Source organism: Streptosporangium sp. NPDC049046 (assembly GCF_040649155.1).
In the GTDB taxonomy this organism is placed as follows: Bacteria; Actinomycetota; Actinomycetes; order Streptosporangiales; family Streptosporangiaceae; genus Streptosporangium.
This window is the reverse complement of record NZ_JBEZEZ010000012.1, coordinates 1-113,188: the sequence shown is the minus strand read 5'-3', so window position 1 is coordinate 113,188 and position 113,188 is coordinate 1. Positions and strand designations below refer to the sequence as shown.

The following is a 113,188-nucleotide window of genomic DNA, read 5'->3' as shown; positions in this document are numbered from 1 at the left end:
CGCCCGTCCGTACCCCCCGTCTTTCTAAGAGAAGAAAGGACCCGTGCACCATGCGCAAGGGGATCCTCAGCCTTACCGCCGCCGCCGCGGCGATGACCCTCGGCCTCACCGCTTGCGGGAGCGACAGCCCCGACACCAGCGCCGCCCCTGCGGAGAGCACGGCACCCGCCGCCGAGGGGAAGGTCGGCGTCATCCTTCCTGACAGCAAGTCCTCGGCCCGCTGGGAGACCGCGGACCGCAAGTACCTGGAGGAGGCCTTCAAGGCCGCGGGTGTCGCCTACGACATCCAGAACGCCCAGGGCGACAAGACCCAGTTCCAGACCATCGCCGACCAGATGATCACCAACGGGGCCACGGTCCTGATGATCGTCAACCTTGACAGCGGCACCGGCAAGGCCGTGCTCGACAAGGCCAAGGCGCAGGGCGTGGCCACCATCGACTACGACCGCCTCACCCTCAACGGCGGCGCCCAGTACTACGTCAGCTTCGACAACACCAAGGTCGGCACCCTGCAGGGTGAGGGTCTGGTGAAGTGCCTGACCGACAAGAAGGCCGAGAAGCCGATCGTCGCCGAGCTCAACGGCTCGCCGACCGACAACAACGCCACGCTGTTCAAGAACGGCTACGACGGCGTGCTCAAGCCCAAGTACGACTCGGGCGACTACGTCAAGGGCCCCGACCAGTCGGTCCCCGACTGGGACAACGCCCAGGCGGGCACGATCTTCGAGCAGATGCTCACCGAGCAGCCGAAGATCGCCGGCGTCCTCGCCGCCAACGACGGTCTCGGCAACGCCGCCATCTCGGTACTCAAGAAGAACAACCTGAACGGCAAGGTCCCGGTCACCGGCCAGGACGCCACCGTGCAGGGCCTGCAGAACATCCTCGCCGGTGACCAGTGCATGACGGTCTACAAGGCGATCAAGAAGGAGGCCGACGCGGCGGCCGAGCTCGCCATCGGCCTGGCCAAGGGTGAGAAGCCCGCGGCGACCGGCTCGGTCAAGGACACCGAGAGCGGCGCCGACGTGCCCGCCGTCCTCCTCGACCCGCAGCCGATCTTCTTCGACAGTGTCAAGGACGTCGTCGCCGACGGCTTCGTGACCAAGGACGAGCTGTGCACCGGCGACTTCGCCGCCAAGTGCACCGAGGCCGGAATCCAGTAGGGCATGGAGGGTGCGGCCGGTCGTTCTCCGGCCGGCCGCACCTTCGCGCTCGACCGCGGCATCCCCCACCCTGTGACACCGAGAAGACACCGAAAAGACGCGGCAGGCGAAGCGTCTCCCGGCGACGGCGACGGCGACGGCGACAGGGCGGGGCGCCGCTCGCAGGCGCCCGACCCGCGCGAACTTCGCCGCGCGAAATGAACACAGGGAGCACAACCCCATGACCCCCGCACTGGAACTCCGCGGGATCGACAAGAGTTTCGGTCCCGTACAGGTCCTGCACGACGTCTCCCTCTCCGCGTACGCCGGAGAGGTGACCGCGCTGGTCGGCGACAACGGCGCAGGAAAGTCCACTCTCGTCAAGTGCGTCGGCGGCATCCACCCGATCGACTCCGGTGAGTACTTCTTCGACGGCAAGCCGATCCAGATCGGCAGCCCGCGCGACGCGGCCGAACTGGGCATCGAGATCGTCTACCAGGACCTCGCGCTCTGCGACAACCTCGACATCGTCCAGAACATGTTCCTCGGCCGCGAGCACAAGCGCGGCATCGTCCTCGACGAGGACACGATGGAGGAGATGGCGGCCAAGACCCTGGAGAGCCTGTCGGTCAGGACCGTCAAGTCCATCCGCCAGCTCGTCGCCAGCCTGTCCGGCGGCCAGCGTCAGACGGTGGCGATCGCCAAGGCCGTGCTGTGGAACAGCAAGGTCGTCATCCTCGACGAGCCGACCGCCGCCCTCGGCGTCGCCCAGACGGCGCAGGTGCTGGAACTGGTCCGGCGCCTGGCCGACCAGGGCCTGGCCGTCGTGCTCATCTCCCACAACATGAACGACGTCTTCGCCGTGTCCGACCGGATCGCCACCCTCTACCTCGGCCGGATGGCGGCCCAGGTCAAGACCTCGGACGTGACTCACGCGCAGGTCGTCGAACTGATCACCTCTGGCCGCAGCGGGGACCTCGGCCTCACCAACGGAGTCACCGTATGACCGCCACGATCTCGCAGAAGACCGTACCCGAGGCACCCTCGATCAGAAGCAACGTCCGCGGCTACGCCGAAAGGGTACGCGGAGGCGACATGGGCGCGCTGCCCGCGGTGTTCGGCCTCGTGGTGCTCTGCACGGTCTTCGCCATCCTGCGCCCCGCCTTCCTGACCGCGGGAAACTTCGCCAACCTGTTCACCCAGGGCGCCGCGGTCACCGTGATCGCCATGGGCCTGGTGTTCGTGCTGCTCCTCGGTGAGATCGACCTGTCGGCGGGCTTCGCCAGCGGGGTCTGCGCCGCGGTGCTCGCGATCATGCTCAGTAGCCAGGGGCTGCCCTGGTACGTGGCGGTGGGCGCGGCGATCCTCACCGGTGTGGTGATCGGCACCACGATCGGCTCCATCGTCGCGAAACTCGGCATCCCGTCGTTCGTGGTGACGCTCGCGGCCTTCCTCGCCTTCCAGGGACTGGTCCTGCTGCTCGTCAAGGGCGGCACCATCATCGCCATCCGCGACGAGACCATCCTCTCGATCGCGAACAAGAACCTGCCGCCCACGCTGGGCTGGATCCTGCTGGCCGTGGGCGTCGCCGCCTACGCCGGACTCCAGCTGGTGCGCTCCCAGAAGCGTGCCGCCCGAGGGCTGACCTCCGACCCGATCTCGCTGATCGCGGTGCGGGTCGGCGCCCTCGCTCTGCTCGGCGGCCTCGCGGTCTACTTCCTCAACATCGAGCGCAGCCGCAACGTCGCCGTCGTCTCCCTGGCGGGCATGCCGCTCGTGGTCCCCATCATCGTGGTCCTGCTGCTGGTCCTGACGTTCGTGCTCCGCCGCACGGCGTACGGCCGGCATCTGTACGCGGTCGGCGGTAACGCCGAGGCCGCGCGCCGGGCGGGTATCAACGTCGACCGGATGAAGATCAGCGCCTTCATGATCTGCTCTTCCATGGCCGCGGTCGGCGGCGTCATCGCCGCCTCGCGGGCCAGTTCCGTCGACCCCAACACCGGTGGCAGCAACGTGCTGCTCTACGCTGTCGGCGCAGCCGTCATCGGCGGCACCAGCCTGTTCGGCGGCAAGGGCCGGGTGCTGGACGCCATCCTCGGCGGCGCCGTGGTCGCGGTCATCGAGAACGGTATGGGCCTGATGGGTTACAGCTCCGGTGTGAAGTTCATGGTGACCGGCTCTGTCCTGTTGCTCGCCGCCGTGGTGGACGCCCTGTCTCGCAAGCGGGCGGCCGCCACCGGCCTAAGGTGACCAGCGACTCCGATTCACCGAAGGAACACCACGCCATGCGGGCAGGTCCCTCCCAAGAGGAGATCAGGCGTCACAACCTTGGGGCCCTGCTCCGGCACGTCCATCTGAGCGGGCCCACCTCGCGTGCGGAACTCACCAACCGGATGGGCCTCAACCGCAGCACCATCATGGCCCTCACCGCCGATCTGACCGCCGCCGGGCTGGTCAGGGAGGAGCTCCCCAGGGAGACGGGCAGGGCGGGACGTCCGTCCCTGGTGGTCCGCCCCGAGTCGGCGCGGGTCTACGTGTTCGCCTTCGACGTGGGCGTCGACCGGCTGGTCGCCGCCCGCGTCGGTCTGGGCGGCACCATCCTCGACCGCCGCGAGACGGTACGGCGGCGCGGGGACTTCTCCCTTGAGGAGATCGTCGGTCCGCTCGCCGCCTTCGCCCGGCAGATGCACCGCAAAACACGGCCGGACACGGTGTGCGTCGGGGTGGCGGCGGCGTTCTCCGGGGGAGTGGGCCGCGGCGACGGGGTCGTCAGGTTCGGTCCCAACATGGTCACCGTGGAGGACGTGCCGTTCGCCGACGAGATGGCCCGCCGGCTCGCTCTCGGCCTGCCGGTCACCGTCGGCAACGACGCCAACCTCGCCGCCCTCGCCGAGCAGACCCGAGGTGTCGGTGTCGGCTGCCGCGATCTCGTCTACCTCCACGGTGACGTCGGCATCGGCGGGGGAGTGATCGTCAACGGTCAGCTGCTCGGCGGCCACCTGGGCTTCGGCGGCGAGGTCGGACACATGATCGTCAACCCCGACAAGGGCCGCCTCTGCGGGTGCGGCTCGCACGGGTGCCTGGAGGCGGAGGTCGGAGAGCGCGCCTTCCTGGAGGCCGCCGGCCGTTTCGGCTCCCAGGTCGGCAGGGACGCCGTCCGCGCCGCGGTCGACGCCGCCGACCGCGGAGACGTCGTCGCGCAGGCGGCGCTGAGCCGCGTCGGCGACTGGCTCGGCCTGGGCGTCTCCAACCTCGTCAACCTGTTCAACCCCGACATGGTCGTCTTCGGGGGCACGCTCAGGGAGATCTACCTCGGCTCCGCCGCACAGGTGCGCAGCCGCCTCGCCCTCGACGCCCTGCCTCCGTGCCGTGAGCAGTTGCGCCTGCGCACCTCGGCCCTCGGCGATGACGCCACTCTCGTCGGCGCCGCCGAACTGGCCTTCTCCCAGGTCCTCGCCGACCCCCTCGAAGTCCTCGCCCGCGCCGGTTCCTGACCCCACGCGGGTTCCCCTCTCCGAGCGAGATCGGCCGACGGACCCGTTGTGCGGAAAACTGGCTGGTCAGGCGGTGGAGCAGGGGGTGCCGTTGAGGGTGAAGGCGGTGGGTCTGTCGTTGGCGGTTCCGGTCAGGCTCGCCAGGAAGCCGAACTCGGCGCTGCCGCCGCCCGCGGCGAGGGTGCCGTTCCAGGAGGCGTTGGTGACGGTGACGGCCGCGCTGTTCTGGGCGTGGGTGCCGTTCCAGGACTGGGTGACCCTCTGGCCTTCTGCGAAGGTCCAGCCGACCTTCCAGCCGCTGACCGGGGTGGTGCCCAGGTTGGTGATCTTCACACCGGCCTGGAAGCCGCCCTGCCACTGGTTGACGACGGTGTAGGTGACCTTGCAGGAGGCTGAGGGGGTCGGCGTGGGCGTGGGGGTCGGGGTGGGTGTGGGGTCGGTGCCGCCCGGCGGGATGACGACGGTGGTGATGGAGTTGGCCGGGAAGGTACCGGTGAAGCCGTCCGCGCCCACAGGCTGGTCGGCGGCCCGCTGGATGGCCGTCAGGTCGGCGGCGCCGTAACGGTAGACCTGGGCGGTCGACGAGCCGGTGCGGCCGGCGATCGCGACGTCGCTGGTCAGCTCCTCGCCGGTCTTGTTGACCACGACGAGGGTGAGCGCCTCGTCGGAAGCGCGCTCGGCGGCGTAGACGGCCAGCCTGCCCTGGTCGGCACTGGCCGCCCTGACCGAGGTCTCTCCGAACGCGCCGCCCTCGCCGTCGTAGTTGCGGTACATCCGGAAGGCGTGCGCCACCGGTTGGGTGGGCTCGGGCGCCGTCCACAGCGTGGCCAGGTCGAGACGCTCGCGGCCGAAGATGCCCAGGATGTCGGCCTGGGCCAGCGCGCCGTTGATGTGGCCGTAGGCGCCCCAGCTGTACTCGGTCATGGCGACCTTGGTGCCCGGGTAGTGCTGGGCGGCCAGCTCGCGCATCCGGGGGATCATCCGCACCGGCTGGTTGATCCAGCTCTCGTCGACGTAGGCCGGGTCCCACAGCTGCCGGGTGGAGCGCAGCCGACGCTCCTGGGTGGCGGCGTCACCGGCGTCCTGGTTGTGCACGCCGGCCTGCTGCGGGTAGATGTGGATGTCGAAGTAGTCGAGGATGCGTGTGCCGTGCTTCTGCTCGTAGGCCCTCATCTGCTGCAGGTACCACGGGCCCAGCTGGACGCCGTCGTGTGCCGCCCGGTCGGGCGGGTCGCTCCAGCAGCCCGTCCTGCTGCAGGTGTCCTGGTCGAGGCCGGAGTAGAAGATCGAGTTCAGGCCCCAGCCAACCGGGCCGAGGGTCTTGGCACCCGGGTCGGCTTCCTTGATCGCGGCGGCGTACTCGTAGGTGCGGTCGCGCAGCTCGTCGTAGCCCAGTCCCGTGGAGCGCACGTCCCGGTGGGTGGAGTGCCACAGGTCGGGCTCGTTGTCGAGGTTGTAGTACTTCACCCCGCCGGTGGCGGCGGAGCCGTACCTGCCCTTGAGGTGGGCGATCCAGTCCTTGACGTACTGCGGGCCGACCTCGACGGAGGTGTCCTCCGGGTCGTTGCCGGTGATCGGCGTGCCGTCGGGCTTCTTGCCGTCGCCGCAGTCGGTGGCCCACGGGTCGACGGACTGCTGCTCGCCGTACTTGGCGACGCTGAACCCGCACGCCTTGGCCCGTTCCTTGGCCACCCAACCCAGCAGCGGCACGGTGAGGATGCTCTGGGTGCCGGTCGCCCTGTTCCGTTCGACGAACCTGTCCGTCTCCGAGCCGTCCGGCAGGTCGTCGGGGCTGGGGTTGTCGTTGGGGATGTTCTCGAAGTACCAGTCCGAGGCCCGGTTGGTGGTGTCGTTGCGGAAGTTGTAGCGGGTTGTGTGGTTGCCGCCCCAGCGGTGGATCGGCAGCCGCAGGTCGCGGGCGAGCGACTCGTCGGCAAAGTTCATGCCGTAGATGTCGGGGCTGATCGCGTGCCGGTCGGTCAGGTCGACGCTCAAGGCCGGGCCCGTGACGGCGGCGCCGGCGAGGCCGGTGAGGTGGCCCAGGCCGAGGCCCGCGACCAGCACCCCGGCCGTGGCCGACAGCAGCGCTTTTCTGTGGCGCACGTTGGTTCCCTCCGATGCGTGTGGGAGCTCATGCGCGCCCCCACACGCCATGGGAGCGCTCCGCGCAGCTTTGGGTCCGGGGCCCGGGGTGTCAAGCAAGCGCTTTCCGGGGTGGGGAAACGCCAGGACGGCACTGAAACTTTCGGCCCCCATCCGAACTGCCGGGGAAACCGCCACCGGGCGCCGCGCCGTCGCGGGCTTGCCTGGGTGCCAGGAACTACTGTCGCGGGCATGGTTGAACACGATGTCCTCGATGCCACCCGTGCGGCCTACGATGCCGCCGCCCCCCTGTACGCGCAGTTGTTCCGCGAAGAGTTGCGTGACAGGCCCATGGACCGCGCGATCCTGGGTGCCTTCGCCGAGGTTGTGGGCGCGAGCGGCGACGGTCAGGTCGCGGACCTGGGGTGCGGACCCGGCCACATCACTGCTTATCTGGATGAGCTGGGACTGGCGGTGTTCGGTGTTGACACGTCCCCCGCGATGATCGAATTGGCTCGGCACGCCTATCCGGGCCTGCGGTTCGATGTGGGCTCGATGGCCGCGCTGGACATCGCCGACGGCGTGCTGGGCGGCGTACTCTCACGGTGGTCCGTCATCCACACGCCACCGCGAGAACTCCCCGTCATCTTGGCGGAGTTCCACCGCGTGCTGGCACCCGGCGGTCACCTTCTGATCGGCTTTTCGGCGAGCGATGATCCGTCTCACCCGACACAGGTCTTCGACCACGCGGTCGCACCGGCCTACCGGTGGTGGCCGGATCACCTCGCCGCGACGCTGCGCGAGTCCGGGCTCGCCGAGGTGGGCCGGATGGTGCGTCAGCCTCAGCCCACCGACCGACGGCAGTTCCAGGAGATCCACCTGCTCGCCCGCAAAGGGTAGAGCGCCGATCGTGTGACCCGGGGTGGGGTCGGATGACTCACGGAAGCCGGGCCGCCGGCACCCGGGGCCACGGGTGCCGGCGGCGGTGCGGGTGTTACTTGACGAGGTCCGCGACCAGGTGGCGCAGCTCGATGTGACCGGCCTTGAGCTCGGCGACGTCACCCTCGACGCGCTTCATGGAGAGCTCGAGGTTTCCGACGGAGCGCTTGACCACGGAGATCTCCTCGCGGAGCTCGGCGTGGCCGGTGCGCATCTCGGCGCGCAGTTCGTCCTGGCCGGTGCGGAGGTCGGTCATCTCTGTGCGGAGGTCGGTCATGTCCGTGCGGAGGTCGGTCATGTCCGTGCGGAGGCCGGTCATGTCCGTGCGGAGGCCGGCCACCTCTGCCCGGAGACTGTCCTGGCCGGTGCGGAGCTCGTCCAGTTCCGTGCGGAAGCCTGTGAGTTCCGTACGGAAACCGGTCATCTCCGTGCGGAAGCCGGTCATCTCCGTCCAGAGTTCCGTTGTCACGGTTCGCAGGTCTTTCAGGACATCCAGGATCCCTGCGTTGATCACCTTGCTCTCCTGGCTCTGCGCGCGGAGCGCGGCCACGTCTGTCTCCAGGACGCGCAAGCGGATGTCGGTCGTGTCCAATCGTCTTTCTCCTTGCCCTGTGTACCAGCGGGGGGACCGGACCTGGCTCCTTGGCGTGGAGGGCGCTCACGGGGAGGGGTGTTCAGGCGGCGTCGCCAGACTACTGAACGTCATGGGTTCGTCGCCACTCGTGTTCGCGTTCTGCGGTTGTCTCGCGTCGGCCGGTGGCAGGGGGTGGGTTTCGCACCCCCGGAGGATGTGGCTTACACCGGGAGGAAAAGAACGACCACCCGTCGCGTGTTCGCGGGAACGGCGGCGGGTGGTCGCGAGAAGAAGGGGGAGGGGGTCAGGCGACCTTGGACCTGGGGGCGGAGAAGGTGTTGCAGGAGCCGGGGGTCTCCTGGTCGAAACCGCGGGTCACCCAGTAGGCGACGTTCTTGGCGGTCCCGTGGGTGGCCGTGCTGTAGGCGGCGCTCAGGACGTACTTGAAGTCCGACTCCTCACGGTTCAGGGAGTGCCAGATGCTGCCGATGAAGGCGCCGCTCAGGCACTCGGCCTGGAGCTCGATCTTGCGCAGCTCGCGCAGCACCGCCTTCTCGTTCTTGTAGTCCCGTGAGGCGAAGGCCGTCATGATCCCGGAGAGCTGCTGGACGTGGTGGCCGTACTCGTGGGCCAGGGTCTGCAGCAGGAACAGCTCGGTCGCCTGGGAGAGGATGTCCTTGTTGAGGTAGAAGGTGATCTTCTTGTTCGCCGGGCAGTAGACCGCCTGGGCGTCCTTGGGGAACTTGCCGCAGCCGGTCGGGACGCCGATGCGCGAGGTGACCGCGAACCTGGGCTTGGAGAAGGGCAGCTTCACCTTGGCGAACTGGTACTCCCAGCCCTCGTTGAGGCAGTCCAGGGCGAAGTCGAGATAGATCTCCGCGCTCTCCCGGTCGTCGTTGTAGACCGGCTGCTCAGGGCAGGCGTCCGGTTCGAGCTTGCCCGTCTTGTAGATCGGGTTGGCGGTCAGGGCGGCCTGGCCCGTGGGCACGGGCGCGAGCCGCCCGCCGCTGATCTCCGCGCCCGCCGTACCGGCGAGCAGCGTGCTCACGAGCACGCCGGAGAGCAGTGCGATAAGGGGGATGCGCATGATGCCCAACCCTAGGGAAGGTTCAAGAGGGGGTAAAGCCGATATGCGGCCATGCTTGGAAAGCATGGCCGCATATCGCGGGGTTCGTGCCGAGGGTCAGGTGGTGCGGGGTGTGCCGGGGTCAGGCGACGCGACCGGTCGGGGCCGACCAGGTGTTGCAGGCGGAAGGGGAGCCCGCGTTGAAGCCGCGCTCCATCCAGTAGGCCTGGCTGCGGCCCTTGCCGTGGTCGTTCTTGGGCCAGTTCTTGTGCCCGTTGTCGCGGACCCAGCTGACCATCGCGTCCCAGTGCGCCGGATCGACCGGGAGGTCGTCGGCGGCCTGACGCAGGAAGGCGGAGCCGAGGCAGTCGGCCTGCAGTTCGAGGCGGCGGGAGAAGGCGAGCTTGGTGGACGAGGAGGCCCGCCAGATGCTGCTGCTGTAGTAGTTGATGATCCCCGCGAGGTGTTGCACGTGGTGGCCGTACTCGTGGGCGATGAACTGGGCGTGGTTGGGCACGAAGGGGTTCTTCAGGACCTCACGCGTGACACCGATGTAGATGGTGCGGTTGCTGGAGCAGTACATCCCCCCGGCGCTGCTGGGCCACCGACCACAGGGGGTGGTCACCTTGGTGGTGGAGGAGAAGCGGAGGTTGGGGTGGGAGAACGACAGGTTCGTCTTCTTGAACTGGGTCTTCCAGGCCCGGTTCAGACAGCGAACCGTCTTGGTGACGAAGGTCCGGTAGGAGGCCGCGCTCCCCGCGCGGATCTGTCCGGCCTGGCAACGCATCGTGGGCAGGGTGCCGGTGCGGTAAAGAGGGCTCGCCGTCGCGGCGGCCCGGCCGCGCGGGGGCGCCTGCCTCCCCGCGGAGGTGGCCGTACCCTGTGCCGTCTCGACGGTCGGCGCGACCTGCTGCGAGGCCAAGGTCGCGGTGGCCGACGAGGCGGAGGCGCCGGCTGTGTCCAGGGTCATCACCAGGGCAAACGTCAACGAGACGGCAACAAGCGATGATAGTTGCCTAAAGGGGAGAGTTTTCATGGTGAGGCAAAGGTTATTGCAACTGTGGATAAAACGTGCAGAATCGCCGCTCCTGGGGGTTGCGTCCCCCATCGCAACTAGACTCGTCGTGACGTTGACTGGACAGAGGGGATGATTCCGTGAGCGAGCGGACCGGGCAGCCTGGAAATCTTCTGGAGTCGGTCAAGGGGCCAGAGGACCTCAAGCGCCTGGCGGCGGACGAGCTACCGGTCCTCGCCGCAGAGATCAGGGACCTCCTGATCGCCTCCACCGCCCGCAGCGGCGGCCACCTCGGTCCCAACCTCGGCGTCGTCGAGCTGACGATCGCGATGCACCGGGTCTTCGACTCGCCGCACGACCGCATCCTGTGGGACACCGGTCACCAGGCGTACGTCCACAAGATGCTCACCGGCCGGGCCGGGCAGTTCGACACGCTTCGCCAGGAAGGCGGCCTGTCGGGTTACCCGAGCCAGGCCGAGTCCGAGCACGACATCATCGAGAACTCGCACGCCTCGACCGCGCTGTCGTACGCCGACGGCCTGGCCAAGGCGTACCGGCTGCGCGGCGAGGTCGACCGCACGGTCGTCGCGGTGATCGGGGACGGGGCGCTCACCGGCGGTATGGCCTGGGAGGCGCTCAACAACATCGCGGCGCGCAAGGACCTGCCACTGATCATCGTGGTCAACGACAACGGCCGCTCCTACTCGCCGACCATCGGCGGACTCGCCTCGCACCTGGCCTCCCTGCGCACCGATCAGCGCTACGAGGACGTGCTCGAGTTCGTCAAGGGCAACCTGACGAGGGTCCCCGTGGTCGGCGCCCCCGTCTACGACGCCCTGCACGGCGTCAAGAAGGGCCTCAAGGACGTCCTCGCCCCGCAGGTCATGTTCGAGGACCTCGGCCTGAAGTACATCGGCCTCGTCGACGGCCACGACGAGCAGGCCGTGGAGTCCGCACTGCGCAGGGCCCGCGACTTCCGCCGCCCGGTCATCGTGCACGTGCTCACCAAGAAGGGCTTCGGCTACTCACCGGCGGAGAACCACGACGAGGACTGCTTCCACTCGCCGGGCGTCTTCGACCCGCTCACCGGTGAGGAGAAGCCGAAGCCGCACGGCTGGACCAACGTCTTCGGCCAGGAGATGGTGCGCCTGGGCGCCGAGCGGCGCGACATTGTGGCGATCACCGCCGCGATGCTCGGCCCCACCGGCCTCATCCCGTTCTCCGAGGCCTACCCCGACCGTCTCTACGACGTCGGTATCGCCGAGCAGCACGCCCTGACCAGCGCCGCCGGTTTGGCGCTCGGCGGTCTGCACCCGGTGGTGGCCGTCTACGCCACCTTCCTCAACCGGGCCTTCGACCAGCTCCTGATGGACGTCGCCCTGCACCGGCTCCCGGTCACGGTCGTGCTCGACCGGGCAGGCGTCACCGGCGACGACGGCGCCAGCCACAACGGCATGTGGGACCTGTCGATCCTGCAGGTCGTCCCGGGCCTGTCGGTCGCCGTTCCCCGCGACGAGCCCCGCCTGCGCGAGCTGCTGGCCGAGGCCGTGGAGATCGACGACGGCCCGAGCGTCGTGCGCTACCCCAAGGGGGCGGTGGCCGTCGAGACCGAGGCGGTCGGACGCCTCGGCGGGATGGACGTGCTGCGCGCGGGCGACCCCGACGTGCTGCTCGTGTCCGTGGGGCCGATGGCCGAGCTGTGCCTGGAGGCCGCCGACCTGCTCGACGCCCAGGGCATCTCCGCCACGGTGGTCGACCCGCGCTGGGTCAAGCCGTTGGACGAGGCCCTGGTGCCGGCCGCCCGCGCTCACAAGCTGGTCGTGGTGGTCGAGGACAACGGCAGGGTCGGCGCGGTCGGCGACGCGGTCGCCCGCATGCTGCGTGACGCCGACGTGGACGTGCCGGTCCGCACGTACGGCATCCCGCAGCGCTTCCTCGACCACGCCAAGCGCCCGAAGATCCTCAGCGAGATCGGCCTGACCTCGCAGGACATCGCCCGTCAGATCACCGAGGCGATCGCGAAGCGCTCCGCGGACCTGGAGGAGCACCCGAGCCGCTGAACCGCGTCCCCTCCGTCCGCGCGGTACCTCCACCGTGCGGATCCCCGGTAGCCCGCGCCGATCCGGGTCAACCGGGGATCCGCTCGCTCGCGTCGCCGGAGCCGGTCGTGTGGCCCGAGCCGTCGGCGTCACCCGTGCCCGCCGCCTCGCGCGCCGGGCGGGCACGGTGGTTGATCACGACGAGGCTCGCGACCACGACCGCCACGCACCCGAGGATCGGCACCAGCAGATGCCGGTTCTGCTGCAGGGCCTCACTCGCGAGGGAGCCCAGCCACAGGTAGACGGTCACCCAGGCCGCGCCGCCAGCGAGGGTCCAGCGGATGAAGCGCGCGTACGGCACGCTCAGGGCCCCGGCGACGATCGGGGTGAGCGAGCCGGTCACGGGCAGGAAGGGGGCGGCCGCCAGGGCCGGGCCGTTGCCAGTGCCAGTGTCGGCACCGGCGCTCGTGGCCAGCCGCTCGGCCCGCGACCAGCGCCGTTCGCCGATCCTGCGTCCGAGGCCGCTCAGGCGCAGCCGCGATCCGTACCGGCGGCCGACGAGCCAGCCTCCGGTGGCGTACAGGGCGTACCCGGCGCACCCGGCGGCCGCCACCGCCGCGATCTCCCACGGACCTGTCAGCGCCGCCCCCGCCACGAGGATCGCCGCGACCCCGGGTATCAGCGAGCCCGCCACCGTCAGCACCGCGAGGAGTATCGAGCCGACCAGGTACGGAGACGACGACTGCAGCATGTCCAGGAGCATGTCCCCAGGATCGCGGCCGGGAGCGGCGGACGGCATCGGGGACCTTCCCCTAGACAACCCCGACTTTGAAACAACCTTGAGGTTCGCCGTTCGTCCGCCGATCCAATGGGCATGTGACCTGCGACACAGAACCGGCGGTCGAGGAGGGGCCATGGGGGTCTTGCGCGTCAAGTCGGTGGAGCAGTCGATCTCGGACACCGAGGCACCGGAACACCGGTTGCGCAAGGACCTCAGCGCGCTGGACCTCACCGTCTTCGGGATCGGCGTCGTCATCGGCACCGGCATCTTCGTACTCACCGGCCGGGTCGCGAGGGAGATGGCAGGGCCCGCGGTGGCACTGTCCTTCGTGGTCGCGGGCATCGTCTGCGCGCTGGCGGCGCTCTGCTACGCCGAGTTCGCCTCCACCGTCCCGGTGGCGGGATCCGCCTACACCTTCGCGTTCGCCACCCTCGGTGAGTTTCCCGCCTGGATCATCGGCTGGGACCTCACGCTGGAGATGATGCTCGGCGCCGCGGTCGTCGCGGTCGGCTGGTCGGGATACCTCACCTCGCTGCTGGCGTCCCTGGGGATGACACTGCCGGAGACGATCGCGGGGGAGGGGGCGGCGTTCAACCTGCCCGCCGCGCTGATCGTGCTGGTTCTCACCGCGATCCTGGTCGTCGGGATCAAGCTGTCGTCCCGGTTCAACCTGATCATCGTCACGATCAAGCTCGCGGTGATCCTGCTGGTCGTCGTGGCCGGGCTGTTCTTCGTCAGGGGCGCCAACTACTCGCCGTTCGTCCCGCCGTCGAAGGCGACCCCGGCCGTGGAGGGGCTGTCCGCGCCGCTGATCCAGGTGCTGTTCGGGATCAGCCCGGTGGCGTACGGGGTGCTGGGCATCTTCAGTGCCGCGGCCATCGTGTTCTTCGCCTACATCGGCTTCGACGTGGTCGCCACCGCGGCGGAGGAGACACGCAACCCGCAGCGGGACCTGCCCATCGGCATCCTGTCCTCGCTCGCCATCTGCACGGCGCTGTACGTCGCGGTCTCCCTGGTCGTCGTCGGAATGCAGCCCTACGGTCAGCTCAGCGAGGCGGCGCCGCTCGCCGACGCGTTCAAGGCGGTCGGCCAGACGTGGGCCGCGTCGCTGATCAGCGTCGGCGCGCTGGCCGGTCTCACGACGGTCGTGATGATCCTCATGATGGGCATGTCGCGGGTGATGTTCGCCATGTGCCGCGACCACCTGCTGCCGAGCGGGCTGGCCAAGGTGCACCCCAAATACCGGACCCCCTACGTCATCACCATCATGATGGGCGTCGTCGTCGCGGCCCTGGCCGGGCTGGTGCCGCTGTCCACCATCGCCGAGCTGGTCAACATCGGCACGCTCTTCGCGTTCGTGATGGTCTCGATCGCGGTGGTCATCCTCCGCCGCACCCGCCCCGACCTGCCGCGTTCCTTCCGCACCCCGCTGGTGCCGCTGGTTCCCGTCCTGTCGGTGCTCGCCTGCGTCTACCTGATGCTCAACCTCCCCGTGGAGACCTGGCTCAGGTTCGTGGTGTGGATGCTGCTCGGGATCCTGCTCTACTTCGGGTACGGCTACCGGCACAGCAGGCTCTCGGAGCACTCGCGGTGATCTCCTTCTCGCGGCCCGTTCCCGAGGGAAGGGGCCGCGAGAAGGAGACGTCAGGCGGGGACCGAGGCCACGCCCGGCGGCAGGAATCGCGGCTCGGCGATGCCCGTCCGGTCCAGGTACGGGGTGACGCCGCCCAGGTGGAACGGCCAGCCCGCACCGAGGATCATGCACAGGTCGATGTCCTGGGGAGCGGAGACCACGCCCTCCTGGAGCATGAGGCGGATCTCCTCGGCCAGCGCCCGCAGCGCCCGCAGCCGCACCTCCTCCGCCGTCGACGGGGAGGTGCCGCCGGCGAAGAGGGCGACCGCCTCGGGGTCCAGCGAGAAGTCCGGCGCGTAGACACCGGGCCTGCCCGCCGCGACGAGCCGGGCGAGGTTCTCCGACACCCCGTAGCGGGCGGGGAAGGCCTCGTGCATCGTCTCGGCGACGTGCAGCGCCACGGCGGGGCCGACGAGTTGCAGCAGCGCGAACGGGGTCATCGGCAGGCCCAGCCCGTCCAGCGCGTGGTCGGCGACCTCAAGCGGGGTGCCCTCGTCGACGGCGCCGATGACCTCGCCCATGAAGCGCGTCAGCAGGCGGTTGACCACGAACGCGGGCGCGTCCTTGACCAGCACGGACGACTTCTTCAGCGACCGTCCGACGGAGAAGGCCGTGGCGAGCGTCGCGTCGTCGGTCTTCGCTCCCCGCACGATCTCCAGCAGCGGCATCACCGCGACCGGGTTGAAGAAGTGGAAGCCCACGACGCGCTCCGGGTGGCGCAGCCCCGAGGCCATCTCGGTCAGCGACAGCGAGGAGGTGTTCGTGGCGAGCACGCACTCGGCGGAGACGACCTCCTCCACCTCGGCGAACACCTTCCGCTTGACCTTCATGTCCTCGAAGACCGCCTCGATGACGAAGTCGGCGTCGGCGAACGCGTCCTTGGTCAGCGAGCCGGTCACCAGGGCCTTGAGCCGGTTGGCCTGGTCGGCGGAGAGGCGCCCCTTGCCGAGCAGCTTGTCCACCTCGGCGTGGACGTATCCCACGCCCTTGTCGAGGCGGTCCTGGTCGAGGTCGGTCAGCACGACCGGGACCTCCAGGCGGCGCGCGAACAGCAGCGCCATCTGCGAGGCCATCAGGCCCGCGCCGACGACGCCGATCTTGGTCACCTTGCGGGCCAGCGCCTTGTCGGGGGCGCCCGCGGGCTTCTTGGCCCGCCGCTGGACCAGGTCGAAGGAGTACAGGCCGGCGCGAAGCTCGTCGCCCATGAGGAGGTCGGCGAGGGCCTCGTCCTCGGCGGCGACCCCCTCGTCGCGCGACGCGGTGCGGGCCAGCTCGACCAGCTCCAGCGCCCGGTAGGGGGCCGGGGAGGCGCCGTGCAGCCTCATGTCGAGCAGGAAGCGCGCGTCGGCGACCGTCTTGGCCCAGTCGTCCCCGGTGTGGTCGGTGCGGGAGACCGTCACCTCGCCGCGCAGCACCTGGGCGGCCCAGCGCAGCGACTCCTCCAGGAAGTCGGCGGGCTCGAACATCGCGTCGGCGACGCCGAGCGCGAACGCCTCCCCGCCCTTGATCATGCGGTTCTGCGCGAGCGGGTTCTCGACGATCAGCTTGACGGCCGCGGCCGGGCCGATCAGCCGGGGCAGCAGCTGGGTGCCGCCCCAGCCGGGGACCAGGCCGAGGAAGCACTCGGGAAGTGCCACCGCGGCCACGCCCGAGGAGATGGTCCGGTAGGTGCAGTGCAGCGCGACCTCCAGGCCGCCGCCCATGGCCGCGCCGTTGACGAACGCGAACGAGGGCACGTCCAGCTCGCCGAGACGGCGGAACACGTCGTGCCCCAGCCTGCCGATCAGCAGCGCCTGCTCGCGCTCGGAGACCAGCGCGGCGCCCTTGAGGTCGGCGCCGACGGCGAAGACGAACGGCTTGCCGACGACACCCACGGCCGCCAGGTCGCCGCGTGCGGCGACCGCGTCCAGGGCCTCGCCCAGCGAGGTCAGCCCGGCGGGGCCGAACGTCGAAGGCTTGGTGTGATCGAAGCCGTTGTCCAGCGTGATCAGGGCCATGGTGCCCGCCCCGTAGGGCAGTTCCACGTCGCGCACGGCCGCCCGGGTGACGACCTCGTCGGCGAAGAGCCGCGTGATGTCCGTCTCGCTGTTCGTCTTGTTGTCCGTCACTTCTCGCCCTCCCAGCCGAGGTTCTCCCAGATGACCGTTCCGCCCATGCCCAGGCCCACGCACATCGTGGTCACGCCGTAGCGGACGTCGGGGCGCTCCCCGAACTCGCGGGCGAGCTGCGTCATCAGACGCACCCCGGAGGAGGCGAGCGGGTGGCCGAAGGCGATGGCGCCGCCGTAGGGGTTCACCCGGGGGTCGTCGTCGGCGATGCCGAAGTGTTCGAGGAACGCCAGCACCTGCACGGCGAACGCCTCGTTGATCTCGAACAGTCCCATGTCGGAGACGGAGAGCCCGGCCAGCCGCAGGGCCCGCTCGGTGGACGGGATCGGCCCGACACCCATCACCTCCGGGTCCACGCCCGCGAAGGCGTACGAGACCAGGCGCATCTTCGGCGCGAGGCCGAGCTCTTCGGCGACGTCGGCGGCGGCCACGACGCAGCCGGTGGCGCCGTCGTTGATGCCGGAGGCGTTGCCCGCGGTGACCCGGCCGTGCGGGCGGAACGGGGTCTTCAGCCCGGCGAGGCCCTCCAGCGTGGTGCCGGGGCGGGGGGCCTCGTCGGCCGTGGCCAGCCCCCAGCCCTTCTCGGCGGACCTGGTCGCCATCGGGACCAGGTCCTGCTGGATCCTGCCGTCGGCGTACGCCTTGGCGACCTTCTCCTGGGAGGCGAGGGCGAAGGCGTCCGCGCGGTCCTTGGTGATGGAGGGGTAGCGGTCGTGGAGGTTCTCCGCGGTCATGCCCATGACGAGGGCGGATTCGTTCACGAGCCGTTCGGCCAGGAACCGGGGGTTGGGATCGACGCCCTCGCCCATGGGGTGGCGGCCCATGTGCTCGACGCCACCGGCGATCGCGACGTCGTAGGCGCCGAAGGCGATGCCGCCGGCGACCGAGGTCACCGCGGTCATCGCGCCCGCGCACATACGGTCGATCGAGTAGCCGGGCACGGTCTTGGGCAGCCCGGCCAGGATCGCGGCGGAGCGGCCGAGGGTGAGGCCCTGGTCGCCGATCTGCGTGGTGGCCGCGATGGCCACCTCGTCGACGCGCTCGGGAGGCAGATTCGGGTTTCGCCGGATCAGCTCGCGGATGACGCGGATCACCAGGTCGTCGGCGCGCGTCTCGGCGTACAGGCCCTTGGGGCCCGACCTGCCGAATGGTGTGCGCACACCGTCGACGAATACGACGTCACGAGACGAAGGCACGGGTTCGCTCCTCGTTGCTGGATGGCTTCCCCACCATGCTACTCGTCAGTAACAAGGTTTGGTGCGGCCGGGTGGACGGGAGGTGGGTAAGTTGTCCCCAGGAGTGTGCGGGCTCACGCCCCACCTCGCGGGCCCGTGTCCGGGGTGCGGGGCGAGGGTAACTCTGACAGACTTTGGAAAACGCTTTCCAGGAGGTTGTCGGTGGTCACGCTTGAGGATGTCGCCCGGCATGCGGGCGTCTCGCTCGCCACGGCGTCACGGGTGCTCAACGGCAGCACCCGGCAGGTGGGCGCACCCCTGCGGGCCAAGGTGGAGCTGGCCGCCGCCGAGCTGGGATACCGCACCAACGTGGCCGCGCAGACCCTCGCCAGGGGTGCGAGCAACGTGATCGGCCTGGTCGTCCACGACCTCACCGACCCCTACTTCGCCGCGATCGCCGACGGGGCGATGCGGGTCGCCGAGAGCCAGGGGCTCATGGTCATGATCGGCACCACCCACCGTGACCCCGAGCGGGAGATCGCCTATGTCTCGACGCTCAACGCGCAGCGGGTCCGTGCCGTGCTGCTCGTCGGCTCCCGGGTCACCGACCCGCGGACGACCCAGAGGCTCCGGGCGGAGCTCGACCGCTACCGGGAGTCCGGGGGCCGGGTCGCCTGCGTGGGCCAGGATCTGCTCGGCGTCGACACGGTGGTGCCGGACAACCGCCGGGGCGCCGCCGAACTGGCCCGCGCTCTCGCCGGGCTGGGGCACCGGAACTTCGCGATCCTCGCCGGGCCCGACTGGCTGATCGCGCCCAGGGACAGGGTGGAGGGCTTCGCCGGCGCGCTGGAGGAGCTCGGCCTGCCCGCGCCGCGAGTCCTGCACGGCACCTTCGACCGGGAGGGCGGCTACGCGGCGGCCACCCGGACCTCCGGGGTCACGTGCGTCTTCGCCGTCAACGACGTGATGGCGGTGGGCGCCCTCGCCTCCTTCAGAGACCGGGGCGTCCGGGTGCCCGAGGACGTGTCCGTGGCCGGGTTCGACGATATCTCCACCCTGCGCGACCTGGTTCCCTCGCTGTCCACGGTGCGGCTGCCGCTCGCCGACATGGGCGCCCGTGCGCTGGAGCTCGCCCTCGGCCCGTCCGAGGAGGTCCGGGCCGAGGCCGTGACCGGTGAGGTGATCCTCCGGGAGAGCAGCCGCGGCCTGGGATGACATGACAGGCGGTCGGGAGCCGGGACGACATGACAGGCGGCCACGGCCCGGAGAGGTACGGCAGAGGCCACGGCCCGGGGTGACACGACAGGTGGCCCGGACACCCCTGGGGCGGTCCGGGCCGATCGTGTGTCGCGGGAAAACGCGGCGAAACGTGGGGAGAAGGGAGACGCGGGGGAGCGGGGTCAGCGCATGCCGGGAACGGGGTTTCCCCGCTCGTTGACCGGCGGGACCATGATCTGCCCGCGCAGCCAGCGGATCGTCCTGATGACCCCGTCACCGTATCCGGGAGAGTGCTGGCGCCCCCGGCCGAGCTGCCGGGACACGTCCTCGGCCGCGCTCTCCTCCATGCCGAGGTTGAGGCCGGTCGGTCCGTGCATGGGGCGAGGCGTGTTGCGGACCGGGGACTTCCTGCGGGTGCCGAGCACCCATTCGCACACGGCGACGGTGCCCGCGCACCACTCCTTCTCCCACTCGCCCGCGGCGTTGGGCCGGCCCTGGCGGGCCAGCTCGGCGACGGCGGCGATCTCGTCCTCGGTGCGCAGGATCACGCCACGCCCGCCGACCAGGTGTCCCCAGCCTTCCGAGGAGCGGCGGCCGGGGATGGGCAGGCCGTCCTTGGCGCCGATCAACCAGTTCAGGGTGCTGATCACCCCGTCGGCCGGCAGGACCCGGCCCTCGCGCGGAACCCGCTCGGCGGCGTCGATCTCGGCGCGCGCCTCCGCGAGGGTGGGCGGGGATCCCGAGGAGGGACGACCGCTGATCGGCGCCTGCTCCCGCTTTCCCAGGGCCCAGAGAATCGCCTCTCCCTGGCCCGAGGGGGCGGAGTCGGGGTTGGCGGCCTCCCACTCCCTGATCGTCTCCAGCACGGCCATCACGTGTTCCGGCGGCCGCTGTATGGCGGGGCGGGCTTCGCTTTCTGCGGTCGTCATGTCCCTACCGTACGAGTACCTGACACGTCACTCCACCGTGAAGCGGTAATCCGGGCTCGGCGAATACGTTTTTCCTCCCGCTGGAACGGTCCTTCGCTCAGAAAAATCGTGGCGGGAGAGTGCCCGTCACCCCCCGACGAACTCGGCGAAGGCGGCCTTCACCCTGGACAGGATCTCGTCGGGGTCGGCCGCCCACACCTCGGCGTTGAAGATCTCGACCTCGACGTCCCCCGTGTAGCCCGCCTCGGCCACCGCCCGGGTCATCGGGGCGAAGTCGATGACGCCCTCACCCATGATCCCCCGGCCGAGCAGCACGTCGGCGGGGAGCGGCGACAGGAAGTCGCACACCTGGTAGCTCGCGATCCGGTCCGAGGCCCTCGCGATCTGCTCAAGCACCCGCGGGTCCCACCACACGTGGAAGGTGTCGACGACGACGCCCACCTGTTCGCAGGGGTGCGCCTCGGCGAGGTCGAGTGCCTGGGCGAGGGTGGACAGCACGGCCCGGTCGGCGCAGTACATCGGGTGCAGTGGTTCGAGGGCGAGCCTCACCCCGCGTTCGCCCGCGTACGGTGCCAGCACGGCCAGTGCCTCGGCGACCCGCTCCCGCGCCGCGGGCAGGTCGCGGGAGATCGTGCCGGGTGGCTCGCCGGGCACCACGCCGGGCAGGCCGCCGACCACCATGACCAGGCAGGCGGCGTTCAGCGCCGCGGCCTCGTCGATCGCCCTGCGGTTGTCGTCCAGGGCGTTCTGTCCGCCCGAGGTGAGGAAACCGCCCCGGCACAGCGACGACACCCGCAGCCCGGCGTCCGCGACGAGCTTCACGGTCTCCTCCAGGCCCGCCGCGGCGACGTCCTGCCGCCACAGGCCGATGGCCTCGACGCCGTGCCGCACGCACCCGTCGACGGCTTCGGCAACCGACCACCGTTTCGTGGTCCACTGGTTCAGCGAGAGACGGCTCGTTCGCGCGATCACAGGCCGTTCACCGCCAGCAGGGAGCGCATCCGGGAGACCGCCAGCTCGGGATCGGCCAGCAACCCGGCCCGGTCGGCCAGCCGGAACACCTCGGCCAGGTGGGGCAGGGATCTGGCCGCCTGAGCGCCGTTGACCATGCTGAAGGCGTCCTGGTGGCCGTTGAGCCACGCGAGGAGGACGATGCCCGTCTTGTAGTTGTACGTCGGCGCCTCGAAGATCTTCCGCGAGAGCGGGACCGTGGGCTCCATGATCTCGTCGTACCGTCGCAGGTCGCCCGCGTCGAGTGCCTCCAGGGCCGCGGCGGCGGCGGGGGCGATCGCGTCGAAGATCCCCAGCAGCGCGTGGCTGCCCGACGCGATCAGCGAGGGGTAGTTGAAGTCGTCGCCGGTGTAGAGCCGTACGCCCTCGGGCAGTGCCGCGCGCAACCCGATCTCGTGCTCGGCGTCCAGCAGCGAGACCTTGACCCCGTCCACCTTCGCCGCGTGGTCGCGGATCAGGGAGAGGAACGACGCGGTCGCCTCGGCCACGTCGCGCGAGCCCCAGTAGCCCGCCAGGTTCGGGTCGAACATCTCGCCCAGCCAGTGCAGGATCACCGGGCGGTCGACCCCGGAGAGCAGCTCGCCGTAGACCCGGTGGTAGTCCTCCGGACCTCGCGCGATCGCGGCCAGCCGGCGGCTCGCCATCACGATGACCCCGGCGCCCGCGTCCCGCACGGTCTCGATCTGCTCGGTGTAGGCCGCCACGATCTCGTCCAGGGTCCGGGCGTGCGGGGCCTGGTCGGTGCCCGCGCCGCAGGCCACCAGCTCCGCCGGGTCGCCGAAGGCCTTCGCCTCGGCGGCGCTGCGCCGGATCAGCTCGCGGGTGGCCGTCCAGTCGAGCCCCATGTTGCGCTGGGCGGTGTCCATGGCGTCGGCGACGCGCAGCCCGTACGACCACAGATGGTGGCGAAAACGCAGGGTGGCGTCCCAGTCGACGGCGGCGGGGGAGCCCGGGGTGTTGTCGCCGAGGGGATCGGCGACCACGTGGGCGGCGGCGTAGACGACGCGGCTCACGGCGGGGCCCGCGGGCCTGCTCCAGGTGACCGGCTCGCGCAGGGTGTGCTCCCCGCCGGGCAGCGTGATCCGCGCGATCCTCGGCGCGGCCATCACGGCTCCACCGGCAGGCGGCGGCCCTCCGCGGAGGAGCGCAGGCCCAGCTCGGCGAGGCGGACGCCGCGCGCTCCCGAGGCGAAGTCGTAGGGGAAGGGCGCGTCCTCGGCCACGTGGCGGACGAACCGCTCCCACTGGATCTTGAAGCCGTTGTCGAACTCCGTGTTGTCCGGCACCTCCTGCCAGCCGTCCCTGAAGCGGGCGGTGGCGGGCAGATCGGGGTTCCACACCGGCTTGGGAGTGGCGGCGCGGTGCTGGATCCGGCAGTCGCGCAGACCGGCGACCGCGCTGCCGTGCGTGCCGTCGACCTGGAACTCCACCAGCTCGTCGCGGTTCACCCTCACGCTCCAGGAGGAGTTGATCTGCGCGATGATCCCGCCCTCCAGCTCGAACACCCCGTAGGCGGCGTCGTCGGCGGTGGCCCGATAGGTCTCACCCCGCTCGTCCACCCTCTCGGGGATGTGGGTGACGGCCTGGGCGTAGACCGAGGTGACCCGGCCGAACAGGTTCTCCAGCACGTAGGCCCAGTGCGGGAACATGTCGAGGACGATGCCGCCGCCGTCCTCGGAGCGGTAGTTCCACGACGGGCGCTGCGCCTCCTGCCAGTCGCCCTCGAACACCCAGTAGCCGAACTCGCCGCGCACCGACAGGATCCTGCCGAAGAAGCCGCCGTCGATCAGGCGCCTGAGCTTGAGCAGGCCGGGAAGGAAGAGCTTGTCCTGCACGACGCCGTTCTTCACCCCCCTGGCGGTCGCGGCCTCGGCGAGCGCCAGCGCGTCCTCGTACGTCTCGGCGGTCGGCTTCTCCGCGTAGACGTGCTTGCCCGCCTCGATCGCCGCGAGCACGGCCTTCACGCGGGCCTGGGTGACCTGGGCGTCGAAGTAGATCAGGTTGGCGTCGTCGGCGAGGGCGGTGTCGAGGTCGGTGGTCCAGGACTCGATGTCGTGGTGGTCGGCCAGCCTCTGCAACTTCTCGGCGTTGCGGCCCACCAGCACCGGTCTGAGCAGGACCCTCTCGCCGCCCGACAGGGGCACGCCGCCCTGCTCGTTGATCGCCAGGACAGAGCGGACCAGGTGCTGGCGGTAGCCCATGCGGCCCGTGACGCCGTTCATCACCACGCCGATGCTTTGCGGGGACATCTTTCTCCGACCTCTGAGGAAAGCGCTTTCCTTTCCACCGTACGACAGTCGTCCCGCCTGCGGCAAGCGCCGGGCGATGTCCGGATGAGCGGGATGCCGGCCGGTGCCCCTCGGAGTCGCGGGGCGGGAACGCCGGCCGGGGCCGGGGCGAGGTCGCCGAGGTGGTCCTGAGGTCCGGACCGGAGGATTCCCGGCGTTTCCCGGAGATATTCCGGCGTTCACGAGATCTTTACAACACGTTCGCGAGAAAAGGGCGGGTGAAAGAGAGCCTCGCGTTTTCCGTGTCCCACGTCATCGCAGCTGAAACGCGTCCGAGCGCGCATCAGGGCAGTATCCGACCAAGCACGTCCTGACTCGTCGTCAAAGCATGACATTTCCGTATTTGTCATGAGTTGAGACGTTCCGTCTGTCCTCCTCTCGCCGTGCCCAGACCCCTCGACTGGCCGAGGTGGAGCGACAGAAGGGGCCACTCGTGAAACGAGTCGTCACCGGGATTTCCGCTGCCCTCACGCCGATTCTCCTCACCGTCTCCCTGGCCGTCTCCCTGACGACAGGGGCGGCGTCGGCGACCCCGCCCAACATTCCCTCCGCGGCCACCGCCGCGAGCAGGCTCGCGACGCTCACCGTCGCCGCGGAGACGAACCAGTCCTCCTACAGCCGGTCGTTGTTCAATCACTGGATCACCATCAGCGGCTCCTGCAACACCAGGGAGACGGTGCTCAAAAGGGACGGCACGGGAGTGGTCGTCGACTCCGGTTGCGCGGCCGTCTCCGGCCGGTGGTACTCCCCGTTCGACGGCGCCACCTGGACCGCCGCGAGTGACGTCGACATCGACCACATGGTGCCGCTGGCCGAGGCGTGGCGTTCGGGTGCCTACGCGTGGACCAGCGCGCAGCGCCAGGAGTACGCGAACGATCTGGGCGGGCCCGAGCTGTGGGCGGTGACCGACAACGTCAACCAGGCCAAGGGCGACCAGGACCCCTCGACGTGGCGGCCACCGCTGGCGAGCTTCCACTGCACCTACGCCAGGGCGTGGATCCAGGTGAAGTACTACTGGAAGCTGACCCTGCAGAGCTCGGAGAAGAGCGCCCTGCAGAGCATGCTCGCGAGCTGCTGAGCCTCCCGCCCCGCCGGCCCCCGCCGTCCCCGCCCTGTTCGGGGCCGCCGTCCCCGCAGTCCGGGGCCGGTGTCCCCGAGCCCCCGGGGGCGGTGGCGGTGGGGGCCCGGCCTCCGGAGCCGTGACGTCGCGAAGAGGATGATCATCTTGGTTGCGTGATATTCCGTGGCACTGAATGTCCGCCGAACTCCATATCGGATCGCATTCCTCATGAAAGGCCGACATTGAGACCGGTGCGGGTGAATGCCCCGGGTTATTCGACGGCCGCGCGGAAAATGCCGGGAAGCGCTGGGCTGTCATGTGTCGAGCCGGACACGAAGGGTAGTCGTTCTTCGAAGGGATTCCCCGCGAAGGTGGATGTGAAGACGGCGATTCGTGAAACCAGGTGGAGGGCTTCGGGCATGAAGACGGGAAAACTCACGGAGGTATTTCTGGACAGCGCCTACGAATCGGTCGGACGGGCCCGCCATGAGACGCGTGAGGCCCTCGGTCCCGACCACGTCCTGCTGTCCGATGTCGTCCAGGTGGTCTCCGAGTTGCTGGCGAACGCCGTGGAGCACGCCGACCCCGGCCTGGTGGACGACCTGATCGGTCTCACCCTGACCGCCACCCACGACTCCGTCCACGTCGAGGTCTCCGACCCCGGCTCCGCCTCTCGTGCGCCGCACATCTCGTGGCGCCGGCCTTTCGAGGCCAGGCGCGGTCGGGGCCTGCTCATCGTCGACCGGCTCTCCGGTGGACGCTGGGGGACCCGCGAGCACGGCCGCGGGCTGGGCCGGACGGTGTGGTGCGCCATCCCCTACGTGCGGCCGGAGCCGGCCGGTGACGAGAGCGACGAGGCGGAACGCCCTCTTTCCGCGGCCTGCCGGAACTGAGCCGGCCTGGAGCGTTCCCGAGGCCGGGGATCCGGGCCGGTGTGGACGTGCTCGGCCCGGTCCCGGGAGTGGAACGGGAAGTGATCTACTTTGTAAAGGGCGGGGGCCTCACGCCTGACCCTTGATCTCCAAACGGAGCAGGGCCTTGGCGATCGGATGGGCCGTCAGCCCGATCTGCCACTCCCTGGCACCCAGCTCACGCAGCCGGGCGACCACGCTCTCGTCACTGATGACCGGGGGTGGCTCCCAGGTCAGGCGGCGTATCGCGTCGGGCTGGATCAGGTTCTCCGCGGGCATGTGATGCTCGTCGGCGAGCGCGGCCACCACGGCCCTGGCGGCGGCGAGCCGGCGGGCGGCCACCGGGTCGCGGTCCATCCACCGGTTGGCCGGTGGCGGCCCGTCGCCGGGGGCGCTGGGCTGCGGCAGCTCCGAGTCGGGCAGTGAGCGGGCGGTGCCGATCGCAGCCAGCCAGTCGCGCAGGTGCCGCCGGGCGCTGCGGCCGGTGAACGGGGGAATGTCGGTGAGCGCCTTGGTGGTGCGGGGCAGCTCAAGCGCGGCTGTCACGATCGCCGAGTCGGGCAGGACCCGGCCGGGGGCGACGTCGGACTGGCGGGCGAGCTCGTCGCGGAGTGTCCACAGCTCCCGCACCACCGCCAGCCCGCGCAGCGAGCGGACCTTGTGGATCCCCGAGGTTCGCCGCCACGGGTCGGAGCGCGGGGCCGGCGCCTTGTGTGCGAGCACGGCGGCGAACTCCTCCCGCGCCCACTCCAGCTTGCCGCTGGAGATCAGCTCCTCGTGCAGGACGTCGCGGAGCTCGATCAGGACCTCGACGTCGAGGGCGGCATAGCGCAGCCAGTCTTCCGGCAGAGGTCGGGTGGACCAGTCGGCGGCCGAGTGGCCCTTCTCCAGCCTGAATCCGAGGACGTTCTCGACCATCAGGCCGAGCCCGACCCGCTCGTAGCCGAGCAGTCGACCGGCCAGCTCGGTGTCGAACAGCTCTCGCGGGTGGAAGCCCACCTCCGCCAGGCACGGCAGGTCCTGGGAGGCCGCGTGCAGCACCACCTCCGCGTCGGCGAGCGCCGCGTCGAGCTCCGACAGGTCGGGACAGCGGATGGGGTCGATCAGGGCGCTTCCCGCGCCCGCGCGGCGCAGCTGGACGAGATAGGCGCGGCCGCTGTAGCGGTAGCCGGAGGCGCGCTCGGCGTCGACGGCGACGGGGCCTGTGCCCTCGGCGAAGGCGCGTACCACGCGCGCGAGAGCCGCCGGATCCTCGACGACGGGTGGGATTCCCTCACGAGGTTCCAGCAGCGGGACTACGGTCGTCTCATCGGTCACGTTCTGAAGGGCTCCGGATCTTCGCGACGGCGCGGCGGCAGGGCCGCCACGTCGGGTGGCAGGGGTGGCATGCCCGCGGCAAGGCACATCAGGTCGCACCAGGCGGCGACATGGCCGGAGAGGTCCTCCTGCAGCGGCGACCAGGATGCGCGCAGCTCCAGCTCCGTGGTCACCGGGTCTTCGGCCTTGTTGCCGAAGCCCTCGGAGACCGCCCGGGTGACGGTGCCTCCGGCGGCGGCGTAGCCGGCGCCGTGGGCGTCGAGCGACTCGGTGAGCCAGCTCCACGCGACGGGTCCGAGCAGCGGGTCTTCGGTGATCTCCGGCTCCATGTCGGCTCGCACGTAGGCGACGAGCCTGAACTGGCCGTCCCAGCCGCGTTGGCCGTCGGGGTCGAAGAGCACGATGAGGCGGCCGACCGCGAGCTCGTCGTCGTCGCGGTACACCGACGCGCCGATCGCGGCCGAATAGGGGGCCAGGCGCTGCGGGGCCGGGATGTCCTCCAGCTCGATCTCGGGCCTGACCTCCGCGGGGCGCATGCTCGCCACCGCGCGCCTGAAGGCGGCGGGAGCGGGCGGCGCGTCACCGACGGTCATATCGGAAGCGTAGGTCGAAACTGATCGCATGGGGACCACTGGGGTGCGTATAGGAGCCATTGGAACCGATCAAGCCGCTGCCGACGGCCTGCGAGGGGCGAGGGTGAGCCCGCCGACGGGAACTTCCGGGAGGAGCTCGTGACCGCGCCCGGCGCGGACCCGTTCCGTGTCGGCCCATTCGTGACGCTCGCCCCGGTCGTGGCCGCGGGGATGGGACCGTTGGTGGGGACCCCGCCCGCGGGCGCAGGAGGCACGGTGCTCACCGCGACGTTCGGGTGAACTCCACATGGTGGACATCGCACGGGCCTTTCGTCGGGTCGTGGTCCGACGTTGGCACGTCGCGCCGACATTTCCGCGCAGCGTGCTCGGCGTGTCCCCAAAGTGGTGCGGGAATCGATGCCGCGCGGTGACTTGGCGAACATTTGGACCAGCCGAGGGCCGGGCCAGGATCGCCGATGAGAGGAACTGTACCCGGAAACATGATCGCCTCGCTCCGCCCGTTGTCATCTGCCGCGTGCCAACATCGGATTTCAGTGGACGAAGCTCTCAAAACCGGTAAAGCGCGATCGTTGTCATCGCTTGACAGTGTCTGTGGGGTGTGACGTGCGATCTCATTGAATAGTCGGTGATTTCGTATTGAACTCATCGGTCGAGGGCCTTGGTGAGCCGAGCGGTCTGTCGGCATGGCACCCTGGTGGGGTGACTTCCGAGCTCGTCGACTCCGCTTTCCTGCGTGCCTGCCGCCGCCGGCCCGTTCCTCACACGCCAGTGTGGTTCATGCGCCAGGCCGGTCGCTCGCTGCCCGAATACCGGGCGCTTCGCGAGGGAGTGCCGATGCTCACGGCCTGCGCCACCCCCGAGCTGGTCGTGGAGATCACGATGCAGCCGGTCCGCCGCTACGGCGTGGACGCGGCCATCCTCTTCAGCGACATCGTGGTCCCGCTCAAGGCGATCGGCGTCGACCTCGACATCAAGCCGGGCGTCGGACCGGTGGTGGCCGCGCCGATCAGGGACGCCGAGGCGGCCAAGGCGCTGCGGCCGATCGAGCCGGACGACGTCTCCTACGTCACCGAGGCCGTCCAGGCGCTGACGAAGGAGCTGGGCGCGACCCCCCTCATCGGGTTCGCGGGAGCGCCGTTCACGCTGGCCTCCTACCTCATCGAAGGCGGCCCCTCCAAGAACCACGACCACACCAAGGCCATGATGTACGGCGAGCCGGAGCTGTGGCACGCCCTCATGGACCGGCTGACCCAGATCACCCTGGGCTTCCTGCGCGTGCAGCTCGCCGCCGGGGCCTCCGCCGTCCAGCTCTTCGACTCCTGGGTCGGCGCGGTGTCACCCGACGACTACCGCGAGTTCGTCCTCCCCTACACCAGCCGGATCTTCGCGGGCCTGGCGGACCTGGACGTCCCGCGCATCCACTTCGGTGTCGGCACCGGCGAGCTGCTCGGCCTGCTCGGTCAGGCGGGGGCCGACGTCGTGGGCGTCGACTGGCGGGTCCCGCTCGACGAGGCCGCCTCGCGGGTCGGCCCCGGCAAGGCGCTGCAGGGCAATCTGGATCCGGCGATCCTGCTCGCCCCCTGGAAGGTCGTCGAGCGCCGCGCGGGCGAGATCCTCGCCCGCGCGGCCGAGACCGAGGGCCACGTGTTCAACCTGGGCCACGGAGTGCTGCCCGGCACCGACCCCGACCAGCTGGCCCGCCTCACCGACTTCGTCCACGAGACCTCGGCCCGCTGACCGGACCCGGCTCCCCAGCCGGAGCCGCTCCATCGCGGGCGGTCGGACGCCCGGCCCGCGCGCCCCGGGAGTTTACCCGAGGGCGCCTCGGAGGTGCTCCGCGCCGCACCCGGAGTGATCACGCCTCGGGCGTTCACCCGGGGGCGCCTCCCCGCCCCGGGCTCATGGGAACCGGTCCTCCGCCCTCGCTCTCCTTCGCGTCCTCGCCGTCCTCCGCCTCGTCGTAGCGATCCGGCTCGGGGTCCTCGGGCGCGGGGCCGAGTGGCCTGTCGCCACGTCCTGAGCGCCGTCCGCGGCGCAGGAGGGCCACCGCGAGCCAGACCAGGCCGATGAGGACGAGCCAGGGGAGCAGTACGCCCAGGAGCGTCAGGCCGACCTTGACGGCGGTGACGAAGGCGCTCCACCCCGTCCGCAGGCCGCCGAGGAAACCGGACGGCTCGTCCTCCTCCTGCGGAACCACCGTCGCGGGGCCGACCAGGTTCAGCGTCAGCGTCGCCACGCTCGTCTGTGAGGCGAGGGTCTTCTGCCTCGCCTGCAGGGACTCCAGCTCGCTCTCGCGGTTGGAGACCTCCCGCTCCACCTCGAGCACCTCGCCGATGGTGTTGGCCCGCTTCAGCAGTGTGCGCAGCGAGTCGAGCGCGGCCTTCGCCGACTTCAGCCGGCTCTCCACGTCGGCCACCTGCTCGGTGACGTCCTCGGTGTTCTGCTGCAGCGACTCGCGGGTGCCCAGATCCTTGCCCAGCCGGTCGAGCGCGCCGGGATAGTTCCCCGGCGGGATCTTGAAGACCAGCGTCGCGGAGCCCTCGCCGCCGGAGTGGGCGTCCGACCTCTCCATGGCCAGGTAGCCGCCCGCGGCGGTGACGATCTGCCGTGCCCGCTCGGCGGCGGCGGTGACGTCCTTGGCCCTGACCGTCATCTCCGCCGTGTAGATGATCGCCCTGTCCTGTGGGACCACCTTCACCTGGGCGGTCTTCTGTGCCTCGTTCTTCGGGGCTGTGTCCCTGCCCGAGGCGTCCTGCGGGGCCGCCTCGCCGACCTGGACGTCCCCCCGAGCACCGGAGCCGGCGGCGGGTGCCGCGGCGTCGGACGCGCTCTGCGACCCGCCCCCTCCTCCGCAGGCGGACACCAACAGCGCCAGGGCCACCAGGGGAGCGGCCAGGCGCGGACCACACCGGATTCTGCTCACTGATCTCATGAACCTCCTGACGCCCGGCGCGGTGAGGCGGTTCGACGCGGGCAGTCACGATGGCGTCACGTTCTTCACGCCGCCGGGTCACGGAGGTACCGGGGGCGTGAGCGGGATACGCGGGCGCGGGGAGGGGGCGATACGGTCGGGAGTCATGGAAGGCAAGCGGAGGCATGTGGTGGTCGTCGGCGGCGGGATCGCCGGGCTGGCCGCCGCGTGGCACCTGCGAGGGCGCGGCGAGCACCTCAGGGTGACCGTTCTCGACGGCGCCTCGCGGATCGGCGGCAAGCTGCACGCCACCGAGGTGGCGGGAGTCATGATGGACGCGGGTGCCGAGGCGATGCTCGCCCGGCGGCCCGAGGGCAAGGAGCTGGCCAGGCTGGCCGGGCTGGGCGACGAGCTGATGTCTCCCGGCACCGTCAAGGCGGGCATCCTGACCAGGGGGTCGCTGCGGCCCATGCCGGAGGGACACGTCATGGGCGTTCCCTCCGACGTCCTCGCGCTGGCCAGGTCGGGCGTGCTGAGCCCGGCGGGCCTGGCCCGGGTGCCCCTGGACCACATCCTTCCGGCCACGCGCGTCACCACCGACGTGTCGGTGGCGGCCTACATCCGGGCCAGGATGGGCGAGGAGGTGGTCGACCGGCTCGTCGAACCGTTGCTCGGCGGCGTCTACGCGGGCAGGGCCGAGCGGCTGTCGCTGGACGCGACCATGCCGAGGATCGCGATCGCGGCCAGGTCGGAGCGGTCGCTGCTCGCCGCGACCAGGGAGATCGTCGCCGACACCCCCAAGGACGCCGGCCCCGTCTTCACCACCCTGAGGCGAGGGATGGGCAGCCTGCCCGAGGTCGTCGCCGCCGCCTCGGGGGCCGAGATCAGGACCGGCGTCACGGTCAGGGAGCTGCGTCGGACCGAGGACGGCTGGCTGCTGGTCACTGGACCCGTCCCCGCTCCGGAGACCGTCGAGGCCGACGCGGTGATCATCGCCGTTCCCGCCCCCGCGGCGAGCCGTCTGCTCGCCGGGGAGGTGCCCCGGGCCGCCGCGGAGCTGGCCAGGATCGAGTACGCCAGCATGGCCATCGTCACCCTCGCCTACCCGCGCGAGGCGTTCCCCGCCCCGCCGACCGGCAGCGGCTACCTGGTCCCGGCCGTCGACGGGCGGCCGATCAAGGCCGCCACGTTCAGCTCGGTCAAGTGGCCGCACCTGGCCGAGAACGATCCCGGCCTGGTCCTGCTGCGCTGCTCGATCGGCAGGATCGGCGAGGAGGGCGTGCTGCAGCGCGACGACGCGGAGCTGGTCGCATTGGCGATCGCCGAGATGGTCGAGGTGATGGGCGTGCGCGGGCTGCCCCGCGACTCGCGGGTGACCCGGTGGGGAGGGTCTCTGCCGCAGTACGAGGTGGGCCACCTCGACCGGGTGGCCCGCATCCGGTCGGCCGCGGCCGACCAGCCCGGCCTGGCCCTGTGCGGTGCCGCCTACGACGGTCTCGGCATTCCTGCCTGCGTCGCCACTGCCCGTACCGCGGCGGCCCGGATTCTCGACCACCTCGATCCCGCGAGAGAATGGCGGGACAGTACCGATTCGTTGACAAAGGGGTGACGATGACGGACGCCAACCCGCGCCCCAAGGCGCGCGACCTGAACCAGGTGATCCGCTACACGATGTGGTCGGTCTTCAGGATGAAGGAGCGCTGTCCGGGCCACCGGGAGGGCATGGCCGCCGAGGTCGAGGAGCTTATGGCCCAGATGGGCCGCAAGGACGTGGTCACCCGCGGTCTGTACGACGTGTCGGGTTTCCGCGCCGACGCCGACTTCATGTTCTGGTGGCACGCCCCGACGGCGGAGGACCTGCAGGAGACCTACTCGCGCTTCCGCCGCACCGGCCTGGGACAGCTGGCCGAGCCGGTCTGGTCGGCCATGGCGCTGCACCGACCGGCCGAGTTCAACAAGTCACACATCCCGGCCTTCCTGGCCGAGGAGGAGCCGCGGGCGTACGTGAGCGTCTACCCGTTCGTGCGTTCCCTGGAGTGGTATCTCCTGGACGACGCCGACCGCCGCCGGATGCTCGCCGAGCACGGCAGGATGGCCCGCGACTACCCCGACGTGCGGGCCAACACCGTCGCCTGCTTCTCGCTGAACGACTACGAGTGGATGCTGGCCTTCGAGGCCGACGAGTTGCACCGCATCGTCGACCTGATGCGCGTCCTGCGAGGCGCCGAGGCCCGGCGGCACACCCGCGAGGAGACGCCCTTCTACACGGGGGTCCGCAAGCCGCCGAGCGAGCTGATCGCGGCGCTGCCGTAGCCTCCGCGCGTTCCTTCGCCGCGGGGCTTCGGCCCGGCGGCGAAGGGGAGGCGCGGCCGGGCACACTCCGTGAACCTCTCGAAACCCGTGAGGTTCGGGAGTTTCGTGAGGTGAGGGAAGTGTCTCCTGTGACGGACCGGCGGAAAATAATCCGCTGAAGGTCTCTTTACCGTCCCTTGGCTTTGTCATACTCGGGGAAAATCACCCGTCTATGTGAGGCCGAAGGTGAAAAGGGGCGAAGATCTGGCACGATCCAGGCGACGTGCTCGGGGGCGCCGGAGAAAGAAGTCTCGCTCACCCGTTCTCGAGGTCTCGGTGGCCGTCACCGCCTTCGCCGTGGGGGCCCTTGCGGTGAGCGGGTGGTTTTCCGGTGATCAGGCCTCGGCGGGCGGGATGACCCCGGCGCCGGTGCCGAGCGCCGTTCCCCGCGCCGCCGCACCGCCGCAGTCCCCCGTGTCGGGCGCGGTGGTGGCCGCCGAGGTGGACGGGAAGGGGGCGAAGAGCGAGGAGGAGGCCGCGAAACGGTCCAAGGCCGAGAAGAAGCGCCAGAAAGACAGGGAGACCGAGGCCTCGGGGCCGTCCAAGCACACCGACAAGAAGGCGGTGGCCTACTTCGAGAGCCGTAAGGCGACCAAGCGGGTCAAGGACATCCGCATGGTCGGCGGCTATCTGCGGATATACACGGACCTGCCGGAGAGCGCGAGCAACTCGAAGCAGGCGATCAAGCTCTGTGAGGCGGGGGTCGACTATCTCGTCGGAGAGCTCGGCGTGCCCAGCCCCGTGGTCTTCGTCCAGGCCGAGTTCGGGGAGAACGGCAACCCGGTCCTGGCCAACGTCCTCGGCCCCGACGACCCCGACTGCCGCCTCACCTATCCGAGTCCGCGATAGTCGACGCGGCGCGCCACCGGGGCCACCCGGACCCGGGTTTTGCCGCAGATCGAGCAGCGCTGGGTGACCACCCGGCCGATGGTCTCGATGATCTCCCATTTGTGGCGGAGATGCACGAGGACTCCTTAGACGATCACACTAAGCGAAACCGTGAATACCGTGGGTCGTCTGGCTCTGCCCCTCCTGGCGGCTCGTTAACCTTCCGGGCGGAGCGACATGACTGTCCGAACGCGTTGAAGGCCCCACCGGAGGTGCGCTCCGACGAGGCCTTCACGGGTGTGAGCCGGTAGCTTACTCGACGGGCTCCAGCCTCAGCGAGACGGAGTTGATGCAGTATCGGTCGTCGGTGGGGGTGCCGTAACCCTCGCCGTGGAACACGTGGCCCAGATGCGAGTCGCAGGTCGCGCACCTGACCTCGACGCGGGTCATGCCCATCGAGCGGTCCTCGATCAGGGTCACCGCCTCGGACTTCGACGGCTCGTAGAAGCTCGGCCAGCCGCAGTGGCTGTCGAATTTGGTATCGGACCTGAACAGTTCGGCGCCGCAGGCGCGGCAGCTGTAGACACCCACCGTCTTGGTGTCGACGTACTCCCCGGTGAAGGCGCGCTCGGTCCCCGCCTGGCGGAGCACGCGGAACTCCTCGGGAGAGAGCTGGACGCGCCACTCGGCGTCGCTCTTTACCACCTTGTCCATTCCACCAGCCTATGCGGTATCCGGGGTGGGCGGAGGGAGGAGATCCGGGGACGGGGGCGATCGGAGGGGGGTGTCCGGGAGGCCGCCAGCGTGTTGTGCGCGCCCGGAAAAATCTTGAAGGGCGAAGCATCCTTTTATGGCCGTTTTGGCGTCTTTAGGTATGTGGAGGGTGTTTCACCTTCCCGCTGAGGGGGGAGATCATCTGCCGGCCGTTCCACGCTCTGCGGATCGGCCATGATGCCACCGTCCGGGCGGCGCGCCAGCGTCCGGACGTCGGTGGGTACGACAGATGATCATGCTGGTCCGTCCCGTCGAGTGCCCGGTCCCGCCGCCGTGGCGGCTCCGGGGCGGACCACCCGTTTCGTCCGTCGTTCCCGGCCCGCCGCCTTCGGGTGCGCTTCCGAGGGGGACCCGGTGACTCCCGGTCTCGCGGTGTGCTCCGGGTGCCGGTTGACCTACGGTTGTCCCTGACCGGCGGGTGACCGCCCGCGCCTCCCCTGCCCAGGACGGACTCCCTTGAGCGACCGCGACAACAGCACGGCACCCGTCGACCCCCGCCCGGCGGGCCGCTCCCACATCGGGGTCAGCTGCAGCTTCGTCTGCCACGACGGCGAGGGCCGCGTCCTTCTTCACCTGCGCGGCCCCAAGGCGAGAGACAGCCGCGAGGTGTGGGACTCCGGGGCGGGCGAACTCGGTTTCGGCGAGGACTTCGAGGAGTGTGTGCGGCGCGAGGTGGGGGAGGAGTTCGGCGCCACCGCCCTGGAACTGGTCCAGGTGGGGGTGGCCAACGTGAGGCGGACCTCGCCAGGCGTGCCGACCCACTGGGTGTCCGTCCAGTTCGCGGTTCTGGTCGACCCGCGCGAGGTCACGCCGTCGGAGCCGGACCGCATCGGGAACCTGACCTGGTTCGGCGAGGACGAACTGCCGACCGGCCTTCACCCCGCGCTGCCGGGCCTGCTCGCCCGCGTGGCACCCCACATCGGCTGGTCGGCCGCGCGCGCCTGAACGGCGCCCCTGGAGAGCGCCGAGCCTGTTCGGGCTCGTCGTCGGGCGACTTCCTCGAGGTGGATGGTGGCTGTTTACCCGCGTTATCGCTATATGGGGCATTAGAGTGCGTATGGCATTTTTGATCTTGACTCGTTTCCTGGAGGATTCGGATGACCACGGCTGACGGCCGCTTCGGGCGGACGGGTAATCCTGAGGTGGACCAGCTGGCGGAGGGGTTCGACAAGCTCTCGGCGCGCTACGAGCGGATGCGTGAGGAGCTGACCGAGATGCGGGCCCACGGCGAGGCGGCCGACGGGCTGGTGAAGGTGGAGGTCGCTCCCGGCGGGGCACTGCTGGGCGTCGACATCAATCCCAGGGCGATGAGACTGGGCTCGGAGGCGCTGGGAGAGGCGATCATGGAGGCCGTGGGGGAGGCCTCGAAGCTGGCGGCCGCCCGGATGGACGAGGTGCTGGCGCCCCTGCTCGGCGGCATGACGGGGTTCAGTGAGGCGCTGCAGGGACGGATGCCCACCCTGGACCCGGAAGGGGGCCTCTCCACGGACCCACGGGTCGCCGAGGCGCTGCGGAACCTGCGGGAGATGCGCGACAAGTACCAGGTCTGAGGCGGCTCCCGCACCGGGACCACGGTGACGCTGACGTGCACGCGACGCGCGACGAGGGCTCCGGCGCCGGGTCGCGTCCGTGTCGGCGCGCGCGCCGGGTACGAGATCCGACGCGGTCGCACACGACGCGGGGCGGGGACACGTCATGCCCCGCCCCGCGTGCGCGATCAGGTGTAGGACCAGCCTTCCCCCGGCGATCTGGTCGCGCTCTTGCGCACGATGTCGTCGAAGTCCGTCCTGCCGTCCGTGCCGTCACTGTCGAGGTTGGCCTGCGGCAGGGGGAACTGGTTGTCCGCGCCCATCAGTGCCGTCAGGTTGCCCAGGCTGAAGATGACGGCCGCCGTCGCGCCGACGACCGCGTTGACCGTCGTGCCCATCAGCAGGAGCCCGGACGACTCCTGAGTGGCCTTGGCTATCGCCACCAGCGTGGCGCCCTGCGCGGCGACCGGCGGCACGGCCGAGGCCATCATCTGCTTGCCGATCAGCTCGACGATCTCCGAGGCGATGATGATGCCCAGGAGGCTGTCGACGATCGTTCCGGCGTTGTTGACGATCTTGTGGATCTCCGACTGGGCGCCCTGCACCGCGGTGGCCATCTGCGACGCGGCCGTCTCCAGTTGCTGGACCTCCTGGAAGACGATCGCCATGAACCTGTCGAAGGCCTTGCGGTCCTCGCCCTCGGGCCAGGCGGCCTGAACCGCCTTGACCTCGTTGTCCCACTCCCTCGTCCGCAGGTGCAGGAGTTTCAGGTTGACCGTACGCCAGTCGTTGAACGCCTCGGTGATCGCCTGGTCGTCCCCCGGCTGGGCGAGCAGCCATACGCCCGCCGCGCCCGCCGCGGGCTTGGCCAGGGTCCCGGCCAGCTGGATCTTCGCCAGGGTGGCGGCCCACGCGGGGCCGTAGGTGCCCAGGAGCTTCATACCGCCGATGGTGGCGACCCCGGCCACGGCACCGGTGAAAGCCTCTTCGCCCGCCATGGAGCCTCCTTCCCGTTCAGTCGGTGGGCCCCAGGGCCTTGCCCTTCGTCGCCCTTTCGAGGTCGGCCACGTCCAGCGCGATCTTGCCCTGGAGGTCGGCCGTCTTCAGCGTGTCCTGTGCGCGAATGGCGGTCGCCAGTTCGGCCTCCCGGTAGTGGTGCACCACGCTGAGCAGTCCCGCGTTGATGCCGTCGAGGCATTTGACGAAGTCGGCGGCCTGCTTGGCCTGGTACTCACGGGACGGTGTGTAGTTGTTGGCCACCGTGACCGCGCCGATGGCGCCCCACTGGTAGGCGCTGAGCCGTGTGTTCTCGGCCAGGGTGCTGACCTGCTCCGCGATCGGCCGGAAGACCCTGATCAGGTTCTGGGTGGCGGCCTTGAGGGCCTCTGTGTTGACGTCGACCACTGTGCGTCGGCCTCCTGGATGTCACGCGTGCCGCACCCCCGTGGCGCGACTCCTGGTTTCCTGTCTATGAACGAGGAGTAAATCAGGAGAATCAACAACATCACAGGTATCTCCCGATCTTTGTGACAAAGATCGAAAAGCCCGGCGCGGTCGAGCGGGCTCGACACGCCGGGCGCGGGAAAGCGGCGGGAGCGCGGCCGGAAGCGGGAGCGCGGCCGGAAGCGGGAGCGCGGCCGGAACGGGGGCGAGGGTCAGCCTCGGCGTCGCCGGGCGGCGGCGAACGTCACGTTCACGCCGATGATCCCGACCCACATGAGCGCCAGGATGAACATGAGGACTGATTCGCTCAGGCCGGTGTAGGACACCGCGACCGTCCCCGGCACCCCGAGCCCGAGGGAGATGATCGCCAGGGCGAGCCGCTGTCCGGCGTCCAGGGACGGGCGGACCCCGGGGCTCTCCCTGCGCGCCTGGGCGAGCCGGTCGTCCACCCGTTTGTCGATCTCCTGGTCCATCTTCTCCAGGAAGCCCTCGACGAGGGAGTCTTCGTATTCCGGCCCCAGATGCCTGCGGGCCTCGAGCGAGGCGCGCAGGTCGTCGTCGGAGGAAGGGGTTCGTGGCATATTCGAGATATATCGTTTCTGTGCGGGGAAGTCCAGGCGAATGCCGGTCCGGCCTCGCGGAATCCTCGGCGAGGTCACGGGACCCCTTGAGTCCTCGGTGCCCCCAGCGTCCTCGGCGTCCTCGGCGTCCTCTGTATCCTCGACATCCCTGAGCCCTCGGCGCGGTGGGGATCGGGTCTCAGACGGTCTCGGTCTCCTCGTCACGTCGCCGGACGTAGCGGGTGAAGAGGAACCCCTCGTCCTCCAGGACGTGGGCGAGGCGCAGGCGAGCGAGCGAGGACGGGCCGTCGAGGACCCTGGCGGCGTCTCCGCCGATCAGTATCGGGCTCACCGTGAGACAGAGTTCGTCGACCAGGTCCGCGGCGGCGAACTGGGCGTTCACCTTCGGGCCGCCTTCGCACAGCATCCGGCCCAGGCCGCGTTCGGCGAGTTCCCTCACCGCCAGCGCCGGATCCACCCGCTCGCCTCCGGCCACGATCACGTCGGCGTTCCTGGCGGCCTCCTCGCGGCGTTCCCTGGGGGCCGCCTCACAGGTGACGACGATCGTTCGCGCCTCGGGGGCCGCGTCGGTGAACAGCGGGCCCGACAGGTCGAGATCGAGCCCGCGGGTGATCACCGCCACCGGCGGGACGGCGGGGCGTCCCTCGCGCAGCCCGCGCCACGACGGCCTGGCCCGTACCGGGCCGTACCCCTCGGCCCGTACGGTCGCCGCCCCGGCCACGACGACGTCGGCCAGCCCGCGCAGCACCCAGAAGACCTGGCGGTCGCCCCTGCCGGACAGTTCGCCGGACAAACCCTTCAGCCAGGTCCCGCCGTCGGCGCTGGCGACCATGTTGATCCTGAGGCACGGGTCGTCCGGATAGGCGTAGACCCGCGCGAGATCGACCTCGGCGGAGGTCTCGGGATGGATGAGGCGCATGGCCCTACCTTCGCACGGAGGCGAGCTGTGAACTTTCCCGGAATGGTCGATAACGGTTGGGGTGGCTTGTAGTGACTTCGGATGACTCCCGATACATGATTCATCCTTGAAGAGACGGGAGGGTCGTGTGGGGCTTGTCACGATCGTGACATGGTTGATCACCGCGATGGCCGGGATCTACCTGCTGTACCTGTGGCTCTCCGGGGGAGGGCTACGTCAGCAGGCGACCAAGGTGACTCGCTTTCCGACGTTATTGATCTTCGCTCATCCGGTCCTGGCGATCTCCGCCCTGGCCTGCTGGGTCGTCCACGTGGTCACCTTGGACCCGCTCTTCGCCTGGCTGTCGTTCGGCGTGCTCTCGGCCTCCGCGCTGCTGGGCTTCACCATGTTCACCCGCTGGCTGGGCGCCGGCCGCCACGCCCGCGGCGCCGAGCAGCGCTTCCCCATGGTCGCCGTCCTGCTGCACGGCGCCGTGGGAGTGGTGACGTTCGTGCTCGTCCTGCTCACCGCCGCGGTCGCGTCCGGTGCCTGAGAGTCCGGTGCCTGAGAGTCCGGTGCCTGAGAGTCCGGTGCCTGAGAGTCCGGCGCTTGAGGGTTCAGGGGGTTGAGAGTCCGATGTCGGGGGCGTCCGGCGTCTGAGAGCCGTCTCTCCTGTTCGTCGCCCGAGGGGCGTACGGGATCCCTACAGGCGCGCGCAGCGCAGGATCCGCACCGAGCGCCCGGTCACCTCCACCGAGGCCTCGGCCGGCCAGGACCCCTCGGAGAAGGGGAACGTCTCAGGACCGTCGTCCGCGGTGTCCAGCACGTGCTGCCATCGCTTGCCGTACTTCGCCTCGGGGAGGCTGAAGGCCATGTTCTCGTGGTGGGCGTTGATCAGGAGCAGGAACGAGTCGTCCACGATCCGCTCGCCTCGCGTGCCCGGTTCGGTGATGGCGTCGCCGTTCAGAAAGACGGTGAGCGACTTGGCGTAACCGGTGTGCCAGTCACCGGCCGACATCTCCACCCCGGCCGGAGTGAGCCAGACGATGTCGCGGGTCCCGTCGTCGGCCTTGTGGCCATGGAAGAAACGCCGCCGCTGGAAGACGGGATGCTCTCGCCGCAGTTTGGACAGGCTCCTGACGAAGTCGAGGAGGTCTCCCTCGCTTCCGGCCAGCGACCAGTCGATCCAGGAGACCTCGTTGTCCTGGCAGTAGGCGTTGTTGTTGCCGTGCTGGGTCCTGCCGAACTCGTCGCCGGCCGGCAGCATCGGCACGCCCTGGGAGACGAACAGGGTGACCAGGAAGTTACGGCGCTGGCGCCGGCGCAGGTTCACGATCTCCGGGTCCTCCACCGGGCCCTCGGCCCCGCAGTTCCACGACCGGTTGTCGTCGGTGCCGTCGCGGTTGTTCTCCAGGTTGGCCTCGTTGTGCTTGTGGTCGTAGGAGACCAGGTCGGTCAGGGTGAACCCGTCGTGGCAGGTGACGAAGTTGATGGAGGCCACCGGGCGGCGCCCCGAGATGGCGTAGAGGTCGGCGGACCCGGTCAGCCGGGAGGCGAACTCGGGCAGCGCGGACCCGCTCCCGCGCCAGAAGTCGCGCACGCTGTCGCGGTACTTGCCGTTCCACTCCATCCACAGCGGCGGGAAGTTGCCCACCTGGTAACCGCCCGGCCCCACGTCCCACGGTTCGGCGATCAGCTTCACCTGGGAGATCACCGGATCCTGCTGGATCAGGTCGAAGAAGGCGCTCAGCCGGTCGACGTCGTGCAGTTCGCGGGCGAGGGCGGAGGCCAGGTCGAACCGGAAGCCGTCCACGTGCATCTCCAGCACCCAGTAGCGCAGCGAGTCCATGATCAGCTGGAGGGCGTGCGGAGAGCGGACGTTGAGGGAGTTCCCACAGCCGGTGTAGTCGAGGTAGTAGCGCCGGTCGCCGTCGTGCAGGCGGTAGTACGACCGGTTGTCGATGCCGCGGAAGCCCAGCGTGGGACCCATGTGATCACCCTCGGCGGTGTGGTTGTAGACCACGTCGAGGATGACCTCGATGCCCGCCTCGTGCAGCGCCCGCACCATCGCCTTGAACTCCAGCACCTGCTCACCGCGCTGGCCCGAGCCGGAGTAGGCGGCGTGCGGGGCCAGGTAGGCGATCGTGTTGTAACCCCAGTAGTTGGTCAGCCCTCTGGCGACCATCGCGTGCTCGGGGACGTACTGGTGCACCGGCATCAGCTCCACCGCGGTGACGCCCAGGCTCAGCAGATGGTCGATGACCGCCGGGTGGGCCAGTCCCGCGTAGGTGCCGCGCTGCTCCTCGGGCACCGCGGGGTGGCGCATCGTGAGCCCGCGCACGTGCGCCTCGTAGATCACGGTCTGGTGGTACGGGGTCCGGGGCGACCTGTCGTTGCCCCACTCGAAGAACGGGTTGATCACCACGTTCTTCGGCATGAAGGGGGCGGTGTCCTCGTCGTTGCGGTTTCCCGGATCGGTGAACTGGTACGAGAACATCGCCTCGTTCCACTTCACGTCGCCCTCGACGGCCTTGGCGTAGGGATCGAGGAGCAGTTTGGAAGGGTTGCACCGGTGCCCCTGGTCGGGGTTGTAGGGGCCGTGGACCCGGTAGCCGTACCGTTGCCCCGGCATGATCCCCGGGACGTAGCCGTGCCAGACGAATCCGTCGACCTCGGTCAGCTCGACGCGCTCCTCGCGGTCGTCGTCTCCGAAAAGGCAGAGCTCGACACGCTCCGCTACCTCGGAGAACAGTGAGAAGTTGGCACCCACGCCATCCCAGGTGGCGCCGAGCGGATAAGACTCTCCCGGCCAGACTGCGCGCATGTGACCCTATTCTCCTCTGGTAAGGCTCCCCTGTGCAGGGTGTTCTCGCCTCTGTCACTTTAGGGTGGTATCGAGGAGTTTCGTATCCGGGGTTTGGCGTGCTTTCCGTACCTACCGTTTCCGTGCATGCGCTGTGACCACGCGTGTCCGGCGAGGACACGCGTGGCCGCGAAGATGTCGTGCTCGGCCCGCCGCCGACCACCCAGGGTGACCGGTTCGAGGCGGTTGCCCGCTGAAGGAGACCCGGCCGGGTGAGTGCCCGGCCGGAGCGGTTCGGTCCCCGGTCAGCCCGATCGCGCGCCTACGGCCCCGATCGGCGGCGTGCGCGTACGGCCGTGATCAGCTCAGCAGTTCGGCGTTGAGACTGATCGTCGTGCCCGAGAGGGCCTTGCTCACCGGGCAGTTGGCCTTGGCCGTCTCGGCCGCCTCCTGGAACTGCTCGGCCGTGAGGCCGGGAACCTGGGCGCGGACCGAGATGACGATCCCGGTGATGCCCTCACCCGGCTGGAAGGTCACGTCGGCCTTCGTCTCCACGGTCTGGGGCGGGGTGCCCGCCTGGGCCAGCCCGTGGGAGAGGGCCATCGAGAAGCACGAGGAGTGGGCGGCCGCGATGAGCTCCTCGGGAGAGGTCTTGCCATTGGCCTGCTCGGCGCGCGAGGGCCAGGACACGTCGAACGTGCCCACCCCGGAGGAGTCGAGGGAGACGCTGCCGGAACCGTCGAGCAGCGCGCCCTTCCACTGGGTCGTCGCGGTACGTGTCGTCGCCATGGCGATTATCCTTTCGATCATGAACCGTTGGCCATGACCGACCCTACTCGGCGCCGGTGCCCGGCTGTGTCCGGGGCGCCCCGGACACAGCCGGGCACCGGAGGTCAGAAGGAGGCGCGGTCGAGGAGGACGTCCAGATCCAGACCGGCGGGCAGGGTGCCGAAAGCGCGGCCGGTGTCCCCGGCCAGGCGGGAGACGCAGAAGGCGTCGGCGACGGCCGCGGGGGCGAGCCGCACGAGCAGGGAGCCCTGCAGCACCAGCGCCATGTCCTCGGCGACGCGCCGGGCGCGGACCTCGAAGTCGCCTGTGTCGTCCAGAGACTTGCGCAGGCGGTCGGCGGCGGCGTCCAGGTGCCGGTCGGCGCCGGCGGCGAGCGCGACCTCGGCGAAGAACACCTCCCGCGCCTCGGGCTCGCGGCCCAGGGCGCGCAGCACGTCGAGCGCCGCGACGTTCCCCGATCCCTCCCAGATGCCGTTCAGCGGCGATTCACGAAACAGCCTGGGCATCTGTGACTCCTCGACGTAGCCGTTTCCTCCCAGGCACTCCAGCGCCTCCGCCGCGTGCGCCGGAGCGCGCTTGCAGATCCAGTACTTGCTCACGGCCAGCGCGGTGCGGCGCAGCGCGGCCTCGGCCTGGTCGCCGGCGATGGCCCGGTCGGTGGCTCCGGCCAGCCGCGTCATCAGGACGGTCGCCGCCTCCGACTCCAGGGCGAGCTCGGCCAGGACGTTGCGCATCAGCGGCTGGTCGGCGAGCTTCCTGCCGAACGCCCCGCGGTGCCGGGTGTGGTGGACGGCCTGCGTGACGCCGTACCGCATGCCGGCCGCCGAGCCGATCACGCAGTCCAGCCGGGTCATGTTGACCATCTCCAGGATGGTCCGCACCCCCCGTCCCTCCTCGCCCACCAGATGGGCCGTCGCGCCGTGGTACTCCACCTCGGCGCTGGCGTTGGACCTGTTGCCCAGCTTGTCCTTCAACCGCATCAGGTGGACGGCGTTGCGGGTGCCGTCGGGAAGGACGCGGGGGAGCAGGAAGCACGACAGTCCGCCGGGGGCCTGGGCGAGGACGAGGAACACGTCGCACATCGGGGCGGAGTTGAACCACTTGTGCCCGGTCAGGGCGTAGCTCCCGTCGCCCAGCGGTTCGGCGCGGGTGGTGCCCGCGCGAACGTCGGAGCCGCCCTGCTTCTCGGTCATCGCCATTCCCGCGAGCACACCGCGCTTGCCGAGCGGCGGACGCAGCCCGAAGTCGTAGCTCCGCGAGGCCAGCAGGGGCTCCCAGTCGGCGGCGAGCGCCGGGCTGTGCCGCAGCGCGGCGATCGAGGCGTAGGTCATCGAGATCGGGCAGCCGTGTCCGGCCTCGACCTGGCTCCAGACGTAGAACTTGGCGGCGCGGGCCACGTGCGCGCCCGGCCTGGCGCTCGCCCACGGGGTGGCGTGCATGCCGTTGTCGACGGCGACGGTCATCAGCTCGTGCCAGGCGGGATGGAACTCCACCTCGTCGATCCGCCTCCCGTAGCGGTCGTGGGTGCGTAGGACGGGCGGGTGCTCGTTCGCGAGCCTTCCCCACTCCTGGGCCTGTTCCGAACCGGCGAGAAGACCGAGCCGGCGCAGTTCCCCGGTGGCCCATCCCGCCCCCTCGCGTTCCACGCCGTCCATCAGGGCGGCGTCGGCGGACACGTCGTGTCCGGTGAGCGGGTGAGCCTGGTTGAAGACGTCATGGGTCACGTGCGGCCTCCGGTAACTCATTCGGCTCGTCGCCGGGTTCTGCGCCTATCTCAACATCCTGCCGGGGGAAAGTTGCCCTTTATTGGGCGCTATATCCGATTTACGTCCGCTGTTGGACACCGGCTTCCGGAAGTTCACCCCGCCGTACGCGTACGGCGCGGACCGCGCGGATACGCGTACGGACCACTGTCGGCCACGCGGGAGGATCCGCGCTCGTCCCGACGACGCCGGGACGAGGCGAGAGCGGGCGCGGACCGCCGGGTGAGGCCCCCGCCCGCGCGTCAGGGATTCTTGACCAGGTCGCGGACGTAGTCGTCGTCCTCGTCGCTCTCCGCGAGCACGCGCTCCGCGCCCCGCTGGGCTCGCGCGTCCCCCCGGGTGGCGAGGCCGCGCGTGGCCTCGGCGACCGTGTTCAGGTCCTCGTCATCGAGCCTGGCGGCGAGCGCGTCGCGGATCCGCTCGCTGTCCTTGGGGTCCTCCGTCAGGCCCGCCAGGCCCATGGTGGCCCAGTCGCGCACCTCGGCGTCGGGGTCCTCGGTCATGGAGATGAGCAGCGCGAGCCCTTCGGCGTGACCCGGGGGCAGGACGGCGGCGAGCGCGGCGGGATCGGCCTGGGTGCGGGTCCAGCCGTCGGCGGTGACGATCTCCAGCACCTCGGGCAGGGCGCGCGGGTCGGCGTGGTGACCGAGCGCGCCGAGCACCGAGCGCAGCACCCGCTCGTCGCCCTCGGTGGCCGCCATCCGTCGCAGGATCGGCAGCGACTCCTCCAGGAACGGCTTCTCGTTCTCGGTGAAGCCGAGCTGGGCGAGCACGTCGACGGCGAACTCCCGCTTGCGCGGATCCTCGTTCGAGCACAGCCGCGCCGCCGCGTCGAAGGTCTCACCGTCGTCGCGCCTGCTCAGCGAGCTCGCCACGGTCCACCAGGTCTCGGCCTCCTCGTCGATGTCCCGGTAGGGCATCGCCCGCTCGACCAGCTCGTCGAACGGCAGCCGCTCGCCCGTGGCGTCCTCCAGCAGGGTGGCGACGGCCGCGTGCCCGCGCTGGCAGGTGAGTTCGGCGACGCGGGTCCCGTCGGGTCCCACCGCCGCGACGGTCACCAGGTCGGTGCCGTCCTTCGCCCTGCTGCGGCCCACGACGAACTGTGAGCCCTCGGGGGCCTGCTCGGTGAGTTGCTCGAGAAGCGCGCTCTCCAGCTGGGTGCCCAGCCAGTCGTAGGCGATGGACAGCGGCGTGTCGCCGTCGCCGTCGGGCCGGTCGGCCTCGGCGCCGGCCTGCAGCAGCGTCTGTACGACGCCCAGGGCGCCGCGCCGGGTGGCCAGGGTGAGCGGGGTGTCGCCGCCCTCGTTGGCGTCCTCGGGGTTCGCTCCCGCGGCGAGCAGCGCGCCGACCGCGTCCGCCCGCCCGTTGGCGGCCGCCCAGAGCAGAGCGGTCCATCCGCCGGCCTCCCGCCCGGACACGTCGGCACCGGCGGCGAGCAGCGCCCGCAGGACCTCGACATGGTCCCAGGAGGAGGCCACGCACAGGGGCAGTCCCTCGTCCTCGCCGCCACTGATCCGGTTGGGGTCGGCTCCGTGGGCCAGCAGCGCGCGCACGATGTCCACGCGGCCCTGGTTCGATGCCAGGTAAAGGGCGGTGGGCTCTTCCGTGCCGTCGGGGTCGGCGCTCGTGCCGTTCCGCAGCAGCCGCTCGGCCCGCTCGGCGTCGTTGGCCGCCACCGCGTCCAGGAGTTCTCGGTACATGCCTCCGGATCATATGGCGTGCCTCCCCGGCGCGGCCGTACGCCGGTCCCGCGGCCCTGGTGGGGAGGCGTCATCCGATCTGATTAGCGAGTTTCCTCCCTCGGGGGGATCCGCACGCCGTAGCAACTCGCGATATGTTGTGAGTTATGAATAATCCCGGGGAAATGCGGGTCTCGGACGCGGAGCGGGAAGCCGCCGTCGAGTGGTTGCGGGTCGCCTCCGTCGAGGGCCGTCTCACCCTCGGGGAGCTGACCGAGCGTACCGAGGCGGCCTACACCGCCGTCACCCAGGCCGAGCTGGCGGTGATCACCTCCGACCTGCCCGGCGGTCGCCCGGTGCCCGCACCCGCCTATCCTCAGCCCTCGTCGGGGGAGGGCGGCTCGGTGCGGCGCTGGTTCGTGGCGGTGATGAGCAGCTCCAAGCGGCGCGGCACCTGGCGGATCGACAAGCCACTCGGCGCCGTCGCCGTGATGGGCGACGTGCTGCTCGACCTGCGCCAGGCGGAGGTGCGCACGGGGGTGGTCGACATCATGGCCACCGCGATCATGGGTGACGTGAAGATCATTGTCCCGGACGGGGTGGACGTCGAGATCGACGGCATCGCCATCATGGGGGACAAGAAGGTCCAGGTCATCGAGGCACCCCCGGGCACGAACGCGCCGCTCGTCCGGGTCGCGGCCTACGCCCTCATGGGAAGCGTCAAGGTGGTCGGGGACTCCAAGGCCAAGCCACTCAAGAAGGCGATGGCGGCCTGGCGCAAGCAGTGGGAGGAGATGCGCGCCGAACTCACCGGCGAGTACGGCCACCACAGAGCAGGGCCCGGCCCCCACCAGATCCACCCCTCCAACGAGGAGCGTCCGAGGCCCCCCTGGCCCCCGGCGCCACCCCGGCTTCCCGACCTCTGAGGGCGGCCCAGGGGGAGGCGAGTCGTCTCCCAGGGGCTCAGGCGGTGGCGAGGGCCGGGTGTCGGTGGGTGGCGAGTTCGTAGCGTTCGAGCAGCACCGCGGCGACCTCGGGGGCGGCGCCCAGCACGTCGGCGACGGCGTCGGCGCCCGCCGCCAGGGTCTCGCGGCGGATCCTGTCGGCGAAGTGGCCGGGGGCGAGCAGGTAGGGGGCGACCACGATCCGCGAGGCGCCCGAGCGCCGCAGGCGCAGCACGGCCTCCTCGGGGGTGGGACCGGCGGCCGAGGCGTAGGCCGCGGTCACCGACCGCCAGCCGCGCAGCCTCGCCCAGTCTCCGGCGATCCCGGCGACCGTCGCGTTGGCCCGCCGGTCGCTGGAACCGGCCGAGACCAGCACCACGGCGGTGCCGGGCTCCCCGGGCTCCACACCGGCCTCGGCCAGGCGCCGCTCCAGCGCGGCGACGAGCAGCGGGTGCGGGCCGAGCGTGGCGCCCGCGTGCACGCGCAGCAGGGGCCTGCGCGCCGTCGCCTCGGCCAGCGCGCCGGGGATGTCGACCCGGCTGTGGTAGGCCTCGGTGAGCAGCAGCGGCAGCACCGCCGCCTCGGTGAGCCCCGACAGCGCCATGGGAAGCGTCGGGGAGGCGTGGTCGAGGTAGGCGGTGCGCACGAGGAGCTCGGGCCGCGCGTCCCGTACCAGGTCGAGCAGGGCCTCCACCGTCGCGGCAGCGCGCGGGTCACGGGACCCGTGCGCCACCGCGACCAGCGGTGTCCCGAGAGCGGCGCCGGTGGCACGCCAGGTCATACGTGGAGCCCGCACTCGGTCTTGCCCATGCCCGCCCAGCGACCGCTGCGCGGGTCCTCTCCCGGGGCGACCTGGCGGGTGCAGGGGGCGCAGCCGATCGAGGGGTAGTCGTCGTAGTGCAGCGGGTTGATCAGCACCCCGTTGTCGGCCATGTAGTTGTCGACGTCGTCCTGTGTCCACCGGGCGATCGGGTTGATCTTGACCATCTGACGCTTGGCGTCCCACTCGACGACCTTGACGCCGGCGCGGGTGACGGCCTCGTCGCGGCGGATGCCGGAGACCCAGGCGAGATACGGCTCCAGGGCGCGATTCAGCGGCTCGACCTTGCGCAGGTAGCAGCACAGGTCGGGGTTGCGCCCGAACAGGCGCGGACCCAGGTCGCGCTCCTGCTCCGCCACCGTACGGGACGGCTTCACGTCGATCACGTTCACGTCGTAGACCTGCCGGACGGCGTCACGGGTGCCGATCGTCTCGGCGAAGTGGTATCCGGTGTCGATGAACAGCACGTCCACGCCGGGCTTGACCCGGCTGACCAGGTCGATCAGCAGGGCGTCGCTCATGGAGGCGGTCAGGCAGAGCCGGTCGCCGAAGGTCGCCGCCGCCCAGCGGATGATCTCAAGGGCCGAGGCGTCCTCAAGGAACCGCGCGGCCGACTCGACGATCTCCTGCAGGTCGAGGGTCCCGCGCTGCTGACGTAACCCGACTTCGATGTCCACCAGTGTCATCGCTCGCTCATCCAATCCTCGTTCGCCGCGCGGGCAGGTCGTGCCTCGCGGGCCGTCGCGCTCGTCGTCGTGCCGGAACTCACCGTGCGGGCCGTGCCGGTCGCGGTGACCTCTCCGGTCGGAGAGGTCGGCGCGGCCGGCACGTTCGCCGCGTCGGATTCGCCGTGCGTCACGAGCGCACCCCGATTCCGAGAAACTTCAGCTTGAAGGCGCGCACGCACGACCGGCAGTACCAGCCGCCGTCGCCCTCGTAGGGCTCCAGGTCTTCCTCACCGCAGTACGGGCAGTGGAAGGGAACGGCTCGCTCGCTCATCCGCTCCTCCTCGTCCCGCCCGTTACCGAAAGGACGGCGTGTCGGCCGTTCACTTCAGGTCCGCGTCGTCGGCGCGCTGCACCCAGTCGGAGAAGGTCTCGTTCTCGTCCTTCTGCTTCTCGAAGTTGCGGAGCACGCGCTCCACGTAGTCGGGAAGCTCCTCGGAGGTGGCCTTCAGGCCGCGGACCTTGCGGCCGAAGCCGGGGTTGACGCCCAGCGAGCCGCCCAGGTGGATCTGGAAGCCCTCGACCTGCTCACCCTTGTCGTTCACGACGAGCTGGCCCTTGAGGCCGATGTCGGCGACCTGGATGCGGGCGCAGGAGTTGGGGCAGCCGTTGACGTTGATGGTGAGCGGGCTCTTGAAGTCGGGCAGCCGCTGCTCCAGCTCGTCGATCAGGCTGGCCGCGGTGACCTTGGTCTCGACGATGGCGAGCTTGCAGAACTCGATCCCGGTGCACGCCATGGTCTGGCGGCGGAAGGTGGAGGGGTTGACCTGCAGGTCGCCCGCCTCCAGCTCGGCGACGAGGCTGTCGACCCTGTCGGGCGCCACGTCGAGGATGACCATCTTCTGCTCGACCGTCGTGTGCACCCGGTCGGAACCGTGCCGCTCGGCGATGTCGGCGATGAGGTTCAGCTTGTCGCCGTCGAGGCGGCCGACCTTCGGGGCGAAGCCGACGTAGAAGTTGCCGTCCTTCTGCGGGAAGACGCCCACGTGGTCCCGGCGGCCGCCGCGCGGCTGCTCGGGCGCGGGGCCGTCGGGCAGGACGTATCCCAGGTATTCCTTCTCCAGGACGTCGCGGAACTTCTCCGGGCCCCAGTCGTTGATCAGGAACTTGATCCTGGCCCGGTGGCGCAGGCGGCGGTAGCCGTAGTCGCGGAAGATGCCGATCACGCCACCGTAGGCGGGGGCGACCTGGTCCGGGGCGAGGAAGACGCCCAGCCGCTTGCCCAGCATCGGGTTGGTGGACAGGCCGCCGCCCACCCACAGGTCGAAGCCGCGCTCGCCGTTCTCGTTCACCACACCCACGAACGCCACGTCGTTGATCTCGTGCACGGTGCAGTGCGCCGGGCACCCGCTCACCGCGGACTTGAACTTGCGCGGCAGGTTGGAGTAGGCGGGGTCGCCGATGTAGGTGTCGTGGATCTCCTGGATCTGCGCGGAACCGTCGATGACCTCGTCGGTGTCGATCCCGGCCAGCGGGCAGCCCAGGATGACGCGCGGGGTGTCGCCACAGGCCTCCGTGGTGGACAGGCCCACCGACTCCAGACGCTCCCAGATGTCGGGAACGGCCTCGATCTCGATCCAGTGCAGCTGGATGTTCTGCCGGTCGGTGACGTCGGCGGTGCCCCTGCCGTAGAGGTTGGAGATGTCGGCGATGACGCGCAGCTGGGCCAGGTTGAGCCGGCCGCCGTCGATCCTGACCCGGAGCATGAAGTAGCGGTCGTCGAGCTCCTCCGGCTCCAGGATCGCGGTCTTGCCGCCGTCGATCCCGGGCTTGCGCTGGGTGTAGAGCCCGAACCAGCGCATCCGGCCGCGCAGGTCGGAGGGGTCGATGGAGTCGAAGCCGCGCTTGGAGTAGACGTCGATGATCCGCTGACGGACGTTGAGCCCGTCGTCGTTCTTCTTGTTCTCCTCGTTCTTGTTCAGCGGCTCGCGGTAACCGAGAGCCCACTGACCTTCGCCGCGCGGGCGCTTGTGATGTCGGTTCGCCGACCGGGCTGGGGTCGTCATGCGCGCGTCCTTTTTGTGGCTCGATGGAATGATTTCCGGACGCGCACAGGCGGCACCTCCCGCCTCATCGTCGAGTGCGGGGGTCGATTACTCAGAGGAGGACGCCTGTTACGCGGCCGAGCTGGGTGAAATCAGCAGGGGGCGACTGTTAACGGACGTCACAACAGATGGCGCTGCGGACACGCAGGAGGTCGACGTGGCGTCGCACGACGAGCAAGGGGTCCGCTGGCATGTCTACGACGATACCTTGGGCGCGGTGGATGTCCAATGTGGGGTCCACCATCTGGACGCGGACGTGGTATCGGGAGTCGCGCGGGGAGCGGGGGCAGCCGCCCGTCTAGACCTTGCCACCCGCCGGGCGGCAGGGTCTCGACGGGCGTGGCGGGGCCGGGGGTTCGGATCAGCCCTGGCGGGGCCAGTCGAGTGCCGACTCCCGAGGCTCGTGGACAGGCTGGTGCTGGCAGTCGCACCACGAGCCTCCCCGGCACTCGTCGTGCCGCCGCTCCTTGCAGTCCTCGCAGATCATGGCTCCATTCTCCGCCCTTTCCGGCCGGGGCATCACTCGGCTCCCCCCGGACCTGAGCCGCGATCGACAGGGACTTCACCGGAGCGTCGCGGCGAAACGGGCGCCCCATTCGGGTCGGGGTCCGGACCAGGGGCGTTCCAGGGAGACGCCGGATGGGGCAGGCGCCCTTTCACCTGACATGCTCGTAAATATGCGGACACTGTTGAACGTCATTTGGTTGGTCTTCGCGGGGATCTGGCTGGCGATCGGCTACGTACTCGCGGGAATCGTGTGCTGTGTCCTGATCATCACGATCCCGTTCGGCATCGCGTCGTTCCGGATCGCCGCCTACGCGCTGTGGCCCTTCGGCAGGACCGTGGTGCGCGACCCCGACGCGGGCGCGCTGTCGACCATCGGCAACGTGATCTGGTTCGTCGTGGCCGGCGTCTGGCTCGCGATCGGGCACCTGCTGACCTCGATCCCGCTCTTCCTGTCGATCATCGGCATCCCGATGGGCCTGGCCAACCTGAAGCTGATCCCGGTCTCCCTGCTGCCGCTGGGCGCGCGCATCGTCGACGTCGACGACGCCGAGGCGTTCTACCGCAGGTAGGTTTCGCCGCGGACACCGAGGGCAGGCGGGCGAGATTCGATCGTTGCCCGCCTGACTCGTGATCAAGAGCGGCTAGGAATACCGTTGTGTGGCATGACGTCCACTGATGCCCCGGCCCATCGGCCCGGGCCCGAGCGGCGCCCCCCGCGCGGGCCCGGGGTGCGGTTGCGCGCCGGCGTCGCGTGGCTCCGCAGGGACGTCTGGGGCAGGCTGCGGGCGCTGCTCTCGTGGATCCGCGGCACCGACGTGTGGACCCTGATCGTCGCGACCACGAACGCGGGCGTCACCTACCGCGTCACCGGCCTGGCGGGTGAGGCGGCCTTCTTCGCGCTGCTGTCACTCCCGCCGTTCATGCTCGGCCTGATCGGCATGCTCGGCCAGCTGACCCGGGTGTTCGGCCCCGAGACGGTCAAGAACGTCAGCGACTGGATCGACGAGCAGGCCCACCTGCTGTTCACCGACAACGCCGTGGACACCGTCGTCACCCCCCTCATCGAGGACGTGCTGAAACCCGAGAACCAGGTCTCGCTGATCTCCCTGGGCTTCCTGCTCGCGCTCTGGTCGGGTTCGCGGGCGCTGTTCGTCTACGTCGACCTGATCTCGGTCGCCTACGGCCTCGGCGAGGAGCGCGGCATCATCCGCACCCGCCTGATGTCCTTCGGGTTCTACCTGGCGGGTCTGCTGATCGGCCTCGTGGTGATGCCGGTGCTCGTCCTCGGCCCGGCCGCGCTGCGCGGGGCCCTACCGGCCGACTACACCGTGCTGGTCGACATCCTCTACTGGCCGGTGGTGGTCATCGGCTCGGTGATCTTCCTCACCCTGCTCTACCACGTGAGCGTGCCCGTACGCACGCGCTGGTGGCGCGAGCTTCCGGGAGCGATGCTCGCCCTCGTCATCTGGATCGCCTGCGCCGCCGTGCTGCGCGCGGTCCTCGCCGCCTGGTTCTCGCCCGTCTCCATCTACGGCTCGCTCGCCGCCCCCATCGCCGTGCTCTTGTGGCTCTACATCACCGCGCTGGCCGTGCTCATCGGCGCCACGCTCAACGCCGAGGTCGACCGGCTCTGGCCTGTCGAGGGCGCAGGTCGCGCCGGGCGTGCGGCTTAGTCCGCTATCGTCTAAGCCGCGACTGGCGCATAAGGTGGGAGAGACCACCGGGGAGCGAAAGGGCGAGGAGGCCGAGCGCCTGGGTCTTCGCGCGATGTCGACGACGACAGGGGAGTGAAGGCGCATGAGCGCTCTTTCCAGCGTGGATCCGCAGATCGCCGAGCTCATCAAGGCCGAGGAGCGGCGGCAGTCCGACACCGTCAAGTTGATCGCCTCGGAGAACTACGTCTCCAAGGCCGTCCTCGAGGCCACCGGCACCGTCCTGACCAACAAGTACTCCGAGGGCTACGCCGGCAAGCGTTACTACGAGGGCCAGCAGGTCATCGACCAGATCGAGACCCTCGCCATCGACAGGGCCAAGGCCCTGTTCGGCGTGAACCACGCCAATGTGCAGCCCTACTCGGGCTCGCCCGCCAACCTCGCCATCTACCTGGCCTTCCTGAAGCCGGGCGAGACCGTGATGGGCATGGGCCTGCCGTTCGGCGGCCACCTGACCCACGGCTGGTCGGTCTCGGCCACCGGCAAGTGGTTCAACCCGGTCCGCTACGGCGTGCGGCAGGACACCGGCCGCGTCGACATGGACGAGGTGCGCGAGATCGCTCTGCGCGAGCGCCCCAAGCTGATCTTCTGCGGTGGCACCGCGGTCCCGCGCACGATCGACTTCCCGGCCTTCGCCGAGATCGCCCGAGAGGTCGGGGCGGTGCTCGCCGCCGACATCGCGCACATCGCGGGCCTGGTGGCCGGTGGCGCACACCCGTCGCCCGTGGGCCACGCGGACGTCATCTCCACCACCACCCACAAGACCCTGCGCGGTCCCCGGGGCGCCATGCTCATGGCCACCTCCGACGAGCACGCCACCGCACTCAACAAGGCCGTCTTCCCCGGCCTGCAGGGCGGCCCGCACAACCACACCACCGCGGCCATCGCGGTGGCGCTCAAGGAGGCGTCGACCGACGAGTTCAGGGACTACGCCCGCCAGGTGGTCATGAACGCGCAGGCGCTGGCCGAGGAGCTCCTGGCCCGGGGCTTCGACCTGGTCTCCGGCGGCACCGACAACCACCTCATCCTCTTTGACCTCACCCCCAAGGGCATCGGCGGCAAGCCCGCCGCCCAGGCCCTCGACAAGGCCGGGCTGGAGACCAACTACAACAGCGTGCCCTTCGACACGCGCAAGCCGTTCGACCCCTCGGGCATCCGTATCGGCACCGCGGGCGTGACCAGCCGGGGCATGGGCGTCGCCGAGATGCGGCAGATCGGCGCCTGGATCGACCAGGTCGTCACCGCCCTGGCCAAGGACGAGGACGAGGCCAAGCACGTCATCACCCGGGTCCACGGAGAGGTCAGGGAGCTCACCTCCCACTTCCCCGCCCCCGGTCTGTGACCTCTTCCCCGGAGGGCGGGCCGCGATCGGGGTGATTCTCCACCCCGATCGCGGCCCCGCCCTCCGGGGGATCTCCACCGGTTCGCGGCGCACCGGGCGACGTCCGGGCCGGGTGGAGTCCTCCGGGCTCGGCCCGGGGGATCCCGGGGCGCCCCGGGAAACACGGTAAAAATGTGTTTGCGCCGGACGGGAGGCGCTGCGCTAAGGTTCTCCCGAAGAAGCCGTTCGAGAAACGCGCGGCCACGAGGCGACAGGAGGTGGGAAGCATGCGGGTTGTTCTGGTGAGCCTGCCGTCCATCAACCTCCGGGTGCCCGCCTAGCCGATTCGCGACGAGGCACCCGGCCTTCCACAAGGGTGCTTACGTTGTCTTCGCCAATCATCTCTTCTTCATCCGTCCTCACCTCGCTCGGCTGGAACGACTCTCTCGCCGCCGAGCTTCCCGCAGGCCTCATCCCCGCCCGGGTGTCCCGCGTCGATCGCGGTGCCGCCGAGGTGCTGACGGCCTCCGGTCATCTCCGGGCCCACTACGGCGCCAGGGTGCGGCGCGACGCCGCCGCCGACCCCGTGGCCCTGCCGTGCGTCGGTGACTGGGCCGGGCTCCGCCGCCTGGCCGAGGGCCGTTTCGAGCTGGAGGCGCTTCTGCCCCGGCGCACCGCGTTCGTGCGCGGCGGCGTCGCCAGGGTCTCCAGGGGCGGGCTCTCCGGCGACTCCCAGGGCCAGGTGCTCGCCGCCAACGTCGACGTCGTCTTCGTCGCGGAACCCGCCCTGCACGCCACCGACACCGCCGACCTGGGCAGGATCGAGCGGCTGCTCGCGCTCGCCTGGGAGAGCGGGGGGCGTCCCGTGGTGCTCGTCACCAAGTCCGACCTGATCGGCGAGGGCCTCGGCTTCCTGATGGAAGAGGTCGCCTCGGCGGCGCCGGGTGTGGACGTGCACCCGGTCTGCTCCGTCACGGGCGAGGGCATCGACATCGTCCGCGGCTACCTCGAGGGCACGCGCACCGCGGTGGTGCTGGGCGCCTCGGGGGCGGGCAAGTCGACGCTCGTCAACGCCCTGGCGGGGGAGGGGGTGATGGAGACCCAGCAGGTCAGGGCCGGCGACGGCCGGGGCCGTCACACCACCGTGCACCGCGAGCTGATCCCGCTCGCGGGGGGCGGGCTCATCATCGACACGCCGGGTATCCGCCGCATCGGCCTGTACGACATGGGCGAGGGCGTGGACATGGTCTTCTCGGACCTGGAGGAGCTCGCCGCGCGGTGCAGGTTCGGCGACTGCCGCCACGACAGCGAGCCGGGCTGCGCCGTGATCGCCGCGATCGAGGACGGCACGCTCGCCGAGCGGCGGCTGGAAAGCTGGAACAAGCTTCAGCGGGAGGCCGCGTGGATGGCGTCCAGGACTGACGCGCGGCTCCGCAAGGAGCTCCAGGGCAAATGGAAGAGCATCACCAAGGAGATGCGGAAGGCGGGCCGCAACAGGCCCTGAAACGCGAAAAGGGCCCTGAAGGGAACCGATGGGCCCTGGTGAGAAGCGGAAGTGCGGGGGAAACCCGCCGTGCGGTCGCCCGTTCCGGGGGGCCGCACGCGCGGGGCCCGACGCGACAACGTGTGATCTCGCAGGGGGTTCGCGAGATCACACGTGCGGGGGAAGCCGGGTGGAGGTACTGCTCAGGCGACGGCACTGATGCCGGCGCTGGCGGCGCGGCGCATACGACGGCGACGCTCGGAGGCGCGCTCGTCCTCGTTCAGACCGCCCCAGGTGCCGTACTTCTCCGGACGGGAGAGCGCGTAGTCCAGGCACTCGGCGCGAACAGGGCACTGGGCACAGATCGCCTTGGCCTTACGCTCGCGGATGTCACGCTCGGGCTGACGCTCGCCGTCGGGACCGAAGAAGAGCACGAGGTCCTCGCCCCGGCACGCGGCGTCATCCTGCCAGCCCCAGCTGGGCCGAGGCCGGGCGGTCTGCCGACGTACCTGAGACATGAGAAAACCACCTTATAGTGAGAGGGTATTTCTGGTTGATGCCGCATTGGACGCTTGTGACGTCCCTGAGGACAACGCCTGGATTGGCCGTGATGTTCCCTCAGGTCAGGTCAGCGCGGACGTGGCGTACCGCACAGGGGCTACCCTGTCCAGCGTGACCAGCCGGTAGGTAGTGATCGTATCGGCGCAAGCCGTACCGCATGGCGTTGTCAGCGTCATGGGTTCAACCACTACCCGAAAACGGGTGCCATTACCGCGCACAAATGCCTCGGTGACGGCGCCGTCCAACCTGGAGGATTCCACGGCCACTCCGCCAACCGAGAGATCACCCGTATGAACGCGGATGAAATGCTCAGCGGCCTGCAGTGGCTCAGGGATGCCTGCGCGTCCCCGGAAACGGTCGAGGATGACCTCGCCGGACCGGTACGCGTTGGCTGCCGCGATCGCAGCAGCCTGAGACATGCTGCCGTAGTAAAGCCCGTGTGGCAAGCACACGAGGTTGGCGGCGTATCGATCGCCGCCAACATGTGATGTTTCCCATACTGTGTCCGGCAATGTTTTTGCCAAGGACCGAGCGAGGGGTAGTCCAATGCGGGCGCAGCACGCGTTGCGCTTGGCATGCGTGCAGACCAGAAAAACCGGCTCACTCACAAGTATGCAGGACTCCGGGACCACTCCGGCCACCACGTTGTCAAGGTTAAGATCGTCCGGATCTGCGATGACGCCTTCGGCGATCCACGGTTCGGCCGATCCGGAGTCGGCGACCATGACGTGAATGCCGGTTTCCACGAGGTTTCTGCGTCCCGGGCGGCGGATCAGCTGGGGGCGGATGCCGAGGCGGGTGGCCCGTTTGATAAGAGTGTGAACTTCCTTGGGAAGATCGCAGTCTTCCAGGTGGGAGGCCCAGGGGCCGGGGTGCTCGATGAGAAGCCAGAAGCGGGCTCCGACGGTCGCGCTGGCGTGAAGTGGCAGCTCACCGGTGTGACAGCCCGGAGGGTGGGTGCACCCCTTGGCGGCTCTGACCGCTCTGTCCGCCCTGCCCACGACGCTCCCCGTGCTCACGCTCTCTCCTCGCTCTGACTTAGGTAAGACTAACCTAATGGTGAGAGAGGGGTGGCGAGGAGCGAAACGATCACAGGTGGGTGAAGGCGCGTGCGTCGGCGGCCTTCCGGCTCCGGCGGGTAGGCGTCAGTAGGCCAGTGCGGCACGCGCCATGGGGAGGGCCGCGTCGCGGTCCCGCAGGACGAGGCCGACCCTGGTGCGCCGGTCCAGGAGGTCGTCCACGTCCAGGGCGCCCTCGTGCCTGACGCCCCAGACGAGCTCGGCCCCGGTGACCCCGGTCGGTCCGGGCTCGGCCAGCCAGGGGTCCTCCGCCATCAGGGACCGTACGGCGGCCGCCTCACTCCCGTACCGCTCAAGCAGCCGGTCCGCCTCCCGGCCCTCGCGCCCGTCGCCGTTCGCGTCCTTCCCCGGGCGCGCGCCGGCCCCGACGAGGGGAAGGTCCGCCGTGCGGCTCGGTCCCGCGTCGAGCCCGCCCAGCGACACGGCCCGGTCGATCGCGTCCTCGGCCATCCTCCGGTAGGTGGTGAGTTTGCCGCCCACGATCGTCATCAGCCCGTCCGGCGTGCTCAGCAGCGTGTGCCTTCTGGACAGGTCGGCGCTGCGGCCGCCGCCGGCGCCGGCGAGCAGTGGGCGCAGCCCCGCGTAGGTCCCGGCGACGTCCTCGCGCCGGATCGGCTCCTCCAGCACGGAGTTCAGGATGGAGAGCAGGAAGGTCACGTCATCCTCCGGCGCCTGCGGTACGTCGGGGACGGGGCCGTCCACCGCCTCGTCGGTGAGCCCGACGTAGACCCGCCCGTCGGGCTGGGGAAGAACGAGGACGAAACGGTTGCTCTCCCCGGGAACCGGTACGTGCAGTCCCGCGGCCAGGCCGGGCAGCGTCTCCGGTCGCAGGACCAGGTGGGTGCCGCGCGAAGGGCTCAGCCGGATGCCCGGGTGCAGTCCGGCGGCCCAGACGCCGGTGGCGTTGACCACCGTCCTGGCCCGGATGGTGAAGATGTCCCCGTCGAGTTCGTCGCGGACCAGCGCGCCGTCGCCCGACAGCTCCAGCGCACGGCAGCGCGTCAGTATCCTCGCCCCGTGGGCCGCAGCGGTCCTGGCCACGGCGATCACCAGGCGGGCGTCGTCGGTCAGGCGCCCGTCCCATGACAGCAGGGCGCCGCGCAGCCCGCGCGAGTCCAGCGGCGAGGCGAGGGCGAGAGCCTGCGCGGCGGAGATCCGTGAGGGGCCGGGCAGGAGGTGGCGGGGCGTGCGTGCCGCGACCCGCAGCCCTTCGCCGAGGCGGTATCCGGTCATCAGCAGCGCCGCGTGGCGGCGGGAGACCTCGGGGACGAGCGGCAGCAGGTAGGGATGGGCGCTGACCAGGTGCGGCGCGGTGCGCCCGAGCAGGTGGCCGCGCTCCACCGCGCTCTCGTACGCCACCCCGACCTGCCCTTTGGCCAGGTAGCGGAGCCCGCCGTGGATCATCTTGGAACTCCACCTGGAGGTCCCGAAGGCGATGTCGTGGGCGTCGATCGCGGCGACGGAGAGGCCGCGGGAGGCCGCGTCGAGCGCCGCCCCGGCGCCGGTCGCGCCCAGCCCCACCACCAGCACGTCCACCACGAGGTCGCGCACCTCGGCCAGCTCGCGTGCGCGGCGGGCGGCGTTGAGAGAGGAGTTCACGGTCGCAGGTACCTTTCCAGGAGCGTGGCGAGCTCGGCGTCCAGGTCGTCCAGGCTGACCGGGGCGTCCGTGCCGCCCGGGCCACCTGGGCCGTTCAGGCCGACCGTGCCGTCCGGGGTGTCGGGGCCGGCCGGGTCGAGCATGGTCGGGCCGGAGAGAAGGAACGACTGGGCGGTGAGCAGCACCGCCCTGGCCATCCTCGCCGGGTCACCGCGCCGCACGGTGCCCCCCTCCTGACCTCGGACGATCGCCGCCTCGACGAGCGCGAGCATGGCCTCGTGGCTCGCCCCCCTGCGGTCCAGCAGGTAGGGCAGGAGCAGCTCCGGGTCCACCTCGACGATCTTTCGCCAGAGCGGATGGTCGCGCAGCGCCCGTACCGCCGCCACCGCGGAGGTGACCGGGTCCCCGGTCGCGAACCGGTCCGCGACGCTCACCCACTCGCGGGTCATCAGGTCGGCGACGAGGGTCCGCATGTCGGGCCAGCGGCGGTAGATCGTCATGCGGGAGAGCCCCGCCCTGCGTGCCACGTCGGTGAGTGTGGCGCGCCGCACCCCCACCGCGAGGACCACCTCGCGGGCGGCGTCCAGCACCTGGCCGCTGCTCTCCACGTCCGCATTGTGACGAATAGACGTCATGTGTCACAGTGTAAGGGTGGAAAATCCGACGAGTGCCACCGAGCCCATGCTCTGGTCCGGCTGGGGTGATCCCGGCAAGGCCGCCGACCTGCCGGAACCGGTGAGAAAACTGCTCCACGACGTGCTGGGCGTGAGTCCGCGTCCAGAGCGGGCCGCCGAGCTCGGCGAGGTGCGGTTGCCCGCCGTGACCCTCTCGTCGCCCGTGCGGGCGGAACTGTGCGGCGTGGTCGGCGCCGATCACGTGCGCTCCGACGACGAGGCCCGCGTCCGGCACACCCGTGGCAAGTCCACCCCCGACCTGATGCGTATGCGCGCCGGAGACGGTTCCGACGCGCCCGACGCGGTGGTGCTGCCCGGTTCGCACCGCGAGGTGCTGGAGGTGCTCGCCGTCTGCGCCGCCCACCGGATCGCCGTGGTCCCCTTCGGGGGCGGAACCTCCGTGGTCGGCGGCCTGGTCGCGAGCAGGCAGGGCTTCGCCGGTGTCGTCGCGCTGGACCTGGTCCGCCTGGACCGGCTGATCGCCGTCGACGCCGAGTCGATGGTCGCGGAGATGGAGCCAGGGCTCCGGGCCCCGAGGGCCGAGCGGCTTCTGGCCGGGCACGGGTTCACCCTAGGTCACTTTCCGCAGTCGTTCGAGTACGCCACGCTGGGGGGTTTCGCCGCCGCCCGTTCCAGCGGGCAGGCCTCGGCCGGGTACGGGCGTTTCGACGACATGGTGGTCGGCATGACCGTGGCCACTCCGCGCGGGACCCTTGAGCTGGGCCGGGCGCCCAGGTCGGCGGCCGGGCCCGACCTGCGCCAGGTGATCCTGGGCTCGGAGGGGGCCTTCGGCGTGATCACCTCCCTGAGACTCCGCGTCCGGCCCGCGCCCGAGGAACGGGTCTACGAGGGGTGGCGGTTCGCCTCGTTCACGGAGGGATCGGCCGCGCTGCGACACCTCGTCCAGCAGGGCGTCGTGCCCACCGTGCTGCGCCTGTCCGACGAGACCGAGACGATGGTGGGCCTGGCACGCCCCGGCGAGATAGGCGCCTCGCCGACCGGTGCGGGCTGTCTGGCGATCGCCGGATACGAGGGCTTCTCCGAGGTGCCCGCCCTGCGCGAGCGGGTCGCCGCCGTGCTGTCCGGGTTCGGAGGCGTCCCCCTCGGCACGGATCCGGGGGAGTCGTGGGTTCACGGACGCTACTCGGCGCCCTATCTGCGCGACTCGCTGCTCGCCGCCGGCGCGACCGTCGAGACCCTGGAGACGGCCGGGTTCTGGTCCAACCTGCCTCGCCTCTACGACGCCGTACGGCTCTCGCTGCACGCCTCGCTCGGCTCGCCGCTGGTCATGTGCCACATCTCCCACGTGTACGGCACCGGCGCCTCCCTGTACTTCACGGTCGTCACGGCGCAGGGCGACGACCCCGTCGGGCAGTGGCGAGAGGCCAAGCGGTCGGTCAACGAGGCGATCGTCGCGGCCGGGGGCACCGTCTCGCACCACCACGGGGTCGGTCGCGACCATCGGGAGGCCTACGCGACCGAGATCGGCGACCTGGGTGTGGAGATCCTGCGCGGGATCAAGGGCAGGCTCGACCCCGAGGGCATCCTCAACCCCGGCGTTCTCGTCCCGCCGGGCGGGTGACGGCGCGACGGGCACAGATGGACACAGAGGGATACAGAGGGATACGGGGGGCACGGTAGGGCAGGGCGGGCTCCGATTCGGCCCGCACGTTGGGCGGCGCTCCGCCGCGCAGGCCGCGACCGGACCTACCTCGGCGGCCCCCAACGGCCCGCAGTAGTCCTCGCCGGCTTCCGGATCGGCCGCCTTTCCCGAGAGGTGTGCGGCTTTTTAAGATCATTGCCAAGATATGGGCCATGGTTGACATAAGACAGGCGGCGGAGCGCGGGCGTGAGGTCTCCTCCCGGGTGTCGAAGGAGGGGGCGGGCTGGTCCTGCGCCCAGACGGGCACCTTCAAGGAACTGCTGCCCAGTAAGGAGACCTTCTCCTGGCTGAACCCGCGCACCATCTGGCGGTCGCGGAACGAGGTCCTCGCGATCCTGTTCGGAGACCCCTCGGGGCAGGTGAGGGCGCGCTGGGTGGGCTCGCAGCGGGACCGGGGCGTCGACCCCTCCTTCCGCATCCCGATGGACGTCGGCTCCGAGTTCTCCTTCCTTGTCCTCGGCGACACGGGGGAGGGCGACGCCTCGCAGTACGCCGTGGTGCCGGGCATGCTCAAAGTCGGTGAGGGCACCGCGTTCGCGGTTGTCGCCAGCGACGTGATCTACCCCACCGGCTCGGGCAACGAGTACGAGGACAAGTTCTTCCGCCCGTACCAGGACTATCGAGCGCCGATCTACGCGATCCCCGGCAACCACGACTGGTACGACGGGCTCGGTGGTTTCATGCGCGTCTTCTGCGAGGCCCCCGCCCTGGAGGCCGAGAACGAGGGGTTCAAGCTGTCGCCCTCGGGATTGCGCGGTCTGCTCTGGCGCAAGCCGGAGAAGATCGACGAGGCCCGGCTGGCGAGGGCGCGCGAGCTGCGGGCGAAGCCGGAGCAGCGGGCCGTGCAGCCCGCCCCCTACTGGGCGATGGAGACCCCGGGGCTGCTCATCGTCGGGGTGGACACCGGTATCCGCGGCGACATCGACTCCGAGCAGGCCACCTGGCTGCGCGAGGTCTCCCGCGATCCCCGGCCCAAGGTGCTGATCACCGGAAAGCCCATCTACAGCCGTAACGACTACAAACCGTCGAAGCTGGCCGGCGGCGGAACCATCGACGACATCGTCACCGACCCCGCGCACAACTATGTCGCGGCGATAGGCGGCGACGTGCACAACTACCAGCGCTTCCCGGTCAAGGTCGGGGACCGGACCATCCAGTATCTCGTGGCGGGCGGATCAGGGGCCTTCATGCACGCCACCCACACCATCCCGAGGGTCACCGTGGGCGGCGTGCACGAGGACGACTACCGCTGCTACCCGCTCCGCGGTGACTCGCTCTCGTTCTACAGCGGGCTCTACAGTGACCGGCTGCGCATGCGGTGGCTCTACCTCACGCCCGACGAGAGCGCGGCGCTGATGTCCCGGCGGATCGGCAACACCCCGGTGAGGGACATCCCGGCCGTGCCGATCACCCGGCGGATGCGGTGGGCCGCCAGGATCCTCGGCGGCTGGCCGATGCCGCTGCGGCTCCCGGTGGGCAGGACGTTCCACCGCTACCTGTCGGAGCTGTCCGACTGGGACACCCCGCCGTTCTTCAAGAGCTTCCTGCACGTCTCGGTCACCTCGGAGGCCCTCACGATCCGCTGCTTCGCCGCCACCGGCTGCCTGCGGCAGGAGATCGAGCCCCCGGTCGAGGACGAGATCGTCATACCGCTCGTCTGATCGAGAATGTCGTACCGGCGTGGCAGGGTGGGCGTATGCACGTGTCGGTCGCGGCGACTCCCGGGGGTGGGGGTGTGCTGCGTGTGGACGGCGAGCCCGCTGGGGCCGTCGCCGATCTGGCCTCGGCCGTCCGCGAGCTGGAGGCCCGGGGGCCGCGCTGGGTCTGGGCCGACACGCGGGAGGTCTACCCCGCCCTGCTCGCCGCGGGGGTGCGGCTCGCACGCTGCCACGACCTCGCGCTGACCGAGGGCCTGCTCCTCGCCCACGAAGGGCGGTTCGGCGAGCCGAGGTCGGCCCCCGCGGCCTACGCCCGGCTGCACGGCCTGCCCGTGCCCGACGATCCGCACGGACCCCAGGCACGGCAGGCCACGCTTTTCGAGGAGGAGGCGTCCCCGCCGGACGCGGACCTGGTCGCGGAGGTCTACGCCGACCAGTTGCGGCGCGTGGAGGCGACCGCCGACCCCGGGCGCTTCCGGCTCCTGGTCGCCGCGGAGTCGGCCGGGGCGCTGGTCGCCGCGGAGATGGCGAGGGAGGGCATGCCCTGGCGCCGGGACGTGCACGACGAGCTGCTGACCGGCCTGCTCGGCCCGCGTCCTGTGCACGGCATGCGGCCCGCCAAGCTCCAGGCCCTGGCCGACGAGGTGGCGGCGGCGTTCGGTACGCCGTTCAACCCCGACTCCCCGCAGCAGATCGTGAGGGCGTTCAAGGCGGCGGGCGTGCCCGTCGCCTCCACCAGGGCCCACGACATCAAGCAGGTCGAGCACCCGGGCGTCGCGCCCCTGCTCGCCTACAAGGAGATGGCCAGGTTCTACAGCTTCCACGGCTGGGCCTGGGCCGACCAGTGGGTGCGCGACCACCGTTTCCGGCCCGAATACGTGGTGGGCGGCGTGGTGACGGGCCGGTGGGCGACCAACGGTGGCGGGGCCCTGCAGATCCACAAGCTGATGCGCAAGGTCATCGTGGCCGACGACGGCTGGACGCTCGTCGTCGCCGACGCGGCCCAGCTGGAGCCGCGTGTGCTGGCCGCGATGGCGGGGGACGTCGGCCTCGCGAGGGCGGCCGGGCAGATAGACCTCTATCAGGCGCTGGCGCAGGCGTTCGGCGGCGAGCGCGACAACGCCAAGATCGCGATGCTGTCGGCGATGTACGGAGGCACCAGCGGAGACGCGCCCAAGCTGCTGGCCGTGATGCGCCGGCGCTTTCCCCGCGCCTACCAGTTCGTGGAGGACGCCGCCAGGGCGGGGGAGGAGGGCAAGGTGGTCCGCTCCTGGCTGGGCCGCACCTCGCCCCCGCCCTCCGCCCGCTGGCGGGAGCTGGTCTCCGGCCCCGAGGGAGGCCGCGCGGCTCGCGACCGCGGCCGGTTCACCCGCAACTTCGTCGTCCAGGCGACCGCGGCCGAGTGGGCTCTCGTGCTGATGGCCGTGCTGCGCGGCCTGCTTCCCGACCCGGCAAGACTGGTGTTCTTCCAGCACGACGAGGTGATGGTGCACTGCCCGGCCGAGCAGGCGGAGGAGGTCGTCGCGGCGGTCGGCAAGGCCGCGGAGGAGGCGACCCGGTTGTTGTTCGGATCGACCCCGGTGCGCTTCCCCATGCTGGCCGTCCCGGTCAGGTGTTACGCCGACGCCAAGTGACGCCCGGTGGGGCCGGGCGTCCTTGGCGGTTTCGGACACTCCCGGGCACCGGTTGAGCGGATCGGGTGAGGGCGGTCGTGGCTCAGGCGCGGGTGAGGGCGAGCCAGGCGCCGGTGACCGTCACCATGACCGCGACCGCCGCGCCGAGCACGCCGTACGACAGACCACCGACGATCAGACCGGCGATCACGGTGCCGGCCGCGCCGCAGACGTTCATCAGCAGGTCGGAGAGGCCCTGCACGGGGGTGCGGTGTTCCAGCGGCACGGCCTCGCTGAGCATCGCCGAGCCGGAGATCAGCCCGAACGACCAGCCGAGGCCGAGCAGGAGAAGTCCGACGGCCACCTGCGTGACGTCGTGCGTCCCGGCCCCGCCCGCGAGGACGGCCGCGGCCAGCAGCAGACCCATTCCCGCTACCAGCACCGTTGTCCTGCCCACCCGGTCGGCGAGCCAGCCGACCACGGGCGACAGGACGTACATCCCCGCGATGTGCAGACTGATCACGATCCCGATGACCGTGTACGTCGAACCGCCGTGGTCGAGGTGGACCGGGGTCATGGACATGATCGAGACCATCGCGGTGTGGCTCACCGCGATCGCGACCAGCGCGCGTGCCGCCACGGGTGTCCCGCGCAGCACCCGCCAGGCGGTGCGGAACGTCCCGGCGCCCTTCTCCGAGGGGGCGGGTCCGGGCGCGGGGACGTCGGAGTCGGGGGACGTGTCGGAAGACGCGGAGCGGGCCAGGAGCAGGGGGTCGGGACGCAGGGCGACCACGATGATGCCGAGGGCGATCGCGAAGCTCACCAGGGCGACGGCGAACGGGCCGCTGCCCGACGGCATCCCGAGCCCGGTGCTGAATCGCTCGGCCGGTTCCGCCAGGTTCGGCCCGGCGACCGACCCGACGGTGGTGGCCCACACCACCAGCGAGAGGTGCCTGGCCGAGTGCCCCGGCGGGGACAGATCGGTCGCGGCGTAGCGCGAGGCGAGGTTGCCCGCGCTGGCCGCGCCGAACAGCACCAGCCCGGCGAGCAGCAGCGGCCAGGAGCCCAGGGCGACCGCGAGCAGCGAGACCAGGCAGCCGAGCAGGGCGCAGCCGTAGGCCAGGGTGAGCCCGGCGCGCCTGCCACTCCTCCCGGACGATTTCGCGGTGGGCAGCGCGAGCAGCGCCGCACCCAGCACGGTCGCGGTGCCGGCCAGCCCGCTGAGCGCCGTGGAGCCGGAGAGCTCCCTCACGGTCACCGAGCTGAAGGTGAGCCCCACGGCGACTCCGATCCCGCCGCTGATCTGGGCGGCGGACAGGACGGTGAGCGTCCGCCGCTGTACGGCGGTGACTCGCGTCTTCCTGCCGGGGGAGGCGCCGGGGGGCGTGGTGTTCGTGGGGTTCGCGGTCACGAGCGAAGTCTGCCATCACTCATGACCGAGCCACGAGACCTTTTCGGGAGCGGCACGGTGGACGGCGGGCGCGACCTGGACATGGCGGGACGGCGGTGCGGGGTGAAGGACGACGGGACGGGGTTCGGCCGATGAGGCATGTGATGAGACGAAGGAGCACGGACGGCGGGAGGGATCGGTGGTGAGGTGAAGGATGGTGGACGGCGAGAAGGCCGGGGGTGACGGCCGGTCGCCGGGATCAGCTGACCGAGCTGAAGGTGGCGAAGAACGTCTCCAGGATGTCCGCGTTCTTCTCCCAGTCCAGGTCCTGGACCTTGAACGTGATCTGGTAGGCGGTCCGGCCGTTGAGGGCGACGTAGCGCGTCAGCCCGTGCATCGGGACACCGTTCGGCTGGACGTAGGTGTACTCCCAGTCCGCGGCCTTCCACGTACGGTAGTTCACCGCCATCACGCTGACCTCGGTGTATTCGTCCAGGCCCTTCTTGCTGGCCTTGCCCAGTGCCGTCATCGGTTCCTCGACCGGCACCTCGGCGACGACGATGGTCTGCCCGCCGCTCTTCGGCCCGGTGAAGGTGACCACTCCGCCGGAGCTCGCCTTCACCGTCCAGTCGCCGGGCACCGCGCCGGAGACGCCGGCGGCGCTCGCCAGTTTGAAGCCCTCGGGGATCTCCTCGCTCGGCCCGGTGGACGTCACCGGCGCGTCCGTGGCGGAGATCGCCGTGGACGGGATCGTGGAGACCGGGGTGTCGGAGGCGTCGCTGGGCAGGAAGACGAGCAGTCCGGCGACCACGATGGCCAGCACGCCGCCCCCGCCGAGCATGAGCAGCCGGAAGTCGGGGCCGCCCTCGCTGTTTCCCCGGGCGCGGCGCGAGGTCCCGCGCATCCCGCTCCGGCCGGGCGAGGTGGCGGACCGCGAGTCCCGTACGGCGGTGCGGGAGGACGGTTCCCGCGCCGAGGGGGTGGGCCGACGCGTCGCCTCGCGGGCCCTGGACGCCTCGCTCTGCCCGCCGTGACGCGGTGCGGACGGCTGCGCGGGCGACGGTACCGACGATGCTGCGACGGGCAGGTCGCCGGAGAAACTGCTCAGCGGGTCGAACGGGTCTCCGTCGGGTCCGGTGGCCGGAATGCGCAGCGCGTCGTAACCGCGTTGGTGCCCGCCGGTCAGACCGGTGGCCCCGCCCGCCTGCGGGAACCCGCCCGAGCCGGACGCGGGAAAGGACAGCAGGTCCGCGCGGTGCGACCTCGCAGGGCCGGAGAGCGCGTCGCCGCCCGAGGAGTCGTTGGCGTACGGGACCCGGATCGGCCCCGAGGGCGTCTCGATGATCCGGGAGGGGGGCGGCCCCGACGGCGCGTTCAGCGGGGGCACCAGGTGGATCGGCATGGAGTCGCCCGGGATCGGCATCGACGAGGGCATGGGGCTGGGCGCGCGGTTCGGGGTGCTGGAGCCGTGGCTGCGCAGCACCCGATCGAGCAGGTCCGACACCTGCGAGGCGCTCATCCGGTCGGCGGGGTTCTTGCGGAGCAGGCCCTCGATGACGGCGATGAGGGCACCGGCCCGCTGCGGGCGGCTGGGCTCCTGGGTGAGGATCGCGCCGAGCACGGCCACCGCGTCCGGTCCCTCGTAGGGAGGACGCCCCTCGACCGCCGCGTACAGCGTGGCGCCGAAGGACCACAGGTCGGAGGCCTGCGTGAACGGCTGGCCCGACAGCCGTTCCGGCGGGATGTAGGCGGGCGAGCCCATCATCAGGCCGGTCTGGGTGACCGTCACGTCTCCCTCGATCGCGGCGATACCGAAGTCGGTGAGCACCACCCGGTCGGAGGTGAGCAGCACGTTGCCCGGCTTGACGTCGCGGTGCATGATCCCGGCGGCGTGGGCGTGGCGGAGCGCGTCGAGCACCCGGACGCCGATCTCCGCGGCCTGGACCACAGGCAGTGGCCCGCTCTGCCGCACGGCCTGCTCCAGCGACCAGGCGCGGACCAGTTCCATCACGATCCAGGGGCGGCCGTCCTCCTCGACGACGTCGTGGACGGTGACGATGCCGGGGTGGCTGAGCCGGGCCGCCGAGCGGGCCTCGCGCAGCATCCGCCGGTGGGCTCCCTGCTTGCCCGCGTGGTCGAGGCCGTAGGGGAGGATCAACTCCTTGACCGCGACGTCCCGGTCGAGCAGGACGTCGTGCGCGTGCCACACCATGCCCATCCCGCCACGTCCGACCGGTGACACCAGGCGGTAGCGCCTGCCCACCAGCCGGCCCTGGCCCTCCGGTGTCGCGCCCGCGGAATCGCCGCCCTCAGGCCCCAGGGGGTTTCTCCCGAGCAAGCGATCGGTCATCGTTCCCCGTTCCCCAAAACCAGCCCTGTGCGGTGGACACGATATCGGGAGGGCATTTGGTTATGGAAGTTTGCATGCCGAGAAGGCGTATGACGGTATTTGTCAGGATCGGTGCTCTTCAGATCACTGATCTTGCGTCCACGCTCTGAACGTCGCCGAATGCTACCGGCGGATGGGGAAATTGTCAGCTTTACCCAATCTTAATAGACAAAAGATCAATACGTAGCCGTGTGTTCATGATCGGCGGCCTCGGCGAGTGCGGCGAGGGCCGAGGTGAAGGCCGAGGCGGGCGGGCTGACCAGCCCCGCGCCGACCTGCCCGGTTCCCGCGATCCGTCCGGCGATACCGGTGTTCACGGTGGGCAGCAGGCCGGTCCTGGCCACCAGCGTGACGTCGACGCCGACCGGCGTGCCCCGGAAGTCCAGCCCCGGGATCTGGTACGCGGGATGCTCGGCCAGGGTGATCTCGTACATGGACCGGGTGGCCGCCATCGCGTCCGACACGTTCCCGCCGACGAACCTCACGATCGCCGGGGCCGCGGCCATCGCGAAGCCGCCCAGCCCCGCCGTCTCGGTGATCGTCGAGTCGCCGATGTCGGGGTTGGCGTCCTCGGGGCCGTAGGCGCCCAGATAGAGGCCGTCCGGCACGCCCGCGGGGCCGGTGAACCAGCGGTCGCCCAGCCCGGAGACCTGGATCCCGAAGTCCGTGCCGTTGCGGGCCATCGCGACGACCATCGTGGAGCCGGGGACGTTCCTCGCCGCGTCCGTGCTCACCTTGCACGCGGCCATGCCCGCGTTGAGGAAGAAGTGGTCGTTGCCGTTGACGAAGCGCAGGACCTCGGAGGCGTGGCCGGGCGCGGCCTCCACCACGTCGGGGGCGAGCTCACGCACCATCAACGAGGTGGCGGCGCGGTTGCGGTTGTGCAGCTCGTCGCCCATCTGCAGGGCCTGCGCGGCAAGCGACCTGAGATCGAGCGGCCCGCTCCGCTCCAGGGTGGCCTGGAGCACCGGGCCGAGCACCTCGGCCATCCAGCGCAGCCGCTCCAGCACCTCGGGCCCGTACGCGCCGTAGCGCAGCACCTTGCCCAGCCCCTCGTTGAGCGAGCAGTAGGCGGTGCCGCCGTGCTCGGCGTCGCGCACCTCGAACATCCACATCGACGGGGTGACCACACCCGCCATCGGCCCGACGGTGCGGTGGTGGTGGCAGGAGTCGAACCGGGCACCCCCGGAGGCGAGCCGCTCCTCGGCCTCCTCGGGGTCGGCGGCGAGCCCTTCCAGCAGCATCGCCCCGATGAGCGCGCCCCGCATCGGTCCCGACGCCCGCTCCCACTCGATCGGCGGGCCGGCGTGCAGGAACGTGCCCTTCGGCAGGTCGAGCACCTCGTGCGCCGGCCGCACCCCGACGAGCTGCGGCCGCGCCGCGACCAGGCGGCCCACGGCCGTCTCGTTGGCGCGGACCCTGCGCGGGTCGGCCAGCACCCTGGCCAGGTCGGCCTCGGTGCCGGGCATCGGCGGGCGCCAGTCCACCCGGACCCGCGAGACGGCCTGCGCGTCCAGCGCCTCGCCGAGCACGTCGGCCCCCACCGTGATCACTTCCGGCTCGCCGGAAAGCATGGACAGCGTCATCACTTCTCCCTGATGAACCTGAGACCCGAGCCCGGAACGGGTCTGAAGACCCGAGCCGGAAACGAGCCCGGAAACCTCCGCTTCCGAGGAGGAGGCACGAACGGCGTGAACAGTGCGAACGATCAACGAGTGTTCGCGGTGATCCCGGCGGCCACCCGCGCGGCGTACCCGGCCGCCTCGGCGTTGGACGTGAACACCGCGGCCCCCGCCGCGTTCAGTGCCCCGGCCTGCGTGACCAGCCCCTGCGGGTCGCCTTCCGAGCCGACCAGCGCCACCACCGCGGTGACGCCTCCGGCGACGGCCTCGGCGATCGCGGGCGCGAGCCTGGCGGACGGATCGGGGTCGGAGCCGTGGCCGAGAACCACGTCGAGCAGGACGACGTCGCCGGGCGGCACCTCGGCCAGGGCCTCCAGGCGGAGCGTCGGGTCGATCATCGGATGGGCCCTGCCGACCGTGTAGGCGTCGTCGCCGAAGTCGGTGAACTCGCCGGTCCCGGCGATGAGCCTCGCCTCCACACACAGCGTCCCGCCCGAGTAGATTCCCCGCACGTTCCTTTCCGCGCCGGGGCCACCTGCCCCGGAGGGAGACGCGGGAGACGCATCGGCTGTCCCGAGGGCGGGCCAGGAGGGCCAGGTGGGGATCGGGGCGCCGAGGGCACGCAGGGCGGCCTCGGTCACCGAGGTGAGGTCGGTCTGTCCGGGACCGAGCAGCGCGGTCACGACCGGTGTGCCGAGCCTCGCGACGGCCTCCTCGACGGCCCGCGCGACCTGAGGGGCCGGAGGCTTGGAGATCAGGACGATCAACTCGGTGGCGGGGTCGGCGTCGAGGGCCTCCAGAGCGCGCAGGGTGGACAGCCCGCCCACGTCCGCGGACAGGTCGCGACCGCCCACGCCGAGTACGTGGGACACCCCCACTCCCGCGAGGTCGAGCAGGCAGGTCACCTGCTGCGCGCCCGTTCCCGAGGCCGCCACCAGCCCGACAGGACCGGGCCTCAGGACGTTCGCGAAGCCGAGGCCCGCCCCGCCGATCACAGCGGTGCCGCAGTCTGGCCCCATGACCAGCACGCCGCGCTCGGCGGCGCGCCTCTTGAGCAGAACCTCCTGCTCGACCGGCACGTTGTCACTGAAGATCATTACCGACAGTCCGGCCTCGACCGCGTCCAGCGCCTCGGCGAACGCGTGCGGGCCGGGCACCGAGACGAGGGCGAGGTCGGCCGCGTGCTCGCGGGCCGCGGCGCGGACGGTGCGCGGAGGGAGTTCGGCGGCGCCGCCTCCGACCCCGCCCGCGGACAGGGACGGGGCCGACAGCGCGGCCAGCAACCCGTCCAGTTCCGCGGACGCGGCCTCCAGGGCGTCACTCTCGCCGCGCAGCGCGATCAGCAGGTCGGCGGGACCGGCCTGGGGGAGGTCGAAACCCAGCTCGGAGGCGATCTGCAGGTTGAGTTCGGTGGCCATCGCCACCACCGCGACCTCCACACCGGGCAGCGCGCTCGCCGTGCGGCTGACCCGCATCAGGCTCACAGAGTCGTGGTAGACCCCCGTACGCGTCCGGACCACGTCAGTACTCGCCATTGCCCCCGCCTTCCAAATCGATCACCGCCGCGAGCCCGATCCGCAGCCCCCACGCCAGATCGGCCCCGGAGGTGTGGCCCAGTTGCAGAAGGCGGTGCAGCGCCGGCTCCAGGGAGTGCCGGCCCGCCAGACCCCGCAGCACGGCCAGTACCTCACCGCTCGCCTCGCCCCGGGCGGCGCAGTGCAGCAGCGCCGCCGAGATGGGGGTGGTCCTGCCACGCACGTCGAAGGTGACCGCGGCGGCGAGCCAGTCGGCCAGCCACACGGCACGTCTCGCGCCCACCGCCCCGCCCAGGTGACGCAGCGCGACCAGCAACCCCGCGAGCACGTCGTCGCCGCTCGGCGTGAGCCCGGGACCCAGGCCGACCAACTGCTCGGCGGCCGTCACGCTTTTCAGCAACGAACCCTCGGCGCACCCCTGGGCCAGCAGGCCGGCAGCGCCGTTGCCCTCCAGCCCGGGACGCCTCGGCGACCGCTCGCACAACTCCGCCATCGCGGGCAGCGAGCGGGCCAGCCGCGCCGTCTCCACGGCACCGAGCGCCGGGGCCGGGTTCCACCAGCGGTGGGCCCGCAGGCTGAGCCGTCCGACGTCGATCGAGCCGTCTCCGACGGACGCCTCGTCGCCCACCGCGACGCGAGGCATCGGGTCGGTGACCACCATCGCGTTGGGCAGGCGGGTGGCCTCCCCGGTCACCACCGCGATGACCTGCGGTTCCATCTCCGTGCGTACCTCAAGGTAGACGCCTGCCGGGAAGGCCGCCAGCACCCGCGCCGGGCGGCGGGGCGCCTCCAGCACCTGGCGCAGGGCGGTGCTGGCCGCACCGGTCCCGTGCGTCCACGCGTGTACGCGCTGCGTCTTCGGCGCCCTCGGCGTCCTCTGGCGTGTTCCAACGGTCATGAGCGCTCCTCGGCAGGCCCCGTAGGTGTGAAGGTGCTCTCTCCAGCGGTTCGCTCGCTCACGGACTCCCCCATCCATTGAGCAGACGGTAGAACGGGCGTGAACGCAGGCCGTACGGAGAAAGCTGCCAACACTCCGCTCAAAGGTTGGCTCTTCCTGACAGACGGGTCCATCAGTCACAATCACCTCATGGAACCCCCCGTACGCCCGGCGAGCACCGGAACGATCATTCACGGCGTCGCCGTCGGCGAGGTCCTCGGCGTCTCGACACTGGCGGGAGCGCGGCTGATCGCGGGGGAGCGGGGGCTGGACCGTGTCGTGCAGCGCCTCAACGTGATGGAGGTGCCCGACGTCCTGGCCTGGGTCAAGCCGCACGAGCTGCTGCTCACCACCGGCTACCCGCTGCGCAACACGCCCCAGTCGCTCGGCAGGCTCGTGGCGGACCTCGACGAGCGCGGCCTGGCCGCGCTCGCCATCAAACTCGGCCGCTATCTCGACGAGTTGCCCGAGGAGATGGTGGAACAGGCCGACCGGCTGGGATTCCCGCTCATCCAGCTCCCCGACGACGTCGGCTTCGACGACATCCTCAACCAGGTCCTCACCGACATCCTCAACCGCCAGGCCGCCGTACTGGCCAGGGCGGAGGAGGCGCACCGGGCACTGGTCCAGGTCGTGCTCGCCGGGGGAGGACTGCGCGAGGTGACGGCCGAGGTCGCCGGGTTGCTGGGCGCGGGGGTGGCCGTGCTGGACGGGACGGGGCACGTGCTGGCCGCGGCAGGGCCGGTCGAGCACGTGGCCGCGCTGCGCGAGGCCTCGAAGGGCCCCGACGGGCGCCACGCCTCGGTGCCGGTGGTGGCGGGCGGCCACCACCACGGCAGGATCGTCGCCTGCGGCCCGGTCGGGGCGATCGGTGACAGCGACGTCGGCATTCTGGAACGTGCCGCCACGGTCGCCGCGCTGGTGGTGACCCGGCAGGAGGCGGTCAACGCCGTCGAGAGCAAGTATCGCGCCGACTTCCTGCGCGACGTGCTCACCGGCAGGGCGGGAGGCTCCGAACGGGTCGCCTCCCGGGCCAGGGCCTTCGGCTGGGACCTGCAGCGCCCGGTCACCGTGCTGGTGGCCGAGCTCGACCCCGAGGGCGACGAGCGCGCCGCCCAGGACCGCCTCGTCACGTGCTGGACCGGTGCGATGCGCCGCCACGACGCACGCGGCGCGGTGGCCGGGTTCTCCCACGAGGTCGTCACCATCGTGGACGCGTCCGTCGACGCGGGCCGCCTCGCCAAGGACGCCGCCGCGGCCTTCGCCGAGTCCCTGCCCGCCACCTTCTCCACCGGCGCGAGCCGCACCGCCGTCGGGGCCGAGGCGCTGCCCGAGGCGTACGGCCAGGCGCTGAAGGCCGCGCGGGTGGGCCGCCAGCTCCACGGCAACGGCGCGGTCGCGAACTTCGACCAGCTCGGCGTCTACCGGCTGCTGTCGCTGGTCAACGACACCGCCGAGCTGCACGCCTTCGTCCGCGAGACCCTCGGCCCGCTCGCCTCCGATGACGACGCGGAGAACGCCGACCTGCGCCGTACGCTGCAGGTGCTGCTGGAGACCAACCTCAACGTGGCCGAGACGGCGCGCAGGCTGCACTTCCACTACAACACGCTGCGCTACCGGATCGGCAAGCTGGAGCGCATGCTCGGCGGCTTCACCGAGGACGCCCACCTGCGCCTGAACCTCACCCTCGCCCTGCACGTCCTGCGGATGCGCGGCATCTGACGGTGGCACCCGGCGGCGGCGTCCGGCGGGGGGCATCCGACGGCGGCGCCCGGCACGGCGAGGAGGGCGCGCAGGCGGGATCTAAGCTGTTCGGCGTGAACGAGACCTTCGAGCTGGAAACCGAATACATCCCGCTGTGCGACCTGCTCAAATACTGCGGCGTCACCGAGACGGGCGGTCAGGCCAAACACTTCATCGCCGACGGCAACGTGCTGGTGGACGGCGAGGTCGAGCTCCGCAAGACCTGCAAGATCCGTGACGGCCAGGTGGTGAGCGGCGACGGCTTCGAGATCCACGTGGTCGGGAAGTGACCGCTCCGCGGTCCGCGTGGCCGGGAGGGTGACGGCTCCGGGATCCGGGCGGCCGGGAGATCGACGCGCCCCGTGGCGGGCGCCGCGGGCGGCCCTCACCGGGGCGGCGGGTGCGCGGTGTGCGAGCTGTCCACTGCTACGCCCCGCAGATTTGGCAGATCATGACGATGTAAGGGCATGCTTTCGGTCCTAACGTGCCCGCAACAGCTGTAAGGGGATTCGCCGGAGGGAAGCCCGCGGGGTGGTTCACCGACCGACGGCCCGGTGAAAGGTGGGGCTCGATGGTTGCAGGTTGGACGAAACACGGCGACGGCAAAACGCTCGCTCCAGGAGAGGTGGTCAAACCCGACGAGCGGCTGTCATGGCCGCGGATGGTCGGATTCGGGGCGCAGCACGTCGTCGCGATGTTCGGCGCGACCTTCGTCTTCCCCCTGGTGATGGGACTCGACCCCAACGTCGCCATCATGTTCTCGGGCGTCGGAACGATCATGTTCCTGCTCATCGTGAAGGGGAAGGTCCCCAGCTACCTCGGGACCAGCGCGTCGTTCGTGGGCGGCGTGCTCGCGATCCGGGCGCTCATGGGCGGTGACACACCCGCCACCGACGCGATCGTCACCGGCGCCATCCTCGTCGCCGGACTCGTCCTCGCGCTCGTGGGCGTGGCCATCCACTTCCTCGGCGTACAGATCATCAACCGCGTCTTCCCACCGGTCGTCACCGGCGCCGTCGTCATGCTGATCGGCTTCGGCCTGGCGTACGTCGTCGCCGACATCTACTGGCCGCAGGACCAGTGGATCGCCCTGATCACGATGACCGTCACCTTCGTCCTCATCGTTCTCTTCAAGGGCTTCATCGGCAGGATCGCCATCCTGCTCGGTCTGATCATCGGCTTCGCGCTCTCCTGGCTGGCCGACAGGGTCTTCGGGAACATCACCGCCTTCAACGCGGGCACCGGCGCGGTCGACACGCACCCCAGGGTGAGCTTCGAAGGCGTGGCGGCGGCCGACTGGATCGGCCTGCCGAACATGCACTTCCCCGACTTCAAGTTCTCCGCCGTGCTGCTCGTCCTGCCGGCGGTGATCGCGCTGGTCGCCGAGAACGTCGGCCACGTCAAGGCCGTCGGCGAGATGACCAAGACCGACGTCGACCCGTACATGGGCCGGGCGGTCGCCGCCGACGGCGCCGCCACCGTCGTCGCCAGCGCCTTCGGCGGCTCCCCGACCACCACCTACGCCGAGAACATCGGCGTCATGGCCGCCACCCGCGTCTACTCGACGGCCGCCTACTACATCGCCGCCGTCATCGCGATCCTGTTCGGCCTCTGCCCGAAGTTCGGCGCGCTGGTCGCGGCCACGCCGGGCGGCGTGCTCGGTGGCATCACCGTCATCCTGTACGGCATGATCGGCCTGCTCGGCGCGAAGATCTGGATCGAGAACCGGGTCGACTTCGCCGACCCTGTCAACCTCGTCCCGATCGGGGCGGGGATCATCCTCGCCATCGGCCCGGTCAAGCATATGATCAGCTCGGACTTCACGCTGGAGGGCATCGCCCTCGGCACCATCGTGGTGGTGGCCGGCTACCACCTGCTCCGGGTCATCGCCGGGCGGGGCGGCAGCGGCGGCGGTGCCGGTCCGCAGGTGTCGGAGCCGCGACGAGAGGCCACCGGGTGAAGCCACCCCCGTTCGAATACCACGCTCCCCGCTCCCTCGGCGAGGCGCTCGACGCCCTCGCCGGGGCCGGGGAGCACGGCAAGGTGCTCGCCGGAGGGCAGAGCCTGATCCCGATGCTGAACATGCGGCTCGCCGCCCCCGCCCACCTGGTCGACATCAACCGGCTGCAGGAGCTGGCGTTCGTCGACGTCACACCGGAGGGCGTCCGCGTCGGAGCCCTCGCCAGGCACGCCCAGGTGGAACGCGACGGACCGGCCACCGCCGCCCAGCCGCTGCTGGGCAAGGCGCTCCGGCTGGTCGCCCACCCGGTGATCCGCAACCGGGGAACCGTGGTCGGCAGCCTGGCCCACGCCGACCCCGCCGCCGAACTGCCCGCCGTCCTCGCCCTGCTGCAGGGCTCGGTGCGCCTGGCGCGGCCCGGCGCCGTCAGGGACGTCCCCGCCGACGACTTCTTCACCGGCCCGCTGGAGTCGGCGGTCACCCCCGGAGAGCTGGCCGTCTCCGCGTTCTTCCCCGCGCCGCCCCCGCGCTCGGGCACCGCGTTCCGCGAGGTCGCCCGCAGGCACGGCGACTACGCCCTGGCCGGGATCGCGGCGCTCGTCGTCCTGGACGACGACCTGAGGATCACCTCGGCGACGGTGGCGTGCGTGAGCCTGGGCCCCGTGCCGCTGCTCGTCGACGTCTCCGAGGCCGTCGGCCACCGCCCGGCCGCCTCGGCCGACTGGGCCTCGGCGGCCCGCGTCGTACGGGACCGGGTCGACCCCGAGGCCGACATCCACGCGACCGCCGCCTACCGGCGACACCTCGCCGGAGTGCTCACCGAGCAGGCACTCCGTGACGCCGCCAGGGAGGCCGCGGATGCATGAGATCACGCTGACCGTCAACGGGGTGCTCCGGCAGGCCGAGGTCCCCGCGCGGCGGCTGCTGTCGGACTGCCTGCGGCACGACCTCGGTCTGACCGGCACGCACGTCGGGTGCGAGCACGGCGTCTGCGGATGCTGCACGGTGCTGCTGGACGGCGAGCCCGTCCGCTCCTGCCTGACGTTCGCGGTCACCGTGGACGGGCGCGACATCACCACCGTCGAAGGACTCGCCGACTCCGACGGCACGCTCTCGCCGGTGCAGCGGGCCTTCGCCGAGTGCCACGGCCTGCAGTGCGGCTTCTGCACCCCCGGCTTCCTGTGCACGGTGACCGCGCTGCTGCGTGACAACCCGACGCCGACCGACGAGGAGGTGCTGGAGGGCGTCTCCGGCAACCTGTGCCGGTGTACGGGCTACCAGAACATCGTCAAGTCCGTCCACCGCGCGGCCGAGATCATGGCGGAGGACACGTGACCACGAAACTGTTCGGCGAACCGGTCACCCGGCGCGAGGACCCCCGGCTGCTCACCGGCAGGGGCCTGTACCTGGACGACCTGGGAGCCGGGGCGCTGGAGGCGGCGTTCGTCCGCTCCCCGCACGCCCACGCCAGGATCCGCGACATCGACGTCTCGGCCGCCATCGAGGTCGAGGGGCTGGTGGCGATCTACACCTGGGAGGACCTGCCCGGCGCGCTCGCCCAGCCGTTGCCGCTGCTCATCCCGCACCCGGCGCTCACCCACGGCCGTACCGCGTATCCGCTCGCCCGCGAGATCGTCAGGCACGTCGGCGAGCCCGTCGTGATGGTCGTCGCCCGCGACCGCTACCTCGCCGAGGACGCCTGCGCGCTCATCCAGGTCGACTACGAGATCCTCAAGCCGGTGGTCGGCGTGGAGGAGGCCGCGCAGTCCGCCCAGCTCGTCCACGAGGGCGTACCGGGCAACGTCGGCGCGCACCTGGTCCAGGAGGTGCCCTCGGACGCCGGGCTCGGCGCGCGCGAGGCGATCGACGCCGCGCCGCACACGCTCTCCTTCCGGCTCGACATCGAGCGCAGCGCGTCCATGCCGCTGGAGGGACGCGGCGTGCACGCCCGCTGGGACGCCGACGACCGCTCCCTGCGCGTTCACTCCAGCACCCAGACCTCCACCAGCGTCCGGATGGCCATCGCCGCCAAGCTCGGCCTGCCGCTGCCGAAGGTCGAGGTGATCGCCCCCGACGTGGGCGGCGGGTTCGGCGTGAAGATCGTCCACCCGTGGCCGGAGGAGATCCTGGTCCCGTGGGCGGCGATCACGCTCGGCCACGAGGTGAAGTGGACCGAGGACCGGCGCGAGCACTTCGTCTCCTCCGCGCACGAGCGGGCCCAGGTGCAGTCGGTCCGGGTCGGCTTCGACGACGAGGGCCGGGTGCTCGGCCTGGACGTCGAGATCCTGCACGACCACGGCGCCTACACGCCGTACGGGATCATCGTGCCGATCATCACCTCCACCCAGCTGCTCGGCCCCTACCGGATCGGCGCCTACCGGGTCGAGTTCTCCTCGATCTACACCAACACCGTGCAGGTCACCCCGTACCGCGGGGCGGGCCGCCCCCAGGGGGTCTTCTGCATGGAACGGACGATGGACCACATCGCCGAGTATCTGGGGGCCGACCGTACGGCGGTGCGCGCGGCCAACTTCATCCAGCCCGACGAGTTCCCCTACGACCAGGGCCTGATCTTCCAGGACGGCCGCCCGCTCATCTACGACAGCGGCGACTACCCCGAGTCGCTGCGGATGCTCAAGGAGCTGATCGGCTGGGACGACTTCCCGGAGCTGAAGGCCCGCGCCGCCGAGGAGGGCCGCACGATCGGGATCGGCGTCGGCTGCTACGTCGAGGGCACCGGCGTCGGCCCGTACGAGGGCGGGCACGTCCAGATCACCTCGGACGGCCGGGTGCACGTCTCCACCGGCCTCACCTCCCAGGGCCAGGGCCACGAGACGGTGTTCGCGCAGATCGCCGCGTCCGAGCTGGGCGTACCGATGGAAAAGGTCTCGGTCGTCACCGGCGACACCCGCAGGTTCGGCTACGCGGTCGGCACCTTCGCCTCGCGTGCCGCGGTGATGAGCGGCAACGCGATCGCGCTGGCCTGCAGGAAGGTGCGGGAGAAGGCCCTGCGGATCGCCGCCGACGCGCTGGAGGCCGACCCCCGCGACCTGGAGGTCGTCGATGGGGAGGTGCGGGTGGCGGGCACTCCCGGCGCCTCGATCCCGCTCGCGACCGTGGCGGTGCTGTCCAACCCGCTGCGCTACGCCTTCGACGAGGAGGCGGCGAGGGCGACCCAGTTCGCGGGCGCCGCCTCCTACGACCGGCCGCCGGTGGCCGACGGGGAGGAGCCGGGGCTGGAGGGCCGCGACTACTACTCGCCGATCCGCTCGACCTTCGCCTCCGGCATGCACGCCGCCATCGTCGAGACCGACCCGCTCACCGCCGAGATCCGCATCCTGCGCTACGCCGTCGTCCACGACTGTGGCAAGCTGATCAACCCGATGATCGTCGAGGGCCAGATCCACGGCGGCGTCGGCCAGGGCGTCGGCGGGGCGCTGTACGAGAAGATGGTCTACGACGGTCACGGCCAGCTGCTGAACGCCTCGTTCATGGACTTCCTCATGCCGTACGCCACCGAGGTGCCCTTCATCGAGACCGCGCACCTGGAGACGCCGTCCCCGCTCAACCCGCTCGGTATCAAGGGCGCGGGCGAGGCGGGGGTCATCCCGGTCTCGGCGGTGCTCGCCTCGGCGATCGAGGACGCCGAGGGGATCCGGATCGACAGGATGCCCATCTCCCCGTCGGACCTCTTCGACCTGCGCCGCGCCGCTACGACCTGACCTCCGGGGGCACCGGGGTTGCCGGGGCCGGGTTTTCTCGGCCCGACGCGAGTCGTCTCCGGGAGATCTGCGGGATCACTCGGCCGCCTGACCGCGCGTTCACGCTACCTCGTCCTATCTTGTCGGCGCCTCAGCCGCACCCTGGAGCCTTACAGGTTGTCGAAAGCACGGCCGAACAGTGATCGTTGCCTAGGTTCCACAGAACAACGGTTCATCTAGGAAGGATCAACGAGTGATCACTCGTCGAATCGGCGCCATCGCGCTCGCGGCAGTGTGCGCCGCTGTGCCGCTGACCGCCCTTTCCGCATCCGCGGCCCAGGCAGGAACGGCAGCCTTTCTCGGCCCGGTGAAGTGCGCTCCGATCAGTAACAACGAATTGTGCGCGCGTGGTATCACCGGAAGTCCGGGCGGTTACGACGTGGCCTACCACAAGAACGAGGGATCCAAGCTCACCGCGCGATTCCGCCTGATGTGCATAAATGGTTTCCAGAAAGACGACAACGGCCCCTTCTCCATCTCGGCGGGCCAGGTGAAGAGCTTCGTCTTCGCGGTCGGTAACCAGGGCTCATGCCGGGTGCGAATGCAGGACATCACCAACGGAGGGTACTACTACAGCCCTTACGTGGTTCCCTGAAAATCGGTGGACAACGATCTGTCGCCTCATCGATAGATCGTTGAATCGAAAATCCGTCGGACATCGCCCCTTTTCAGGGACGATGCCCGACGATTTTTTTGCAAGCTCCGGCGACTCCTGTCCCGCCGCGGAATCATGGCCTCTTCCCATATCCGCATCCCGACGATCTGGCCTGTCCGGAATCTGTGGATCACCTCATCCTCAAAGCTTGGGGTCGCCGTCAAAAGGCAGGGGTGCTCGTGTGACGGTTTTCGCGGTGGATTCCTCGACCTTTCCCGATCTCCTGGGGCGGGGGCGTGGAGGCGACGTCCAGACCTGTGGTCGCGGGGGTCCTTCGGGGGTCGGCGCCGTTTGCGGAGAGTCGCCGGACCGTTACCATCCGGGATGTGGCACGGTGGACGGGTATCTCGTGAACCGCACGCGTCACCTGCATCGCAGGGGCACGTAGACGAAGAGGAGCGATCATGTCAAAGCCGCCGCTTCCCGATGAGGCAGTCGCGATGCTGAAGAAGCCGAACCCCGCCGTCATCACCACGCTTCGGCCCGACGGGCGGCCGGTGTCCACGGCCACCTGGTATCTCTGGGACGACGGCCGGATCCTGGTCAACATGGACGAGGGCCGCAGGCGGCTCGACCACATGCGCAGTGATCCCCGCGTCTCCCTCACCGTGCTCGACGAGAACGGCTGGTACACCCACGTCAGTATCAGCGGGAACGTCGCCGAGATGTATGACGACAAGGATCTGAGCGACATCGACAGGCTGTCCCGTCAGTACACGGGGAAGCCGTACCCCCAGCGGGACCGCGGCCGGGTCAGCGCCTGGATCGAGATCGTGAACTGGCACGGCTGGGGCGCGCTCAAGGACAACAGCCAGCCTGGCTGATGACCGCCGCCCGCGTCGCCGCAGCGGCGTCGGCCGAAGAGGGCGCCGAGCCCTCATCGATCGCAGCGATGTCCTCCTCGTCGAAGATCTCGCGCTTGACATCGTCCCATCGGTGGAATGTGGTCATCGCTCGTGCTCCTTCGCTCTGTGAGGAGCAAGGATGTCACGGTGGGTTTTTGCTCGGACTCTTTATGTAGTTGCCGGCCGGTCTTGTGCCGGAGGGATCACCCTTCGGGTGAACCCTCGCTGGTGCGTGGGCGGGGGTGTGTTCCGTCGGGTGAGGGCGCTGTCGCGGGAGGTTGTGTCGCGCGGGTCAGGGCAGGAGGGTGCGGGTCTCGGCCAGGAGGTCGCACTGCTCGCGCCAGTCGCCTCCCGCGAACCCCAGGACCACGTGACGCGCCCCGGCCTCGCGGTAGGCGGCCAGCCGCTCGGCCACCTGCGCGGGTTCGCCGGTGAGGGGCAGACGCACGGCCTTCTCCATGGGGATGCCGTATCCGGTGATACGCGAGGCGATGGCATCGAGGGTGGGCAGTCCGGGAGCCGTGCCGAGGACGCCGGTGGCGCCGATGGCGACGACCGGCTCCGGGCGTCCGTGGGAGGCGGCGAGCTCGGCGAGTGTGGCCCTGCCCGAGGCCACCTCCGACGGGGGGATCATTGAGGGGAACCAGCCGTCCCCGTGACGGGCCGCGCGTCGCACGGCCACCGCCGACGCGTTGCCGACCCAGATCGGCGGGGGCGTCACGGCCGGTTCGAGCCGTACCTCTCCCGGCTCGTCCACCAGTGCGACGGTCTCCCCGGCCAGTAGCCGCGCGAGCAGCTCCAGTGCGGTGTCGGTGCGCCTGCCGCGCTCCCCGTACGGCACTCCGGCCGCCGCCCACTGCCCGGGGCCGCCGCCGGAGCCGACGCCCAGGACCAGCCGTCCGCCGGAGACGTGCTGCAGGCTCGCGACCTGTTTGGCCGCCCACGCCAGAGGGCGGATCGCCGGGACGAACACGCTCGCCCCGACCCTGATCCGCGCGGTCGCCCCCGCCGCGACGGCGAGTGCCACGGCGCAGTCCAGTGACGCCGTTCCGGTGGCCAGATGGTCGCCGTGCCAGACGCCGTCCAGCCCTACCTGCTCCGCGTGCCGTGCGGCGGTGCCCAGGTCGAGCCGCTGCTCTCGCTGCACGGCGACGGTGGGCAGGATCACTCCGATGTCCATGAGGGAGGCCATGGGAGTCAGTCTTCAACCTCAAGCCTTCTTGAGGTCAATCGCGCTTTCGTGGAGATGTGTGCAGGAGCTCCCGTCTGGTTCCCAAGGCGACAAAAATATAGCCAGATAAATTAACTACAATGCCGACAAATAGTGCGTTGCTCCGGGCAGATGGTCGAGTTGATCTGGCTTTTTCCCTCGATTCCTGTTGCTTCTCCAGATCGTATTGCCCTCTGTCTTTCAAGAAAGGAAGCTTTAGCTTTACGCTACTCCTGTAGTCAGGAATGCATCTTCTGCCGCCGGGTGGGAGACAGGGTGGAGAGGGTGCCGGGAGGGAGATCGGCATGGATTTCATGGGGTCGAGGAGTCGAATCCGGGCGAGGGTGAGGGTGGACGAGGACGGGACGCGGAGCAGGGGGGCCGGGAGGAGCAGGGGAAGGGCGGCGAGGGTGCTCGCCGCGGGGGTGTTGCTCACCGGGGCCGTGGTGTCGGCTCCTGCCGCGCAGGCGTCCACGTCGGGGCAGGCCGGGGCGAGCGCGCTCACCGGGGCCGGGCAGGTGGTGAGTGCCGCCTTCCCCTACCGCTTCCGTACGGCGCGGGTCACCCGGTTCCAGCAGGTGAAGGGGCAGCCCGCCTGGGCGAACAGCGCGCTCTCGCGCGTCAGGAACGCGGTGTGGGTCTTCTCGGGAAACGGCACGTTCGTCTTCAACACCACCAATGTGCGCACGGACCTCTATCCGCTGCGCGGCCGGTTCCAGAGGCAGGGAAACAGCTGGGTCTTCGCGGCGAACGGCTCGTCGCGGATCGGTGGCAGCGGTAGCTTCACCGAGATGGTGGGCAGCATCGACTTCAGCGGGAACCAGCCGGTGATGACGTTCCGCTGGGCGAGTGGCGCCAGTTACGGAGCAGTGGTCAACAACCAGCGATTCGGTGCGGGAGCGTCTTCCGCCTACGACTCCACGCTGGTCCTGTCCGTCGGTTGAGTCGCGTCCGGGGTGGTTCCGGGCCGGGGGCGGGTGCGTCCCCGGGCCGGAACCGCTTCTCCGGATCTTCGGGGCTCTTGGTTCGGCGGGCTCTCGGGGCCCGGTTCTTCATGCCCGCCGATCCTCCGGCGGCCTCGCGAGCGTGCTCACGGGCGCTCGCGACAGCCGGTGGTCAGCGGCGGGGGGAGCGTCGCGGCTTGGCGGGGGCGGCCGATGTCGAGGGAATGCTTTCCGGGGCGAGCTCCTCGACGAGCCGGCAGGTGTTGTGCTCCGGGTCGAGGCTGTCGGCCCGGGCGGCGAGCCTGCGCAGCAACTCCCGGAACACCGAGCGGTCGGCGGGGTCCAGCGGCTCCAGCACGTGGTCTTCGGCGTGCTCCAGCCGGGTCTGCGTGTCGACCCAGGCCGCCCTGCCCCGCTCGGTGGCGACGACGCGCTTGTTGCGCCGGTCGGCGGGGTCGGGGCGGCGCTCGACCAGCCCGGCCTTCTCCAGGTCGTCGAGCAGGTAGGTCATGACGGTCTTGTCGACGCCGAGACGCTGTGCCAGCGCGCCCTGGCCGCCGGGGAGTCCCTGGGCCGCCGCGGCGAGCACCTGGTAACCGCGCGGGCCGCCGGGGAGGTGGCTGACCAGCGCGTTCGCCGTCCTGACGTAGGCGCGGAAGACGACTCCGAGGGTCCAGCCCAAATCGCTGTCCAGGGCGTCCTGGGTCTCGGCACTGGTGGGTCGGGGCGCGGGCATGTCACGAGGTTACCAGGATCGACGGTTAACGAGACCTTCTGTTTGACAATTCATCTGTTTTACATACGATCTGTCCTGCCGCACCATCGCGGTGCCGCGCGTCCGGAAGGGACGTGTGTCGCGCATCCGAGATGACGCACCGAGGAGAGACATGCCCGACTACCGGCACGAGTTGTTGTTCGGGACATTCCTGACACCGGTGGCCGACCAGGCCGAGAGGGTCGTCGCGCTCGCCAGGCTCACCGAGCAGGTGGGGCTGGACCTGGTGACCGTGCAGGACCATCCGTACCAGGCGCGGTTCCTCGACACGTGGACCCTGCTCTCGGTCATCGCGGCCGGCACCTCGACGCTGCGGGTGTCGCCGAACGTGGCGAACCTGCCCCTGCGCCCGCCCGCGGTGCTCGCCCGCAGCGTCGCGACCCTGGACATCCTCAGCGGTGGCCGCGTCGAGCTCGGGCTGGGAGCGGGCGCCTTCTGGGACGGTATCGCCGCTCTCGGTGGCCCGCGGCTGACCGCGGCCCAGGGGGTCGACGCGCTTGAGGAGGGCATCGAGGTCATCCGGGCCATGTGGAAGGCAGGGGGCAAAGCCGTGCGGGTGGACGGCGATCACCACCGCGTGCGGGGAGCACACCCCGGCCCGGCCCCCGTCCACGACGTCGGCATCTGGCTGGGGGCCTACAAGAGGCGCATGCTCGACATGACCGGCAGGCTCGCGGACGGCTGGCTGCCCAGTCACGCCTACGCCGGCCTGGACGCACTCCCGGCGATGAACGCGATCATCGACGAGGCCGCTCTCGGCGCGGGACGCTCACCCGCCGACATCCGGCGTCTGTACAACATCGGCGGCACCTTCACCGGCTCCGGCCGCGCCTTCCTCCAGGGACCCGCGGGCGTGTGGGCCGAGCAGCTCGCCGAGCTCACCCTGGACCAGGGGATGAGCGCTTACATCCTCGCGAGCGACGACCCCGACGACATCCGGCGGTTCGCCGCCGAGGTCGTCCCCGCCGTACGCGAACTCGTGGACGCCGAGCGTGCCGGTTCGCCTGCGGCCACCGGCGCGGGCCGGTCCACCGGGGTGAGTGCGGCGATCGCGCGGAGCGTGTCACCGGACGTCCCCGCCCACCCCGCGCCCGCCGCCGTCGCCGCTCCCGGGGGCGGGGTCCCTCCCGCCCTGGGGGTCACGCCGACCCCGGACGACGGCACCCGGCTCTCCGATGTCCAGGTCTGGGACGAGACCACCCGGCCCACCGGTCCCGCTCCCGACCCGGCCCGCACCTACACCCCCGGGGAGCAGGCGGCGGGACGCCATCTCGTCGACGTCCACGACCACCTCCGCCAGGAACTGGCCGAGATCCGGCGGCTCGTCGAAGAGGTCACCTCCGGAGCCATGGATCCCGGCATCGCGCGCTCCCACATCAACACGATGACGATGCGCCAGAACAACTGGACGGTCGGCGCGTACTGCGAGTCCTACTGCCGGGTCGTCACGACCCACCACACCATCGAGGACCAGAGCCTCTTCCCTCGTCTGCGCCGCGCGGACCCCGGGCTGGTGCCCGTCGTCGACCGGCTGGAGCAGGAGCACCACGTCATCCACGAGGTCCTCGAAGACGTCGACCGGGCGCTGGTCGCCTTCGTCTCCGAACCCGACGGTCACAAGGCCCTGCGGGGCGCGATGGACCTGCTGAGCGACACGCTCCTGTCGCACCTGTCCTACGAGGAGAGGGAACTCGTCGAGCCGCTCGCCAGGCTCGGCCTGCACTGAGGCGGCTGCCTGGGGCGGCCGGGTCGGGGTGGCCGGTGTTCTCAGGAGACCTCGGCGACCAGGCGCTTGCGGAAGACCCAGTACGACCAGGCCTGGTAGCCGAGCACGAACGGCAGCGCGATGAGGCCGATCCAGGTCAGCACGCCCAGCGTGTACGGGCCTGAGGCGGCCTCGGCGACGGTGAGGCCGGGGAAAGGGGCGGGCCACAGGGCGCCGAAGAGGGCGGCGCCGCCCAGCGCGATGGACGAGGCCGTGGCGGCGAAGGCCCAGCCGTCCCGGCCGCGCCAGGTGAGCGCGATCCCGGCGGCGAGGGCCGCCATCGCGGCGAGCGAGGCCGCCCACAGCCACGGGGCCGCCGACCACGCGCCGATCGCCGTGGTCGCGACGGGAATGTTCGACAGCGCCGCCACCGCGGCGGGCAGTGCCACCACGGAGGCGATCAGGGCGGCGCGCCGGGCACGGGAGCGCACCGGTCCCGTGGTCTTGAGCGCGACGAACACCGCCCCGTGCAGCACGCACACCGAGAGCGAGAACACTCCGCCGACGAGGGCGGCCGCCGCGCTGCTCCGCAGCAGATCGGCGAAGACCGCGCCCCACAGGAACGCGGGCAGGGCGCTGCCGACGAGCACGCCCAGGTCGCACCAGACGCGGTCGGAGGCGTGCTGGACCTTGCCGCGCCACTCCAGGCCGACGCCGCGCACGATCAGCCCGACGAGGACCAGCACGATCGGCAGGTAGAACTCGCTGAGCAGTCCGGCGTACCAGGCGGGGAAGGCGGCGAACATGGCGCCGACCGCGGTGATCAGCCAGACCTCGTTGCCGTCCCAGACCGGGCCGATCGTGCCCAGGACCTGCTTGCGTTCGGCCTCGTTCCTCGCCAGTGCGGGTACCAGCATGCCCACGCCGAAGTCGAAGCCCTCCAGCACGAAGTAGCCGGTCCACAGGAACGCGATGACCGCGAACCAGAAGGTGGTGAGTTCCATCGTCGTCGCCTTCAGTACATGAGGGTCGGCTGGAGCCGGGCGTCCGCGTCCTCGTCGTCGCGCGAGGGCGGCGGCGCGAGGGGAGCGGCGGGGGCGGCGGGCTCGGGCCCCGCCTTGACGTGGCGCGTGAGCAGTACCGCCTCGGCCAGCGCGAGCGCGCCGTACAGCGCCGTGAAGACCGCGAGCGAGACGGCCACCTCGGCCAGGCTGACGCCCGGCGAGACGCTCGCGGCCGTGAGCAGTTCGCCCTGGACGGTCCACGGCTGGCGGCCGATCTCGCTGAGCAGCCAACCGGCGATCATCGCGACGGTCGGCAGCGGCAACGCGAGCACGCAGAACCGGGCGAACCAGGTGGGAATCTCCCGGGGGGCGAGGGGGGTGCCGCGCCGCCTGCGGCGGGTGAGCCAGAGACCGAGCACGGAAAGGGCCACCGTGGACAGACCGAAGACGATCATCACGCGGAAGGACCAGAAGACCACCGGCAGGTTGGGCCGGTAGTCACCGGGGCCGAACCGCTCCTCGTACCGCGCCTGCAGGTCCTCGGTGCCCTGGACCACGGCGTTCGGGTCGCCGGTGGACAGGAAGCTGAGCAGCATGGGCACCTCGATCCCGGGGACGGGCGAGAACGCCGCGCCGGCGGTGTCGTGCCGCAGTCCTTCGGCGGCGGCGAGTTTCATGGGCTGCTGCTCGTACAGCAGCTTGGCCGACATGTCGCCGCTGCCCGCGACGAGGGCCCCGGCGATCGCCGTCATCAGCAGCGCGGCCCGCATCGGGGTCCGCCAGATGCTCGGGCCGCCACGCGGCGCCGTCACCGAGGCCGTGCCGGCACCCGGGAGCGCGCCGGCACCGGTGCGGCGCTCGCGCAGGAGGTGGTAGCCGCAGATCGCGAGGACGAAGCCGCCCGCCACGACGAAGGCCCCGGCTATCACGTGGGGCACCTGGGCGAGCGCCGCGGAGTTGGTGAGCACCGCCCACAGGTCCGTCATCCTGGCCTTGCCGTCGACCACCTCGTACCCGACCGGGTGCTTCATCCAGGCGTTGGCGGCGAGGATGAAGTACGCCGACAGGTTGGACCCGATGACCGCGGCCCAGATGGTGGCGAGGTGGACGCGCTTGGGGAGCCTGTCCCAGCCGAAGATCCACAGGCCGATGAAGGTCGACTCCAGGAAGAACGCGAGCAGTGCCTCCAGGGCGAGTGGCGCGCCGAAGACGTCGCCCACGAAGATCGAGTACTCGCTCCAGTTCATGCCGAACTGGAACTCCTGCACGATGCCGGTCACCACGCCCATCGCGAAGTTGATCAGGAAGAGCTTTCCGAAGAACTTCGTGAGCCGCAGGTAGTGCTCCTTGCCCGTCCGGTGCCAGGCGGTCTGCAGGCCGGCCACGAAGACGCCGAGACCGATCGTGAGGGGTACGAACAGAAAGTGGTACACGGTGGTCACCCCGAACTGCCACCGGGCCAGGTCTAGTGCGTCCATCTTCCCCTTGCGTTCCCTTCGCGGGCCAGGAGCTCTACGACTCGTAGTTCTACTTCTAGTAGTACTACGGCTTGTAGAGCAACGGGAGGGAGAGGCGCCGCGAACCGCTGCGATCTTTGTCACATGGCCCGGTGGGAGACCGCACTTCTCCGTCGAACCAAGATCGTCTCTGTCGGCTCGCGACGCCGGATCTTCCTCGTGCCCCCGAGAATCCCCTCTCGGGCGCCCCTCGCGCGCAGGACATGTGTTCTGCCGGGCCCGGCGATCCCCGCGCCCGCTTCCCCTCGGGGCGTGGCTCAATGATGGGCCGGGCGCCCTCTCCGGGACGTCCGTCTCCTGGGGGATTTCCGGGTACGCCGGGCGGTGGACCCGCTGTCCGGTACGCGGCCGAGATCGCTTGGAGGGTTACGCCGGGCGGTGGACCCGCTGTCCGGTACGCGGCCGAGGCGGTGGACCCGCTGTCCGGTACGCGGCCGAGATCACTCGGTGGGCCGCGGCCTCCCGCTGTGCGCCGAGATCGCTCAGCGGGTCGCGGCCTCCAGATACGCGTCGAGGTTGCCGATCTCGAAACCCCGGCGCTTGATCTTCGCGACGAGGATCCCGAAGTCGCGGGCGAGGTTCGGACGGAAGTGCAGCAGCAGGACGTCTCCGGGGCGGAGCTTCTTGTCGGGCACCTGGTAGGCGATCTTCCCGCCCGGCTGCACGGTCGCGGTCCAGAGCAGGAGCGCGTCGATGCCACAGGCCTTGGCGGCCCTGCGGGTGAGGGTGTTGTGGTTGCCGAACGGCGGGCGGAACAGGGTGGGGGTGGTGCCGGTGTGCCTGCGGATCAGCTTGGAGACGCCGCAGATCTCGGCCTTCTGGCCCTCGTAGCCGAGCGCCGGCAGGTTCGGGTGGGTCAGCGTGTGGTTCTCGATCGTCGCCCCCGCGTCGCGCAGGTCGCGCACGTACCCCCACTTGCCCGCACCGAGGTATCTGCCGCCCTGTGCGGTCGGGTCGGCCGCGCCCTTCGCCTCCACGGCGTCGCGGGTGACGAAGGCCGCCACGGGAATCCGCTGGTCCCGGATTCGCGCCACGAAACCGGGATCCTGCTCCCAGCCGTCGTCGATGGTGAGGAAGACGACCTTCCGCTTGGTGGGAATGGAGCTGATCACCGGAGGCAGGCCGTCGCCGGGGCGGGGGATCCTGCCCACCTCGCCCGGCCTGGGCCTCACCCCGGGAGGTCCTGTCGGTCTCACCGCCTGCTCTCCTGGGGTGGGCTTCGAGGCTCGGGAGGCGCCCGGCGCGGAGGTGGCACCGTCCTCGCCCGCACCGTCGAGGCCGGTGGCACACCCGGCGCTCACCGCCAGAGCCGTCGCCGCCGCCGTTCTGACCGTCCAGTATGTCCCCGATGCCATGGGCGACCATCCTGCCAGCAGCCGGGAGCCCGGCCTAACGCCGCTGAAAGCGGCGAATGTGATTACTTCCATGACTACCCTGCGGCAACCCCTAAATCCGTATATTTGCCGGGGTAGGGTCAGCACTACCACAAGCTGGGGTGGAAGCGGGGGTTTGTGATCACAGCTACCGCGCAATCCTAAGATGGCCGTCCTGCTTGGTTGACGCAGATCTGTGCCCCTCCTTGCTGACGCAATCATGTCGAATGATCCGGCCCATTTGAGGAGAAGCGTGTCCAACTCAACCGCGATCGATGACGAGGACCTTCCCGCCATCCCGGCAAACGGGGAGCGGGGCAGTGATTTCGCCCGCCTGTCGCGCCGGATCGCCAAAGCCGGTCTGCTCGACCGGCGCCCCGGTTACTACGCCGCGCGACTCGGCCTGGTCGCCGCGGCCTTCGTCGGCGGCTGGGCCGCCTTCTTCGCCCTCGGCGACTCGTGGTACCAGCTGCTGGTGGCGGCCTTCCTCGCGGTGGTGTTCGCCCAGATCGGGCTCGTCGCCCACGACCTGGCCCACCGTCAGGTCTTCCGCTCCCGCCGCTCCAGCCAGCTCGCCGGACTGGTGGCGGGAAACCTCGCCATCGGCATGAGCTACGGCTGGTGGATGGACAAGCACACCCGTCACCACGCCAATCCCAACCACGAGGACCACGATCCCGACGTCAGCCCCGACTTCCTGCTCTGGTCACCCGAACAGGCCGCCGTCAGCAAGGGGTTGCCCAGGTTCATGGGCCGCTGGCAGGCGTTCCTGTTCTTCCCGCTGCTCACGCTCGAGGGGTTCAACCTCCACGTGTCCAGCGTCCGGGCGCTGGCGCGCCCGACGATGAAGAACCGCGTGCTGGAGGCCTCGCTGCTGGTCGTGCACGCCGTCCTGTACGTGGGCGCGCTGTTCGCGGTGCTGTCTCCCGCCAAGGCGGTGGTCTTCTTCCTCCTGCACCAGGCGATCTTCGGCGTCTACCTGGGCTGCACCTTCGCCCCCAACCACAAGGGCATGCCGATGCTCAGGGGCGAGGACAAGCTCGACTTCCTGCGGCGCCAGGTGCTGACCTCGCGCAACGTGCGCGGCGGCGTGCTCCTCGACGTCGTCCTCGGCGGGCTCAACTACCAGATCGAGCACCACCTCTTCCCAAGCATGCCGATGCCCAACCTGCGCCGCGCCCAGCCGATCGTCCGGGCGTACTGCGAGGAAGTGGGGGTCGACTACCTGGAGTCCGGGATCGTCAGCTCGTACGCGCAGGCGCTGCGCCACCTGCACGACGTGGGCGAGTCCCTGCGGGTGAAGAGTCCCGCGCCCGGCTAGTCCGGTTCGGATCGGTCGGTTCGGCCCGTCCCGCGGGGCCTCGCGTTCGGCCCGTCCCGTGCGGGGCCCCGCGCTCCGCAGGCGCGAAGGCCCCGCCCGGGACGCCGAGGCGGCGTCCACGGCGTCGGCGCAGCACTGACACAGCACTGACAAGGGCGGGGCGCGGCGGCGGGCAGATGTTGCTGTTATCCGCCCGACCGGCGATTGCCTATGGTGCTTGGTGTGAAGCTCGCAGGCAGTGCCGTGCTCGGCATCGACAGAGATCGTGTGTGGTCAGCGCTCCAGAACCCGGCCGTGCTCGTACGCACGATCCCGGGGTGCGAGCGCCTTGAGGAGACGGGGCCGGACACCTACCGGATGACCGTCACCGCGGGGGTGGCCTCCATCAAGGGCGTCTACCAGGGCGAGGTCGCCCTGTCGGACCCCGAGGCGCCGGAACGGTTCGTGCTCAGGGCCCGGGGCCAGGGCGCTCCGGGAACCGTGGACGCCACCGTGGAGATCCGCCTCAGCGAGGTCGAGGGCGGCACCCGGGTCGACTACGACGCCGAGGCCGTGATCGGGGGCATGATCGGCGGCGTCGGCCAGCGCATGCTCGGCTCCGTCGCGAGGAAGACCGCGGGGGAGTTCTTCTCCGCGGTGGAGAGCCATCTCGCCTCCGGAGGGGTTCCCGCCGTTCCCGCCGGCCACGCCCTCGCCGAGATCGCGCCGGGCGGCGAATCATCGCTCGCCGCACCCGCCGCCCTCTCGTCCGCCACGCCGGCATCGTCGGCCGGGGCGGGCCAGGCCGGAGCCGCGCACGTCTTCGAGCGCCCGGTCCCGCCCAGGGAGACCAAGTCGGGAGTCCCCGCCTGGTCGCTCCTGGCCGCCTTCGGGATGGGCGCGGGCGTCGCGCTCGGCGGCGCGGTGATCGGCTGGTTGCTCGGCCGTGGCGGCGGAAAGCGGTGATGTCGCTCACAGCCGGAGCAGGATGATCGTTTCCTTCGCCCGCGCCGCCGGAGATGTGAATGGCCCTGCCAGCAGGAATGCTCATGGAGTCGATCATGGCTCGGTGGAGAGCGGGCGCTCCCCGGCCAGGCGGCCCGCGAGTTTGACCTGTCAAAGTCGGGCCTTCTAGGATCCTGGCGTACGTCTGCCACGACGGGTCACGGGGGAACATGGAGCCGCTGCTGATCCTGCACGCCGTGGCGGCGATGCTCGCTCCGGCATTGGTACGCCGCTTCGGCAGGAACGCGTTCTTCCTGCTCGCCGCGCCACCCGCCTGCGGATTCGTCTACACGATCTGGATCGCCCTCACCGGCATCCCCGTCGAGTCGCACCACGACTGGGCGCCCGGCCTCGGCATGGGACTCTCCTTCCGCGTCGACGCGCTCGCCCTGCTCATGATGGCCCTGGTCACCGGCGTGGGCACCCTGGTCGTGCTGTACTGCTCGCGTTACTTCTCCGCGGGCGCCGAAGGGCTCGGCCTGTTCGCCGGGGTGCTCGTCGCCTTCGCCGGGGCGATGCTCGGGCTCGTGGTCGCGGACGACCTGCTGCTGCTGTTCGTCTTCTGGGAGCTGACCACGGTCTTCTCCTACCTGATGATCGGTCACGACCCCGCGAGCAGAAGCAGCCGCAGGGCCGCGATGCAGGCGCTGATCGTCACCACCACCGGTGGCCTCGCGATGCTGGGCGGCATGATCATACTCGGCGAGTCGGCGGGAACGTACCGCATCTCGCAGATCGTGCAGAGCCCGCCGTCCGGCGGTCTGACGGCGGTGGCGGTGGTGCTGATCCTGGTCGGAGCGCTGTCGAAGTCGGCGGTCTTCCCGTTCAGCATGTGGCTGCCCGCCGCGATGGCCGCGCCGACCCCGGTCTCGGCCTACCTGCACGCCGCGGCGATGGTGAAGGCGGGCGTCTACCTGCTCGCCCGCCTGGGCCCCGCCTTCGGGGAACTCGCCGCCTGGTGGTGGACCGCCGTACCCCTGGGCCTGCTCACCATGCTGTTCTGCGCCTGGCGGGCGCTGCGCGAGCACGACCTCAAGAAGCTGCTCGCCTACGGCACGGTGAGCCAGCTGGGTTTCCTGACGGTGCTGTTCGGCGCGGGCACCCGCGACGCCGCGATCGCCGGGGTCGGGATGCTGCTCGCGCACGCGTTGTTCAAAGCCTCCCTCTTCCTGGTCGTCGGCGTCATCGACCACTCCACCGGCACCCGCGACCTGCGCAAGCTGAGCGGTCTGCGGCGTTCGGCGCCCTGGCTGGCCGTGGTCGGCACCGGGGCCGCCGCCTCGATGGCCGGCATCCCGATGTTCCTGGGGTTCGTCGGCAAGGAGGCGGCCTTCGAGTCGCTGATGACCGGGCGGGGCATCGACACGGCGGTGCTCGCCGGGGTCGTCCTCGGCTCCGCGCTCACCGCCGGCTACAGCGCGCGTTTCGTGTGGGGCGCCTTCGCCGCCAAGCCCGGTGTCGAGCCGGTGGACGTGCGCTCCTTCGGCGCCGCGGAGTTCGTGCCGCCCGCGCTGCTCTCCGCGCTCGGCCTCGCCGCCGCCCCGTTCGCCGCCCTGTACGGCGGGGCGATGGAGAGCTACACCGACACCTTCGCCGGGCCCGGTCACGGCACCCACCTCGCGCTGTGGAGCGGCGCCCTGGTGCCGCTGCTGCTCTCGGCCCTCGCGCTGGCGGGCGGAGCGCTCCTGTTCCGGTTCAGGGAACCGGTGGCGCGGGTCGGGGAGTCCCTGCACGTGATCGACTCCGGCCGGTCCTACTGGGCACTGGTCCGCGGGCTGGAACGCTTCTCCCTGCAGCTGACCGGCGTCGTCCAGCGCGGCTCGCTGCCCGACTACCTCACGATCGCGTTCGTCTCGGTGGCGGCGGTGGGGGTCTTCTCACTGAGCTACGGCCCCGGATTCGACCTCGGGCTGGACATGGTGGTCTGGGACCGCATCGAGCAGCCCGTCATCGGCGTGCTCATCGTCGCCGCGGCGGCCGTCGCGCTCCGGATGCGCTCGCACGTCGTGCTCGTGCTGCTGGCCGGCCTGACGGGGTACGGCACGGCGTTGCTCTTCCTCGTCCACGGCGCGCCCGACCTCGCGCTCACCCAGTTCCTCGTCGAGACGCTGAGCCTGGTCGTGTTCGTGCTGGTGCTGCGGAGACTTCCCCTCGGGCCGAGGGAGGACCGGGGCCGGCTGTCGTTCGGCGTGCGGCTCACCCTCGGCATCGTGAGCGGTCTCGTGGTGGCCGGGGCCGGCATGTTCGCGATGAACGCGCGGCAGGCGATACCGGTCGGCACGCTGATGGCCGAGGCGGCGCAGGAGGCGGGGGCCGCCAACATCGTGAGCGCGCTCCTCGTCGAGATCAGAGCCTGGGACACCATGGGGGAGAGCTCCGTCCTCGTCGTCCTCACCCTCGGCATGACCGGCCTGGTCTTCCTGCGCAGCCGGGCGCACGCGACGCAGCCCCCGCAGCAGAGAGCCGACGAGGAGAAGCCCAGGACGTACTGGCTGGCGAACACCCAGCCCGCCGGACAGCGGATGGTGATCCTGGAGTTCGTCGCCAGGGTGACCTTCCACACCGTGATGCTGGTCTCGATCTTCCTGCTGTTCACCGGGCACAGCGCGGTGGGCGGCGGGTTCGCCGGAGGCATCGTGGCCGGTCTCGCGCTGGTCCTGCGCTATCTCGCCGGAGGCAGGCACGAGCTGGCCGCCGCCGTGCCGGCAGCCCCCGGGGTGCTGATCGGTCTGGGCCTCCTGCTGTCCACGCTCACCGCGCTGGTGGGGCTGGTCGCGGGCGCAGGGGCGCTGGACATGCTCGCCGCCGATCTGTACGTCCCGCTGGTCGGCAAGCTGCACCTGTCGACGGTGCTCCTGTTCGACATCGGCGTCTACATCACGGTGATCGGCATGGTGCGGGACATCCTGCGCAGCCTGGGCTCCGAGCTGGATCGGCAGATCGACGAGGAGGAGAGCCGGTGACCGCGCCCGTAGTGCCGCTCCTGGTGGTCGCCGTGCTCGTGGCCGCGGGAGTCACGCTGCTGCTGGAGAGAAGCCTGGTCCGGCTGCTCGCCGGCGTCATCATGCTCAGCAACGGGGTGAACCTGCTCATCCTCACCGTGGGCGGGCCGCCGGGAGCGCCACCGATCCTGGGCACGACGGAGCCGGAGCGGATGGCCGACCCGCTGCCGCAGGTCATGGTGCTCACCGCCATCGTCATCACGCTGGGCGTCACCGCCTTCCTGCTCGGCATGATCCACAGGTCCTGGCAGCTCACCGGAGCCGACGAGGTGCAGGACGACACCGAGGACCGCCGGGTGCGGCTGCGTGCCAGGCGGGGCGAGCTGAGCCAGGCCGTACTCGACCGTCAGGCGGCCTACCAGCAGCTCGTCCTTGAGCAGCGCGCCGAGCTGGCCCGGCTGGAGGAGGAACACAACGAGTGGGAACGCAGGGAGGCCGAAGAACTGGAGCAGCGGATCCTCGACGTCAACGCCGACCTGGGCCGCTGGCTGCAGGCGCACAAGAACGACGAGTTGTCCGCGGAACGGCTTGCCGAGCGGTTCGCCGAGGCCCAGCAGGCCGAGGACCTCTCCAAGGAGGAGCGGGAAAGCCGCCTCAGTGAGGTGCGTGCCGAGTTCGCCCGCAGAGAGCGCGAGCAGGCCACGCGCGAGCGTGAGATCCGCAAGCGGCTCCGCGTCCGACAGCGCGACGCCCGCAGGCAGATGCGCGCCGCGATCCGGGAGGACCGGGCGCGACAGGCCAGGGCGCAGGATCCCGAGCTCGAGGGGGAGGAGGACTGATGGAGGCACTCATCCCGGTGCCCGTGGTGCTGCCACTGCTCGCCGTCGGCCTCAAGCTGGCCATCGGCAGCAGGCTGCGCAAGCTCCAGGCGCTGATCAGCGTGGGCACGCTCGCGGTGGTGCTGGTCGTCTCGCTGATCCTGCTGTGGGCGGCGGACCAGGACGGCCCGCTGGTGGCCCATATCGGGGGCTGGAGCGCGCAGATCGGCATCGCGCTCGTCGCCGACCGGCTCTCCACGCTGATGCTCGCGGTCTCCTCCGCGGTGACGCTCTGCGTGATGATCTACTCCCTCTCCCAGTCATGGGCGGACCAGGACTACAAGGCCTCGCTCTCGATCTTCCACCCGGCTTACCTGATCATGGTCGCCGGAGTGTCGGACGCCTTCCTCTCCGGTGACCTGTTCAACCTCTTCGTCGGGTTCGAGATGCTGCTCGGCGGCTCGTACGTGCTGCTCACCTTCGGCGGGACCGAGTCCCGCATCCGGGCGGGCGCCACCTACACGGTGGTGGGACTCGCCTCCTCACTGCTCTTCCTCGTCGCGATCGCGGTGACCTACGGCGCCACGGGCACCGTGTCGATGGCGCAGCTGGCCGAGCGGTTCGCGGTCCTGCCCGAGCACATCAGGCTGCTGATCGAGCTGATGCTCCTGCTGGTCTTCGCGGTCAAGGCCGCGATCTTCCCGATGTCGGCATGGCTGCCCGACTCGTATCCGACCGCGCCCGCTCCCGCGACGGCGCTCTTCGCCGGTCTGCTCACCAAGGTCGGCGTCTACTCGATCATCCGCCTGGAGGCGCTGCTCTTCCCCTGGGGGCCGGTGAGCAACCTGCTGATGTGGGCGGCGCTGCTGACCATGCTCGTCGGGGTGCTCGGCGCGGTGGCGCAGAGCGATATAAAACGAATGCTGTCCTTCACCCTGGTCAGCCATATCGGCTACATGGTGTTCGGAGTCGCCCTGTTCAGCGCCCAGGGGATGGCGGGCGCCGTTTTCTACGTGGCCCACCACATCACCGTGCAGACGAGCCTGTTCCTGGTGACCGGCATGATCGAACGCCGCACCGGCACCACCTCCCTGGACAGACTCGGCGGCCTGGCGAAACTGTCACCCGTCATCGCGGTGCTCTTCTTCGTGCCCGCGATGAACCTGGCGGGCATCCCGCCGTTATCAGGCTTCCTGGGCAAGCTCGGGCTGATCCAGGCCGGGGTGGCCGACGGTAGCCCGATGGCGATGATCCTGGTCGCCGGAGGACTGGTCACCAGCCTGCTCACCCTGTACGCGGTGGCCACGACCTGGAACAAGGCGTTCTGGCGGGTGCCGCCCGAGGGAATGGTCACCGAGGGGGGAACCGTGCTGGAGACCCAGGAGAACGGTGACGGAGAGGACCCGAAGGGGGCGCCGGTCACGAACGGGAACGGGAACGAGGCGATCGTCACCTCCGTCACCCTGCCGAAGCTCATGTTCGCCTCCACGGCCGCCCTGGTGGCGCTCGCCCTGTCCTTCACCGTCCTGGCCGGTCCGCTGCACGCTCTGTCCGAGCGGGCCGCGGAGGAACTCCTGGCCCGCGAACCGTACATCTCCGCGGTGCTCGGCGGTGGGCGATGAGCGAGTCCCGTCCGGCGTTCACGGTGCTGAAGCTGCTGGGCAGGCCCGTGCCGCTGCCGCAGGTGCTCTGGCTGACGCTGATCTGGCTGATGCTCTGGGGCGACCTGAGCGTGGGCAACGTGCTCGGGGGCCTGCTGGTCGGGCTGCTCCTCGTGTGGCTGATGCCCCTGCCGCTCCAGGACACCGGCATCCGGTTCCATCCCCTCGGCATCGCGTGGTTCATCGTCCGCTTCATGCGGGACATGGTGATCTCCAGCTCCCGAGTGATCTTCTGGGCGCTGAGGCTGGGCAAACCACCGCCGATCCAGATCGTCGAGGTGAGGTTGCGCACCTCGTCGGAGCCGATGGTGGTACTGGTGACGGTGGCGCTGTCGGCGCTGCCGGGCAGCCTGGTGCTGGAGGCGAACACCCAAGACAAGAAGCTCCTGCTCCACGTGCTCGGCATCTCCGGCGACCTGGAGACGGTCCGCCGGATCACCCAGGACGACGTGACCCGGCTGGAGAAGCGCATCGTGGCCGCCTTCGGTACCCGAGCGGACCAGGAGGAGGTGCGATGACGACGGTTTACCTGATCGTTCTGGCGATGCTCGCCGTCGCGGCGGCGATGACGCTCTACCGGCTGGTGCGCGGCCCGACGATGCTGGACCGCGCCGTCGCGCTGGACGTACTCACCGCCGTCGTCATCTGCGCGGTCGGTGCGGGGGCGGCCGTCTACCGGGAGTACTCCGTGCTGCCCGTGCTGCTGGTGCTCTCCCTGCTGGGATTCGTCGGCTCGGTCTCGCTGGCCAGGTTCTTTTCGGGACGTGCCCGGTGAGCGCCGCGATGGACGTGGCCGCGGCCGTCTGCCTGCTGCTGGGGGCGACGCTGGCGTTCGCGGCGGGGGTCGGCATGGTCAGGTTCCCCGGCACCCTGGCGCGCATGCACGCGGCGACCAAACCCCAGGTGCTCGGCCTGCACCTCATCCTGCTCGCCATGTGGCTGCGCGACCCCAGCTGGAAGATCGCCGGTGTCATCGTCCTGGTCGCCGTCTACCAGGTGGTGACGGCGGCGGTCGCCGCCTACGTGGTGGGAAGGACCGCCCATCTCACCGAGTCGCCACAGGACGACGGCACGGCCGTACCGCACGGTGACACTCGCGCCTAAGGATCTCCCGGCGTACCGTGTCGGTATGCGTGATGCACGTGCGGAGGACGCGAGGACCGAGGCCAGACGACTGATCCGTGATCTCCTGGGCGAGGAGCGGCCGGACGCCGCCCTGCTGCTGAGCCAGGCGAGGTCGGCGCTGGGCGCCGACCGCGTCGCGCGTTCCGTCGAGCTCGCGCGCGGCGCCCCCCTCACCCGCAGGTCCACCGAACTCGCCGCGCTCGCCGGTCTGCTGGTCGGCACCCGCGAGCTCGGCGAGCGGTGGTGGCACCAGGAGCGCGGCGACAAGCTGCCCGCGCCCGACGAGGCGCTTCGGACCTCCACGGCGATCGACCCGTGGACCGACCTGACCGTCCTGGAGATGCTCGCCGCCTGGATCGCCGACGACGCGGCCGACGAGGCCTGGGGTCGTCCGGCCGCCGTCACCGACCTCAACTCCTGGCAGGCCGAGGACCGGGTCGAGCTGCCCAAGGACGCGCACCCCGGCCAGCGGGTCGTGGTCTCCTTCGACGCCGGCGGCCGCCTCGACGCCGTGGTCCTGCGCCGTCCCGACGACGAGCTCGGCTCCAACCTCGACTTCGACTCGCTGCGCTACTCCCGCCCCGCCGAGGCCCAGTGGAGCTGGGGCGTCGCCGCCGGGCTCGGCCCCCACCGGCTGGACGAGCACCCCGACCCGTACGAGCGGCCGGTCGACGCCGAGGCCGCCGCGGCCCTGCACACCTGGGCGCTGCGCCACGGCGCCTCCGCCGAGCAGGCCGGTGAGGTGTGGCGCGACAGGGGCGATGTCGTCGCCTCCATCGAGCGGATCGACTGGATGTGGCGCAGCGGCGAGTGGTTCGCCTGGTGGCGCGGGGTGTCCGCCCTGGTCGACGGCGAGCCCGAGCAACTGGCCGCCCGCCTGCAGGAGATCGCCTCCGTCTCCTGACGCGGACGTCAGCCGAAGGTGTGCGGTGTCAGATAGTCCGGGATCACGACCTTCGTCGTGGGGCTCACCCTGCGCACCGCAGCGACGAACTCGGCGAGGCTCTTCTTCGACTTCTCGTCGGCCTGAGGAGGGTTGCGCAGAGCCACCTCGAAGTTGTCCCAGTGCACCGGCACGACCACCCCCGGCATGTCCAGGGCCTTCAGCAGGCGCGGCACGTAGTCGTACGTGGACGACGAGGAGGTGGTGGGAATCATCGCGACGTCCGGGGCGAGACCGCTGAGGTTACGCTCGACGAAGTCGCTGCCTCCCATGAAGAAAACCGAAGGACCGCCCTTGACCGTCACCTGGAACGCCAGGGTGTCGCCCTCGGGCAACTCGGAGATGTTCTTCGGCCTGCGTTTCGGCCTGGTCAGCCGGACACCGGGAAAGAGCATGGAGTAGTTGGCGTTGCGGCTGTGCAGCGACGCCACCACCTCGACGACGTAGTCGCCGAAGTCCAGGACCTCTCCGCCCTTCACCGGGCTGAGCAGGCTGTCCTTCACGTCGTACGCCAGGGCCAGGTTGCAGGTGGTGGCGGTGCCGACCACCCGCGCCCCGGTCGAGGTCGCGATGTGCGGGACGTCGTTGAAGTGGTCCCAGTGCGCGTGCGTCACCAGCACCACCTGTGGGGTGCCCGTGTGCCTGCGGACGGCCCCGGTGTCGACCTTGAGCGATGTGGCGGGATCGAACTTACCCGCCGCCAGACCGGTGTCGAACCGGGTCACGTACGGGTCGACGAGGAGCGTCGACGATCCCACATCCACCCGCCAGCCCGACGTGCCGAGCCAGCGGAACGTCGCGGAGGTCTTCTTCCCACCCTGACCACTCTGGCCACTCGGACGCGGGGTCGCGGCCCCGGTGGGGGACGGGGACAGGAGGGTTCCGGCCATCGGTGCCAGCACGGCCCCCGCCGTCGCGGTACGCAGGAAACCTCTTCGATCAAATCGGGACATGTCTCCCCTTGGGTGCGTGTGAACATACGGCCGTCGTCCAGGCATCCCGGGGACGACCGTCGGCCGCGTGCGGCCCGATGAGGACCCAACCATCGCCGCACCGGCCGCGTCCAAGATTCGCGACCGTCGCCTCCCATAGGCGAACACGTATCGGAGCAGGTGAAACGGGGTCCCGGCGGCCCTCGGGGCGGCAGAAGCCGCCTCGGCCGCGATGTGCCGGCGGCGGGAGTCGCCGGGCTCGTCAGCGCGTCGCCGGAACTCGTGTCGGCGGGACTTGAGGGGCTCGTCGACGCGGGCTCGTCGACGCGTCGGCGGGCAGGGCTCACCCGGCTCGCAGCGCGTCGACGGCGGTCCGCGCGGCCTGGCCGATCGCCAGGTCGACGTCGAGACGCCGGGTGGGCAACTCACCGCTCCGGGCGAAGACCGCCACCGCGTAACTCTCCCCGGAGGGATACTCGACGACCCCGGCCTCCATGTGCAGGCTCGGCAGCGTCCCCGTCTTGGCCGCCACCCGCGTACCCGGCGGGAAACCCGAGGCGATCCGCGTCCAGAAGATCTGTCGTGTCAGGTAGTCGCGGACGGCCGCGCACGCCTCCGGCGGCCCCGCCTCGTCGCGCCAGATCAGTCCGAGCAGCCCGGTCACGTCGCGCGCCGTGCTGGAGGTCGTGCGATCGGGGTCGAGGACCCGCAGCCCCCGAACCCGCTCTGGGGACAGCGTCGGGAAGATCCGCGCGAACTCGGCGTCGTCCCGCGCCCCCACGTCCGCGAACATCGACTCCAGCACCTGCCTGGGCCCGCCGATCACACGCGTGCGCTCCAGTCCCAGCTCCGCGGCGAGCATCCGCACGGTGTCCAGGCCGATCCTCCGCATCAGCAGGTCGGCGGCGGTGTTGTCACTCACCTGTACGGCGAAGTGGACGAGATCACGCAGCGACATCTCCACGTCGTCCGCGCATCCGGCGGTGCCCCACCCGCCGAGCCTGTCCTCCGCCGTCACGAGAACCCGCTCGGCGGGGTCGAGCTGGCCTGCCGCCGCCTGACGGGCGAACTCCAGGACGAGGAGCACCTTGAAGATCGAGGCGATCACGACCTGCTCGTCGGCGCGTACGGCGATCTCACGGCCCTCGGCGATGTCCAGCGCGTGCAGGTGCCCCTCCACCCCCGCGGACGCGAAGATCTCTGCTATCCGTTCCTCTGGCGACATGCCCGCCACGCTATCCAGTCCCGCGCCCCTGTCCGGACCCGCCGCCGGGTTCCCGCCCGTGCTCGCCCCGGGAAGCACGCCGGAGCCTGCGGCCGGGTTCCTGCCCGTGCTCGCGCCGGGAAGTCTCCGGGACCAGCCACCGGAGCCCTGAGCCTTCCCGGACCCGCCGCCGGAAGCCTGTTCTGACCTGCGGCGCGACGCGGGTGCGCGGGGCCGTGGGCGATCGCCTATCGTGACGCCGTGGACCTCACCCGGCATCTGCGGCACTTCCTCGTCGTCGCGGAAGAACTGCACTTCGGCCGTGCCGCGGAGGTGCTGGGCATCGCGCAGCCTCCGCTCAGCCAGTCGATCCAGAGGCTGGAGCGCGAGCTCGGCGCGGAGCTGTTCGACCGCTCGCGCCGGCAGATCGAGCTCACCATGGCGGGACGGCTCCTCGTCGGGGAGGCCGGACGGTTCCTGGCCGGTGAGGAGCGGCTGCGGACGACGATGCGCCAGGCCGCCGACGGTGAGCTGGGAACTCTGCGCGTCGGGGTGCCCCCGGAGATGCCGGCCGTGACGCTGCACGCCCTGCTGGGACATGTCGGGGAGGAGACGCCGGGACTGCACCTGGAACTCCACGAACTCACCACCCCGGAACAGCTGCGCGGCCTGGCCTCCGCCCGCCTCGACGCGGGTCTCGTGCACCACCCCGTCGAGGTTCCCGGTCTGCGGTCCGGCCCCGTCGTGGAGGTCCCGCTGGGCGTGGTGCTGCCACGTACCTCCCCCCTGGTACTGACGCGGCCGGGCTCGCGACCCGAGCCGGAGCAGGATCCATGGCCGCAACAGGACCCCGGGTCCGTCTTCGGTTCCCGGCCGGAGGCCGGAAGCGGGGCGAACTCCAGGCCGGACCCGCAGCCGGGCTCGCGGCCGGAGACGCGACGGCCGAGGGGGCGGCCGTGGGAGATCGCGCTGGCCGACCTCGCCGGGCACGACCTCGTCGTCTTTCCTCGCGAGACCTCCCCGGCGTGGTACGACCGGATGCTCGATGTCTGCCGCGCCGGGGGTTTCTCACCCGTACGCCTTAAGCACGCCCGCAACCCGGAGTTCCTGCTGGGGCTCGTGCTGGCCGGGCAAGGGGTGGCGTTCGAGCAGGAGGCGATAGCCCGCAGGGAACCCCGCCTGGTCTGGCGCCCTCTCGCCGGTAACCCCCTCGTCCGAGGGATCCACGTCGTCTGGCCGGAGCGGTCGGCGCACCCCGCCGCCGCCAGGTTCGCCACCCTGGCCACCGAGGTCCTCACCCGGGACGCCGCAGGGACACCACGGGTGGCGTCCGGGACGTCACCGTCGCCTACGCCCCGCCCCTGGTCCGTCATCTACACCCCCTAGTTTCCTCGTCCCCGGCGGGTCGTGAGGGAGACGAGCTTTACCCGGCGTGCGGAGAATTCCGCATCGCAAAGAATGCTCTACCAGGACAAGACCGTGTATCTGTCGACCCTCAATACACCTGGGTGTAAATACAGATAAATCGATACATAAATGGCGACAAAATCAACGGCGCGTTCGTTCGGGGAGTGTGCTGGAAGATCCCACACCATGTACGGGTCATAGAACGGATGAATGCGGTCGACGACGGAGTTTCCCGGTTACGGTCGGAACCGTCCGCCGCGAACCGGCCGTGCCGAGGGACCGCCGAGGGCCGCTGAGAGGCGGGAGGCGGGAGGCGCGGGTGCGTGTCAGGGCGCTGTCGCCGGGAGACGGAAGCGTTCCCGTCCATCGAGGGCTTTTCGGGAGGTCGGCATGAGACTGTTCGCCCATCTCGCCCTCTTCGTGGCCGCCGTCCCGCTACCTCGACCCCGCCCCAAGAGAGCGTCCTGGCCGCTCTTCCCCGTCGCGGCCTCGGTACCCAGGGCCAGGTGGCTGATCGGCGGCCGGCTGGCCCAGTGGGGAATCGACGGCCAGAGCGAGGTCGCCCGGCTGCTCGTCAGCGAGCTCGTCACCAACGCGCTGCGCCACGCGTGGGGACCGATCCGGCTCACCATCTCCTACCGGGACGGAACGCTGCGCTGTGAGGTGGGTGACGCCAATCCCGACCCGCCCATCCCACGCGACGCCCACGAGGACGACGAGGGAGGGCGCGGGTTGCAGCTGCTGGAGCTGCTCTCCGACCGGTGGGGCAGCGACCGCACGCCCATGGGAAAGGTCAGCTGGTTCGAACTGGCCGACAGGCGTTCCGGTGGTTCAGCGGCGTGAGAGGGGTAAGAGGGCTTTCGGGGACCCGGCTCACCCGACGCGAGAGGACGCTTCTTCCCCGTGAACGACACGCACGACTCGCGCCGCTCGGACGGCGGTACGCGAGGAGAAAAGCGGGCCATGCCCGCGCACGCACACGAAGGAGTCCCGAACGATGCGTCAGATCCGGATCCGCAGGCGACCGCGACGCCCCATCAAGGGCCTGCTGGACCTGCGGACCCCGTCGGGAAGGCTGCTGCCGTACTGACCCCGCCCCGCCGGGCGTGAACACCCCGTCCGGCGCCGCCCCTCATCCCGTCGCGCGGCCCGCGTCCCCGGATGACGGGACGAATCAGCGGAATCAGCGGCCCCCCGTACCGGTTGCAGCGTTGTGTGAAGGTTGAAATTTACTCAGACGTCGTCTGCCCCTGGTGCTACATCGGCCACACCCGCTTCGCCCGTGCCGTGCAGCGCTACCGGGCCAAGGGCGGTGAGGTGGAGGTCGAGTTCAGGCCGTTCCAGCTCGCTCCGGACGCGAAGTCCAGCGGCGAGCTCACGCGAACCTGGGCGGCGGCGAAGTTCGGCGGGGCCGAGCAGGCCGCCCAGATGTTCGCGAGGGTGTCCGGGGTCGCCGCCGAGGACGGGCTGGTGCTGGACTTCGATCACGCGATCCAGGCCAACACCCTCGACGCGCACCGCCTCATCCAGCTCGCCGGGGAGCAGGGCAAGGGGGAGGAGGCGCTCTACGCCCTCTTCCGCGCCCACTTCACCGACGGTCTCGACATCGGTTCCCGGGAGGTTCTCGCCGGGCTGGCCAAGGAGATCGGCGTACAGGCCGACCTGGACGGGGAGGACGGCGTGGCGGCGGTGAAGGAGGAGCTGGCCCAGGCCCGCGCGATCGGTGTCAGCTCGGTGCCGCTCTTCCTTTTCGAGGGCCAGTTCGCCGTCTCCGGAGCCCAGCCGGAGGACACCCTGCTCGCGGCTCTGGAGGAGGTCGCCGAGCGGACCGGCCAGTCCCCGGCCGCGCGGGCCGTGAAGGCCGCGACGGCGGGTGGCGACGCCTGCGACGACGAGGGCTACTGCCCGGTCTGATGGTTTTTCTCCTGCCCGGCGGAGAGGTCAGCCGGGCAGGCCGAGCTCGCCGGAGCGGTGGTGGCGGCGGCACAGGACCTGGTAGCGGATCGGATCGGCGCCCGTGTCGCCGATGACGACCTGCTCACCCGTACGGACCATCCTGCCGCCGACCACCCGGGCGTTCAGGCGCCCGGGGCGCCCGCACCAGCACAGCACCTCGACCTGCAGGCGGCTGATCTCGTCGGCCAGCTCGAACAGCCGCTGGGCGGCGGGGAACATCTGCGAGCGGAAGTCCGAGGCGAGGCCGAAGGCGTAGACGTCGATGCCGTGGTCGTCGGTGAGATCGGCGAGCTGCTCGATCTGGGCGACCGTGTAGAAGCACGCCTCGTCGCAGATGACGTAGTCGATGGGTTCGTGCGCGCGGACCAGGGCGACCAGGTCGAGGTCGTCGACGACCTCGACGGCCTCGCTGCCCAGGCCGATCCGGCTGGTGACCTGCGGGGCGCCCGAGCGGTCGTGTTTGGTGAGCACCAGCCCGCGCCTGCCCTGGCGGCCGTGGTTGTAGTTCATCTGCAGGGCCAGCGTGGACTTGCCGCAGTCCATCGGGCCGAAGTAGAAGCGCAGCACTCCGTCCCGGGAACCGGTGGGAACGGCGGAGAGGGCAGACAATTCGGTCACGGGGCGCCAGCCTAGTGCCCCGGCCACGCTCCGCGATCTCCGCCCCTGACGATCGGTTCGCCGCTCTCGGCTGCCGCCGGGGCGTACGGCGTCTCCCGCCTCGCCCGGTGGGACCGTTCGCGGCCTCGCCGGGCGGAAGCCTCCGGAGCGCCCGGGGGAACGGGCCCAGAAGGGGGCCGGGGCCGGCCGAGGGAGGTTCGCCATCCCCGGCGGGCGAGCCTCCCTCGGCCGGTGGGTCAGAGCTCGCCGCTCTCGATCGCCGCCTTGAGACCCGCCTGCGTCGCCTGGTGGGAGGAGACACCGTTCGTCACGGTGAAGTCGAGGAGCAGGATGCTCGCCTCGAAGGTGAGATGCTCGGTGACGCGCGTCCGTCCGTCGCCCAGGTCGTGAAAGACGATCTTCTGGTGCGTGACGACGTTCGGCAGCGTCCAGGTGTCGGTCTCGTAGTAGAGGGCGTCGCGGTGAATGCGCTGCTGCGCGTGCGTGTTGACGGTGACGGGCAGTCCGGCGACCGGGATGTTCTCCACGGCCGTGAAGTTGACGTAGCGCACCCCGGCGTCGGTCCGGTCGGCGTGGGTGACGACCCGCTGCAGGAACGAGTGCGCGCCGAGGTGGTTGTTGATATTCGAGTAGGCGTCGAACACGTGCTCCACCGGCGCGTCGATCTCAATCGAGACGTCGCGCTTGGCCTGGCCGCGTCCCGTGATCGGGAGGGGAGCGGTGAGGCACTCGTAGAACCTGTAGGTGTTCCACGCGATCTGCCACTGGGCGGCGAGAACGGGGTCGGTGTCGGCGCGGGCGGGGGCCGAGAACACGGTGGTGAGGAGGACGACGGCGGACAGCGGGGCCACGAGGAGCCGGAGGAGCTTCGTCACAGATACCTCTGGGAGCCGGACGAGAGTAGTAGATCTCTTGTATCTCGTCTGACCGTGGTTTAGTACGCCGCAGACGGATCGTGATCGCGATGTTTCATGGATGGCTCGTTTTCTTACATCCTTCAGAAAAGAGGGCTATCTCCGCGCGACACTGAGCCGCGCGGTGTATCAGGACGTTTGGGGAGATGATGTCCTGGTAGGGGTGGGGGGTCCCCGGCCGACAAGCGCCGGCCACGCCCCGACTAAGTCCCGACAAGACCTGACATGGTCTGACTTGGCTTGACGGCGAAAACCATGGGAGATTCCTTTTGGTCTATCGAAAAGTGGGAGAATCTGTGACGACCACCAACAACTCCGCTCCACCCCACGGCAAGACCCCGGCCGTCGTGACCTCAGGCCCCTCCAGCGCGGAGACCGCCGAGATACCCACGGCCCTCGCGGCGATGATGACCGAGGACGAGGCCGTCGCCGCCCAGGCCGAGGCGGCCCGCTGGCGATACGGGTTCTACGTCGTCATCGTGGGACTCCTGGTCATCCTGATCGGCTTCGTGGTGATCGCGATGCGCGCCGGCGACACCGCCGCGCCGTTCGCCGGGCTCGTCGGCGTCTCCGGCGCCATCATCGGCGCCTACTTCGGCGTGCAGGTCGGCCAGTCCGGCAAGGACCGGGTCGAGGCCGAACTGCGCCGTACGAACGAGATGGCGATCCGCCTCGCCGCCAAGATCCACGCGCACGACGCCGACGCGGTGATCAACACCACCATGGGCCCCCGCCGCCGCTAGAGCCCACCCCTCGACCCTCCCGGCCCGTGACGGCGAGGCCGTCTCCGGGGCGGGAGCGTCGTCGTCGGTGAGGCCGCTTCCCGGGTGGGAGCGTCTCCGGAGAGGTCGCCTGCCACGCCACCTGCCGCCAACACTGCACAAGGAACGGCCACAGCTTCGGCAGGGTCCGCCGATTTGTGGACTCGCCGGGACTGGGTAGACACGGGGGCATGCGCAGCGTCCGTATCGGGGTCGACACCGGAGGCACGTTCACCGACGTGGTGGCGGTGGACGAACAGACCGGTGAGATCACCACGACCAAGACTCCCTCCACCCCGGCCAACCCGGCCGACGGGTTCATGGAGGGGGTGCGAAAAGTCCTGCGTAAGGCGGCCGGCGCCGAGGACGTGACGATGGAGGCCGTCTCCGCCGTCGTGCACGGCACCACGGTCGCCACGAACCAACTCCTCGAAGACCGCATCGCCGACCTCGGCTTCGTCACCACCGAAGGCTTCGAGTTCATCCTGGAGATCGCCCGCCAGAGCGTGCCGGACGGCTACGGCAACTCCTACTTCTGGGTGAAACCACCCCGCATCGTCCCGGTGCACCGGGTCAGGACCGTCGGCGGACGCCTGGACCACACCGGAGCGGAGGTGCGGCCCTTCAACGAGGAGCAGGCCGTCGCGGCGGCCCGCTGGTTCCGCGACCGCGGCATCACCGCGATCGGCGTGTGCTTCCTGCACTCGTACGCCAACCCCGCCCACGAGCAGCGCATGCGAGAGGTCCTCGAAAGAGAGCACCCGGACGCCGTCGTCTCGCTCTCGTGCGACGTGCTGCGCGAGTACCGCGAGTACGAGCGGTCGGTCACCACCCTCGTCGACGCGGCGGTCAAACCGACCATGCGCCGCTACATCGCGAACCTGGCCGAACGCCTGGAGGCGGCGGGGAACGCGCGTACGGGAAGCCCGGAGGAAAGCACGCGGCAGGGAAGTGCGGAGAAGGGAAGCGCGGAGAGGGGGAGCGGCATGCCGTTCTCCGTCATGAAGAGCAACGGCGGCGTGCTGTCCGCGGCCGAGGTCGTGCACCAGCCGATCACCACCGTGCTCTCAGGACCGGCCGCGGGCGCGCTCGGCGCCGCCCTCATCGCCGCCACCGCCGGACACCCCTCGGTGATCACCCTGGACGGCGGCGGCACCTCGACCGACGTCGCGGTGGTCGTCGACGGCGAACCATCCCTCACCACCGAGGGCAGCATCGGCCGCTACCCCTGCAAGATCCCGATGATCGACATCGTGACCGTCGGCGCTGGCGGCGGCTCCGTCGCGTGGATCTCACCCGAGGGCACGCTCAAGGTCGGGCCCCGATCGGCCGGAGCCGACCCGGGCCCGCTCTGCTACGGCCGGGGCGGCACAGAGGTCACCGTCACCGACGCGCACGTCTTCCTCGGCCGGGTCCCGCCGCACCTGCTCGGCGGGGAGATCCCGCTCGACGCCGACGCCGCCCGCGAGGGCATCGAGGCACTCGCCGGCAAGATCGGCCTGACCCCGGAACGGACCGCGGCGGGCATCCTGGAGATCAGCGCGTTCAACCAGTCGAACGCCATCCGCCAGATCACCGTCAAACGCGGCCTGGACGTACGCGACTTCCCCATGGTCGCCTTCGGCGGCTCGGGACCGCTGCTGGTCTGCCGGTTGATCGACATCCTCGGCCTGCCATCGGTGATCGTCCCGCCGGACCCGGGCAACGTCTCGGCCTTCGGACTGCTCACCGTGGACGTCAAGAACGACTACGTACGCACCTTCGTCACCCGCGACCTCTCCCTGAAGGACGCCGAGGAGATCTTCGGCGACCTGGAGGGACAGGCCGCCTCCGCCCTGGACCGCGAGGGCTTCCCCGTCGACGCGCACGTCTACGCGCGCAGCGCCGACCTGCGCTACAACGGCCAGGCCTACGAGGTGAGAGTGCCCGCCCCCGCAGGACCGCTCGACGAGGCATGGCGGGCCGAGGTGCTGGACCGCTTCCACACCGAGCACCGCAAACTCTACGGATACGGCTACCGCGACGACCCCCGGCACGGCGTCGAGTGGGTCAACCTCCGCGTCTCCGGCATCGGCCCCATCACCCGGCCCTCCATCGGACGCAGACCCCACGGCGACCCGCGACCCGAGCCCACCGCCTCCCGCGAGGTCTTCTACGACGAGTGGGGCAGCGCCCCCACCCACCGCCGCCGCGACCTGACCGCCGGAGCGAGGATCACCGGCCCGGCGGTGATCGAGGAGTACGGCTCCACCCTGCCGCTCCACCCCGGCTTCACCGCGACCATGGACGAGTTCGGAAACCTGGAGGTACGCCGTGCATGACGCGGATCGGCCGACGATCGCGGACGAGCGAGGAACGGTGAGCGGTGAGCGACCGGCGAGCACGGGCGGGCGGCCTACGAGCGGGGCCGACCCGGTACTGGTGGAGATCGTCGAAGGGACCCTCGCCTCGGTGGAGATGGAGGTGGAGACGGCGATCGCCCGCACCGCCCGCTCACCCATGATCCGCGACGCGCACGACTTCCGCGCGGGCATCCACGACGTACGGCTGCGCAAGCTGACCGGCAGGTCCTACTCGGCGCTGGTCCAGCCGATCGTGCGGGACTTCCCGATCGACGAGATGAAGCCCGGCGACGTGTTCTTCCACAACGACGTCTACCTGTCCGAGGGCGGCATCGGCCACCTGCCCGACCTGTGCGTGACGGTCCCGGTCTTCCACGAAGGACAGGTCGTCGCCTTCGTCCAGGCGTTCGGCCACCACGACGACATCGGCGGGGCCGTACCGGGCTCCATGCCGAGCAACGCGCGCAGCGTGTTCGAGGAGGGACTGATGGTCCCGCCGATCAAACTGTGGGACGAGGGCGTACCCAACCGGGCGGCACTCACGATCATGACGCGAAACTCCCGGATGCCCGACTCCCTCGCCGGAGACCTGGACGCCGAGTGCTCGGCCTGCCTGATGGGCGCGCGGCGGCTGGGAGAGCTGTTCGACCGCTACGGGCGTGAGGCGGTCGAGGCGTGCTTCGACGCGATCATCTCCAACACCACCGAGACGTTCCGCAGGGAACTGCTCGCCAAGATCCCCGAGGGCACCCACGTCTGGGAGGACTACGCCGAACACGACGGCGTGGACGCCCCCCGCCTGCACACTCAGCGGATGACCCTCACCGTCGACCACTCCGCGCCGGTGCCGCTGGTGATCGACTTCACCGGCACCTCCCCGCAGGCCAAGGGTCCGATCAACCACGCCGGCGACTACGCCGACGGGGTCTTCCTGAAGAAGTGGCTCGCACCGATCCTGCGCAACCTGGCCGACACCCCCGAGCGGATGGCCGAACTCGACGTCAACGAGGGCGTCGTCCCCCTCATCGAGATGCGCTTCCCCGAGAAGGGCACCCTGCTCACCCCGATCTTCCCCGCCCCCACCAACGCCCGCACCTTCGTGATCCTGCGCCTGCTGGGCGTGCTGGCCGGGGTGCTGGCCAAGGCGACCGGCGGCCGGATGCCCGCCGACCAGGAGACCATCCGCTACACCGGCGTCTACGGCGACGGCCTCGACGGCACCCCGTACCTGATGAGGGAGGTCCTCGGCGGCGGCTCTGGCGGCCGATGGTACGCCGACGGCGAGGACACCATCCACGTGGTGCCCGACTCGCGCAACATCCCGGTCGAGTTCGCCGAGTCCCGCTGGCCCTTCCGCGTCGAACGGCTCGGCCTGGCCCGCGACTCCGGCGGCCCCGGCCTCTACCGGGGCGGCCTCGGCTACGACAAGCACCTGCGGATGCTCCGCGACGCCTCGTTCATGTCCATCGCCGACCGCTCGATCCTGTCCTGCTGGGGCGTGAATGGCGGCCGGGCCGGGCGCCCCTTCGTCGTGGAGATCGAAGGGAAGGAGATGGAGGGCCTGGTGGACGACTCCCCGGTCCGCGCGGGCGAGATCATCCGGGTCCGCACCACGGGCGGAGGCGGCTGGGGCTCCCCGCTGGACCGCGACCCCGCCCTGGTGGCCGCCGACGTCCGCGACGGCAAGGTCTCACCCGAGGGCGCCCGCGACGACTACGGGGTCGTCCTGAGCGGCACCCCCGACGATCCCCAGGCGGACACCGAGGCCACCGAGGCCCGCCGCGCGGAACTGCGCACCCTCGCCCCCGCCGACGCGCCCTTCTTCGACCGAGGCCCCGGTTTCCCCACCCTTTCTGGCGGCCTGCCGTACGCGGAGGTGGACCTCGTGTGACGCTCCGTAGGGTGCCCATCCCCGCCCGCTCACGCCGTCCGCCGGGCCTGTCGCGACGGCGGCCCGGCGGCGGGGGTGGACTCGTGCGATGGTCCGGGCAGGTGCTAGCCTGGACGTAGTTGCGGTTGTGGTACCCATGAAACTTTGTGTGCACCTGACGGATGACCCTTCAGGTGCATTTTTGTTTTGCCGGTCATCTCCGGATGGGCTCATCGCGGCGACGCGGGTTCCGCGCGGTGCGGATCCCGGCTCTGCCCCCTGTTCGAAGGAGAATGATCATGGCAACTGGAACCGTCAAGTGGTTCAACTCGGAAAAGGGCTTCGGCTTCATCGAGCAGGACGGCGGCGGCGCCGACGTCTTCGCCCACTACTCCAACATCGCCGCCCAGGGCTACCGTGAGCTGCAGGAGGGCCAGAAGGTCTCCTTCGACGTCACGCAGGGCCAGAAGGGCCCGCAGGCGGAGAACATCGTCCCCGCCTAGTAGCACCTGTACTTCACGGGCCGGGGCCCGCACCTTTCCAAGGTGCGGGCCCCGGCTCGTTTCGTGTCCGGCGTTTCTTTCCCACTGATCGAGAAAGTGTTTTCATACGAGAATGCCACTGACGATCACTGTGGTTCGACATGGCCAGAGCGAGTCCAACCTGGCCTTCGAGGAGGCTTTTCACACGGGCAGGGCGGTCGTCCTGGGCAGCCCCGATTCCGAGGCCAGGCTGACCCCGCTCGGCAGGGAGCAGGCCACCAGGCTGGGGCGGCACCTGGCGGCGGGGGATCCGCCGGAGCTCGTCCTGTGCTCGCCGTACCTCAGAGCCGTGCGGACCTGGGAGCTGGTCGCCGCCGAGCTGGACGCGGACCCCGAGGTCCGGCTGGAGCCGAGACTCAGGGACCACGACATGGGGCGGTGGTCGGGGATGAACGCGTTCGCGATCAGGGAGAGGTTTCCCGACGAGTCGGAGAACCTGGTCGCGCGTCTGTACGGCGGCTTCCGGCCCCCGGAGGGGGAGAGTTTCCCGGACCTCGCCGCTCGGATCCGCGAGGTGGTCGAGGAACTGCGTGCCGGGCACGCCGGCCGCCGGGTTCTCGTCGTCGCGCACGACTCCGTCGTGCTGATGTTCAAGCACGTGATCGAGGGCGTCCCGATCGACTCCGTCGAGGCGTCCGGCCCGGTCGGCAACGCCTCGCTCTCGGTGTGGCGCGACTCCAAGCCCGAGATCTTCAACGAGATGGGACACCTGCGGGGGTAGTGCTCTGAGTGGGTTCCGCAGAGGGCTTGAATGACTTATAGAACCGAACCCTGGCGCGAGGTGCCCATGAGGAAGATCCCCGGGTTTTCGACTCGTGGGATCCCGATCCTTGACCGGGGAACCGTCCATACGGTTAGGGCGTGTTTTAGAAGTCGGTGATGTGCCTGGTTGGCCGTCCGGGGAAGTGGCGGGCGGCCAACCAGACGGTGAGGTCGCGGGCGATGTCGTTGATGCTGCTTGAGGTGGTGACCTGGTGCTCGTTTCGGGTGCTGTCGCGGCGGACGACCTCGTATCCGCCTTCGTCCAGCACAGCCACCGAGGCGAACCAAACAGGGGCGTCCTCATCGGGCTGGATCACGACGAAGGTGTTGTCGGAGTCGTTCAGATCACTGATCATCATGAACAGCGCGTCCTCGGATGGGTCGTCAATGCGGTCGCCGTTTTCGCTGTCGGCGCCGTAGTACTGAGCCCCCATCTACGCTCTCCCTCTTCGCCCTGCTCGACGTGGTCGCGGTCAGCATGGCATGCGAAAGCGGCCGCTTTGCCGGGTCACAGCCATTCGCCGATCGCGGCAATCAGCACGGTGGCCTCGAAGCGGACCGCGAGCTTGTCAAAGCGGGTGGCCACCGCCCGGTTG

General features: G+C 70.4%; 105 protein-coding genes and 1 riboswitch. Of the genes, 54 read left to right on the top strand and 51 right to left on the bottom strand.

Annotated features, from left to right (window positions below):
- Positions 1-50 precede the first annotated feature (50 nt).
- The 4 genes from AB0B96_RS19090 (at position 51) to AB0B96_RS19075 (ending at position 4,633) form a co-directional block, all read left to right on the top strand.
- Positions 51-1,160, top strand: coding sequence for a substrate-binding domain-containing protein (locus tag AB0B96_RS19090; RefSeq protein ID WP_350946675.1), 1,110 nt, complete (start codon positions 51-53; stop codon positions 1,158-1,160).
- A gap of 220 nt (positions 1,161-1,380) precedes the next feature.
- Positions 1,381-2,145: an ATP-binding cassette domain-containing protein gene (locus tag AB0B96_RS19085; protein WP_350946676.1), complete on the top strand. Its 765-nt coding sequence runs from the start codon at positions 1,381-1,383 to the stop codon at positions 2,143-2,145.
- Positions 2,142-3,389, top strand: a complete 1,248-nt coding sequence (locus tag AB0B96_RS19080; protein WP_362900252.1) for an ABC transporter permease — start codon at positions 2,142-2,144, stop codon at positions 3,387-3,389. The genes AB0B96_RS19085 and AB0B96_RS19080 overlap by 4 nt, the downstream gene beginning before the upstream one ends.
- 35 nt (positions 3,390-3,424) lie before the next feature.
- Positions 3,425-4,633 carry an ROK family transcriptional regulator gene (locus AB0B96_RS19075; protein ID WP_362900250.1) on the top strand — a complete coding sequence of 403 codons (1,209 nt, stop codon included), beginning with the start codon at positions 3,425-3,427 and terminating at the stop codon, positions 4,631-4,633.
- A 66-nt stretch (positions 4,634-4,699) separates the two neighbouring features.
- Here the strand turns inward: AB0B96_RS19075 and AB0B96_RS19070 are convergent, their stop codons facing one another.
- Complete coding sequence (locus AB0B96_RS19070) at positions 4,700-6,736, bottom strand: glycoside hydrolase family 44 protein (RefSeq protein WP_362900248.1); 2,037 nt, start codon at positions 6,734-6,736, stop codon at positions 4,700-4,702.
- A 231-nt stretch (positions 6,737-6,967) separates the two neighbouring features.
- Between AB0B96_RS19070 and AB0B96_RS19065 the strand changes: the two genes are divergently transcribed.
- Positions 6,968-7,615: a methyltransferase domain-containing protein gene (locus AB0B96_RS19065; protein WP_362900246.1), complete on the top strand. Its 648-nt coding sequence runs from the start codon at positions 6,968-6,970 to the stop codon at positions 7,613-7,615.
- Positions 7,616-7,709: 94 nt separating this feature from the next.
- Here AB0B96_RS19065 and AB0B96_RS19060 read toward each other — a convergent pair whose 3' ends face one another.
- The 3 genes from AB0B96_RS19060 to AB0B96_RS19050 all read right to left on the bottom strand — a co-directional run bounded on the left by AB0B96_RS19060 (position 7,710) and on the right by AB0B96_RS19050 (position 10,264).
- Positions 7,710-8,246: a hypothetical protein gene (locus AB0B96_RS19060; RefSeq protein ID WP_362900244.1), complete on the bottom strand. Its 537-nt coding sequence runs from the start codon at positions 8,244-8,246 to the stop codon at positions 7,710-7,712.
- A 286-nt stretch (positions 8,247-8,532) separates the two neighbouring features.
- Positions 8,533-9,315 carry a neutral zinc metallopeptidase gene (locus AB0B96_RS19055; protein ID WP_350946682.1) on the bottom strand — a complete coding sequence of 261 codons (783 nt, stop codon included), beginning with the start codon at positions 9,313-9,315 and terminating at the stop codon, positions 8,533-8,535.
- 121 nt (positions 9,316-9,436) lie between these two features.
- Complete coding sequence (locus tag AB0B96_RS19050; RefSeq protein WP_362900241.1) at positions 9,437-10,264, bottom strand: neutral zinc metallopeptidase; 828 nt, start codon at positions 10,262-10,264, stop codon at positions 9,437-9,439.
- Between the two features lie 185 nt (positions 10,265-10,449).
- On the opposite strand from AB0B96_RS19050, the gene dxs reads away from it, so the two are divergent.
- Positions 10,450-12,369, top strand: coding sequence for a 1-deoxy-D-xylulose-5-phosphate synthase (dxs, locus tag AB0B96_RS19045; RefSeq protein WP_362900239.1), 1,920 nt, complete (start codon positions 10,450-10,452; stop codon positions 12,367-12,369).
- Positions 12,370-12,436: 67 nt separating this feature from the next.
- On the opposite strand, the gene AB0B96_RS19040 is transcribed toward dxs, so the two are convergent.
- Positions 12,437-13,111, bottom strand: a complete 675-nt coding sequence (locus AB0B96_RS19040; RefSeq protein WP_362900237.1) for a VTT domain-containing protein — start codon at positions 13,109-13,111, stop codon at positions 12,437-12,439.
- A gap of 151 nt (positions 13,112-13,262) precedes the next feature.
- Between AB0B96_RS19040 and AB0B96_RS19035 the strand changes: the two genes are divergently transcribed.
- Positions 13,263-14,723: an amino acid permease gene (locus AB0B96_RS19035; RefSeq protein WP_362900235.1), complete on the top strand. Its 1,461-nt coding sequence runs from the start codon at positions 13,263-13,265 to the stop codon at positions 14,721-14,723.
- A 50-nt stretch (positions 14,724-14,773) separates the two neighbouring features.
- Here the strand turns inward: AB0B96_RS19035 and AB0B96_RS19030 are convergent, their stop codons facing one another.
- Together AB0B96_RS19030 and AB0B96_RS19025 are read right to left on the bottom strand one after the other, a co-directional pair.
- Positions 14,774-16,870, bottom strand: a complete 2,097-nt coding sequence (locus AB0B96_RS19030; RefSeq protein WP_362900233.1) for a 3-hydroxyacyl-CoA dehydrogenase NAD-binding domain-containing protein — start codon at positions 16,868-16,870, stop codon at positions 14,774-14,776.
- Positions 16,867-18,066: a thiolase family protein gene (locus AB0B96_RS19025; protein ID WP_362900231.1), complete on the bottom strand. Its 1,200-nt coding sequence runs from the start codon at positions 18,064-18,066 to the stop codon at positions 16,867-16,869. Before AB0B96_RS19025 ends, AB0B96_RS19030 begins: the two co-directional genes overlap by 4 nt.
- A gap of 201 nt (positions 18,067-18,267) precedes the next feature.
- On the opposite strand from AB0B96_RS19025, the gene AB0B96_RS19020 reads away from it, so the two are divergent.
- Positions 18,268-19,260, top strand: coding sequence for a LacI family DNA-binding transcriptional regulator (locus AB0B96_RS19020; RefSeq protein ID WP_362900229.1), 993 nt, complete (start codon positions 18,268-18,270; stop codon positions 19,258-19,260).
- A 185-nt stretch (positions 19,261-19,445) separates the two neighbouring features.
- Here the strand turns inward: AB0B96_RS19020 and AB0B96_RS19015 are convergent, their stop codons facing one another.
- The 4 genes from AB0B96_RS19015 to AB0B96_RS19000 all read right to left on the bottom strand — a co-directional run bounded on the left by AB0B96_RS19015 (position 19,446) and on the right by AB0B96_RS19000 (position 23,451).
- Positions 19,446-20,192 (bottom strand): hypothetical protein, encoded by a 747-nt coding sequence (locus tag AB0B96_RS19015; RefSeq protein ID WP_350946690.1) that lies wholly within the window; start codon positions 20,190-20,192, stop codon positions 19,446-19,448.
- Between the two features lie 126 nt (positions 20,193-20,318).
- Positions 20,319-21,164, bottom strand: coding sequence for a sugar phosphate isomerase/epimerase (locus AB0B96_RS19010; RefSeq protein WP_350946691.1), 846 nt, complete (start codon positions 21,162-21,164; stop codon positions 20,319-20,321).
- Positions 21,161-22,309 (bottom strand): dihydrodipicolinate synthase family protein, encoded by a 1,149-nt coding sequence (locus tag AB0B96_RS19005; RefSeq protein WP_362900226.1) that lies wholly within the window; start codon positions 22,307-22,309, stop codon positions 21,161-21,163. The genes AB0B96_RS19010 and AB0B96_RS19005 overlap by 4 nt, the downstream gene beginning before the upstream one ends.
- A complete protein-coding gene (locus AB0B96_RS19000) occupies positions 22,309-23,451 on the bottom strand; it encodes a Gfo/Idh/MocA family oxidoreductase (RefSeq protein ID WP_362900224.1) in 1,143 nt (380 codons plus the stop codon). The genes AB0B96_RS19005 and AB0B96_RS19000 overlap by 1 nt, the downstream gene beginning before the upstream one ends.
- A gap of 472 nt (positions 23,452-23,923) precedes the next feature.
- Between AB0B96_RS19000 and AB0B96_RS18995 the strand changes: the two genes are divergently transcribed.
- Complete coding sequence (locus AB0B96_RS18995; protein WP_362900222.1) at positions 23,924-24,568, top strand: HNH endonuclease family protein; 645 nt, start codon at positions 23,924-23,926, stop codon at positions 24,566-24,568.
- 401 nt (positions 24,569-24,969) lie between these two features.
- Positions 24,970-25,443 (top strand): ATP-binding protein, encoded by a 474-nt coding sequence (locus AB0B96_RS18990; protein WP_362900220.1) that lies wholly within the window; start codon positions 24,970-24,972, stop codon positions 25,441-25,443.
- Positions 25,444-25,551: 108 nt separating this feature from the next.
- Here AB0B96_RS18990 and AB0B96_RS18985 read toward each other — a convergent pair whose 3' ends face one another.
- Complete coding sequence (locus AB0B96_RS18985; protein ID WP_362900218.1) at positions 25,552-26,778, bottom strand: ribonuclease D; 1,227 nt, start codon at positions 26,776-26,778, stop codon at positions 25,552-25,554.
- Complete coding sequence (locus AB0B96_RS18980) at positions 26,775-27,371, bottom strand: DUF3000 domain-containing protein (protein ID WP_350946697.1); 597 nt, start codon at positions 27,369-27,371, stop codon at positions 26,775-26,777. The genes AB0B96_RS18985 and AB0B96_RS18980 overlap by 4 nt, the downstream gene beginning before the upstream one ends.
- A 138-nt stretch (positions 27,372-27,509) precedes the next feature.
- On the opposite strand from AB0B96_RS18980, the gene AB0B96_RS18975 reads away from it, so the two are divergent.
- Both AB0B96_RS18975 and hemE read left to right on the top strand, forming a co-directional pair.
- Positions 27,510-27,650: a hypothetical protein gene (locus AB0B96_RS18975; RefSeq protein WP_362900216.1), complete on the top strand. Its 141-nt coding sequence runs from the start codon at positions 27,510-27,512 to the stop codon at positions 27,648-27,650.
- A 420-nt stretch (positions 27,651-28,070) separates the two neighbouring features.
- Positions 28,071-29,108, top strand: a complete 1,038-nt coding sequence (gene hemE / locus AB0B96_RS18970; RefSeq protein WP_362900214.1) for a uroporphyrinogen decarboxylase — start codon at positions 28,071-28,073, stop codon at positions 29,106-29,108.
- A gap of 133 nt (positions 29,109-29,241) precedes the next feature.
- Here the strand turns inward: hemE and AB0B96_RS18965 are convergent, their stop codons facing one another.
- Complete coding sequence (locus AB0B96_RS18965; protein ID WP_362900212.1) at positions 29,242-30,294, bottom strand: DUF4349 domain-containing protein; 1,053 nt, start codon at positions 30,292-30,294, stop codon at positions 29,242-29,244.
- A 154-nt stretch (positions 30,295-30,448) separates the two neighbouring features.
- On the opposite strand from AB0B96_RS18965, the gene hemG reads away from it, so the two are divergent.
- The 3 genes from hemG to AB0B96_RS18950 all read left to right on the top strand — a co-directional run bounded on the left by hemG (position 30,449) and on the right by AB0B96_RS18950 (position 33,483).
- The gene (hemG, locus tag AB0B96_RS18960; protein ID WP_362900210.1) at positions 30,449-31,891 is read left to right on the top strand and encodes a protoporphyrinogen oxidase; all 1,443 of its coding nucleotides are present in this window, start codon (positions 30,449-30,451) and stop codon (positions 31,889-31,891) included.
- Between the two features lie 2 nt (positions 31,892-31,893).
- Positions 31,894-32,595, top strand: coding sequence for a hydrogen peroxide-dependent heme synthase (gene hemQ, locus AB0B96_RS18955; protein WP_350946701.1), 702 nt, complete (start codon positions 31,894-31,896; stop codon positions 32,593-32,595).
- Between the two features lie 351 nt (positions 32,596-32,946).
- The gene (locus AB0B96_RS18950) at positions 32,947-33,483 is read left to right on the top strand and encodes a hypothetical protein (RefSeq protein WP_362900208.1); all 537 of its coding nucleotides are present in this window, start codon (positions 32,947-32,949) and stop codon (positions 33,481-33,483) included.
- Here the strand turns inward: AB0B96_RS18950 and AB0B96_RS18945 are convergent.
- Together AB0B96_RS18945 and msrB are read right to left on the bottom strand one after the other, a co-directional pair.
- On the bottom strand, positions 33,465-33,599 hold the full coding sequence (locus AB0B96_RS18945; RefSeq protein ID WP_350946703.1) for a hypothetical protein: 135 nt from the start codon (positions 33,597-33,599) through the stop codon (positions 33,465-33,467). The two genes, AB0B96_RS18950 and AB0B96_RS18945, sit on opposite strands and share 19 nt — an antisense overlap.
- Positions 33,600-33,774: 175 nt before the next feature.
- Positions 33,775-34,176 carry a peptide-methionine (R)-S-oxide reductase MsrB gene (gene msrB, locus AB0B96_RS18940; protein ID WP_350946704.1) on the bottom strand — a complete coding sequence of 134 codons (402 nt, stop codon included), beginning with the start codon at positions 34,174-34,176 and terminating at the stop codon, positions 33,775-33,777.
- Positions 34,177-34,692: 516 nt separating this feature from the next.
- On the opposite strand from msrB, the gene AB0B96_RS18935 reads away from it, so the two are divergent.
- Together AB0B96_RS18935 and AB0B96_RS18930 are read left to right on the top strand one after the other, a co-directional pair.
- Entirely contained in the window at positions 34,693-35,181 is a 489-nt protein-coding gene (locus tag AB0B96_RS18935) for an NUDIX domain-containing protein (protein WP_362900205.1), read from the top strand.
- A 152-nt stretch (positions 35,182-35,333) separates the two neighbouring features.
- Positions 35,334-35,786, top strand: a complete 453-nt coding sequence (locus tag AB0B96_RS18930) for a YbaB/EbfC family nucleoid-associated protein (protein ID WP_362900203.1) — start codon at positions 35,334-35,336, stop codon at positions 35,784-35,786.
- 167 nt (positions 35,787-35,953) lie between these two features.
- Here AB0B96_RS18930 and AB0B96_RS18925 read toward each other — a convergent pair whose 3' ends face one another.
- The 4 genes from AB0B96_RS18925 to AB0B96_RS18910 form a co-directional block, all read right to left on the bottom strand.
- Positions 35,954-36,763 carry a hypothetical protein gene (locus AB0B96_RS18925; RefSeq protein ID WP_362900201.1) on the bottom strand — a complete coding sequence of 270 codons (810 nt, stop codon included), beginning with the start codon at positions 36,761-36,763 and terminating at the stop codon, positions 35,954-35,956.
- Positions 36,764-36,779: 16 nt separating this feature from the next.
- Positions 36,780-37,169: a hypothetical protein gene (locus AB0B96_RS18920; protein ID WP_350946708.1), complete on the bottom strand. Its 390-nt coding sequence runs from the start codon at positions 37,167-37,169 to the stop codon at positions 36,780-36,782.
- Positions 37,170-37,420: 251 nt separating this feature from the next.
- Positions 37,421-37,789 (bottom strand): hypothetical protein, encoded by a 369-nt coding sequence (locus AB0B96_RS18915; RefSeq protein WP_362900199.1) that lies wholly within the window; start codon positions 37,787-37,789, stop codon positions 37,421-37,423.
- A gap of 178 nt (positions 37,790-37,967) precedes the next feature.
- Positions 37,968-38,708 (bottom strand): pyrimidine reductase family protein, encoded by a 741-nt coding sequence (locus AB0B96_RS18910; RefSeq protein WP_362900197.1) that lies wholly within the window; start codon positions 38,706-38,708, stop codon positions 37,968-37,970.
- 145 nt (positions 38,709-38,853) lie between these two features.
- Between AB0B96_RS18910 and AB0B96_RS18905 the strand changes: the two genes are divergently transcribed.
- Positions 38,854-39,240, top strand: coding sequence for a hypothetical protein (locus tag AB0B96_RS18905; protein ID WP_362900195.1), 387 nt, complete (start codon positions 38,854-38,856; stop codon positions 39,238-39,240).
- Positions 39,241-39,390: 150 nt separating this feature from the next.
- Here the strand turns inward: AB0B96_RS18905 and glgX are convergent, their stop codons facing one another.
- The 4 genes from glgX to AB0B96_RS18885 form a co-directional block, all read right to left on the bottom strand.
- On the bottom strand, positions 39,391-41,511 hold the full coding sequence (gene glgX, locus AB0B96_RS18900; protein ID WP_362900193.1) for a glycogen debranching protein GlgX: 2,121 nt from the start codon (positions 41,509-41,511) through the stop codon (positions 39,391-39,393).
- Between the two features lie 339 nt (positions 41,512-41,850).
- Entirely contained in the window at positions 41,851-42,279 is a 429-nt protein-coding gene (locus AB0B96_RS18895) for an OsmC family protein (protein ID WP_329083919.1), read from the bottom strand.
- Between the two features lie 104 nt (positions 42,280-42,383).
- Entirely contained in the window at positions 42,384-44,003 is a 1,620-nt protein-coding gene (locus AB0B96_RS18890; RefSeq protein WP_362900191.1) for an isovaleryl-CoA dehydrogenase, read from the bottom strand.
- 281 nt (positions 44,004-44,284) lie between these two features.
- A complete protein-coding gene (locus tag AB0B96_RS18885) occupies positions 44,285-45,742 on the bottom strand; it encodes an ankyrin repeat domain-containing protein (RefSeq protein ID WP_350946714.1) in 1,458 nt (485 codons plus the stop codon).
- A 164-nt stretch (positions 45,743-45,906) separates the two neighbouring features.
- Between AB0B96_RS18885 and AB0B96_RS18880 the strand changes: the two genes are divergently transcribed.
- On the top strand, positions 45,907-46,647 hold the full coding sequence (locus AB0B96_RS18880; RefSeq protein ID WP_362900189.1) for a DUF1707 domain-containing protein: 741 nt from the start codon (positions 45,907-45,909) through the stop codon (positions 46,645-46,647).
- A 37-nt stretch (positions 46,648-46,684) separates the two neighbouring features.
- Here AB0B96_RS18880 and AB0B96_RS18875 read toward each other — a convergent pair whose 3' ends face one another.
- From AB0B96_RS18875 to AB0B96_RS18845, 7 genes are all read right to left on the bottom strand, one after another.
- The gene (locus AB0B96_RS18875) at positions 46,685-47,446 is read right to left on the bottom strand and encodes a sirohydrochlorin chelatase (protein WP_362900187.1); all 762 of its coding nucleotides are present in this window, start codon (positions 47,444-47,446) and stop codon (positions 46,685-46,687) included.
- Complete coding sequence (locus AB0B96_RS18870) at positions 47,443-48,171, bottom strand: phosphoadenylyl-sulfate reductase (RefSeq protein ID WP_350946719.1); 729 nt, start codon at positions 48,169-48,171, stop codon at positions 47,443-47,445. Before AB0B96_RS18870 ends, AB0B96_RS18875 begins: the two co-directional genes overlap by 4 nt.
- A complete protein-coding gene (locus AB0B96_RS18865) occupies positions 48,168-48,344 on the bottom strand; it encodes a hypothetical protein (protein ID WP_362900185.1) in 177 nt (58 codons plus the stop codon). The genes AB0B96_RS18870 and AB0B96_RS18865 overlap by 4 nt, the downstream gene beginning before the upstream one ends.
- The gene (locus tag AB0B96_RS18860) at positions 48,341-48,484 is read right to left on the bottom strand and encodes a hypothetical protein (RefSeq protein ID WP_012893136.1); all 144 of its coding nucleotides are present in this window, start codon (positions 48,482-48,484) and stop codon (positions 48,341-48,343) included. Before AB0B96_RS18860 ends, AB0B96_RS18865 begins: the two co-directional genes overlap by 4 nt.
- A 49-nt stretch (positions 48,485-48,533) precedes the next feature.
- A complete protein-coding gene (locus AB0B96_RS18855; protein ID WP_362900183.1) occupies positions 48,534-50,216 on the bottom strand; it encodes a nitrite/sulfite reductase in 1,683 nt (560 codons plus the stop codon).
- 148 nt (positions 50,217-50,364) lie between these two features.
- Complete coding sequence (locus AB0B96_RS18850) at positions 50,365-50,448, bottom strand: putative leader peptide (RefSeq protein ID WP_350917820.1); 84 nt, start codon at positions 50,446-50,448, stop codon at positions 50,365-50,367.
- Positions 50,449-50,616: 168 nt separating this feature from the next.
- Positions 50,617-50,742 carry a hypothetical protein gene (locus tag AB0B96_RS18845; RefSeq protein ID WP_350946723.1) on the bottom strand — a complete coding sequence of 42 codons (126 nt, stop codon included), beginning with the start codon at positions 50,740-50,742 and terminating at the stop codon, positions 50,617-50,619.
- Between the two features lie 190 nt (positions 50,743-50,932).
- On the opposite strand from AB0B96_RS18845, the gene AB0B96_RS18840 reads away from it, so the two are divergent.
- The 4 genes from AB0B96_RS18840 (at position 50,933) to rsgA (ending at position 55,299) form a co-directional block, all read left to right on the top strand.
- The gene (locus AB0B96_RS18840) at positions 50,933-51,331 is read left to right on the top strand and encodes a YccF domain-containing protein (protein ID WP_350946724.1); all 399 of its coding nucleotides are present in this window, start codon (positions 50,933-50,935) and stop codon (positions 51,329-51,331) included.
- A 93-nt stretch (positions 51,332-51,424) separates the two neighbouring features.
- Entirely contained in the window at positions 51,425-52,435 is a 1,011-nt protein-coding gene (locus tag AB0B96_RS18835) for a YihY/virulence factor BrkB family protein (protein ID WP_350946725.1), read from the top strand.
- A 13-nt stretch (positions 52,436-52,448) separates the two neighbouring features.
- A riboswitch (ZMP/ZTP riboswitch) is annotated at positions 52,449-52,527 on the top strand.
- Between the two features lie 32 nt (positions 52,528-52,559).
- Entirely contained in the window at positions 52,560-53,816 is a 1,257-nt protein-coding gene (gene glyA, locus AB0B96_RS18830; RefSeq protein ID WP_350946726.1) for a serine hydroxymethyltransferase, read from the top strand.
- A 364-nt stretch (positions 53,817-54,180) separates the two neighbouring features.
- Positions 54,181-55,299, top strand: a complete 1,119-nt coding sequence (rsgA, locus tag AB0B96_RS18825) for a ribosome small subunit-dependent GTPase A (protein ID WP_362900180.1) — start codon at positions 54,181-54,183, stop codon at positions 55,297-55,299.
- 182 nt (positions 55,300-55,481) lie between these two features.
- Here the strand turns inward: rsgA and AB0B96_RS18820 are convergent, their stop codons facing one another.
- From AB0B96_RS18820 to AB0B96_RS18805, 4 genes are all read right to left on the bottom strand, one after another.
- Positions 55,482-55,796: a WhiB family transcriptional regulator gene (locus tag AB0B96_RS18820; RefSeq protein WP_012893126.1), complete on the bottom strand. Its 315-nt coding sequence runs from the start codon at positions 55,794-55,796 to the stop codon at positions 55,482-55,484.
- 105 nt (positions 55,797-55,901) lie between these two features.
- Positions 55,902-56,858, bottom strand: a complete 957-nt coding sequence (locus tag AB0B96_RS18815) for a sucrase ferredoxin (protein ID WP_362900178.1) — start codon at positions 56,856-56,858, stop codon at positions 55,902-55,904.
- Positions 56,859-56,984: 126 nt separating this feature from the next.
- Positions 56,985-58,517 carry a glycerol-3-phosphate dehydrogenase/oxidase gene (locus AB0B96_RS18810; protein WP_362900176.1) on the bottom strand — a complete coding sequence of 511 codons (1,533 nt, stop codon included), beginning with the start codon at positions 58,515-58,517 and terminating at the stop codon, positions 56,985-56,987.
- Positions 58,514-59,152 carry a TetR/AcrR family transcriptional regulator gene (locus AB0B96_RS18805; protein ID WP_362900174.1) on the bottom strand — a complete coding sequence of 213 codons (639 nt, stop codon included), beginning with the start codon at positions 59,150-59,152 and terminating at the stop codon, positions 58,514-58,516. The genes AB0B96_RS18810 and AB0B96_RS18805 overlap by 4 nt, the downstream gene beginning before the upstream one ends.
- A gap of 46 nt (positions 59,153-59,198) precedes the next feature.
- Between AB0B96_RS18805 and AB0B96_RS18800 the strand changes: the two genes are divergently transcribed.
- From AB0B96_RS18800 to AB0B96_RS18790, 3 genes are all read left to right on the top strand, one after another.
- Positions 59,199-60,773 (top strand): FAD-binding oxidoreductase, encoded by a 1,575-nt coding sequence (locus AB0B96_RS18800; RefSeq protein WP_362900456.1) that lies wholly within the window; start codon positions 59,199-59,201, stop codon positions 60,771-60,773.
- A gap of 233 nt (positions 60,774-61,006) precedes the next feature.
- Complete coding sequence (locus AB0B96_RS18795; protein ID WP_362900172.1) at positions 61,007-62,515, top strand: metallophosphoesterase; 1,509 nt, start codon at positions 61,007-61,009, stop codon at positions 62,513-62,515.
- A gap of 35 nt (positions 62,516-62,550) precedes the next feature.
- Positions 62,551-64,146, top strand: coding sequence for a bifunctional 3'-5' exonuclease/DNA polymerase (locus AB0B96_RS18790; RefSeq protein WP_362900170.1), 1,596 nt, complete (start codon positions 62,551-62,553; stop codon positions 64,144-64,146).
- An 82-nt stretch (positions 64,147-64,228) separates the two neighbouring features.
- Here the strand turns inward: AB0B96_RS18790 and AB0B96_RS18785 are convergent, their stop codons facing one another.
- The 5 genes from AB0B96_RS18785 to AB0B96_RS18765 form a co-directional block, all read right to left on the bottom strand.
- The gene (locus AB0B96_RS18785) at positions 64,229-65,536 is read right to left on the bottom strand and encodes an MFS transporter (RefSeq protein WP_362900168.1); all 1,308 of its coding nucleotides are present in this window, start codon (positions 65,534-65,536) and stop codon (positions 64,229-64,231) included.
- A gap of 238 nt (positions 65,537-65,774) precedes the next feature.
- A complete protein-coding gene (locus tag AB0B96_RS18780; RefSeq protein WP_362900166.1) occupies positions 65,775-67,865 on the bottom strand; it encodes a protein kinase in 2,091 nt (696 codons plus the stop codon).
- Between the two features lie 215 nt (positions 67,866-68,080).
- Complete coding sequence (locus tag AB0B96_RS18775; protein WP_362900164.1) at positions 68,081-69,490, bottom strand: DUF1116 domain-containing protein; 1,410 nt, start codon at positions 69,488-69,490, stop codon at positions 68,081-68,083.
- Between the two features lie 122 nt (positions 69,491-69,612).
- The gene (locus tag AB0B96_RS18770; protein WP_362900162.1) at positions 69,613-71,061 is read right to left on the bottom strand and encodes an FdrA family protein; all 1,449 of its coding nucleotides are present in this window, start codon (positions 71,059-71,061) and stop codon (positions 69,613-69,615) included.
- Positions 71,048-71,959, bottom strand: a complete 912-nt coding sequence (locus AB0B96_RS18765) for a DUF2877 domain-containing protein (RefSeq protein WP_350946737.1) — start codon at positions 71,957-71,959, stop codon at positions 71,048-71,050. The genes AB0B96_RS18770 and AB0B96_RS18765 overlap by 14 nt, the downstream gene beginning before the upstream one ends.
- A 189-nt stretch (positions 71,960-72,148) precedes the next feature.
- Between AB0B96_RS18765 and AB0B96_RS18760 the strand changes: the two genes are divergently transcribed.
- The 8 genes from AB0B96_RS18760 to AB0B96_RS18725 all read left to right on the top strand — a co-directional run bounded on the left by AB0B96_RS18760 (position 72,149) and on the right by AB0B96_RS18725 (position 80,941).
- Positions 72,149-73,720 carry a PucR family transcriptional regulator ligand-binding domain-containing protein gene (locus tag AB0B96_RS18760; protein ID WP_362900160.1) on the top strand — a complete coding sequence of 524 codons (1,572 nt, stop codon included), beginning with the start codon at positions 72,149-72,151 and terminating at the stop codon, positions 73,718-73,720.
- Positions 73,721-73,815: 95 nt separating this feature from the next.
- Positions 73,816-74,031 carry an RNA-binding S4 domain-containing protein gene (locus AB0B96_RS18755; protein ID WP_350946739.1) on the top strand — a complete coding sequence of 72 codons (216 nt, stop codon included), beginning with the start codon at positions 73,816-73,818 and terminating at the stop codon, positions 74,029-74,031.
- A gap of 281 nt (positions 74,032-74,312) precedes the next feature.
- Positions 74,313-75,701 carry a solute carrier family 23 protein gene (locus tag AB0B96_RS18750; protein ID WP_362900157.1) on the top strand — a complete coding sequence of 463 codons (1,389 nt, stop codon included), beginning with the start codon at positions 74,313-74,315 and terminating at the stop codon, positions 75,699-75,701.
- Positions 75,698-76,567 (top strand): FAD binding domain-containing protein, encoded by an 870-nt coding sequence (locus tag AB0B96_RS18745; RefSeq protein ID WP_362900155.1) that lies wholly within the window; start codon positions 75,698-75,700, stop codon positions 76,565-76,567. The genes AB0B96_RS18750 and AB0B96_RS18745 overlap by 4 nt, the downstream gene beginning before the upstream one ends.
- The gene (locus tag AB0B96_RS18740; protein ID WP_362900153.1) at positions 76,560-77,036 is read left to right on the top strand and encodes a (2Fe-2S)-binding protein; all 477 of its coding nucleotides are present in this window, start codon (positions 76,560-76,562) and stop codon (positions 77,034-77,036) included. The genes AB0B96_RS18745 and AB0B96_RS18740 overlap by 8 nt, the downstream gene beginning before the upstream one ends.
- Complete coding sequence (gene cutA / locus AB0B96_RS18735; protein ID WP_362900151.1) at positions 77,033-79,423, top strand: aerobic carbon-monoxide dehydrogenase large subunit; 2,391 nt, start codon at positions 77,033-77,035, stop codon at positions 79,421-79,423. The genes AB0B96_RS18740 and cutA overlap by 4 nt, the downstream gene beginning before the upstream one ends.
- Before the next feature lie 232 nt (positions 79,424-79,655).
- On the top strand, positions 79,656-80,057 hold the full coding sequence (locus AB0B96_RS18730) for a hypothetical protein (RefSeq protein ID WP_362900149.1): 402 nt from the start codon (positions 79,656-79,658) through the stop codon (positions 80,055-80,057).
- 464 nt (positions 80,058-80,521) lie between these two features.
- On the top strand, positions 80,522-80,941 hold the full coding sequence (locus AB0B96_RS18725) for a PPOX class F420-dependent oxidoreductase (RefSeq protein WP_362900147.1): 420 nt from the start codon (positions 80,522-80,524) through the stop codon (positions 80,939-80,941).
- Here AB0B96_RS18725 and AB0B96_RS18720 read toward each other — a convergent pair.
- The gene (locus tag AB0B96_RS18720; protein ID WP_362900145.1) at positions 80,916-81,068 is read right to left on the bottom strand and encodes a hypothetical protein; all 153 of its coding nucleotides are present in this window, start codon (positions 81,066-81,068) and stop codon (positions 80,916-80,918) included. The genes AB0B96_RS18725 and AB0B96_RS18720 overlap by 26 nt on opposite strands.
- 186 nt (positions 81,069-81,254) lie before the next feature.
- Entirely contained in the window at positions 81,255-82,154 is a 900-nt protein-coding gene (locus AB0B96_RS18715) for an LLM class flavin-dependent oxidoreductase (protein ID WP_362900143.1), read from the bottom strand.
- Positions 82,155-82,477: 323 nt separating this feature from the next.
- Between AB0B96_RS18715 and AB0B96_RS18710 the strand changes: the two genes are divergently transcribed.
- Positions 82,478-83,116, top strand: a complete 639-nt coding sequence (locus AB0B96_RS18710) for a hypothetical protein (RefSeq protein ID WP_362900141.1) — start codon at positions 82,478-82,480, stop codon at positions 83,114-83,116.
- A gap of 172 nt (positions 83,117-83,288) precedes the next feature.
- Here AB0B96_RS18710 and AB0B96_RS18705 read toward each other — a convergent pair whose 3' ends face one another.
- Positions 83,289-83,852, bottom strand: a complete 564-nt coding sequence (locus tag AB0B96_RS18705) for a MarR family winged helix-turn-helix transcriptional regulator (protein WP_362900139.1) — start codon at positions 83,850-83,852, stop codon at positions 83,289-83,291.
- 151 nt (positions 83,853-84,003) lie between these two features.
- Between AB0B96_RS18705 and AB0B96_RS18700 the strand changes: the two genes are divergently transcribed.
- Positions 84,004-85,617 (top strand): LLM class flavin-dependent oxidoreductase, encoded by a 1,614-nt coding sequence (locus tag AB0B96_RS18700; protein WP_362900137.1) that lies wholly within the window; start codon positions 84,004-84,006, stop codon positions 85,615-85,617.
- A 41-nt stretch (positions 85,618-85,658) separates the two neighbouring features.
- On the opposite strand, the gene cydB is transcribed toward AB0B96_RS18700, so the two are convergent.
- The 3 genes from cydB to AB0B96_RS18685 all read right to left on the bottom strand — a co-directional run bounded on the left by cydB (position 85,659) and on the right by AB0B96_RS18685 (position 89,472).
- Positions 85,659-86,600, bottom strand: a complete 942-nt coding sequence (cydB, locus tag AB0B96_RS18695) for a cytochrome d ubiquinol oxidase subunit II (protein WP_362900135.1) — start codon at positions 86,598-86,600, stop codon at positions 85,659-85,661.
- Between the two features lie 11 nt (positions 86,601-86,611).
- Complete coding sequence (locus AB0B96_RS18690) at positions 86,612-88,078, bottom strand: cytochrome ubiquinol oxidase subunit I (RefSeq protein ID WP_350946754.1); 1,467 nt, start codon at positions 88,076-88,078, stop codon at positions 86,612-86,614.
- 521 nt (positions 88,079-88,599) lie between these two features.
- The gene (locus AB0B96_RS18685; protein WP_362900132.1) at positions 88,600-89,472 is read right to left on the bottom strand and encodes a polysaccharide deacetylase family protein; all 873 of its coding nucleotides are present in this window, start codon (positions 89,470-89,472) and stop codon (positions 88,600-88,602) included.
- Positions 89,473-89,824: 352 nt separating this feature from the next.
- Between AB0B96_RS18685 and AB0B96_RS18680 the strand changes: the two genes are divergently transcribed.
- From AB0B96_RS18680 to AB0B96_RS18640, 9 genes are all read left to right on the top strand, one after another.
- Positions 89,825-90,811: an acyl-CoA desaturase gene (locus tag AB0B96_RS18680; RefSeq protein ID WP_350946855.1), complete on the top strand. Its 987-nt coding sequence runs from the start codon at positions 89,825-89,827 to the stop codon at positions 90,809-90,811.
- A 222-nt stretch (positions 90,812-91,033) separates the two neighbouring features.
- Positions 91,034-91,756 carry a carbon monoxide dehydrogenase subunit G gene (locus AB0B96_RS18675; protein ID WP_362900130.1) on the top strand — a complete coding sequence of 241 codons (723 nt, stop codon included), beginning with the start codon at positions 91,034-91,036 and terminating at the stop codon, positions 91,754-91,756.
- Positions 91,757-91,965: 209 nt separating this feature from the next.
- Positions 91,966-94,758 (top strand): Na+/H+ antiporter subunit A, encoded by a 2,793-nt coding sequence (locus AB0B96_RS18670; protein WP_362900128.1) that lies wholly within the window; start codon positions 91,966-91,968, stop codon positions 94,756-94,758.
- Positions 94,755-95,576 carry a Na(+)/H(+) antiporter subunit C gene (locus tag AB0B96_RS18665; protein ID WP_362900126.1) on the top strand — a complete coding sequence of 274 codons (822 nt, stop codon included), beginning with the start codon at positions 94,755-94,757 and terminating at the stop codon, positions 95,574-95,576. Before AB0B96_RS18670 ends, AB0B96_RS18665 begins: the two co-directional genes overlap by 4 nt.
- Positions 95,576-97,177, top strand: a complete 1,602-nt coding sequence (locus tag AB0B96_RS18660) for a Na+/H+ antiporter subunit D (protein ID WP_362900124.1) — start codon at positions 95,576-95,578, stop codon at positions 97,175-97,177. The genes AB0B96_RS18665 and AB0B96_RS18660 overlap by 1 nt, the downstream gene beginning before the upstream one ends.
- Positions 97,174-97,734 carry a Na+/H+ antiporter subunit E gene (locus AB0B96_RS18655; RefSeq protein ID WP_362900122.1) on the top strand — a complete coding sequence of 187 codons (561 nt, stop codon included), beginning with the start codon at positions 97,174-97,176 and terminating at the stop codon, positions 97,732-97,734. The genes AB0B96_RS18660 and AB0B96_RS18655 overlap by 4 nt, the downstream gene beginning before the upstream one ends.
- Positions 97,731-97,991 carry a monovalent cation/H+ antiporter complex subunit F gene (locus tag AB0B96_RS18650; protein ID WP_362900120.1) on the top strand — a complete coding sequence of 87 codons (261 nt, stop codon included), beginning with the start codon at positions 97,731-97,733 and terminating at the stop codon, positions 97,989-97,991. The genes AB0B96_RS18655 and AB0B96_RS18650 overlap by 4 nt, the downstream gene beginning before the upstream one ends.
- Positions 97,988-98,320: a monovalent cation/H(+) antiporter subunit G gene (mnhG, locus tag AB0B96_RS18645; protein WP_362900118.1), complete on the top strand. Its 333-nt coding sequence runs from the start codon at positions 97,988-97,990 to the stop codon at positions 98,318-98,320. The genes AB0B96_RS18650 and mnhG overlap by 4 nt, the downstream gene beginning before the upstream one ends.
- Positions 98,321-98,345: 25 nt before the next feature.
- Positions 98,346-99,245 carry a hypothetical protein gene (locus tag AB0B96_RS18640; protein WP_362900116.1) on the top strand — a complete coding sequence of 300 codons (900 nt, stop codon included), beginning with the start codon at positions 98,346-98,348 and terminating at the stop codon, positions 99,243-99,245.
- Positions 99,246-99,253: 8 nt separating this feature from the next.
- Here AB0B96_RS18640 and AB0B96_RS18635 read toward each other — a convergent pair whose 3' ends face one another.
- Both AB0B96_RS18635 and AB0B96_RS18630 read right to left on the bottom strand, forming a co-directional pair.
- Entirely contained in the window at positions 99,254-100,237 is a 984-nt protein-coding gene (locus AB0B96_RS18635; RefSeq protein WP_362900114.1) for an MBL fold metallo-hydrolase, read from the bottom strand.
- Between the two features lie 322 nt (positions 100,238-100,559).
- Positions 100,560-101,441 carry a serine hydrolase gene (locus tag AB0B96_RS18630; RefSeq protein WP_362900112.1) on the bottom strand — a complete coding sequence of 294 codons (882 nt, stop codon included), beginning with the start codon at positions 101,439-101,441 and terminating at the stop codon, positions 100,560-100,562.
- On the opposite strand from AB0B96_RS18630, the gene AB0B96_RS18625 reads away from it, so the two are divergent.
- From AB0B96_RS18625 to AB0B96_RS18610, 4 genes are all read left to right on the top strand, one after another.
- Positions 101,440-101,592, top strand: coding sequence for a hypothetical protein (locus AB0B96_RS18625; RefSeq protein WP_362900110.1), 153 nt, complete (start codon positions 101,440-101,442; stop codon positions 101,590-101,592). The genes AB0B96_RS18630 and AB0B96_RS18625 overlap by 2 nt on opposite strands.
- Before the next feature lie 89 nt (positions 101,593-101,681).
- Positions 101,682-102,806, top strand: coding sequence for a LysR substrate-binding domain-containing protein (locus tag AB0B96_RS18620; RefSeq protein WP_362900109.1), 1,125 nt, complete (start codon positions 101,682-101,684; stop codon positions 102,804-102,806).
- A 411-nt stretch (positions 102,807-103,217) separates the two neighbouring features.
- Positions 103,218-103,670, top strand: coding sequence for an ATP-binding protein (locus tag AB0B96_RS18615; protein WP_362900108.1), 453 nt, complete (start codon positions 103,218-103,220; stop codon positions 103,668-103,670).
- A gap of 372 nt (positions 103,671-104,042) precedes the next feature.
- Positions 104,043-104,741 carry a DsbA family oxidoreductase gene (locus tag AB0B96_RS18610; RefSeq protein ID WP_362900106.1) on the top strand — a complete coding sequence of 233 codons (699 nt, stop codon included), beginning with the start codon at positions 104,043-104,045 and terminating at the stop codon, positions 104,739-104,741.
- Positions 104,742-104,768: 27 nt separating this feature from the next.
- On the opposite strand, the gene AB0B96_RS18605 is transcribed toward AB0B96_RS18610, so the two are convergent.
- Complete coding sequence (locus AB0B96_RS18605; protein ID WP_350946770.1) at positions 104,769-105,401, bottom strand: thymidine kinase; 633 nt, start codon at positions 105,399-105,401, stop codon at positions 104,769-104,771.
- 236 nt (positions 105,402-105,637) lie between these two features.
- Positions 105,638-106,276 carry a hypothetical protein gene (locus tag AB0B96_RS18600; protein ID WP_362900104.1) on the bottom strand — a complete coding sequence of 213 codons (639 nt, stop codon included), beginning with the start codon at positions 106,274-106,276 and terminating at the stop codon, positions 105,638-105,640.
- Between the two features lie 335 nt (positions 106,277-106,611).
- Between AB0B96_RS18600 and AB0B96_RS18595 the strand changes: the two genes are divergently transcribed.
- The 5 genes from AB0B96_RS18595 to AB0B96_RS18575 all read left to right on the top strand — a co-directional run bounded on the left by AB0B96_RS18595 (position 106,612) and on the right by AB0B96_RS18575 (position 112,551).
- The gene (locus tag AB0B96_RS18595) at positions 106,612-107,058 is read left to right on the top strand and encodes a hypothetical protein (protein ID WP_362900102.1); all 447 of its coding nucleotides are present in this window, start codon (positions 106,612-106,614) and stop codon (positions 107,056-107,058) included.
- A gap of 209 nt (positions 107,059-107,267) precedes the next feature.
- Positions 107,268-109,397, top strand: a complete 2,130-nt coding sequence (locus AB0B96_RS18590) for a hydantoinase/oxoprolinase family protein (protein WP_362900100.1) — start codon at positions 107,268-107,270, stop codon at positions 109,395-109,397.
- Positions 109,390-111,309 (top strand): hydantoinase B/oxoprolinase family protein, encoded by a 1,920-nt coding sequence (locus AB0B96_RS18585; RefSeq protein ID WP_362900098.1) that lies wholly within the window; start codon positions 109,390-109,392, stop codon positions 111,307-111,309. Before AB0B96_RS18590 ends, AB0B96_RS18585 begins: the two co-directional genes overlap by 8 nt.
- Positions 111,310-111,587: 278 nt before the next feature.
- Positions 111,588-111,791: a cold-shock protein gene (locus tag AB0B96_RS18580; protein ID WP_068904148.1), complete on the top strand. Its 204-nt coding sequence runs from the start codon at positions 111,588-111,590 to the stop codon at positions 111,789-111,791.
- A gap of 112 nt (positions 111,792-111,903) precedes the next feature.
- Positions 111,904-112,551, top strand: a complete 648-nt coding sequence (locus tag AB0B96_RS18575) for a histidine phosphatase family protein (protein ID WP_362900096.1) — start codon at positions 111,904-111,906, stop codon at positions 112,549-112,551.
- A 145-nt stretch (positions 112,552-112,696) separates the two neighbouring features.
- Here the strand turns inward: AB0B96_RS18575 and AB0B96_RS18570 are convergent, their stop codons facing one another.
- On the bottom strand, positions 112,697-113,026 hold the full coding sequence (locus AB0B96_RS18570; RefSeq protein ID WP_362900094.1) for a hypothetical protein: 330 nt from the start codon (positions 113,024-113,026) through the stop codon (positions 112,697-112,699).
- Between the last annotated feature and the right edge of the window lie 162 nt (positions 113,027-113,188).

Coding starts and splice junctions, on each gene's coding strand:
- AB0B96_RS19090 (WP_350946675.1), top strand. CDS start 51: ATGCGCAAGGGGATCCTCAGCCTTACCGCCGCCGCCGCGGCGATGACC.
- AB0B96_RS19085 (WP_350946676.1), top strand. CDS start 1,381: ATGACCCCCGCACTGGAACTCCGCGGGATCGACAAGAGTTTCGGTCCC.
- AB0B96_RS19080 (WP_362900252.1), top strand. CDS start 2,142: ATGACCGCCACGATCTCGCAGAAGACCGTACCCGAGGCACCCTCGATC.
- AB0B96_RS19075 (WP_362900250.1), top strand. CDS start 3,425: ATGCGGGCAGGTCCCTCCCAAGAGGAGATCAGGCGTCACAACCTTGGG.
- AB0B96_RS19065 (WP_362900246.1), top strand. CDS start 6,968: ATGGTTGAACACGATGTCCTCGATGCCACCCGTGCGGCCTACGATGCC.
- AB0B96_RS19055 (WP_350946682.1), bottom strand. CDS start 9,315: ATGCGCATCCCCCTTATCGCACTGCTCTCCGGCGTGCTCGTGAGCACG.
- AB0B96_RS19050 (WP_362900241.1), bottom strand. CDS start 10,264: ATGACCCTGGACACAGCCGGCGCCTCCGCCTCGTCGGCCACCGCGACC.
- AB0B96_RS19040 (WP_362900237.1), bottom strand. CDS start 13,111: ATGCTCCTGGACATGCTGCAGTCGTCGTCTCCGTACCTGGTCGGCTCG.
- AB0B96_RS19035 (WP_362900235.1), top strand. CDS start 13,263: ATGGGGGTCTTGCGCGTCAAGTCGGTGGAGCAGTCGATCTCGGACACC.
- AB0B96_RS19015 (WP_350946690.1), bottom strand. CDS start 20,192: ATGACGACCGCAGAAAGCGAAGCCCGCCCCGCCATACAGCGGCCGCCG.
- AB0B96_RS19005 (WP_362900226.1), bottom strand. CDS start 22,309: ATGGCCGCGCCGAGGATCGCGCGGATCACGCTGCCCGGCGGGGAGCAC.
- AB0B96_RS19000 (WP_362900224.1), bottom strand. CDS start 23,451: ATGTCCCCGCAAAGCATCGGCGTGGTGATGAACGGCGTCACGGGCCGC.
- AB0B96_RS18990 (WP_362900220.1), top strand. CDS start 24,970: ATGAAGACGGGAAAACTCACGGAGGTATTTCTGGACAGCGCCTACGAA.
- AB0B96_RS18980 (WP_350946697.1), bottom strand. CDS start 27,371: ATGACCGTCGGTGACGCGCCGCCCGCTCCCGCCGCCTTCAGGCGCGCG.
- hemG (WP_362900210.1), top strand. CDS start 30,449: ATGGAAGGCAAGCGGAGGCATGTGGTGGTCGTCGGCGGCGGGATCGCC.
- hemQ (WP_350946701.1), top strand. CDS start 31,894: ATGACGGACGCCAACCCGCGCCCCAAGGCGCGCGACCTGAACCAGGTG.
- msrB (WP_350946704.1), bottom strand. CDS start 34,176: ATGGACAAGGTGGTAAAGAGCGACGCCGAGTGGCGCGTCCAGCTCTCT.
- AB0B96_RS18930 (WP_362900203.1), top strand. CDS start 35,334: ATGACCACGGCTGACGGCCGCTTCGGGCGGACGGGTAATCCTGAGGTG.
- AB0B96_RS18925 (WP_362900201.1), bottom strand. CDS start 36,763: ATGGCGGGCGAAGAGGCTTTCACCGGTGCCGTGGCCGGGGTCGCCACC.
- AB0B96_RS18915 (WP_362900199.1), bottom strand. CDS start 37,789: ATGCCACGAACCCCTTCCTCCGACGACGACCTGCGCGCCTCGCTCGAG.
- AB0B96_RS18910 (WP_362900197.1), bottom strand. CDS start 38,708: ATGCGCCTCATCCATCCCGAGACCTCCGCCGAGGTCGATCTCGCGCGG.
- glgX (WP_362900193.1), bottom strand. CDS start 41,511: ATGCGCGCAGTCTGGCCGGGAGAGTCTTATCCGCTCGGCGCCACCTGG.
- AB0B96_RS18895 (WP_329083919.1), bottom strand. CDS start 42,279: ATGGCGACGACACGTACCGCGACGACCCAGTGGAAGGGCGCGCTGCTC.
- AB0B96_RS18885 (WP_350946714.1), bottom strand. CDS start 45,742: ATGTACCGAGAACTCCTGGACGCGGTGGCGGCCAACGACGCCGAGCGG.
- AB0B96_RS18880 (WP_362900189.1), top strand. CDS start 45,907: ATGCGGGTCTCGGACGCGGAGCGGGAAGCCGCCGTCGAGTGGTTGCGG.
- AB0B96_RS18875 (WP_362900187.1), bottom strand. CDS start 47,446: ATGACCTGGCGTGCCACCGGCGCCGCTCTCGGGACACCGCTGGTCGCG.
- AB0B96_RS18870 (WP_350946719.1), bottom strand. CDS start 48,171: ATGACACTGGTGGACATCGAAGTCGGGTTACGTCAGCAGCGCGGGACC.
- AB0B96_RS18860 (WP_012893136.1), bottom strand. CDS start 48,484: ATGAGCGAGCGAGCCGTTCCCTTCCACTGCCCGTACTGCGGTGAGGAA.
- AB0B96_RS18855 (WP_362900183.1), bottom strand. CDS start 50,216: ATGACGACCCCAGCCCGGTCGGCGAACCGACATCACAAGCGCCCGCGC.
- AB0B96_RS18850 (WP_350917820.1), bottom strand. CDS start 50,448: ATGCCAGCGGACCCCTTGCTCGTCGTGCGACGCCACGTCGACCTCCTG.
- AB0B96_RS18845 (WP_350946723.1), bottom strand. CDS start 50,742: ATGATCTGCGAGGACTGCAAGGAGCGGCGGCACGACGAGTGCCGGGGA.
- AB0B96_RS18840 (WP_350946724.1), top strand. CDS start 50,933: ATGCGGACACTGTTGAACGTCATTTGGTTGGTCTTCGCGGGGATCTGG.
- AB0B96_RS18835 (WP_350946725.1), top strand. CDS start 51,425: ATGACGTCCACTGATGCCCCGGCCCATCGGCCCGGGCCCGAGCGGCGC.
- glyA (WP_350946726.1), top strand. CDS start 52,560: ATGAGCGCTCTTTCCAGCGTGGATCCGCAGATCGCCGAGCTCATCAAG.
- AB0B96_RS18820 (WP_012893126.1), bottom strand. CDS start 55,796: ATGTCTCAGGTACGTCGGCAGACCGCCCGGCCTCGGCCCAGCTGGGGC.
- AB0B96_RS18805 (WP_362900174.1), bottom strand. CDS start 59,152: ATGACGTCTATTCGTCACAATGCGGACGTGGAGAGCAGCGGCCAGGTG.
- AB0B96_RS18800 (WP_362900456.1), top strand. CDS start 59,199: ATGCTCTGGTCCGGCTGGGGTGATCCCGGCAAGGCCGCCGACCTGCCG.
- AB0B96_RS18795 (WP_362900172.1), top strand. CDS start 61,007: ATGGTTGACATAAGACAGGCGGCGGAGCGCGGGCGTGAGGTCTCCTCC.
- AB0B96_RS18790 (WP_362900170.1), top strand. CDS start 62,551: ATGCACGTGTCGGTCGCGGCGACTCCCGGGGGTGGGGGTGTGCTGCGT.
- AB0B96_RS18780 (WP_362900166.1), bottom strand. CDS start 67,865: ATGACCGATCGCTTGCTCGGGAGAAACCCCCTGGGGCCTGAGGGCGGC.
- AB0B96_RS18775 (WP_362900164.1), bottom strand. CDS start 69,490: ATGACGCTGTCCATGCTTTCCGGCGAGCCGGAAGTGATCACGGTGGGG.
- AB0B96_RS18770 (WP_362900162.1), bottom strand. CDS start 71,061: ATGGCGAGTACTGACGTGGTCCGGACGCGTACGGGGGTCTACCACGAC.
- AB0B96_RS18765 (WP_350946737.1), bottom strand. CDS start 71,959: ATGACCGTTGGAACACGCCAGAGGACGCCGAGGGCGCCGAAGACGCAG.
- AB0B96_RS18760 (WP_362900160.1), top strand. CDS start 72,149: ATGGAACCCCCCGTACGCCCGGCGAGCACCGGAACGATCATTCACGGC.
- AB0B96_RS18750 (WP_362900157.1), top strand. CDS start 74,313: ATGGTTGCAGGTTGGACGAAACACGGCGACGGCAAAACGCTCGCTCCA.
- AB0B96_RS18740 (WP_362900153.1), top strand. CDS start 76,560: ATGCATGAGATCACGCTGACCGTCAACGGGGTGCTCCGGCAGGCCGAG.
- AB0B96_RS18725 (WP_362900147.1), top strand. CDS start 80,522: ATGTCAAAGCCGCCGCTTCCCGATGAGGCAGTCGCGATGCTGAAGAAG.
- AB0B96_RS18720 (WP_362900145.1), bottom strand. CDS start 81,068: ATGACCACATTCCACCGATGGGACGATGTCAAGCGCGAGATCTTCGAC.
- AB0B96_RS18715 (WP_362900143.1), bottom strand. CDS start 82,154: ATGGCCTCCCTCATGGACATCGGAGTGATCCTGCCCACCGTCGCCGTG.
- AB0B96_RS18710 (WP_362900141.1), top strand. CDS start 82,478: ATGGATTTCATGGGGTCGAGGAGTCGAATCCGGGCGAGGGTGAGGGTG.
- AB0B96_RS18705 (WP_362900139.1), bottom strand. CDS start 83,852: ATGCCCGCGCCCCGACCCACCAGTGCCGAGACCCAGGACGCCCTGGAC.
- AB0B96_RS18700 (WP_362900137.1), top strand. CDS start 84,004: ATGCCCGACTACCGGCACGAGTTGTTGTTCGGGACATTCCTGACACCG.
- cydB (WP_362900135.1), bottom strand. CDS start 86,600: ATGGAACTCACCACCTTCTGGTTCGCGGTCATCGCGTTCCTGTGGACC.
- AB0B96_RS18690 (WP_350946754.1), bottom strand. CDS start 88,078: ATGGACGCACTAGACCTGGCCCGGTGGCAGTTCGGGGTGACCACCGTG.
- AB0B96_RS18685 (WP_362900132.1), bottom strand. CDS start 89,472: ATGGCATCGGGGACATACTGGACGGTCAGAACGGCGGCGGCGACGGCT.
- AB0B96_RS18670 (WP_362900128.1), top strand. CDS start 91,966: ATGGAGCCGCTGCTGATCCTGCACGCCGTGGCGGCGATGCTCGCTCCG.
- AB0B96_RS18660 (WP_362900124.1), top strand. CDS start 95,576: ATGGAGGCACTCATCCCGGTGCCCGTGGTGCTGCCACTGCTCGCCGTC.
- AB0B96_RS18655 (WP_362900122.1), top strand. CDS start 97,174: ATGAGCGAGTCCCGTCCGGCGTTCACGGTGCTGAAGCTGCTGGGCAGG.
- AB0B96_RS18650 (WP_362900120.1), top strand. CDS start 97,731: ATGACGACGGTTTACCTGATCGTTCTGGCGATGCTCGCCGTCGCGGCG.
- AB0B96_RS18640 (WP_362900116.1), top strand. CDS start 98,346: ATGCGTGATGCACGTGCGGAGGACGCGAGGACCGAGGCCAGACGACTG.
- AB0B96_RS18635 (WP_362900114.1), bottom strand. CDS start 100,237: ATGTCCCGATTTGATCGAAGAGGTTTCCTGCGTACCGCGACGGCGGGG.
- AB0B96_RS18625 (WP_362900110.1), top strand. CDS start 101,440: ATGCCCGCCACGCTATCCAGTCCCGCGCCCCTGTCCGGACCCGCCGCC.
- AB0B96_RS18630 (WP_362900112.1), bottom strand. CDS start 101,441: ATGTCGCCAGAGGAACGGATAGCAGAGATCTTCGCGTCCGCGGGGGTG.
- AB0B96_RS18615 (WP_362900108.1), top strand. CDS start 103,218: ATGAGACTGTTCGCCCATCTCGCCCTCTTCGTGGCCGCCGTCCCGCTA.
- AB0B96_RS18590 (WP_362900100.1), top strand. CDS start 107,268: ATGCGCAGCGTCCGTATCGGGGTCGACACCGGAGGCACGTTCACCGAC.
- AB0B96_RS18580 (WP_068904148.1), top strand. CDS start 111,588: ATGGCAACTGGAACCGTCAAGTGGTTCAACTCGGAAAAGGGCTTCGGC.
- AB0B96_RS18575 (WP_362900096.1), top strand. CDS start 111,904: ATGCCACTGACGATCACTGTGGTTCGACATGGCCAGAGCGAGTCCAAC.
- AB0B96_RS18570 (WP_362900094.1), bottom strand. CDS start 113,026: ATGGGGGCTCAGTACTACGGCGCCGACAGCGAAAACGGCGACCGCATT.